The organism is Saccharothrix espanaensis DSM 44229 (assembly GCF_000328705.1).
Classification (GTDB): domain Bacteria; phylum Actinomycetota; class Actinomycetes; order Mycobacteriales; family Pseudonocardiaceae; genus Actinosynnema; species Actinosynnema espanaense.
In genome coordinates, this window is sequence record NC_019673.1 from 2,966,944 (window position 1) to 3,082,286 (window position 115,343).

The window sequence follows — 115,343 nt, forward strand, 5'->3', positions numbered from 1 at the left end:
CAACCTGTCGAGCTACTGCTACGAGGGCGACGGCGTCCTCTACTTCGCGCAGACCGACGGCTGGGCGGAGTCCGCGCTCGCGGGCGACCGGCTCACCGTCGACATCGTGGCCCACCCGGCCGCGCTCAAGCAGGTCGACGTCGACCCGGAGCGGTTCCCGGTGCGGTCGGCGACCGACCCGGAGGCCGTGGTCGTGCTGCGGGTGGAGACCCGGGTCGACCCGCAGGTGTTCGCACGGGCGGAGCCGGGTGCGGCGGTGTTCGCGCTGGGCCCGGACGAGACGCTGGAGGACGCCCTCGCCGACGAGGAGTCGTGGCCGATCGTGGTCGCGCCCCCGCCCGAGCGCTGACCCGCGTAGCGCCGGAGGGCTCACCGCCGGGCGGCCGGGGGTCGCCCCCCGGCCGCCCGTGCGGGTCAGCAGCCGCGACGGGCCGGGGCTTCGCGGGTCACCAGGTCGGTGCCGCCCGCAGTGCCGTCCAGCCACACCACGCGCCGGTTCCGGTCGGCCGCGAACGACGCCTGGTCGCCCCGGTTGCACGAGACGCGCTCCGGCGTGCCGCCCCGGACCGGGACCTGCACGAGCTTGGGCAGGCCGGCGTTGGTGCCGGCCGCGCCGACCCGCGTGCTGAACGTCAGCCACTGGTCGCTCGCGTCCAGCGCCGGGTACATCGGGGCGTGCTCGCCGTCCTCGGCGACGACCGCGCGCACCCGCCGGCCGTCGTGGTCGGCCGCCAGGACGCCCGAACGGCCGTCGATGCCGACGTCCTGGATCCACGCCACTCCGCTCGCGGTGAGCACGACGTCCTTGACGAACACCGAGCCGGTCGGCGACGGGACCACCGTGCGGGTGCCGGTGCGCAGGTTCTCCACGACGGCGTTGTAGTACCAGCCGGTGCCGTCCCGCCGGACCTGCGTGTAGGACAGCAGGTGCCCGCGCAGGAACGGCCGGTTGCCCTGCACGCCGGGCTCGGGCGTGAGGTTGCGGGCGGGGCCGTCGCCGACGCGCACCCACACGTCGGTCTCGAACGCGCCGGCGAAGTCGAAGTGCTGCCACGCCACGACGTCACCGGAGACCACCGGCACGGACAGCTCGGCGTCGGTGCCGCCGTCGACGACCGTCCGGAGGGGACCGCCGTCGAGCGTGCGGGCCAGGATCCGGCTGCCGGCCCGGGACCGGTTGCTCCACACCGCCGTGGTGCCGTCGGTGTTGGTCTGGGCGTTGCTCGTGCCGTCCTTCGCCGACAGCCGCACGGGCGGCGTGGCGCGGTCGGTGCGCCCGGCGAACACCTCGGCGGCCTGCTCGCCGCGCGGGTCGGACAGCAGCACCACGTACCGGCCGTTCGCGGCGGACGGGAACGGCGACACCGACGTCACGCCGGGGACCAGCGTGGTGCTGTCGGTGCCGAGCCTCTGCTCCCAGCCGGGCACGATGCCGTGGTCGTCGAACGCCCTGGCGATCGTCGCCTGCTGCCGCGCGGTGAGCTTGAGCGCCGCCGCCGCGCCGAGCACGGCCGTGCGGCCGTCCACGAACGTGTCCAGCGGAGTCAGGTACTCGGTGAGCGCGGTGTAGACGACCTTGTCGGCCAAGGCCGGGTCGAGGCGCTCGCGGATGTCCCACAGCGCGCCGCCGAAGATGGTGGAGTTCAGGTGCACGCCGCCGTTGTCGGTGTTGTTGGTGACGCCGAGGTAGTCGTGCACGGTGGTGCGGCCGTCGTTGAGGTCGCGGATCGCGCACTCCTCGGGCGCGGTGGTGCGGCACAGGTCCTCGCCGAGCAGGCCGGCGTTCGGGTCGGTCATCGGCGTGCCGGTCACGGTCACATCGATGGCGTTGCCGAGGTAGTCCGAGACGGCCTCGTTGATCGCGCCGGACTGTCCAAGGTAGACCAGGCCCGCGGTGTGCTCGGTGATGCCGTGGGTCATCTCGTGGCCGACGACGTCGAGGTCGGCGGAGAGCGGCAGCCGCTCGCCGGTCGCCCAGCCGTAGACCATCTTCCGCCCGTCCCAGAAGGCGTTGAGGAACGGCCGGCCGCGGTTGGTGACGCCCGCGACGGACACGCTGGAGCCGCCCTTGCCGTCGATGCCCTCGCGGCCCAGGCGCTGCCGGTAGAACTCGTAGACCTGGCCGGCCGACCAGTGCGCGTCCACGCCGCCGGTCTCGGCCGCCGCGCCGTCGAACCGCGTGGTGTCGGCGGCGAACAGCTTGGTCTCGGGCGGGAACTCGCCGAGGAAGTCGTAGTAGTCGCGCTTCTCGGCGTCGTAGGTGAGGATCTCGCCGCCGGTCGCCGGGAACATCGCGCGGCTGCGGTCGCGCAGCTCGAACCGGCCGTCCGCGCGCTCGTAGACGGCCAGCGGTTTGGTCTTGCCGTTGGCCGCGACGCCCTCGCCGGTCGCCGGGCCTTCGGCGAAGTGCAGGTTGTCGTACTCCAGCGCGACGGCACCGGTGTGCGCGTCGACGTAGACCTCGCGCCGCATGGGCTGCCCCTTGGGCACGTCCTCGCCGCGCACGGTCAGGTGCCAGGTGAGCACGCCGGGACCGTTGGGCAGCACGACCAGGCCGTGCCGCTCGGTCTTGGCCCGGGACCGGGTCTGCGGGTCCAGCGCCGCCAGCGCGCCGCCGACGGCCCGGTCCTCGGACACGGTCGGGGTGGTGTCGACGGTCAGGCCGCGCGCGGTCCGGTCGGTGGTGGCCCGCACGGTCCGCTCCGCCGCCGGACCGGCCAGGTGCACGAGCGTCTGCGCGCCGAAGACCGGCACGCCCCGGTGGCGCTGGCCGAACCGGACGGTGGACCGGTCGCCGGAGTCGGTGGTGGACAGCGGGGCGAGTTCGACGCCGCCGGTCGCGGCGCGGGCCAGGGTGAGGTCGTCGGCGTGGGCTGCCGGTCCGCCCGGTAAGACGGTGGCGGCGAGCGCGGCCAGGACCGCGGCCCCCGCGAGAGACTTCCGCATGGAGATCCTCCTCGCCCGTGCGTCGGCAGGGATGTCGCGGCACGGGTGCGGCCATGGTCGCGCTGTCGAGTGGTGCGGACCTATCCGGCGTTGATCGTCAACAGTTGGCAGTTCGAGCCCGATCAGCCGCCGGGTCTGGGCCGGGTGTCCCAGGGGTTCACCGGGTCGGCCCAGCGCGGCGCGCTCCCGACGAACGCCGCCACCCCCTCCGCCGCCGAGCCGCCCTACCCGCCGGCCACCGGGACGCCTGCGGTCAGCCGGCCGTCGTGGACCTCCACGAACCGGTCGGCGGTGGTCAGGTGGGTGCGGTCGTGGGTGACCAGGACGGTGGCCGTCGCCTGGCGGTGGGTCAGGCGGGTGATCAGGTCGAGCACGGCCGCGCCGCGTTCGTGGTCCAGAGCGCTGGTCGGCTCGTCCACCAGCAGCACCTTCGGGTCGTTCACGAGCGCGCGGGCGATGTTGACGCGTTGCCGTTGGCCTCCGGACAGCTGGTGCGGCCGGCGGCCGGCCAGGTCCGCCAGGCCGACGGCGGCCAGCAGCTCCAGCGCGCGGGGTCGGGCGGCGGTGGGGGAGCGGCCGTCCAAGTGGGCCATGACCTGGAGCTGTTCGACCGCGGTCAGCGACGGCAGCAGGTTCGGCTGCTGGAACACCGTGCCGATGGACCGCCGGCGCAGCGCGGCCAGCTCGCCCCGGCTCAGGCCGGTGGTGGTGACGCCGTCCACCGCGACCGTGCCGGAGTCCGGGGTGACCAGGGTGGCGGCGACGGCGAGCAGGCTGGACTTGCCGGAGCCGGACGGGCCCACCAGGGCTGTCAGCGTGCCCGCCGGGACGGCGAGGGTCACCTGGTCGAGCGCGGTCAGGCGACCGTCGCCGTCCGGGTAGGTGAGGGTGATGTCGTGCAGTTCGAGGCTCATCGGGCGGCTCCCAGGGCGGTCAGCGGGTCCACGGACGTGATGCGGCGGACGGCCAGCGCCGCGCCGGCGGCACCCAACAGCACCGTCACCGCCGCCGGCGGCAGGACCGTCGCGGGGGTGAGCAGGAACGGGATCGCCGAGCCGGCCAGGGCGGCACCCGCCGCGACCGCCAAGCCGGTGCCGAGCAGGGTTCCACCGGTCAGCACGACGACCGCCTGGCCCAGGGCGTCACGCAGGAGGCCGGCGGTGGACGCGCCCAACGCCTTCAGCACGGCGACGTCGCCGGCCCGCTGGATCGTCCACACGGTGAAGAACGCGCCGATCACCAGCGCCGAGATGGCGAACAGGAAGCCGCGCATCAGCTGGAGCGAACCGTTCTCCGAGGTGTAGGAGCCGATGCCCGCCAAGGCGTCGCCGGTCGGCACGGTCCGGGTGCCGGCGGCGGCGTCGATCGCGGCGGTGTCCGTGCCGTCGGTGGTCAGGGCGAGGACGGTGGCGGCCTGGGTGCCCGGTGGCGCGATGTGCCGCCACGTGTCCACAGTGGTCCAGACGACCGGGGTGTGGCTGTACCAGGTGTCGCCCTGCACGGCTGTGACGGTCAGCGTGCGCCCGGCCAGGGTGATCGTGTCGCCGAGGGCGGCGGCCAGATCGGCGGCGGCGGCGGTGGACAGCACCGTGGAGCGGTCGTCCCCCACCGGGGCGAACGACGACCCCGGACCGACGCCGAACACCGTGACCGGGGCGTTGCGGCCACCCGCCGAGGCTTTGCTGGTGGTGATGCCCAGCGGCTCGGCGGACCGGACACCCGGCGCGCCCGCCCACCGCCGCACCTGCTCGTCGGTCACGGTGGACTCGGCGAACGACACCTCCGTCCCGCCGAAGGCGATCCGGTCCGCGGGCAGGTCCGCGATCCCCGAGGTGTTCTGCCGCCCCAGCCCGGCGGTCAGCCCGGACAGCAACCCCACCAGCAGGGTGATGAGCACGATGACGCTCCCCATGAGCGCGAAGCGCCCCTTGGCGAACCTGAGGTCCCTCCAGCCGACGTACATCCCGTCCTTCTTCCCCGGAGCCTCCGACAGCCCCGGTGCGCTTCCCACCGTCTCCCGGGGCGGGGGCCGGGGCATCGCGCGGGAGAACGGACTTCCCGCGCCGTCCGGCGGCCGCGGACCTCGAACTTTCGGTTGATGCCGGCTTCGGGCAGGTCACCTACCCTGGACGGTGCTCATGGAGAACACCCTCACCACCCGCGCCGCTCTCGCCTGGTGCCTGCACCTGCTGGTGGTCGGCCTGATCGCGCTGGCCGCCCTCCGCACGGCCGCGAACGCACCCGCGATCGCCGACGGGACCGCGTCGCGGACGGCCGTTGTCGCGGCGCTGCTGGCCGTCGTGTACGCGGTGGGTGTGGTGGTGCCGGGCGTCAGCCGGTCGCGACGGTCCGCCAGGTGGTGGCTCGCCGCCGTGTGCGCGGTGTGGGTCGCGCTGCTCGTGCTCACGGCCGACGCGGTGTGGGTGGCGTTCCCGTTGTACTTCCTCCAACTGCACCTGCTGCCACGCCGCGCGGGCGTCGCCGCGGTCGCCGTCACGGCGCTCGCCGCCGTCACCGCGTTCGCCGTGCACCAGGGCTTCACCCCGGCCGCCGTGCTCGGCCCGGTGCTCGGCGCGGCCGTCGCGGTCGCCGTCGTGTGGGGTTACCAGGTCCTCTACCGCGAGAGCGAACGCCGCCGGCGGCTCATCGAGGAGCTGACCGCCACCCGCGCCGACCTGTCCGAAGCCCAGCACGCGGCCGGGGTGCTCGCCGAGCGGGAACGCCTGGCCCGCGAGATCCACGACACCCTCGCGCAGGGCCTGTCGAGCATCCAACTGCTGCTGCGCGCCGCCGAGCGCATCCTGCCCGACCGCCCCGAGGACGCCGCCCGCCACATCGCGCAGGCCCGCCGCACGGCCGTGGACAACCTCGCCGAAGCCCGCCGGTTCGTGGCCGCGCTCAGCCCGCCCGCCCTGGACGGCACGACCCTCGCCGGCGCGCTGGAACGCCTGTGCGCCACCACGCGATCGCCGACGGCCCGCTTCCACCTCGTCGGCCGGCCCGTGCCGCTGCCCACCGCGCACGACGTGGCACTGCTGCGGATCGCGCAGTCGGCGCTGGCCAACACCACCCGCCACGCCCGCGCCGGCACCGCCGAGGTCACCCTCGACTACCGGGACGACGAGATCGCGCTGGAGGTCGCCGACGACGGCGAGGGCTTCGACCCGGCGGCGCTGCCCGCGCCCGACCCGGCCGCCGGCGGGTTCGGCCTGGCCGCGATGGCCGCCCGGGTGCGCTCGCTCGGCGGCACCCTCACCGTCGAGTCGGCACCCGGCCGGGGCACCACCCTGGCCGCCCGGCTCCCGATCCCCGAGGCCGCCCGGTGACCCCGATCCGACTGCTGCTGGCCGACGACCACCCGGTGGTCCGGGCGGGCCTGCGGGCCGTGCTGGAGACCGAGCCGGACCTCGTGGTGGTGGCCGAGGCCGCGACCGCCGAGCAGGCCGTGGCGCTGGCCGCCGAGCTGGACGTCGACGTCGTGCTGATGGACCTCCAGTTCGGCGAGGGCATGAACGGCTCCCAGGCCACCGCCGCGATCAGCGCCCTGCCCGACGCGCCGCGCGTCCTGGTCGTCACCACCTACGACACCGACGCCGACACGCTGCCCGCGATCGAGGCGGGCGCCACCGGCTACCTGCTCAAGGACGCCCCGCCGGAGGAGCTGGCCGCCGCCGTCCGCACCGCCGCCGCGGGCCGCACGGCGCTGGCCCCGGCCGTGGCCGACCGGCTGATGAACCGGCTGCGCACCCCCGGGACCGCGCTCACCAGGCGGGAGACCGAGGTGCTGTCGCTGGTCGCCGAGGGCCTGTCCAACCACGCCATCGGCGCCCGCCTGGACCTCACCCTGGCCACCGTGAAGTCGCACCTGGTGCACATCTACGCGAAGCTGGCCGTCGACTCCCGCACCGCCGCGGTGGCCGCCGCCACCGCCCGCGGCCTGATCCGCCGCTGACGACCGTCCTCTCGCGACGGTCACCCGGTCGTGGCGGACGTTTCGCCCGGCATCGGCGAAAACACCGTGTCAGGATCCGGGCGTCGTCGCGTGGGTCGAGCAACACGGTGGAGGCACGATGTCGTTGTTCGCCCGGCTGGGTCGGGGACGCGGGGTGGTCGCCCGACTCGTGGCGGTGGCGATCGCGGCGACGCTGGTGACCGCGCCGGCGGCCGCCGCCGCTACCTGGGAGGTCGAGGGCGAGAACGACCCGTCCACCTTCGACTGCGACCACCTGTACTACAGCAACTACCTGTCCGGGATGCAGTTCGAGAACGACGCGTCCGGCGAGCCGACCATCGACAACACGGTGATCAGCAAGCGGGTCGGGTCCGGGTTGCCGGCCTACTGGTCGACCAGCATGGCGCTGGGCAAAGATCCGGACAGCGGGAACGTGGCGGCGTTCTACGCGAACTACACCACCTCGAACCTGACGCTGTACAAGCACGTCTCGGGCACCAACACGGTGACCGACGAGATCGCCGGCGGCCAGGGGCGCCAACTGCCCGGCGGGACGAACTGGGGCGGCATCGCCGCGGACCCCGCGGCCGGCGCGCTGTACGGGGCGCAGAACGGCGGCGTGCCCAAGCTGTTCCGGATGGACCTCGCGACCGGTGCGACGCAGGAGTGGACGCGCGGGGTCAACCTGACGTCCGTGCCGCCCGACGACCCGGTGTTCACCGGCGGGTCGATGGTGCCGGACATGTTCGTGGACAGCAACGGCGGCGCGTACTACGGCATCTCCTACGGCGGCTCGTCCTACGTGTACCGGCTGGACCCGGCGACGGGGACGACGACCCAGGCCGTGCACGTCACCGGGCCCGCGTCCGCCAACGGCTTCAACAACTACGGCATGGCGTACGCGCACAACGCCATCTACCTCGGCCTGTACTCCGGCGCGCTCTACAAGGTCGACCCGGTGACGGGGGTGTCGGAGCAGGTCGCGGGCGGCAACGCGCACCAGAACCAGGTCGGGCGGATCGAATCCGAGCCCGGTGGCACGTGGCCGATCACCGACCTCGCCGCGTGCCGAATCGCGCCGGACTTGACGAAGAAGATCGTGGTCGCCAAGACCGCGGACCAGACCGATGCCCGACCGGGTGACAAGGTCACGTACACGGTGACCGTCCGCAACACCGGCACCGGTCCGGCGTCCGGCGTGTCCGTGGTGGACGACCTGACCGGCGTCCTGGACGACGCGACGTACAACAACGACGCCGTCGCCGTCGGCCCGTCCACCCAGCCGGTCTACGACGGCACGGCGCAGAACCTCACGTGGACGGGCGACATCGACGCCGGAGCCACCGTCACCATCACGTACTCGGTGACCGTGGGCACCCCGCCCGGCGGCGACAAGACGCTCCGCAACACCGTCACCTCACCGGACGGCAACTGCTCGGCGGGCTGCTCCACCGAGGTGCCGATCGCGTTGCTGCGCCTGAAGAAGGCCAGCGCCCCGGCCGACCCGAAGCCCGGCTCGACCATCACCTACACGGTGACCGCGACGAACGACGGCACCGCGCCGTGGACCGGGGCGACGTTCACCGACGACCTGACCGGCGTGCTGGACGACGCCGCCTACAACAACGACGCCACCGCGAGTTCCGGCGCGGTCGGCTACGACGCGGCCGGCCGGAAGCTCACCTGGACGGGCGACGTACCAGCCGGCAGCACGGTGACGGTCACGTACTCGGTGACCGTGGGCAGCCCACCCGCCGGCGACAAACGCCTGACCAACGCCGTCGTCGGCCCGGACGGGACGAACTGCTCGCGGGGCTCCACCGACCCCGACTGCCGCACCGACGAGCCCATCACCGGCCTGGTGATCCGCAAGACCGCCGCGCCCGCGACCGTCAAGCCCGGTGACACCGTCACGTTCACCATCACCGCCGAGAACGTCGGTGGCGCGGCGGTGACGGGCGCGACGCTCACCGACGACCTGACCGGCGTGCTGGACGACGCCGACTACCAGGCCGACGCCGTGGCCCGCGTCGGCGGCACGAACGCGCCCACCCAGCCGACCTTCGACGCCGGCACCCGCAAGCTCACCTGGACCGGTGACGTCGGCGTCGGCCAGACCGTCACCATCACCTACACCGCCACGGTCAAAGCACCGCCCACCGGCGACTTCTCGCTGGTCAACACCGTGACCGGGCCGGACGGCTCGACCTGCCCGCCGGGATCGACCGACCCGGCGTGCGGCAGCGTGACCCCGGTCGGCGCGGTCACCGTCCGCAAGACCGCCGACAAGGCGACCGCCACACCCGGCGAACGCGTCACCTACACCGTGACGGTCGTGAACACCGGCCAGGCGGACTACCCCGGCGCGACCTTCGCCGACGACCTGACCGGCGTGCTGGACGACGCCACGTGGGACGACCAAATCACCGCCGACATCGGCACGGCCACGTTCGACGCGGGTGCGAAGCGCTTGACGTGGACCGGCGACGTCGCCAAGGGCGCGACCGCGACCATCACCTACTCGGTGACGGTGGGGAACCCGCCTGCTGGCGACAAGAGGTTGCGCAATGTGGTGACGGGGCCGAACTGTCCGGCGGGTTCGACTGATCCGGCGTGTGGGACGGAGACGTTGGTCAGGTCGGTGAAGTTGGTGAAGACGGGCAGCCCGGCCAATCCGAAGGTCGGTGACGTCGTCACGTACACGGTTGTGGTGACCAACACCGGCACTGCTGCCTACGGTGGGGCGTCGTTCGTCGATGACCTCAGTGACGTGTTGGATGACGCCACCTGGGACGGCAACACCACGGCGACGGTGGGTGCGGTTGTTTTCGACGCGGCGGGTCAGAAGCTGACGTGGACTGGTGATCTGGCGGTCGGTGCGACGGCGACCGTGACCTACACGGTGACGGTGACCAACGCTGGTGACCAGTTCCTGCGGAACGTCGTGAGCGGTGACGGTTCGAACTGTCCGCCGGGTTCGGACGATCCTGATTGCCAGGTCGTGCTTCCCAAGCCTCAGCTGGGAATCGTCAAGTCGGTGTCGGCTACCAGCGTGAAGCCTGGCGAGGTGGTCACGTACACGGTCACCGTCACGGAGACCAGCGGGAACGCCGGGTACCCGGGCGCGTCCTTCACCGATGATCTGGCCGGCGTCTTGGACGACGCTTCGTGGAACGGTGATGCCACGGCGAGTTCGGGTTCCGTGACGTTCGACGCGGGTGCGAAGACCTTGGCGTGGCAGGGGGATGTCGCTGCCGGTGCCACGGTGACGATCACCTACAAGGTGACCGTCGGGACGCCACCGGGAGGTGACAAGAAACTGCGCAACGCCGTGACGGGGCCTGAGGACTCGACGTGTCCGCCGGGCGGGGACTGCGGCACGGACACCCCCGTCGCCCTGCTGGAGATCAAGAAGACGACCGCGCCGACGACCCCGAAGGCCGGTGACACCGTCACGTTCACCGTCGTGGTGAGCAATACCGGCGAGGCCGACTACCTGGGCGCGTCCTTCTCCGACGACCTGTCCGGCGTGCTGGACGACGCGGTTTGGAACGGTGACGCCACAGCGACCTCCGGCACCGCGACGCTCGACGCCGGAGCGAAAACCCTGGCGTGGAACGGAGACGTGGCCAAGGGCGGCACGGTCACCGTCACCTACTCGGTCACGGTCGGCCGCCCGCCGGGCGGGGACCGCCAGTTGCGCAACGCGGTGACCGGGCCGGACGGGGCGACGTGCCCGCCGGGCTCGACGGACCCCGACTGTTCGACCGTGACACCGTTGGCGTTGCTGGAACTGGCCAAGACAGCGTCCCCGGCGACCGCGAAGCCGGGGGAGAAGGTCACCTACACGGTCACCGTCCGCAACCCCGGTACGGCGACCTACGTCGGCGCGACCTTCAGCGACGACCTGACCGGCGTCCTCGATGACGCGACCTACAACGGCGACGCCACCGCCGGGGCGGGCAGCGTCACGTACGCCGCGCCGAACCTGACGTGGCGGCACGACCTGCCCGCCGGCACGACGGTCACCGTCACCTACTCGGTCACGGTCGCCTCGCCGCCCGCCGGGGACGGCGAGCTGCGCAACGCCGTGACCGGACCGACCGACTCCACGTGCCAAGGCGACTGCGGCACCGTCACACCGGTTGCCGCGCTGCGCATCGTCAAGAGCGTCGCGCCGACCGATCCCCGGCCCGGCGACGAGGTGACCTACACGGTGCTGGTGACCAACACCGGCAAGGCCACGTACGCCGGGGCGACGTTCACCGACGACCTGTCCGGCGTGCTGGACGACGCCAGGTACAACCAGGACGCCCAAGCCACGGTGGGCGCTGTCGCCTATGCCGCACCGGTTCTGACGTGGAACGGCGATATCGGGGCGGGCGCCGAGGTGCGCGTCACGTACTCCGTGACCGTGAACCGGCCGCCCGGCGGTGACAAGCTCCTCAAGAACGCCGTCACCGGCACGTCCGATGGGAACTGCCCGCCCGGCAGCACGGATCCGGACTGCGGCACGGTCACGCCCGTGCCGGCGTTGAAGCTGGTCAAGACCGGGACGCCGAACGACCCGAAGACCGGCGACACGGTCACGTACACGGTCACCGTCACCAACGTCGGCGAGGCCGCGCACCCGGCCGCGACGTTCACCGACGACTTGACCGGCGTGGTCGACGACGCCACGTACAACGGCGACGCGTCGGCGTCGGCGGGCGCGGTCTCCTATGCCGCACCGAAACTGACCTGGACGGGGGCGCTGGCGAAGGGCACGACGGCCACCGTGACCTATTCGGTGACGGTCACGAACGTCGGCGACAAGCGGCTGAGCAACGTGGTCACGTCCGACGGCTCCAACTGCGAGCCCGGGTCCGACGACCCGGACTGCCGTTCGACCCTGCCCCTGCCGAAGCTCTCGATCCGCAAGTCGGCGACCCCCGACGCGGTGCCGGCGGGCGGGACGGTGACCTACCGGGTCGTCGTGGCCAACACCGGCGAAGCGCCGTACCGGGGTGCGACGTTCAGCGACGACCTGACCGGCGTGCTGGACGACGCTTCCTACAACAACGACGCGGCGGCCAGTGCGGGCGCGGTCACGTACGCCGCGCCGGTGGTGACGTGGACCGGTGACGTTCCGGCGGGCGCGGAGATCACCGTGACGTACACGGTGGTGGTCGGGACGCCGCCGGCCGGTGACAGCTTCCTGCGCAACGCGGTCACCAGCCCGGACAACACGAACTGCCCGCTGCCGATGCCGGCGCTGTTCACGCGGGCGGCCGGTCCGATCGATCCGGCGTGCGCGACCGAGACCCCGATCCAGGCGCTGACCATGCGCAAGGTCGCCGATCCGGCCCCAACCGTGGCCCCCGGCGGGACGGTTCGCTACACGGTGACGGTCCACAACACCGGCACCGCGCTGTACGAGCAGGCGGAGCTGACCGACGACCTGGCAGAGGTGTTGGACAACGCGGCCTACGACAACAACGTCAAGGCCGACACCGGGACCGTCACCGTCACCGGGACGGTGTTGCGCTGGCAGGGACGGCTGGCACCGGCCCAGTTGGCGACGATCACGTACTCGGTGACCGTGCACGTGGACGCGACCGGTTCGCTGCGCAACACGGTGGTGTCCACGACACCGGGCGCGAACTGCAAGCCGGAACGCCCGGACTGCACCACCAAGACCGACGTCACCGCGACCCGGCCGCCGCTGGCAGACACGGGCGCCCGGGTGCTGGAACTCCTCCTGGCGGCCTTGGCGCTGCTGGCGATGGGTGTACTGCTCGTGCTCCGGGGTCGCCGGACCTGAGCCGGTAACGAGGCGCGTGCCCGATCCGAGCGGTCGGGCACGTTACCGACTGCCGTCCGGTGAGAGGAACTCCAGCCGGTTGCCGAACGAGTCGGACACGTAGCACCGCCGGTACCCCGGGAAGTCGCCGTCCCAGCGGACGTCGACGCCCGCGGCCGCGACCCGCGCGGCCAACCCGTCGAGATCGGCGACGGCGATGCCGGGGTGGGCTTTGCGGGCGGGCCGGAAGTCGTCCTCGACGCCGAGGTGGATCTCCAGCCGGTCGGCCCGCACCCACACGCCGCCGCGCGCGGCGAGCACCGGGGGCTTGGGGACCTCGGTCATCCCCAGCACCCCGACGTAGAACGCCCGCGCCGGCTCCTCGCCGCCCGGCGGGATGGCGAGTTGCACGTGGTGCAGGCCGAGGCCGAACGCCCCGCTCTCCCGGTTCGTGACGGTGTTCGCGATCAGCCACCGCTGGGCGCCGGCCGAGGTCGCCTGGTGGACCGCGTTCGCGATCCGTTGGCCCCACAGCGATCGCGGGCCGCCGTACGGCTCGCCGCCGCCTTCGGGGCAGCACACGACGATCGCGTCACTCGGCGTCCCGGTGCCGCGCACCCCCGCGTCGGCCAACGCCTGCGCCTTCGCCTCGGTCGCCGTGACCACGGCGTTGACCAGCGCGCCGTCGGACAGGCCGACCGGTACCCAGCACACCGTGTTGATCGTCCCCGGTGTCCACGCGCCGGCGGAGGCGGAGGCCGCCGCGTAGGCCGGGTGGCTGAGCCCGACCGTGGCGACGCACTCGACCCCTCGGTCCGTGCCCGCCGCGGACTCCGCGACCACCGCCGCCGTCAACAGCCCCGCACCGGGACCGGTCAGCCCCCACGCGCCGGCGAGTTCGGCGACGTGTGCCACGGGGTCGCGGTGGTACTGGTCGTCCACCTCGACGTTGACCACCCACCGGCACGGCCCGAGCCCGCCGCCGACGACCGCCGTCGACAACGCCCGCACGCCGTCCGGGAACGACCACACCAGGGCAGGCCGCCCGTTGTCGGGCTGGACCAGGACACCGGGCGGCACGAGGGTGATCACCCTTCGCACGATACCGACGCCCGATCGACTGCGGCACAACGCCGGAACGGTCCGCACGGGTGCGCGGACCGTTCCCGGGGGGCGGGCTCAGCCGAGTTCGGCGTAGAACTCGCGGATGTCGTTGACCAGGACCTGCGGCGCCTCGTGCGCGGAGTAGTGGCCCGCCGCGTCGTTGGCGCTGCCGCCGGAGGGGACGCCGTAGGAGTTCCAGCGCACGATGTTGGCGTGGTCGCGGTCGGCGAAGCGGCGGATGGACTGGAAGTCGCCGGCGAACATGGCCAGCGCGGTCGGGGCCGTGGTCGGGGTGGTCGGGCGGTCGGTGTCGTGCGCGTCCTCGTAGTAGAACCGGATCGAGGAGCCGCCGGTGCGGGTCAGCCAGTAGATCGCCACGTTGGCCACCACGAAGTCGTCGTCCAGCGACTCGCCGAACAGCTGCGCGTTCCAGCCGAGCAGGCCCACCGGCGAGTCGGCCAGCGCGAAGGCCAGCGTCTGCGGCTGCTGGCTGTGCAGCGCGTTGAACGAGAACTTGTTGGCGTAGAACCACTCCAGGTGCTGGAGGGCGGCCAGGTCGGCTTCGCCGAGGCCCTCGAACTCGGCCGGGTCGCCGGAGGGGAAGGAGAAGATCTGGGTGACGTGCACGCCGATCACGCCCTCCGGGTCGAGCCGGCCGACCTCGGGGGAGACCATCGAGCCGCCGTCGTTGCCCACCGCGCCGTAGCGCCGGTAGCCCAGCCGGCTCATCAGCTCGACCCACGCGCGGGCCGTGCGCCGGGTGCCCCACCCGGTGCCGCGGGTCGGGCCGGAGAAGGCGAAGCCCGGCAGCGACGGGATGACCAGGTGGAACGCCGGGCTGCTCGCGGACGCGGGCTCGGTCAGCGGCTGGATGACGTCCAGGTACTCGACCACCGAGCCGGGCCAGCCGTGGGTGAGCACCAGCGGGGTGGCGTCCGGGCGGGACGAGCGGACGTGCAGGAAGTGGATGTCCTCGCCGTCGATCTCGGTGACGAACTGCGGGTAGGAGTTCAGCCGGGCCTCGAACGCCCGCCAGTCGAACCCGGAGCGCCAGTGCTGGGCGAGCCGGCGCACCCGGCCGTTGGGCACGCCGTACGCGTCGGCGACACCGGGCAGCTCGTCCGGCCACAGCGCCGCGTCGAGCCGGCGGTTCAGGTCGTCCAGGTCGGCCTGCGGGACGTCGACGCGGAACGGGCGGATCGCGGTGCTGCTCATGTCTGCTCCTCCGGAACGGAATGCTTTGTTCCGTTTCACCATAGCGGAGCGGAACGATCCGTTCCAGTGTTATCCTGGTCACCATGCCGTCACCGACCGAAGCCGGCCTCTCCGGCCGCCGCCAGCAGGCCGCCCTCAACGACGAGGCGATCCTCACCGCCGCGCGCGAGGTGTTCCTCCAGGACCCGAGGTCGCCGATCGCCGACGTCGCCAAGCACGCGGGCGTCGGGATCAGCGCGCTCTACCGCCGGTACCCGAGCAAGGAGGAGCTGCTGCGCAAGCTCTGCCACGACGGGCTGCGCCGCTACATCGCCGAGGCCGAGGCGGCGCTGGCCGAACCGGACGCCTGGGCCGCGTTCACCGCGTTCCTGGTCGGGGTGGTCGACGCCGACGTGCACTCGCTGACCGTGCACCTGGCCGGCACCTTCACCCCGACCCCGGAGATGGGGCAGGACGCCCAGCGCGCCGGTCAGCTCGCGGAGGCGCTGGTCGAGCGTGCGCACGCCGCCGGGAAGCTGCGCGCCGACGTCGTCGCCCAGGACCTCGGCCTGGTCCTGGAGGGGTGCGCCGCGATCCGCATGCCCGACGCCGGGCGCACCGCCGAGCTGCGCCGCCGGGTGCTGGCCATGATGGTGGACAGCCTCGCCAGGACCGGCGGCCCGGACCTGCCGGGCCCGCCACCGGCACCCGGCGAGTTCAGCTGGCGCTGGCGTCCCCGGCCGTGACCCCGTCCCCGACCCGTCCCCCGGCCGTGACCCGACGGCCGGACGTGACCCGACGGCCGGACGTGGCGCGGCGGCCGTACGGGACCGCGTCCACCAGGGTCACCCGCACGGTCGCCCCGTTCGGCACGACGTAGGAGCGCCGCTCGCCGGGCCGCGCGCCGGTCAGGGCGGTGCCCAGCGGCGAGCCCGGCGAGTAGACCTCGACGTCGCCGTGCTCCGGGTCCCGCACGCCGAGCAGGAACGTCTCCACCTCGCCGGTGTCGTCGTAGCGGACGGTCAGCACCATGCCCGGCTCGGCGACCCCGTCGTCCGGCGGGTCCTCGCCGACCACCGCGCGCGCCAGCAGGTCCCGGACCTCGCGGATCCGCGCCTCCCGCCGGCGCCCGGCGGTGACCGGGTCGTCGTCCGCGCGCGGCGTGGGCCGGGCGAGCAGGGCGGCCAGCTCGGCGCGCAGCCGGTCGTGGGCCTCGGGGGTCAGCCAGTCGGTCATGGTGTGCTCCGGGAAGTGCGCCGTCAGGGCGGCCGGTGGCGCGCCCTGACGGCGGTGGGGTCCGTGGTCGCCGGGTGTTGTGCCGACTCCGACCCCCACGGACATGGGGGAGTGGTCAGTCCGACAGCGGGCCGCGCCGCCGCAGCAGCGCGTCCATGTCGTGGGCGTAGCCCGTGGCGACGCGCATCAGCACGTCGCGCTGGGTCCGCAGGAACGCGTTCTCCGAGCGCAGCCAGGCCAGCTCGGCGCGCTCGTCCTCGGTGAGCCCACCTCGGGCGGTCTCCACCGGGCTCACCGCAGCGGGTCGAACTCGCGCAGGGCCTCCGGCTGCTTGCCGGTGGTGACCTGCTCGGCCAGCAGCCGCCCGGTGACCGGGCCGTGCGCGAGGCCCCACATGCCGTGCCCGCCCGCGACGTAGACGTTCGGTGCCCGCACCGCGCCGATCACCGGCCGCCCGTCCGGCGTGACGGGGCGCGGCCCCACCCACACGTCGGTCCGCTCATCCCACCGGACGCCGCGTAGCAGCGGGCGGGCCGACGCGACGACGGCGTCCACGCGGGCCGTCACGCCGGGCGCGTCCGGGTCGCGGAACTCCATGGTGCCCGCGACCCGCAGCCCGCCCTGGTACGGCGTGCACGCCACCCGCACGTCCGGCAGGTACACCGGACCGGGCACGGCGTGCTCCACGGGCACCGTGAACGAGTACCCGCGGCCCGCGCGCACCGGCACCCGCACACCCCAGCCCCGGGCCAGCCGCGACAGCCACGCGCCCGTCGCCACCACGGCGACATCGGCCGCCACGGCGTCCCCGAACCGCGGGTGCACGGTCACACCCTTGCTGTACGGGCGGATGCCGGCGACCTCGAACAGCCGCACCTCCGCGCCCCGGGCCACCACCGCGCGGGCCAGCGCCTGCACGAACCCGCCGGGATCGACGTACCGCTGGCCGTCCACCCGCACGCCCGTCGTGAGCGCCTGGGACGCCAGCGGGACCTGGGAGCGCAGCTCGTCGGCCGACAGCACGGTGTGGTCGACCGGCTGCCCCTGGTCGGCCATCCGCCGCAACTCCCGCAGCAGTCCCCGCGCTTGGCGGGACGTCTCGAACGCGGCGGTGATCGGCGCGTCGACCACGGGCGCTGTCACGCCGTTGGCGGTCAGCACGTCGAACGCCTCCGCGCACTCGTCGTTGAGCGGCAGGTTCGCCCGCACCGCCCGGTTCCACGACGACCAGCGGCAGTGCGCCGCGAACCGCGCCAGGAACCCCCAAAGCGCGGGGTCGGCGGTCAGCGGCACGTGCAGCGGCGCGGTCGGGCTCAGCAGCGACCGCAGGCCGTAGCGCAGGACGTTCGGCTCGTTGAGCGGGATCGCCAGGCCCGGCGCGAGCCACCCGGCGTTGCCCCACGACGCGCCGGCCGCGACGCCGGAGCGGTCCACGACGGTCACCTCGACGCCGCGCTCCTGGAGGAACCACGCGGTGGACAGGCCCACGATGCCCGCCCCGACCACCACGGCCGACCTCGGCCCGCCGTCGACGCGCTCGACCATGACCACCTCCCAGACCTCCGGCACCCGCTCTCGGCACCAGGATGGACCGGCCGGCCCGGCAGGCTGCTGTCCGTTCCCTACAGTCCGGGGTCGGTTCCTTGTCCGGTCCCGACAGCGCCCGGGGTGTCGTCCTCGGCGGCCAGGGCGATGACCAGCGCGAGCCGCTTGCGGGCGTCGTCGAGGTCCAGACCGGCCACGCCCGCCATCTTCCGCAGCCGGTTGCGCACGGTGTTCTGGTGCACGCCCAGCCGGTCGCCGGCCTCGGCGAGGTCGCCCTGCGCCGCCAGCCACGCCCGCAGCGTCGCGGTGTACCGGGTGCCGTGCTCGACGTCGTGCCGGCGCAGCTCGGCGACCGGGCCCCGGGTGGGCGTCCGGCCCGCCTTGGCCGCCGCGCGCAGGCGTTGCAGCAGGATGTCGTCCCACGACTCGTCGTAGGCGGGCGGCGGGTCGTCCGGCGTGCGCGATTCGTGCAGGGCGAGGCACTCGTCGGCTTCCCGGCGCGCGGCGGGCAGGTCCGCGGGCCGTGCCGTGCCGCCGATCCCGGCCGAGACGGTGACCTGCGCGGGCAGCGCCGCCCGCAGCGCGGCCACCCACTCGCGGGCCGGCGCCGCCCGCTCGCCCGGCAGCACGGTGTAGAGCGAGGTGCCGGCCAGCGCGCTGCGGCCCGGCCGCGACCAGCCGAACCCCGTGGTGGCCCGGTCGAACGCCAGCAGCAGCGCGGCGTGCCGCTCGTCGGCGACGTGCGCGCGGACCGCGATCACCCGCAGCGGCCCCGGCGGCAGCCCGAGCCGGCTGACCACCGTCGCGGCGTCCACCGTGCCCTCCAGGAGCTGGCTGACCAGGTCGGACTCCACCTGGCGCTCCAGGTCGGCGCTCGCCCGCGACCGGAGCAGGTGCAGCGCCACGGTCCGCGCGCCGTCCGCCAGGGCGGTGCGCCGCACGCCGGTCAGCGGTTCGGCGCAGGTCGCCCACACCGAGCCGAGCGCCTCCCGCCCGGCCCGCACCGCCACGACCATCCGGCCGGACAGCCCGTGCTCCGGGTCCGGCGGGACGAACAGCGGCTCGTCCGAGGAGGCCAGGTGCGCCACCACGCCGCGCGCGTCGAACAGCCGCCGCAGCGGTTCCGGGGTGCGGCGGCCGAGGATGGTCGCCGACCGGGCCGGGTCGGCGTGCTGCTGGAGGCTGGAGTAGGCCAGCACCCGCGACCGCCGGTCCTCGATGGTGACCGCGCCGCCGACCGCCGCCGCCAGGCTGTCGGCCAGCGCGAACAGGTCCGTCGGGCCGCGGCCGGACTCGGTCTCCCGGCCTTCCAGGACCAGGCCGTAGACCACGCCCGCGAGCTCGCTCCACGAGACGGCCGGGTCGACCGCCAGCACGGCCACGCCGTGCGCCTCGCCGACGTCGGCGGCCTCCCGGTCGGAGCCGGTCCGCACCAGCACGACCGCCGCGCGGGCCGCCGCGCCCCACGCCACGGCCTCGGCCACCGAGCCCGCGCCGACCGCCAGGAACACGTCGCCCTGCGTGGTCCGGTCGTCCGCCGGGTCGTGGACGGCCACGCTGCGCAACTCCGCCGAGCGCGGCACCGGACAGCAGGCCAACCGCACCCCGTAGCCACCCAGGACGTTCACCAAGCGGTCCAGCCTCACCATGAGCAGCCCCCATCCCGAACGGCCACCCACGGTAATCGCGGCCCACGGGTCCGCGCCCGCCGGACCTGCCCCGGTGGTGTGCGGCGCGTCCGGGTCGGCGACCGCGACGTGCGGGACGTAGTCGTCCGCCCCGGCCACCGGGAACGCCGCGATCAGGTCGGGCAGCCGGGTGACGCGGGTGCGGAAGCGGCGGACGTCGCGCTGGTCGTTCTGGTGCAGCTGCACGTGGACCACCGCCTGCAACGCCCGGCAAGGTTCCGCCGCCACCTCAACGACCGAGGCACGTCCATCGCCGCCGCCGAAGCCTTGGCACACTTCGCCGTGCAGTTGGACCGGGGCCTCGGTACACCCAGCTGTACCTCGGCACCCCACCTGGCGCGCCCACGGTCCCGCACCTCGCACCATCGTGCCGGGAGCCGTCGGATTCCTACCGTGGGAACACCTTTCGAGAGGAGTTCCTTCGGTGCGTAGGACGAAGACCGTCGCGGCGGTGTTGCTCGTGATCGGTGTGCTGGCGCAGGCACCCCCGGCGGTGGCGACCCCGGCGGCGGCTCAGGTGTCGGCTCCGGCGTCGGGGATCGCCTGGCACGGGTGCTCGACCGGGCCCGGTGACGAGGTGGGCGGGCAACTGGACGCGGCCGGCGCGCAGTGCGGTGAGGTGACCGTCCCGGTCGACCACGACGACCCGCACGGGCGCCGGACGACCTTGGCGATGTCCCGGATCAAGGCGTCCGACCCGGCCCGCCGGCGCGGGGTGCTGATGATCAACCCGGGTGGTCCGGGCGGCCCGGGGATGCCCCAGGTCCTGCTGGGGCAGTACATGCCGGACGTCGCGGCGCGCTATGACCTGGTCGGGCTGGACCCTCGGTTCGTGGGCCGCAGTTCGCCGATGCGCTGCGACTGGAAGACCTCCACGTTCCTCCGGTCGGCCGGGCCGGGCCTGCGGTCGTTCGGCGAGAGCGTGGCGCTGGCCAAGGACCTGGCGCGCGGGTGTTCGTCACTCGACCACGACCTGTTGCGGTCCGCGTCGACCCGCAACAACGCCCGGGACATGGACGCCGTCCGGATCGCGTTGGGGGAGCGGAAGATCTCCTACTACGGCGTGTCCTACGGGACCTACCTGGGCGCGGTGTACCTGCAGATGTTCGGGTCGCGGGCCGACCGGTTCGTGCTCGACTCGGCGGTGGACCCGGACGTGTTCGGGCCGGGTCTGCTCCGGCCCACGGCACGGGCGTCCGCCGCTGCACTGCGGGACTGGGCGGGCGGCGCGGTCGGCCACGGCCTGGGTGCGACGGCGGAGGAGGTACTGGCGACCGTGAACGGGGTCGCGCGGTCCGCCGAGCGCCGCCCGCTCTCGGTCGGGAAGTACACAGTGGACGGTCACGTGCTGCCGTACCTGTTGTTCGTGGGCGTGTACAAGGACGATCCGGAATACCGCGCCGCCTTCACCGACTCGGTGCGAGTGCTCGCCGACGCCGCCCGGGGCATCCCCGTCGCCCCGACGCCGATGCTGGAGGAAGTGCTCGGCGGCCTGGCGACCGGGGAAGGGGACGCGGAGGACCGCGCCGGTGCGCCGACCGTCTGCGCCGACCGCAAGGCGTCCCGCGACCCGGCGACGTACTACCGGGACATCCAGGCGCACCGGGCCGCCGAACCGTTGTTCGGTCCGTTGGCGCGCAACATCTCCCCGTGCGCGTTCTGGCCCGTCACGCCCGCCGAGCCGACGACCCGGATCGCCAACGGCTCGCCGGTGCTGATGCTCGGCGCGGACGGCGACCCCGCCACGCCGCGCCCCGGCCAGCTCGCGATGCACCGGGCCCTGGCCGGTTCGCGGATGGTGACGCTGGAGGGCCGGTTCCGGCACGGCGTGTTCCTGACCGCCGGCAACGCGTGCGCCGACACCGCCGTGCGGGACCACCTGGTGGGCGGTGTGCTGCCCGCGACGGACCGGACGTGCCGCTGAGCCGGCCGCGCAGGTAGGTGAGGTCAGCCGCGCAGGTAGGTGAGGACGGCCAGCACCCGGCGGTGGCCGTCCTCGGCGGGCAGGTCCAGCTTGGCGAAGATGTTGCCGATGTGCTTGGCCACGGCGTTGTCGCTGATGTCGAGCTCGCGGGCGATCGCCAGGTTGGCCCGGCCCTGCGCCATCAGCCCGAGCACGTCGCGCTCGCGCGGGGTGAGCCGGTCCAGCGGGCCGGTGGTCCGCTGCCGGGCCAGCAGCTGCCGCACCACGTCCGGGTCGATGACGGTCTCGCCGGCCGCGACCCGGACCAGGGCGTCGGCGAAGTCGGCGATCTCGCCGACCCGGTCCTTGAGCAGGTAGCCCACGCCCGCCCGGCCGGCCGGGCCGAGCAGTTCGGCGGCGTAGGCGGTCGCGGCGTACTGGGAGAGCACCAGCACGGCCGCGCCGGGGTCGCCCGCGCGCAGCGCCACCGCCGCGCGCAGCCCGTCGTCGGCGTGGCCGGGCGGCATCCGGACGTCGGTGACCACCAGGTCGGGCCGGTGCTCGCGGGCGGCGGCGAGCAGGGCGTCCGCGTCGCCCACGGCGGCCACGACGGTGTGCCCGAAGCGCTCCAACAACCCGACCAGGCCCTCCCGCATGAGGACGGCGTCCTCGGCGAGCACTACCCGCAGTGGCACGGCACCTCCAGCCGGAGCGTCGTCGGCCCGCCGGCGGGGCTGACGACGGTCAGCGTGCCACCCGCGACCGCCACCCGGTCGGCCAGCCCGCGCAGCCCGGTGCCGCGCTCCGGGTCGGCCCCGCCGCGCCCGTCGTCGGCGACCGTCACGACCAGCAGGCCGCCGGACACCCCGCCGCCGACGTCGACCCGGCTCGCGCCGGCGTGCCGCACGGCGTTGGTCAGCGCCTCGGACACCACGAAGTACGCGGTGGACTCGACGGCGTCGGGCAGCCGGCCGGTCGCGGCGAACCCGACCCGCACCGGCACCGGGCAGCGCTCGGCCAGCTCGTCCAGCGCCGCCGGCAGCCCCAGGTCGGTGAGCACCCTGGGGTGGATGCCCCGGATCTGCTCCCGGATGGCCGCCAGCGCCCGCCGCGCCTGCTCCCGGGCCGCGGCGACCAGCTCGCCGGCGCGCGGGTGGGCGTCGCCCAGCTCGATCTCGGCCAGGCCCAGGTTCATCGTGAGCAGGACCAGGTGCTGCTGCGCGCCGTCGTGCAGGTCCCGCTCGATCCGCCGCCGCTCCGCCTCGAACGCGCCCACCAGGCGCGTCCGCGACGCGGCGAGCTCGGCCACCCGGTGCGCCTGCTCGACCCCGGTGGGCGTGAGCAGCCACCGGGCGAACGCGGCCTGCCCCGCCGCGAGCGCGGACACCGCGTACAGCGCGACGGCGGTCGCCGGCACCCCGATGAGCAGGCCGACCACGCACGTCCCGCCGAACGTGTCGAGCACCAGCGGGCCCAACCGCAGGTCCACCGTGCCGCCGAGCAGGAACAGCACCGGCAGCAGGGCGAGCACCAGCGCGACCAGCAGGACGGCCAGCCCCGCCGCGGCGACCACCGGGAGCACGGTGAGCAGGCACAGCGCGTACCCCAGCTCCCGCCAGGTCGCGGGCTCGGTCAGCCGGCGGCGCAGCCAGGCGCGGACCCCCGGCCCGGCGACGAGGTGCGGATCGGCGGCGGGAGCCGGGTCGACCAGCCGCAGCCGCCGCCGTTCGACCGCGCCGACCGGGACGCCCAGCAGCGGCAGCGCCGGCAGGAGCGCCAGCACCGGGAACCACAGGACCACCCCGACCGCGACCGTGCCGGACAGGTGGGCCACGCACCGCCACGGCCAAGCCGAGCCCAGGAACCGCAGCGGGCTGCCCGCCATCGCCGACCACACCGAACCCGTCACCCCGCAGATGCTAGGAGCGCGGACACCCCGCCACACGGGCCCGGGGTACCACCCCGCCGGTACACCTGGCCGTACCCCACCTCGGACGATCACGGCCGGCCGCGCTGGACGAGGGCGCTGGACGAGGGCACCGCCCGGTCCGTCGTGGTCCACGCGATCAGCGCGCCCGAGGTCGAGTCGCAGGTCGCCGCCCAGTTCGACGCCATGGTCGAGAGCATCAGGACGACAGGGGCGGGCGCGTGAGCGGGACCCGGGCGGTGCCGGACCTCGTGGCCGCCCCGATCGGCGTCGACGGGTTCTTCCAACCCCGGCGGGCCGCGTTCTGGCTGATGCTGTTCTTCATGGCCAACGGCCTCGTCTCGGTGGTCGGCCTGCTCTTCACGGCCTCGCGGATCGTGCCGACGGCGGTGCTGTTCGGCGTCCTGGCGTGGACCCTCTACACGGTCCCGGCCGACTCGGCGATCTTCTCGCCGGCCGCCAAGCTCGGCGGCCCGGAGTTCGCCGCGCGGTGGGGGCCCGCCCTGGCCGGTCCGCCGGTCGAGGAGACCCTGAAGGTCCTCGGCGTGGTCCTGCTGGTGCTGGTCGCCCGCACCCAGTTCCCGACGATCCTGTCCGTGGGTGTGACCGGCGCGATGGTCGGCCTCGGGTTCAGGTGGTGGAGGACCTGAGCTGCTCGATCAACACCGCCATCGCGTTCCCGGTGGACGACGAGGTGCTGCCGGTCGCGGTGATGGTGGGCACGCGCGGCGTCCTCACCGGCATTTGAAGCCACGCCAGGTACACGTCGATCGCGGCGTTCGGCATCGGCTACTTCCTGACCCGCGAGCGCAAGCCGTTGACAGCGTGGTGGTCGAGGCGATGCCGGTCGCGGTGGTCGGCTACCTGATCTGGCGGCCGGGAGGAGGGCACCTACCTCAAGGTGCTCGCCGACCACTTCGTGTCCGACGACCTGATCACCCCCGAGGAGCGCGCCGACCTGGCGTCCCCGCGCCGCCGCCGGCACGCCCGCAAGGTGGTGCGCGAGGCGCATGGCCGCAAGGCCGCACGCGCGCTGCGCGACCTGCAACGCGAGCAGGTCCGGCTGGTCATGCACCACGGCCGCTACGGCGCGGGGGCGCACCTCGTGGACCACGAGTACGCCGCCCACCACGCCCGCGCGCAGGTGGAAGCACTGACTGTCAAGGTCTAGCCGCCCGCACGTGGGCTGCGCCCCGAACGCTCGCCCGGCCGGCCGACCGCGATCTACAGTCGGGTCGGCCGGGCCGAACGTGCGGCCGGGCACGCCGAGGAGGTGCCCGAGTGTCCGCGCGGTCAGGTCCGGAGAACCACCCCGTCACGAGGCTGCTGCGGTTCGCCCTGGTCCTGGTCGGGGTGGTGTGGCTGGTCGTCGTGCTGACCTCGATCGCCGAACAACCGGCACCGGGTGCCGCCGACGCCCAGGAACTCGCCCGGTCGCTGGAGACCGCCCTCAACGCGCGGGACGCGGCGGCCATGAAGGACCTGCTGGGCGGCCCGGTGGCCGGGGACGCCGGGACGGTCGCCGAGTTCCTGTCCGGCCAGGCCGAGCTGCCGCACGACGGGCCGTGGCGGGTCGCGGTGCGCGACCGGACCATCGAGGTGTCCGACGACCGGGGAACGCGGGCGCGGTACACCGCCGTCGAGCACGCGGGCCGCTGGCAGGTCAACCCGATCGGCCTGCTCGCGCCGGGCGACCCGGCCAAGTGACCGGGTCCGGGTGATCTGGCCCAATGATCTGGCCCAATGATCTGGCCCAATGATCTGGCTCAGTGATCTGACCCGTTGATCGGCTCCGGTGATCTGGTCTCGGTGGTCAGGTCAGGCGGAACGGGACTTCGGGTTCGGCGAAGTGCGCGGCCACGGCGTCGTCGTCCACTCCGGACAGGGTCGCGGGCGACCACCGGGGCGACCGGTCCTTGTCGATGATCTGCGCGCGGATGCCCTCGACCAGGTCGTGGTCGCGCAGGCACGCCACCGACACCCGGTACTCCTGCTCCAGCACGGCTTCCAGGTCCGGCAGGGCGCGGGCCCGGCGCAACGCGGCCAGCGTCACCTTCAGCGCCGTGGGCGACTTCGCCGCGATCTCCTTGGCCGTCGCGTCCTCGCCGTGCGCCACCAGCCGGTCGAGGATCTCCTCCACGGTGTCGGCGGCGAAGCACGCGTCGATCCACGTCCGGTTGGCGGCCAGCCGGGACGGCCCGACCTCGACGGCCGGCGCCGTGACGTCGGCCCCCTCGCGCAGCGCGTCCAACCGCCCGGACGGCACCAGGAAGTCCGCGAGTCCGCAGTGGACGGCGTCCGCACCGGACAGCACGCCGCCGGTCAGCGCCGCGTAGGTGCCCGACTCGCCGGGCGCGCGGGACAGCAGGTAGGTGCCGCCGACGTCGGGCGCGAGACCGATGCCGACCTCCGGCATCGCCAGCCGGGTCCGCTCGGTGACCACCCGCACCGACCCGTGCGCCGACACCCCGACCCCGCCGCCCATCACCAGGCCGTCCATCAGCGCGGTGTACGGCTTGGGGAACCGCGCGATCCGGGCGTTCAGCCGGTACTCGTCGGCCCAGAACCCGGGCGTGGCCGTCCCGCCGGCGACCGCGTCCCGGTGCACGGCGCGGATGTCGCCGCCCGCGCACAGCCCCCGGTCCCCGGCCCCGTCGAGCAGCACCGAGCGCACGCCGTCGTCCGCCGCCCACGCCACCAGCGCCGCGTCGACCGCCCGCACCATGTCGTGGGTCAGGGCGTTGATCGCCTCGGGCCGGTTCAACGTGATGCGGCCGACGCCGCGCTCGACCCGGATGTCCACTTCGCCCACGAACGCCACTCCCCGCTCAAGCCCCTGCGAACCACCCTAGGACAGCCCGGCGGGCCCGTTCGGGTGGGCCGGCTCACCTCACCAGGGCCGCAGCCACGGGTCGAAGTCCACGATGTCGCGGATCGGCGCGAACTTCTCGGCCAGTTCCGGGGTCACCATCAGCACGCCGACCTCGATCCGGTCCCCGCCGCCGGTCCGGTGGATGCCGTTCGACGGGTCGTTCATCAACGGCCGCAGCACCTCCTCGGCCCGCGCGTGCATCGCGCGCTGGTCGGCGATGCTCGGCCGGCCGGGCGCGGCGACTACGCACAGGTTCCCGGTGTAGCGGGCGCGCAGCTCGCGCCCCGCCGCGTCCACGTCGCCGTCCACCACCTCGACCACCATGACCTGCACCGCGTCGCCGAGCGCCGCCGTGGTCTCCGGGTAGCCGTCCGGGTAGGACGTCTGCGGCATCCGGAACCGGTCCGGCGCCTCCTCCTGGACGTACAGGCCGAGGTCTTTGCCGATGGGCGGGTCGCCGCGCAGCCAGCCGCCGGGCGGCGGCGCGCACGGAACCGGGTCGGGCACCTGCCACGTCGTGGTCGTGGCGGTCGGCGGGCTCTGCCGGGTGACCTCCAGCGTCCCGGACCGCCAGACGCCCTCCAGCGTGACGTCGGTCTCCAGCGACGTGAGCCCGCTCGGGTCGACGCCGGTCACCGGCACCCCCATCTCGCAGGTCTGCGGCCGGGGCAGGTCGACCAGGAACACCGCGGTGCAGAACCGGACCGCCCGGCCGGCCACGACCTCGACCTGCCCGGTCCCGCGCAACCGGTCGCCCTCGTGCACCACCAGGTCCGCGGCGGGCCGGTCCGGCGAGGTGACCACGCCGGTGCCGAACGTCGCCGGTTCCTCCGGCGCGGCCCCGCTCGACAGCACGATCCGCGCCATGACCACCCCCGCCACCACGACGACGACCGCCGCGGCCGCCGGCAGCCACCACCGGACCGGGGAGCGCCGGGGCAGCCGGGCCGGGTCCAGCGGCGGGACCGGCGGCTGCTCGGCCCGCCACCGGGCACCCGCCTCGTGCAGCAGTTCGTCCACCGGGTCGGTCATCCGGCCACCTCCAGGAGAGCGCGCAGCCTGGTGCGCGCGTCGGCCAACGTGGACTTCACCGTGCCCTCGGCGCAGCGCATCACGGCCGCCGTCTCGGCGACGGTGAGCCCGACGAAGTAGACGCAGTCCACGGCCGCGCGCTGGCGGCCGGTCAGCCGGTCCAGCGCCTGCCGCAGGTCCAGCCCGGCGTCGGACACCGGCTCCACCTGGCGTTCCCGGGCGAGCACGTCCGGCCGGCCGCGGGCGCGCGCCCGGCCGGCGCGGTCCGCGGTGATCGCCAGCAGCCAGGCGGTCGGCGTGCCCTTGCCCTCGTCGTACTGCCGCCGTTTGAGCCACGCCCGCAGCAGCGCCTCCTGCACGACGTCGTCGCGCTCGGCGTCGGGGGCCAGTCGCGCGGCCAGTCGGGCCATCGCCGGCAGGTGCGGTCGCACCCAGTCGGCGAACTCCCGCCGGTCGGCCGGTGCGCCGTCGCGCACGGTGTCCATACCCCCTCTACCCCCGGCCGGGCCGGTTTGGTTGGGCCGGGGCGGCCGACCGGTGCGAAGTTCAGCCGACCGGCCCAGCCGCCGGGCCGTTCGGGGTCACCCGCCGGCCAGGTTCGACACCGCCATCGCGGCCGTCACCACGACCAGCAGGCCCAGGTACACGTGGGCGTAGGCCCGGTCCGGGATGCGCGGGGGGCGCAGCTTGAGCGCGAGGATGACCGGGACGGCTCCGGCGAGCAGGGCCGCGGCGGCGGTGACGTCGACCAGGCCGACCAGGTGGTCCGCGCCGGTGCCGGGCGTCCCGCCGGCGATCAGGAACACGGCCGTCGAGGGGACGGCGATGGCCAGCGTCAGCGGGTTGGCCAGGGCGGTCGCGGTGCGCATCGGGTGGCCGCCGCGGCGCAGCAGCGGAACGGTCAGCACGCTGCCGCCGACGCCCAGGAACGCCGCCACGGCCCCGATCGGCACGCCCAGCGCCGAGCGGATCACCCCCGAGCCGGGCCCGGCCGGGCCGGTCGCCGGCCGGAGGAACCCCGGCCGGGCCGGCAGGTCGGCGATCGTGCCGACCAGGTAGCCGACGAACGCCCAGCGCAGCAGGTCGGCCGGGGCGTACCGGGCGGCGATCGCGCCTGCCGCCGCACCGACCGCGAGCAACCCGATCAGCGCGTGCCGGCCGCGCAGGGCGCGCAGCACGTCCCGCCGGGTCGAGGCGGTGGCGATGGCGGCGTTGACCACCATCACCACCGCGGAGGTGGCCACCGCGACCCGGGCCGCGTCGCCGCCCAGGTGGGCGTCCGCCCAGACGATCACCGGCACGGTGACGAACCCGCCGCCGAAGCCGAACACGACGGTGGTCAGGCCGGTGAGGAGGCCGATGCCGAGCAGCGCGGGGAACACCCGACCAACACCACCAGACACGAGGTGGTCTCGCATTCGATGATCGGCGCGAACCTTTCGCGACTCGGCCGCTACGGTGGGCGCGATGAGGAACGTGCCGCTCGCCGACCACGACCACGTCGACCGGGACGTGCTGCCGATCGGCACCGACTACCCGCCCCGGCACGTGCTGGACTGGCACGAGCACCGCCGGGCGCAGTTCCTCTACGGGGCGACCGGGGTGATGGCGGTGGAGACCCGGGACGGCACGTGGACCGTGCCCACCGACCGCGCCGTGCTGATCCCGGCCGGCACCCCGCACCGGGTGCGGATGGTCGGTGTCAGCACCCGCAGCCTCTACGTCGAGCCGGGCGCGGTGCCGTGGTGGCCCGCCACCTGCCGGGTCGTGGACGTCACGCCGCTGCTGCGCGAGCTCCTGCTGGCGGCGGTCGAGTTCGCCGCCGACTACGACCTGGCCGGCAGGGAAGGCGCGGTGGCGGCGCTGCTGCTGCACGAGATCGCCGCCCTCGCCCCGCTGCCGCTGCACGTGGCCCTCCCGTCGTCCCCGGACCTGGCGGACCTGTGCCGGGGCTACCTCGACGCACCCGACGCGCGGGCGACCAACACCGAGTGGGCGGCCCGGGTCGCGATGAGCGAACGCGCCTTCACCCGCCGGTTCCGCCACGAGCTGGGCCTGAGCCCGGCGACCTGGCGGCTGCGAGCCCGCCTGCTCGCGGCGGCACCGCTGCTGCGCACCCGCACGGTCACCGAGGTCGCGGCCCACCTGGGCTACTCGTCCCCGGCCGCGTTCACCGCGGCCTTCAGCGCCACCTTCGGCCTGCCGCCGTCCCGGCTGGTGCGCCGGGCGTGACGGCGGTGACAGTGGCGCGGTGGATCACCGGCCCGAGCCCGATGTCGCCCGGGTGAGTTATGTCCACAGTGGACATAACTGTGGCGGACACCCGAAGCCTGCCCTGTTCCTGGCACGATCGCCGCGCGGCTGGCGCTCGGCGCGTGGGGTTGCGGTGTTCGCGACCCGCCGCACGGTGTCCCTCACCGCGACGCCCGCCACCACGGCGGCCCTGTCGACCCTCACGTTCCCACCTGTCGCACGAAAGGGTGATGTGGTTCCCGGAACTACCTCGGCTGTCATCCGACTAACTGGTCGACGCCCGGCGGGACCGTCCGACCGGCGCAGCCCCGTCCCCGACCCGAGGTGGCCGACCCGATGTCCCGCAAGTCCCGCAACCCGGTGACCGCCCGGCGCGGCCCGTCCCTCAACGTGATCCTGACCGCCGCGGTGGTGGTGATCGCCGCCGCCGTGATCGGGGGAGTGCTGCTCGCCAACCGGGGCTCGGCCGGCCCGTCCGCCGACAGCACCCTGCGCCCGGCCGACGCCCACACACTGTCCACAGTGGACGGCGACAAGGTCACGGTGGTCGAGTTCTTCGACTTCCAGTGCCCGGCGTGCTCGTCGTACTACACCGACGTCACCAAGAAGCTGGAGCAGGACTACCGGGGACGCATCACGCTCGTCCCGCGCAACCTCCCGCTGGACGTGCACCCGCTCGCCCTGCCCGCCGCCCTCGCCGCCGAGGCCGCCGGCAAGCAGGGCAAGTACGCCGAGATGTACCACGCGCTCTACGAGAACTACGACTCGTGGGCGCTCGCCGGCCAGTCCGTCGCGACCGACCCGAAGGCCGCCGCCGCGACGTTCGAGCGGTTCGCCACCACCGCCGGCCTCGACCTGGAGCGGTTCCGCGCCGACCTGGCCTCGCCGGACCTGCGCGAGACCGTCGACCGGGACGTCGCCGACGCCCGCCAGCTCGGCGTGACCAGCACCCCGACGTTGTTCGTGAACGGCACGAAGTTCCAGCCCAAGGGCAAGACCCTGGCCGACGTCGACCGCGAGCTACGGGCCCGGATCGACGAGGAACTGGACCGGTGAGCCGCGCTCTCGCGTGGCTCTACGTCGTCGGCGGCGGGCTCGGCCTGGTCGCCGCGGCGGCGTTGACGCTGGAGAAGATCGCGAAGCTGCGCGACCCGGCCTACGTGCCGACGTGCTCGCTCAACCCCGTGGTGTCGTGCGGTTCGGTGATGGACAGCGCGCAGGCGTCGGTGTTCGGCTTCCCCAACCCGCTGATCGGGATCGCCGCGTTCGCCGTCGTGGTGACCACCGGCGTGGTCGTGCTCGCGGGCTTCGACCCGCCGCGCTGGTACCGGATCTCGCTCGACGTCGGAATGGCGCTCGGGGTCGTGTTCGTGCACTGGCTCATCGTGGCGAGCCTGTACGACATCCACGCGCTGTGCCCGTACTGCTTGGTGGTGTGGGTCGTGGTGATCCCGTTGTTCTGGTACACGACCTTGGACACGTGGCCCGCGCTCGCGCCCTTGCGTCGGGTGCACAGCGTTGTGCTGGTGCTGTGGTACCTGGTGATCGTCGCATTGGTGCTGGCGGCGTTCTGGGACTACTGGACGAGCTTGGTCTGACACGCTCGCCTCCAGCACGGGCGCGCGACTGGTCCACGGCCTCCATGCCCGAGATGTGCCACCCCGAGATGTGCCACCCCGAGATGTGCCACCCCGAGATGTGCCACCCCGAGATGTGCCACCCCGAGATGTGCCACCCGCCGCGACCGGTCAAACCTGCGCGTCCGTCCGGATGTCGTAGGGGTGACGACGGCCGATCGCGGGTAACCGGGTGCTGAACCGTCCGCCTGGTCGACCACGAACTCCGGACGTCGTCACCGGCAACGGGACAACGCGCACCGGCGACGGGCACGGCGCGCACCAGGCACGAGCGACGGCGACACCGAGGAGGACACGAGTGGTCGACCACAAGGACCCCGCACGCGGCAGCCTGCCCGGCGCGAAAGCCCCGGGCACGAGCACCTACCTGGGCGTCTACCTCAACGACCACCTGGCGGGCGCGTCGGCCAACGTCGAACTTGCCCGCCGCGTGGCCCGCACCCACCCCGGACTGCGCGGCCTGGCCCGCGAGGTCGCGGAGGACCGCACGGCGCTGCTTCGGATCATGAAGGAGCGCGGCGTGCCGGTGAGCCGGCACAAGGTCGCGGCCGGCCGGCTCGGCGAGCTGGTGGGCCGGCTCAAGCTCAACGGCTCGCTGGTCACCCGCTCGCCGTTGAGCGACCTGGTGGAGCTGGAGGCGATGCGGCTGGGCATCGAGGCCAAGGCCGCGCTGTGGCGGGCGTTGCGCACGCTGCCCGACACCGACACCTACGACCGCCTCCTGGAGCGGGCCGAGTCGCAGGCGCGCCGGGTCGAGGCGTTGCGGCTCGACGCGGCGGCCGGCGCCCTGTCCGCCCGGACCGACCGCGCCGGGGTCGAGGTGGGCCGGACGTTCGCCGTGCGCACCCCGCCCGAGCGGGTGCACGAGTACCTGCGCGACTTCGCCCACGCCGAGCAGTGGGACCCGGGAACGGTGTCCTGCGAGCCGATGGAGCCCGGCCCGGTCGAGGTCGGCACCCGCTGGCACAACGTGTCGCAGTTCCTCGGCCGCCGCGTCGAACTGGTCTACGAGCTGACCCGCGACGACCCGGAGCACCTCCAGTTCGTCGGCGCGAACCGGACCGCCACGTCGACCGACGACATCACCGTCACCCCCGGACCGGCCCCCGGCACCAGCTCGATCCACTACCGCGCGCACGTCGAGTTCCACGGCCTGGCCCGGTTCGGCGCGCCGCTGGCCCGGCTCGGGCTGGAGAAGCTCGCCACCGAGATGGAGAGCAGCCTGCCGCGCGCCCTCGGCGGCTCCGTGCAGGACTGACTACCGGCACCTCGCGATGCCACCTCAGGTGGACTATTGATCACGATAGCTTCAGTGAACACCGATCCCAACCCGTTCGGGGGCTCGGGGATGAGCGAACGTTGATGCCGACGCGTCGTGATGCGTCGGCATCAACGCGGGGTAGCGGCGTTATCGCGTTATCGCGTTATCGCGGGGTGGCTGGATGGAGGGATGGCGGGATGGCGGAGGCCGCGTGGCGGCGTGGCGATGAGACGGAGATCGAGTTCCGACTCGGCTGCCTCCTGTCCCGCCGCCACAACCTCCACCTGGTCTCCAGAGGTCGCCGGACGTGGGCGGCACCGGGATCCGTTCGGGTCGTGAGTGCCGCTCGGCTACGATCTCGGTCAATGCCCGGGGCGTAGCGCAGTGGCAGTCGCGCCGCATCCGCAATGCGGACCACACGGGTTCGAATCCCGTCCCCCGGGCAGGCTGCGGCTTGGCGTTCGGGCACCACCGCTTCCGGGGCGGGTCCGGTGGAAAGGGTGTCGTGAGCGGTATCGGCGAAGAGGAGCTGGCGCAGTTCCACGCGGTTGTCGCACGGCTGCGCGCGCTGCCCGTGGACGACCCGGTGCGGCTGCGCGCCGAACGGGTGGCGGAAGCGTTCTCCCGGGACGGCAAGCAACGTCGCCGCAAGGTGCGCGCGGTGCAGCGGTCCGCGGCCGACGCTGCGGTGGACGCGGCGACCGCGACCGGCGCCACCGACCGCCGCGAGGACGCGCCGTTGCGGGTCGAGCCCGGCGCGCCGGTCCGCCTGGTGCACGGACGCCGCCACTGCTACGTGTGCAAGGGTCCGTACCGGCACGTCGACGCCTTCTACCACCGGCTGTGCCCGGACTGCGCGGCGGAGAACACCGTCCGCCGCACGGCCCGCACCGATCTGACCGGCCGGCGGGCGCTGCTCACCGGAGGCCGGGTGAAGATCGGCTTCCAACTGGCCCTGATGATGTTGCGCGACGGCGCGGAACTCCTGGTCACCACCCGCTTCCCGCGTGACGCCGCGCGCCGCTTCCGAGAGGTGTCGGGCAGCGCCGAGTGGCTGGACCGGCTGACCGTCGTGGGCGTCGACCTGCGCGACCCGAGGCAGGTGCTGGGGCTATGCGAGTCGTTGCGCGCCGACGGCCGGCCGTTGGACGTCCTGGTCAACAACGCGGCCCAGACCGTGCGCCGACCGCCGGAGTCCTACGCGCCGCTGGTGGCCGCCGAGGTCGGCGCGCTGCCCGTGAACAGCCTGCTGGCACCAGGGTTTCGTACCGGGCCGGCGCTCGGCGGCGGCCGGGACGCGCTCGCCCTGGTGCTCGCCGAAGTCGACGAGGCCGGGCTCCTGCCCGATACCGCGCCGGCCAACTCGTGGTCCGCGCGGATCGGCGAACTGGACCCGGCGGAGGTGCTGGAGACGCAGTTGGTGAACGCACTCGCGCCGACCCTGCTGTGCGACCGGCTGCTGCCGCTGCTGCTGGACTCCCCGTTCCCGCGCCGGTACGTGGTCAACGTGACGGCTGTGGAGGGACGGTTCGAGGTGCGCAACAAGACCTCCGGCCACCCGCACACCAACATGGCCAAGGCGGCGCTCAACATGCTCACCCGCACCAGCGGCCCGGACCTGGCCCGTCAGGGCGTCTACATGTGCGCGGTGGACACGGGGTGGATCACCGACGAGAACCCGGCCCCGAAGAAGGCGCACCTGGCCGACCGGGGCTTCCGCACCCCGCTGGACATCGTGGACGGCGCGGCCCGGGTGTACGACCCGATCGTGCGCGGCGAGGCCGGAGCACCGGTCGCGGGCGTGTTCCTGAAGGATTACCGGGAAGCGGCGTGGTGACCTTGGGTGAGGGCGGGTCGCCGGTTCCTGGAGGCGGCGTGGTGCCAAGCGGGGAGCCGGCGGAGTTGGTGCCGCTGCTGACGTGGTTGCGTACCGGAGAGACGACCGATCGGAGGTTGGACTTCCCGGCCGGCACCGCGCTGCCCGACGGCCGCCTCGACCTGTGCAAGCAGGCGCTCGGGCCGGCCGGCGCGGCCCTGGTCGCCGACGCGCTGCGGCCCGGTATGGTCCGGCACCTGCTGCTGGGCACCGACGGGCTCGGCGACGCCGGCGCGGCCGAAGCGGTCGGGCGGGCCGTCGACCGTCAGGTGGAGACGCTCTACCTGGGGTGCAACGGGATCACGGCGGGCGGCGCGTGCCGCATCGCGGACGGCCTGCGGATGTCGCCACAGGCCGGCCGGGTGACCGGAGTCTGGCTCAAGCGCAACCCGCTCGGCGCGGGCGCGGGGGAGGCCGCCGCCGGGATCGTGGCGGCGGCCCGCTCCCTGCGCACGCTCGACCTCGTGCAGACCGGCCTGGACGCGCCCGGCCTGGCTGTGCTGGTGGACGCCCTGGTGGTCGCGTCAGCCGCCGGCCGCCGGGTGGAGCGGCTCTACGTCGGCGGCAACCCGCTCGGGCCGCGCGGGGCGGAGCACTTGGCCGTGTTGCTGCACGCCGATGTGCTCGAAGAGCTGTACGTGTCCGCTGCGAGTTTGGGTGATGAAGGCGCGGACGTGCTGTCCGAAGCGCTTTCCGGCGCGCTGTCCGACGAGCTGGTCCACAGTGGACGGTTGAGGCGCATCTCATTGGCGAGCAACGGTATTGGGCCTGAGGCCGTGGCCCGGCTCGTGGTCGCCGCGACGGCGGCGGGCGTGGAGGTGTGCGATGTGGGCCGGGTACGGGCGGCCCGCGTGCTCGGCGCACCCGACAACCGGCTGGACGAAGCCGCCACGGCTACGATTGCCGAAGCCCTGTCCGCCGGTCCACACCGCATGCGCCACCTGGTGCTCACCGACACCGGCCTGCGCAGCCGTGAAGCCCACCGCCTGCTCGACGGCGCGACCCGCGCGGTGTCCCCGACCAGGTTCGTGCTGGGCAAGGGAATCGCGACGACCATTAACCGCAGGCTGGGCCAGTTCAGCTCCGCGATACCGCTGTCACCGGCGGTGCCGGACGACGTCGCTGCGGTCCGCAGCGTCCACCGCCAGGCTTGATTGTGGGCGAGTTCGGCGAAGCTTGGTTGTGGGTGAGTTCGGCGAAGCTTGGTTGTGTATGAGTTCGGGAAAGCTTGAAAAGAGTCCTCGCCGGACGGGCGAGCCGCCAAGGATGACGGCGGTGGTGCGGTGGGCGTCGTGTCATCCCCGTATGGCCCGGTCGGAGACAACCACGGCGGTGTCATACGGTCATGGCGACAGCAGATTTGATCTCGCCCGTCGAGTAGTGGGGTTGTCGTATGGCCGGTGGCCCGTTGTTGTCGTTCGAGGAGCGGGAGCTGATCTCCCGGGAGTTGAGTCGGAACGCACGTTGTTCGACCCGTGTCCTCGGGATGCTTCTGGGGCGGCATCATTCGACGGTGGCGCGGGAGATCGCGGCCAACGGTGGTCGTCGTGGTTATCGGGCGGTGCGGGCGCAGTGCAGGGCGGCGGACCATCGTCGGCGGCCCAGGCTGCGTAAACTGGAGTCGTCGGTCCGGTTGCACGACGCGGTGAACGACGGGCTGCGGGAGAAGTGGTCGCCTCGCCAGATCGGCCGGCGGCTGCGCCTGGACCACCCGGACGATCCGGAGATGCGCGTGTCGCACGAGACGATCTACCAGAGCCTCTACCTCCAGGCCCGGGGCGAGCTGCGCACCCAGTTGAAGCTCGCCCTGCGTCAGGGCCGTCTGCACCGGGTCGACCGCAGCCGTCCCGCGACCGCCCGCCAGTACATCAAGGACATGGTCCACATCAGCGACCGGCCGAAAGAGGCCGACGACCGGGCCGTGCCGGGCTTCTGGGAAGGCGACCTGATCATCGGACGCGGCAACGCCTCCCAGATCGCCACCCTGGTCGAACGCACCACCCGCTTCGTCATGCTGGTCCGCATCCCGTACGACCGCAACGCCCAACGGGTGGCCACGCTCCTGGCCCGGAAGATGGAGACCCTTCCGGACTTCCTGCGCAAGAGTGTCACCTGGGACCAGGGCCGGGAAATGGCCCGACACGCCTACTTCACCATCCGCACCGGCATCCCGGTCTACTTCTGCGACCCGCACAGCCCCTGGCAACGCGGCAGCAACGAGAACACCAACGGGCTGCTCCGCCAGTATTTCCCCAAAGGCACCGACCTGTCCACCCACACCCAGGCCGACCTCGACAAGGTCGCCGCGCAATTGAACGGACGACCCCGCCACACCCTCGACTGGCGCAAGCCCGTCGAGGTCTACAACGACCTGGTCAACGCCCACACGTCGCGATGACCACTTGACCCCACCCACCCTTGGGCAGTGAGGGCAAGCGAAGGGCGTGCTTGCCCTCACTGCCCAAGCGCGGTTCGCTGGCGCGCGGGCCATACGGGGATGACACGACGCGGCAGGGGGATTGTGGGGGGTGCGGTTGGGTTGTGAGTGTCTTGTTTTGTGGATCACCGTTTGCGTAGGGCTGCGAACGTGTCGATCCAGAATCGTTGCCGGTCCTCGGCGACGCCCACCAAGTAGGTCGCGCGCAGCTTGGGCGGGAGCAGGGCGACCAGGCGGGCCACGGTCTCTTGGTGCCGTTGCAGTTGGGACAGTTCCGCGTTGGCCAGCACCTGGTGCACGACGTCGCTGTCCGCGCCGCCCTCCGTCGATTCCGCCCGCGCCCGCCGCAGCCGGGCCTCCCACGCGTCGACCTGGCCCGCGAGTTCGGCCAGGCCGGTGACCGGGCGGTTGGCCAGCCGGTCCACCAGCGCGGTGAGCGGGACCGGCGCGTACTCGCCGTCGCCCAGGTAGATCAGGGCGGGCTCCAGCGGCAGGCCGCGCAGGTGGAGCTTCACCAGGCGTTCGATGGTCCGCTTGGTGACCCACGCACGGCCCTCGTCGTCGATGTCGTGCTTCCACCACTCCAGCACCGTCTCGGCGACGGGGCCGTACCTCGCGATCAGCCACTCGTTGGCCGGCACGTCCTCGGGCTCCACCTCGATCGACGCGGTGAAGCGGGTGGCCTGCGCGATGTTGTTGCGCGACACCAGGAGTTTGCGGCCCAGGTGGTACGGCGGGTTCTGGATGGCGACCTGTGCGCGCAGGTTCTCGATCCGCCGGCCCGCCAGCGACCACTCCTGGGTGATCTCCATCAGCTTCGCGAACGTCGACCGGTCCTTGGGGCGGTTGTACTCGTCCCACACCACCGCTTTCGGCTCGTCGCCCGTGAACTGGCGGGCCACCAGGTTCTCCAGAGTGCCGTCCGAAGTCGGGATCGGCGCGCAGAGGTCCTCCACGTTGGTCACCGGCAACGAGAAGTACAGCGGCTCGCGACCCAGCTCGTCGCGGACCGTCTGCCGCACGAGCTCGGTCTTGCCGCAGCCGGGCGGCCCCTGCACGAGCACGCTCCACCGGTTGCGCAGCGCCGCCCGCAGCACCTTGCGCACCGGGTCGGGCACCGATCCCGGGTTCGGCACGCCCAGCGCGCCGGCGATCCGGTCCAGCACCTCCAGCGTGCGGTCGTCGGACCGCCCGCCACCGCGCTCCTCGACCAGGGCCAGCCGCGCGCCGTTGACCAGCGGCAGGCCCCAGCGCAGCGGGAAGCCCTCGCGCGCGTTGGCCAGCACGTGGTCGAGCGTGCGCGGTGACAACGCCTCGCGCAGCGCCGGGCTCAGCGAGTTCCACACCGCGAACACGCCCGACAGGTCCCAGTCCCGGTACTTCGCGGCCAGCTTGACCCGCCACGCCGTGTCGTTCGCGGTGATCCGGACGGTGACCATCCGGTCCAGGATCGCCAGGTCGCCGCGTCGGGCCGAGGTTTCGGCCAACGACTCGTTGTCGGTGAGGAACACACCGACGCAGCCCAACGCCCGCAGGTCGTGCTCGCCCAACGTCCAGTTGCACGCGATCTGCATCAACTGCGACTGGATGGTCTCGCCCGCCTGCAACGAGTCGTCGATCAGCAGCACGAACGGTTTGCCCGGCGTCAGCACGCTCATCACCAGCTGCCGCAGCACCAGCTCCCCGGTGCCGGCGTCGCGCACCGGGGCGTTGATCAGCAGGTCGTCCGGGGTGAGGTTGGCGGCCGGCACGAACACCAGCGCGGTGTCCGGGTGGGACTCGGCGATGTGCGAGAAGAACGTGGCGGTCTTGCCGATGCCGTGCGAGCCGAACACCTGGCCGGTCTGGCCGATCGCGATCATCGCGTCGATGAACTCGGTCAGGGGTGATCCCTCGCCGCGTGGTGGCGGTTTGGGGTAGGTCGCGCTTGCCCGCCATGGTTTGGGAGGTCGAGCGGTCGGATGGGTGGGCTGGGTGGGCTGGGTGGGAGAGGTGGGGGTGGTGGTGGGGGTGGGGGTCATGGGGTTGCCGTTCTGGTTACGGGGCGTACGCGGTGGCAGGCCATCGGGGGGTGGTGGGCGTCGGGCCAGTCGTTGCCGCCCTCGGTGATCAGCCAGATCCACTTGTCGGGCTCGGCCGGGGTCACGGGTGGGGCGTAGCCGTCGGTGAGCACGACGACCGCGTCCGCCTGTTCCTCGAACACCTCGCCGGCCACCTCCAGCCTGCCCTCCACGTAGTCCACGACGTTCTGGAAGCTGGTCCCGCCGCCGCCGAGCACCCGCTCACCCGGCCGGAACGGCATGACCACCCCGTCGAACGACAGCCAGTGCGCCCGCACGCCCTCGACCCGGCCGACCAGCCCGGTCATCCACTCGACCACGCTCGACGGGATCGACCCGGACGTGTCCAGCGCGATGACCAGCACCTTCTCCCGCTCCGGGCCCCGTCGCGAGAGCATCGGGTCGTGCCCGAGCGCGGCCAGCACCGCGCCCCGCTTGCGCGGGTACACCAGCCGCTCGCCCGGACGCAGCCGTGACGCCAGCACGTCGAGCAGCCACCGCTGCCACCAGTCCACTACGCCGGTGCTCGCGGTCGTGCCGCGCAACGCCCCCGCGCCCAGCAGGCCCCACCGCCGGGTGGCCTGCTCGGACGTGCCGTCGGTGCGGCCCATCAGGTCCAGCAGTTCGGACTCCGCGCCGCCGTGCCCGCGCCGGGCCGCCAGCAGCGAGTTGAGCAGCACCGAGGACACCACCGCGTCGACCGACTCCTGGTCGGCCGGCACGTCGCGGGCCAGGTGCACGCACAGCGCGACCGGCACCGGCGGCTGCTTCATCCGCTTCAGCTCGGTGTAGACGCCCAGGTCGGTTTCCACGAACTCGGCGTAGTCCAACGCCGGCAGCCCCTGCCCGGCCAGGTCCGCCCGGTACCGCTCGTGCACCGCCACCGGGTCGACGCCCACCGGCTCGCCGTGCAGCAGCGGCAGCGACTCGCGGCGCAGCCGGACCAGCGCCACGTGGTTGATCGCCACCTCCGCCGCCATGGTGAACACCGGGTCCGCGCGCAGTTCCGGCTCCACGAACAGGTGCCGGTGCACCAGGTGCCGGGCCTCGTGGAACAGCACGAACTTGACGCCCGTCAACCCCAGGGCGACGAAGAAGTCCGGGTTGTACACCAGCAGGACGCTGCCGTCGCCGGACGCCACGACGGCCGCCGTGTCGACCGCCGTGCTCGCGACCTGGTGCCGGCACTTCGCGTACAGCCAGGACGCCACCGCGGACTCGGTCATGCCGAAGTCCAGCAGCGCCGCGTCCTTGAGCCGGCCCGCCTCGGCGACCACCGCCGGATCGGCGGGCCGCCACGCCGCCAGCGCCCGCCGGTCGGCCAGGTCCACGACGTGCCGGTGCCGGGTGCCGCTCATCGCCCCTCCCCTGGGTTCGTGCGGTGCGGCGGCTACCCTGCGCCAGGACGGGTCGTAGCGCAGAGGCAGGCGCACCGGTTCTCCAAAAACCTGGAGCACGCTGGTTCGAATCCAGCCGCCCGTCACCTACGCGCCGGCCACCGCCGCGCTGGTGAGCACCAGCTCCCGCACGGTCCCGGTGAACGTCGGCAGCAGTTGCAGCAGCACCGACCACGCCTCGGGGTCGGCCCCCAGTTCCCCGCGCACCAGCGGTTCCAGCTCGTGCGCCACCTCGCGCAGCCGGTCCGGGAACGGGCGGGTGCCGTCGTCCACCACGGACAGCACGCCCAGCACGTCCCGGGCCGGCCGGTCCCGCCGCAGGTAGTCCGCCGGGCCGGCGACCAGGCCCGCCTTCCGCAGCCGGGTGTCGTGCTTGGGGTGGGTGCTGAACTGCGCGCGGACCGCGTCCGGGCAGTCCAGCCGCAGCGCCAGCGCCCAACGCGCGTACCCGGGCAGGGGCTCGGTCCGGTCGGCGGCGGCGATCTCGGGCCAGTCCGCCCGCCGCACGGCGTACGCGGCGCGCCGCCCGGCCTTCATGGTCCGCGCGCGGCGCAGCCCGTCGAGCGTCCCGAACGTGGTGTCCGGTGGCGGCGGTCCGGTGTGCGAGCAGTAGGGGGCGGTGCACGTCAGGCGAACGGGCAGCGGACCGGTGGCCCGGCCGAACGGCGTGCCGAGCACGATGTCGGTGCGCACCGGGTCGTTGACGGCGAGCCGGTGGTAGACGAACGAGTTGGTCGCGGGGTCGTCGCGCTCCAGCATCCAGGCCAGCACCGCGCGGGGCAGCGGGAGGTTGGTGGCCTGCCAGGAGGCCAGCAGCCCGTCCAGCGTGCCGGGTCCCTCGACGCCGATCCGGCCGCGTACCACCGCCGCGTCGTCCCGGTCCAGCAGCGAGAGCAGGAAGTCCACTCCCGACACCACGTCCGCCCTGTCCACCGGCCTAGTGTCGCACCCCGGCGCGAGGCATTTCCCGGGTCACCCACCGCCCATGGAGCGGCGGATCTCGGCGAGCTTGGCGCGGGCGGCCTCGTCGCGCTCGGCCCGCTGCGCGTCGAGCGACTCGGCGGTGGGTCCGCCGCCGCCCAGCCCGGCCAGTTCGACCTCGGCGGGCGCGGTGTGCACCCGCTTCTCGATCCGGTCGCGGACGTAGTCGAAGTTGGGTACGCCGTCGTCGGTGTAGTCCGGGGTGAAGGTGGGTGTGGTGGGTGTGGTGGGTGCCGTGGTGTCCGGCACGATTTCGGCGTCCACCACGGTCGGGTCGTCGCCCTGGGGCGTGGTCATGTCTGCTCCCTCTGCCGGAACGGTCCTCCCCAGGATAGGCGGCTGGGTGGGGGTGGCCGGGGATGGCGGTGGGGGACGGGGGTGGCTGTGATGGTGATCTTGTGGGTGCCGCCCCAAGCCCTGTTCAGCTCGCGCCTGACGGTGGAGGAGATGTCGCCAACGTCCTGCGCAAGCTGGGCGCCCCGTCACGCCATGACGTGCGCTTGGAACCGTCACCTGGCGGAGTGAAGTAGCCCCGCTGCGGGAGCGGATCAGCCGGTTGCCAGAACGATGGGGTGTCGGTGCCCAGGTCGACGTTCTGGAAAGGCGAGCCGATGTCCACTCGTACCCGTTGGCGTGTGCTGTCCGCACTGGCGCTGGCCTTCGCCGTGACGACCGGGGTGTCCGCCGCCCCGGCGTCGGCGGCGGTGTTCGACCACTGCACCATGGTGACCTGCGCCGATGCCCGTGCGGCGTTCGCCTACTGGGACGGTGAAGGTCTGCCGCCGCGCCGGGTCACCAACACCCTGCCGGGCAGGGAGTGCATCACCGGCGGCGGCACCTACGGCAACCGCGACGAACAGCTGCCGGAGGAGGACAAGGGCACCTACCGGGAGTTCGACGTCTACTCGCGCCCGTGCGGGAAGGGCCGTGACGCGCACCGGATCGTCGTCAACCACGAAACTGGCGACGCCTGGTACACCGACGACCACTACCGCAACTTCCACCTGCTGTGACCGTCGACAGTCCTCTCTGACTTGCGCATTTTTGCGAACGGCCCCGGCGCGAACGCGATCACACTGCCGAGATGCGCCGAGGGTTCTCGTACAACGACGCCGTGAAACTGCTCGGTGGTGACAGCGCGTTGACCACTGGGCTTGACCTTCGAGCCGGGTCGAAGGTTCACCGCAGGGGCATGACGACCTACCGGATCTCGCAGGTGGCGTAGCTCTCCGGCGTCCCGGCCACGACGTTGCGGTTCTACGAGGACGCCGGCCTGCTGCCCGCCGCGCGCAATCCGGCCGGCTACCGCCACTACGGCGACGACGCGGTGGAGCGGTTGGCGTTCATCTCCTCGGCGAAACTGCTCGGCCCGGTGCTGGAGGAGATCCGCGAACTGCTGGACGTTCGGGAGAATGGCGCGTGCGCGCCGGTGCGGGCCCGGCTGCGGTCGCTGGTCGCGGACCGGGTGGGGCGGGCAAACCGCCGCGTCGCCGACGTCCATGCGGCACTGTCCGGCGACGCGCCGCCCGGTGCTTGCGGGCCGGCCTGCGGCTGCACGACGACCCCACCCGTCGCGCCGCCGCGGTCATCAACCCCCTTGAACCCGTTTCCGACGCCTGGCGGCAGGTTCCGGTGGCGTGCACGCTCAGCGGTGCCGCGTTCAGCGAGCGCGTCGGGCAGTGGCGTGAGGTGGTCGACCGGGTCGAGAGCCGCGAAGACCTCGCGGACGGGGTCCGCGCCCGAGAGCGGCGCCGGACTGCTCGCCGACCTGTTCGGGACGACCGGTGGCCGTCCTGGGCCGCCGGGCCGGATGGCGGGCGGGCTGTGAGAATCGGGCCGGTGCCGCCGTCCGGTGGTGGTGGGAGGAGCGGGCGGGGGTGCGGTTGGTCGGGTGGTTGGAGCGGCACCAGGTCGTGGTGTACCTGGTGGCGATGGCGGTGGGTGGGGGAGTCGGCCGGCTGGTGCCGGTGGCGGGGCTGGAGCACGTGATCAACCCGGTGCTCGGCGTGTTGTTGTTCGTCACGTTCCTTCAAGTCCCGGTGGCCGAGTTGGCCGGGTCGTTGCGGGACGGTCGGTTCCTGTCCGCTGTGCTGGTGGTCAACTTCGTGGTGGTGCCGCTCGTGGTCGCCGCGATGTTCGCGTTCCTGCCCGCGGATCGGGCCGTGCGGCTCGGGGTGCTGCTCGTGCTGTTGTGCCCGTGCGTGGACTACGTGATCGTGTTCTGCGGGCTGGCCGGTGGCAGCAGCCGCCGTCTGCTGGCCGCCACCCCGCTGCTGCTCGTGGTGCAGATGGTGCTGTTGCCGGTGTGGCTGTTCCTGTTCATGGGGCCCGAATTGGCTGACGTGGTCGACGTCGGGCCGTTCGTCGAGGCGTTCCTGGTCCTGATCGTGGTCCCGCTGGCCTTGGCCTGGGCCGTGCAGGCGTGGGCCGCGCGCCGGCCGGCCGGGCGGAGGTTCTCCACCGCGGCGACCGCGACGATGGTGCCGTTGATGGCCGTCACCCTGCTCGTGGTGGTCGCCTCGCAGGTGCCCGTGCTCAGCGACGGCGGCGTTTTGCCTGCCGTCCCGTTCTTTGTGGTCTTCCTGGTGGTCATGGCGTTCGCCGGCACGGCCGTGGCCCGCCTGTTCCGGCTCGACGCCCCGGCGGGCCGCGCCGTCGTGTTCGCCGGGGCCACCCGCAACTCCCTGGTCGTCCTGCCGTTGGCGCTCGCCCTGCCCGACGACCTGGACCTCGCCGCGGCTGTCGTGGTCACCCAGACCCTGGTCGAGGTGCTGGGCATGGTCGTCTACCTCCGCCTGGTGCCCCGCCTGGTCAAGGCCAGCACCGGGCCGACCGCCAGCACGACGGCGAGCGCCCCGTAGCCGAACGCCAACGTCGAGACGGTGGCGACCCCGGCGACGAGCAGCGGGCCGCCGGCGTCGCCGAGTTCGCGCCCCAACTCGGCCGACCCCATGGTCTGCCCCATCCGCTCCTCCGGCGTCGAGGCCGCCAGGGCGGCGAAGCCGACCGGCGTGATCAAGCCCGTGCCGATGCCGATCAGCGCCGCGGCCATCACCACCCCGACCAGGCGGGGCAGCACGGCCGCCGCCAGTCCGAGGGCGGTGACGAGCAGTCCGGCGACCAGGCCGGCGCGGGTGCTCAGCCGGCCCGCGTCCAGCGCGCGGCCGGCCTTCGGCTGGACGAGCGCGGCCGTCGCGGCGAGGACGGACACGGCGGCACCGGTCGCCACGGTGCCGAGCCCGGCGGCGGCCCCGGACACCGGCAGGAAGCCCACCCCGACGGAGAGCGCGGCGGTCGCGCCGGCGAGCGCCGCGGTCGGACCGAGGAAGGACTTGTCGGAAAGCCGGCGAGCCAGGTCGGCCACGGTCTGCCGGGTGCGGGGCAGCGGCGGCACGGCGGGCACGGCGAGCGCCGCCCACAAGGCGACGGCCACCGCGCACACGGCCATCACCGTGAACAGCAGCCGCAACCCACCGGCCCACACCAGCACACCGCCCAACAGCGGGCCGAGCGTGTAACCGATGGACTTGTAGGAGCCGTAGCTCCCGAACGCGCGTCCGCGCTTGGCCGCCGGGTTCAGCCGGGCGACCAGGGCCGAGGCGGCGGGGGAGAACGCCGAGGCCGCGGCACCCTGGCCGAGCCGGGCGGCCCACAGCCAGCCGGGGCTGTCCGCGACCGCGTAGAGCGCCGACGCGGCGGCGAACGCGAGCAGGCCGCCGAGCAGCACCGGTTTCCCGCCGACCCGGTCGGCCAGCGTGCCGAAGACGGGCTTGAGCAGCACCTCCGCCCCGTCGTAGAGGGCGAGCAGCCCGCCCAGGACCAGCAGCGAGGTGACGGCGTCCGCCGAGAACCCGCCGAGGTTGGCCGCGATGCCGTGCGCGCCGAACGCGGTGGTGAACCCGGCCGCGTACAACGGCCACATCGCGCGTTTCGGGGCGGGGTTCACGACGGGTCGCCGGCGTGCAGGGCGGTGAAGACGCGCTCGGCGTAGTCCTCGCAGACCGCGACGCACCGCTTGAGCCGCGTCCCGGCGTCGGACGCCTCGGGCGCGCCGAACACGTCCCGCGCGGTGAGGTCCCGGTGCCAGCGCCGCAGCCGCTCCAGGCTCTGCTCCTCTTCCTCCAGCTCGGCCAGGGTGAACTTGCCGATCCGGATCTCCTTGGCGATCTCCTGCTCGAACTTGCCGCAGTCGGCGAGGAACTCCGCCCAGTCCGCCGAGCGCGCGGCGGTGAACATCGCCTGGAAGCGCGCCGCGTCCTGCTCGGACCGGCCGGACGCCTGGAGCGTCACGCCTTGGCCGCCGGCGTTGTCGGTGAACTCCAGGGCCCGCCGCACGCCGTCGGCGAACACCGGCACCTCCGGCACCGCCCAGACGCCCTGCCCCAACGACAGCGCGCCGATCTTGCGCAACTCCCGCCACACCGCCACCCGGTGCCGTGACGGTTCTGCGGGCAGCTTGATCACCAGCACCAACCACCGCGCCGCATCAATCTGTGTCACGGGCTCGAATGTAGCACCCGTTACATCTGGTGATGTGATGGTGATCAGTCGGAACCCCTCGGTTGACGGGTTGGCGGCGGGTCTTGTGCGGGCGGCGGGGTGCTTGGACGATCGACACCGTGGAGATGCGAAAAATACTCGCGTTGGTTGCCTTGTCGGCCCTGGTCGCGGTCGGGACGCCTACCGCTGCCGCCGCCGCGCCGGCCGCGCCAAACATCGCCTCGTACAACGTGTTCATGCTGTCCCGGGCGCTCTACCCGAACTGGGGCCAGGCGACCCGGGCCGACCTCATCCACCGGACGGGCGTGCTGGCCGGCCAGGACGTGGTCGTGCTCCAAGAGCTGTTCGACAACACCGCGGGCGACCGGCTGCTGTCGAACCTGTCCGCCGACTACCCGCACCGGACGCCGACCGTCGGCCGGACCCGGTCCGGCTGGGACGCCACGAAGGGCTCCTACAGCGACACGGCCGCCGAGGACGGCGGCGTCGCGATCGCCAGCCGGTGGCCGATCACCCGACGCGTGCAGCACGTCTACCGGGACGGCTGCGGTGCCGACGGCATGGCCAACAAGGGATTCGCCTACGTCCGCCTCGACGCGCCCACCGGCCCGGTGCACGTCATCGGCACCCACATGCAGGCCGAGGACTCCACCTGCACCGCCTCGCCCGGTTCCGTCCGCGCCACGCAGCGCGCCGAGATCACCGCGTTCGTCGCGGCCGAGCGGATCCCGGCCGGTGAGCCGCTCTACGTCGCCGGCGACCTGAACGTGATCAAGGGGAGCGCCGAATACCCGGCGATGCTGGCCGACCTCAAGGCCGCCGCGCCGATCTTCACCGGCCACCGCCACTCGTGGGACTGCGCCGACAACAGCATCTGCCGCGACCAGTACGGGCCCGAGTACGCCTCCGAGCACCTCGACTACGTGCTGACCCTCCAAGGGCCGAAGCTCACCAACGAAACCCGCCGAGTCAAGAGTCCGGTGTGGACGGTCACCTCGTGGTTCACCACCTACTCCTACACCGACTACTCCGACCACTACCCGATCTTCGCCTCCTGACCCGCCCGGGATATCCGAGTGCCGCCGAAGGCTTCCTGGGTTAGTTTGCCCATCGTGGCTGATGTGGTGAGGCACGACGACCTGGCGGACTTCTGGGCCGCGACCGAGGGTTTCTTCGGCGGGGACCCGGTGTTCCACACCGTCCCGATCGCCGCCGTGCACCGGCGGCTCGCCCACCCGGACCCGAGCGACCGGCCGCCGCTGCTGCTGACGGTGGCCGAGCAGGGCGAGGTCGTGGCGGCGGCGGTCCGCACGCCGCCGTGGCCGTTGACGCTCAGCGGTGTGCCGGCGCGGTGGGCGGACGTGGTCGCCGAGGAGTTGGCGGGGACGGAACTGGACGGCGTCAACGGTCCCCGGCCCGAGGCGGAGGCGTTCGTCCGGGCGTGGACGGCCCGCACCGGGTGCGACGCGCGCGAGGTGATGGCGCTGCGGCTGTTCCGCCTGGAAGGGCTGGCCGAACCGACCGGCGTCCCCGGCACGTCGCGCGCGGCGACGGAGGCCGACGCCGAACTCCTGGTCCGCTGGTACCTGGAGTTCGTGGACGAGTCCACGCCCTACGACCCGGACGAGGAACACGCCTGGACGTACGTGCGCGGCACGCTGTCCTTCGGCGCGGGCCACCACCTGTGGCTGCACGACGGCGAACCGGTGTCGTGGGCGTGCGCCGGACGGCCGGCCTCCGGCATGTCCCGGATCGGCCCCGTCTTCACCCCGGAACAGCACCGCCGCAACGGTTACGCCGAAGCCGTCACGTCAGCGTGCGCCCGGTGGGCGCTGGGGGCGGGCGCGGAGCACGTCGTGCTCTACACCGACCTGGCCAACCCGACGTCGAACTCGATCTACCAACGCCTCGGCTTCCGCCCGGTGTGCGACGCCGCCGAGTTCGCCTTCACCCCGCCGGACCCCGCCTGAGCGGACCCACCGACCACAACCCGCAGGCTCTGGGAGCGGGGGAGCAGGCGGTGCCGTCGCCTGGGTTCACCCGTTCCGGTTACCGGCCGGGTTCTTCTCGACGGGCGTCGTGCGGCCGGTGGCGCGACACTGGCGGGCGAGCGCCGGAGATCGGCCGAGAGGGGTGTGCGGGTGGACGGGCAGCCGGAGACGTCGGGTGGCGCTGGTCGGTTGTGGGCGGGTGGGTTCGCCACCGCGGTCGTCGCCGCCCTGCTCGCCGTCGTCGGCATCCTGATCGCCCGCGGCCTGCTGGGCGTGGCCGTGCTCGCGCCGGAGGGCGAAGGGGCGTGGGGCAACGCCAACACCGTGGCCTATGCCCTGGGTGCCGCGCTGGCGGCGCTGCTGGCGACCGGCCTGCTCGCCCTGCTGATCGTCAGCACGCCCCGGTCGCGCCAGTTCTTCACCTGGATCGGGTTGCTGCTGACCGCCATCGCCGTGATCCTGCCGTTGGGCATCGGCGGGTTCGTCGGCCCCGGCCTGGCGACGGCCCTGATCAACCTGGTGCTCGGGGTCTCGATCGTCCTCATGCTCAACGGCGTGGCCCGCAGCGCGTACCGCGCCTACCCGAACCGGGCGTACCCCGATCGCGTGTACCCGGACCGCACCCGGGAGTTCTGACCCCTCGCCGGAGCCTGTCCGGCCCGAGGGTGCTTCGGCGTGTGGTCGACTGATCGGATCGGACCGCCGTGGTCGGGTGCGACCGGGGTCCCTTCCCGCAGGATCGACGTCGAAGGGAGGCCGCATGATCTCGGCACTCAACCGGCTCGTCGACCTCGTGGAGGAGCACCTCGGGGACGTGAGCGACGTCGACGGGTTGGCGGCGGCGGTGGGCACGACGGAGTACCACCTGCGCCGGATGTTCTCGTCGTTGGCGGGCATGCCGCTGTCGGAGTACGTGCGCCGACGCCGCATGACCGTCGCCGCCGGTGACGTCGTGCGCGGCGAGGACGACCTGCTCACCATCGCCGTCCGGTACGGCTACGGCTCGACCGAGGCGTTCGGCCGCGCGTTCCGGGCGGTGCACGGCACCGGCCCCGGCGACGTCCGCCGCGACGGCGGCCCCCTTCGCGCACAACCGCAGCTCAGGTTCCGCCTGACCGTCGAAGGGAGCACCCCCATGGACACCCGCATCATCGACCGCCCCGCGTTCCGGCTCGTCGGGCACGCCGCCCGCGTCCCGCTCATCCACCACGGCGTCAACCCGCACATCCAACGGCACGTCACGGCGTTGCCGCCGGAGGAGCACGGCCGGCTCAAAGCGTTGTCCGACAACGAACCCGCGGGCCTGCTCCAGGTCTGCGACGACCTCGACCCGGACTCCGCCGAGGGCACCGAGCTGACCTACCTGCACGGGGTCGCGGTGTCCGGGACCACCCCGGTCCCCGACGACCTCGACGCCATCGAGGTGCCGACCGGCCGGTGGGCGGTCTTCCGCACGGCGGGCCCCTACCCGGAGACCCTTCAGCAGACCTGGGCGGCCACCGCGACGGAGTGGTTCCCGGCCAACCCGTGGCGTCTGCGGCCGGGTCCCTCGATCGTCGCCGTCCTCGACCGGGCAGCCGACTTCAGCACCGCCACCTGCGAACTCTGGCTGCCCGTCGAGCCGGCGTGAGCCCACCTGTGACGGGGCGGAGCACGCCCCGTCACAGGTCCTGCCCGCCGCGCCGGCTGAAACGGGTCGTGGCGCGGGGCGGGTGCAAGGGTCGAGCGCAAGGGGCGAGCGCAAGGGTCGAGCGCGGTACGGGCCACGCGGCGGAAGCCCAGTTCGTTCCGGGGCGGCTCAAGGACGACCGGACGATTCCCTCCGGGGAAATGCGGCCGGCACAGGCGTCTGGCCGGCATCGCGCTCTTACCGGGCCGAACAGCCGCTCTGAATACATTTCACTTTCTACTCCGTCCATTCGGCCGAACGTGATCACGCCGTCAGGAGGGTTTTCCCGCCGATATCGACTACCCGGCGAACTCCGGCGTTTCACCGACCCCGCCTTGGGTACTGGTCTGGACCACCGACCGGTTGCGATCCGACCGGTGCCGAACCCGAGGAAATGGAGCGACGGATGAGCGACGCGAAGCTGCCCCCGCTGTCGATCGACGAGCTGGCCGCCGAGTCCGGCACGGCGTTGCCGGACAAGGAGGTCTACTCGCTGCTCGACCTGAACGTCGACCTGGACCTCGCCCTGGACCTGGCGGCTCCGATCGGCCTCGCGGTGGCCGGCAACGCCAACGTCGCGGCCCCGATCGACGCCGCAGTGGGCGCGAACGTGCTGTCCGACGGGTCCTCCGCACAGGCCTTGGCCGACCAGGGCGTCGCGATCCAGCAGGGCATCACCGGCGAGGCGCTGGCCAACTCCGACCAGGACAGCGCCATCGACCAGGGCCAGACCCCGGCCCCGGCCCCGCAGCCGCCCGCCGGGGGCGGCGACGTCCGGGTGCCGCCCGCCGACGTGGCCGGCGCGCTGGACGGCGGCCTGCTCAACGTCGACGTGAACCTCGCCGCCGACCTCGACCTGGCCGCGCCGATCAACGGCGCGGTGGCCCTCAACGCCAACGTGGCCGCGCCGATCGACGCCGCCGTGGCCGCCAACCTCGGCTCGGTCGGCTCGGAGGCGACCGCCGTCGCGCAGCAGGACGCGATCATCCAGCAGACCATCGACGGCACCGCGGAGGCCAACGCCGCCCAGAGGTCCGACATCGACCAGTGAGCGACCTGATGAACGCCTCAGCACAGGACCGTCCTGGGCAGGATCCCGTCGGGCGGGATCCCGTCGGGCGGGATCCCGTCGGGCGGGATTCGGCGGGGCGGGGCGTGGACACCGCGTCCCGCCCCGCCGGGGGCGTGCCGCGACGCGCGCGGGACGTCGAGCTGATCGGCGAGCTGCGCGACTCCGGCTACCGCCGCCCGCCGGCGCTGGTCCGCCGCGCCGACGGCCAGGTCCTCCAGCTCACCCCGCTGCTGTACCGGGTGCTGGAAGCGGTCGACGGCCACACCGACCACGACGGGATCGCCGCCCGGGTCGGCCGGGCCGTGGGCCGCTCGGTGTCCGCCGACGACGTGCGGACGCTCCTGGGCACCAAGCTGGAACCGCTCGGCGTGCTCGAACTGCCCGACGGCTCCCAGCCGCGGCACCGCAAGGCCGAACCGCTGCTCGGCCTGCGCCTGCGCCGCGTGATCACCGAGCCGAGCGTGACCAGGCGAATCACCGCGCCGTTCGCCCGGCTGTTCCACCCGCTGGTGGTGGCCGCGGTGCTGGTGGCGTTCGCGGCGGTGTCGTTCTGGGTGCTGTTCGAGAAGGGCTTGGCGGGAGCCACCCACCAGGCGTTCCACCAGCCCGCCTTGCTGCTGCTGGTGTTCGCGGTGACGGTGGTGTCGGCGGGCTTCCACGAGTTCGGGCACGCCGCCGCTGCCCGGTACGGCGGTGCCACCCCGGGCGCGATGGGTTTCGGCCTCTACCTGCTGTGGCCCGCCTTCTACACCGACGTCACCGACAGCTACCGGCTCGGCCGGGCCGGGCGGCTGCGCACCGACCTGGGCGGGTTGTACTTCAACGCGCTGGTCGCGGTCGCCGTCTACGGCGTCTGGTGGCTGTCCGGCTGGGACGCGCTGCTGCTGGTCGTCGCGACCCAGATCGTGCAGATGGTCCGCCAGCTCGCGCCGATGGTGCGCTACGACGGCTACCACGTGCTCGCCGACCTGACCGGCGTCCCCGACCTGTTCCACCGCATCAAGCCCACGCTGCTGGGCCTGCTGCCGCACCGCTGGGGCAAGCCGGAGTCGACGGTCCTCAAGCCGTGGGCACGGGTCGTCGTGACGGCGTGGGTGCTCATCGTCGTGCCGTTGCTGCTGTTCAGCACGGCGTTGCTGGTGCTGGCCTTCCCACGGGTGGTGGGGACGGCGTGGCAGAGCGCCGGCGAGCAGTGGCGGTCGGCGAGCGCGGCGCTGGGTGACGGTGACGTGGCGCTCGTGCTGGTGCGGGTGCTCTCGGTCGCGGCCATCGCGTTGCCCGTGCTCGGCATCGGCCTGCTGCTGATCCGTCTGGCGCAGCGGCTGGCCACCCGTGCGTGGAAGTCCAGCGACGGCAAGCCCGGACGGCGTGCGCTCGTGGTGCTGTGCGGCCTGGCCGTGATCGCCGGCCTGTTGTGGGCGTGGTGGCCCGAGCCCGACCGCTACCGCCCGATCCAGCCCGGTGAACGCGGCACGGTGACCGACGTCGTGCCCGCGGTGGCGTCCGGCCCAGGACCGGCCGCCCCGTCGCCCGCCCCGCAGTCCGCGCCGGAGACCGTCACGGCCCAGACGGCGTGGCCGACCGGAACACCGCGGCCCACCAGGGACAAGCCGGTGCTGGCGATGGTGCTGGAGCCGGTCGGCGGACCGGCGGACGCGCCGACGTGGGTCTTCCCGTTCGACCGCCCGGAACCGCCGGGGCCGGGCGACAACCAGGCCCTGGCGGTGAACACCGAGGACGGTTCGGTCCGCTACAAGGTCTCCTTCGCGCTGGTGTGGGAGACGGACGGCAAGGTGGACAACAAGAACGAGGCGTACGCCCTGGCGTCGTGCCGAGGCTGCACGACGGTGGCCGTCGCGTTCCAGGTGATCCTCATCGTCGGTCAGGCGGACGTGGTGGTGCCGGAGAACATCGCCGTCGCCGTCAACCACTCGTGCGTCGAGTGCGTGACCTACGCGCTGGCTTCGCAACTGGTCGTGACCCTGCCCGAAGACCTGAGCCCGCAGGCGAAAGCGCGGCTGGAGGAGGTCTGGGCCGAACTGTCCCGACTGGCCGGGGACATCCCCCGGCTGAGCGCGCAGCAGATCCAACAGGCGTTGCAGGACGCGAAGTCCCGCATCCTCGACGTACTGCGCGAGGAGGGCGTGCCGCTCCCCGGCGCCACGACCACGCCACCCGGCACGACGTCGACCGAGCCCACCCGCCCGCCCACGTCGTCCGACACCCCGACGACCACGACCACCCCCACGACGACGGTGTCGAGCGTCCCCGAGACGGCGACCACCACGCCCCCGCCGTCATCGTCGGAAGTCCCGTCGACAACGGTCCCGTCGCCGTCGAGCGCCGCGCCCTCCAGTTGACACCGGGGCAGGCCGGGTCGGGACTGGTTTCCCGACGCCTGACCCGGCCGGCCCCGTGTTGATGTCCCGGCACGATTTCCCGGAGCAGCCGTGGAGGAGCGCCGTGACGATCCCGCCCTGGGCCGTCGTCCCGAAGTCCTGCGCGTTGCTGGTCATCGACATGCAAAACGACTTCGTGCGCGACGGTTTCCCCATGGCCGTGCCGATGGCACGCGACCGCCTGCCGGTGATGCGGAACACCGTCGACACGTGCCGCGCCGCGGGCGTCCCGGTCAGCTACACGCAGCACATCCTCTACGACACCTTCGACGTCTCACCGCGGGAAACCACGTACCTCCCGCGCCTCCAGCAGACCGGGATGCGCGACGGCACCCACGGCGCGGAGATCGTCGAAGAACTCGCGCCCCAGCCGCGCGAGATGGTCGTCCGCAAGCACCGCTGCGACGGGCGGCTGACGGCCGGTTCACGAGCGCTGGACCAGCGGATATCGCGCCTCGTCGAGGTGGAGCAGTCCGGCGGCGTCGACGTGGCCGTCGAACCCGGCCGGAAGCTCCCGCAGGTAAGCGACGGCGGCCGCCGTGAAGACGACGACACCGCCACCCTCGTGGGTGATGCCGTCCGGTTCATCGACCTCCCTGATCCAGTCAGCCCACTCGACGTGGGGCCCGAGGACCGTGGCGGAATAGGTCCTCGTATCGGATCGGGCCGATTCCGCGGCGCGCCGACAACGTTCCGGATCGTGGGTCATGCGTGCCTTCTTTCTGCCATGCGCCGCGTGAAGGCGTGGCGGACCGGGACAGAAGGCCCCGGGACAGCCCACCGGCGTCGAACCACTCCCGGGTCGCGGTGAACGCGAACTGGTGGCCGTCGAGCCGGGGGTGCGGCCACAACGGGACCAGGGCTGGGCCGCCGGACCGCCGGAGCCGCGCCTCATCCTGCGACAGCGGGGAGAGCGTGGTCATCGTGCCCTGCTCCTCGTCGCCCGGGATACCGGCCGGGAGCCTACCGCCGCACGTACCAGGCCGGTCCGCCGATCAGCCGTACCGCTTGTTCACTCCTGTTTGTTCACCTCGCGACAGCCGAACGTGAACAACCCCGGCGCGCTAGACATCGTCCGGATCACCGTTGTCGCCGGGACAGTGCCGGCCGACCATGTCGATCGAGGGGGATTCCATGCGCAGGAACAGACTGATGACCGCAGCGCTGGTCGCACCGCTGCTCATATCGTTGGGAGTCGGCGGATCCGGATCGGCGGCGACGCCGTCGAGCGGCTACACCGTGCTGATCGAAACCGGCGCGAGCCGGACCGCCGCGATCGCCGCTGTCCAGGCGGCGGGCGGTGTCCTGTTCCGGGAGAACCCGGCCGCGGGCACGTTGACCGTCACAGCGCCCAAGACCGGGTTCATCGAGCAGGTCACGGCCTCCGCCGCCGTGTTCGGCGCGGCCCGCGACTTCACCATCGAGGAGAACACGAAGCCCGATCCCGCCGAGCAGACCCCGGCGGCGACCGCCGCGCAACCCGTGACCGAAGTGCCCACGGTCAAGGAACCGCTGGAAGAAAAGCAGTGGGGCTTCAACATGGTGCGCGGCGACCTGGCCCGGGAAAAGCAACTCGGGGACCCGAGGGTGTACGTCGGCGTGCTCGACAGCGGCATCGACGGCAGCCACCCGGACCTGAGCGGGCGGCTCGACCGGTCGCTGTCGCGCAACTTCACCCGGGACGTGCCCAGCGTCGACGGGCCGTGCGAGGTCGCGAGCTGCGTCGACCCGGCGGACGTCGACGACGACGGCCACGGCACCCACGTGGCGGGCATCATCGCCGCCGGCCACAACAAGTTCGGCATGGCGGGCGTCGCGCCGAACATCACGCTGGTGAGCCTGCGCGCCACCCAGGACAGCGGCTACGCCTTCCTGCAACCCGTCATCGACGCGTTGACCTACGGTGCCGACGTCGGTATCGACGTGATCAACATGTCGTTCTTCATCGACCCCTGGCGGTACAACTGCGCCGCGAGCCCGAACGACACCCCGGAACACCAGATCGAGCAGCGCACGATCGTCGCCGCTTACCAGCGCGCGCTGGACTACGCCCACAGCAAGGGCGTCACGCTGGTCAGCTCGCTGGGCAACAACCACGACGACCTGGGCAAGCCGCGCACCGACACGACCAGCCCCGCGTTCCCGCCGAACGGCGAGTACCAGCGGCCGATCGACAACGCGACGTGCAGCAAGGTGCCCACGGAGCTGGACCACGTGCTCGGCGTGTCCGCGCTCGGGCCGTCACGGGCGAAGTCCAACCGCTCCGACTACGGGGTGGAGCAGATCGACCTGTCCGCACCGGGCGGGTTCCTGAAGGACTTCTGGGGCACCCCCTGGTACGAACACCGGGAGAACCGGATCCTGTCCACCTACTCGCGCAGCTCGTCCCTGGCGCAGGGCTTCATCGACGCCAACGGTGACATCACGCCGCTCGGCGACGCGAACAACATGCTGAAGCACTGCGTGGCCACTACGTGCGCCTACTACCGCTACCTGGACGGCACGTCGATGGCCGCGCCGCACGCCTCGGCCACCGCCGCACTCACCGTCAGCCAGTACGGCAAACCGGACCCGGCCCACCCCGGCACCCTCACCCTGTCGCCGACGTCGGTGGAACGGGTGCTCAAGGTCACGGCGGACAAGACCGCCTGCCCGGAACCCCGCACGGTGTCCTACGAGCACCTCGGACTCCCGGCGGAGTACAACGCGACCTGCGAAGGAGACCTTTACTTCAACGGCTTCTACGGGCACGGCGTGGTCAACGCCTTCGCCGCCGTAACCCGTGGCAGCGCTTCACTTTCCGAGAACAACTGACATCGCTGGTGTCCGTAGCGGCCACGGCCGCTACGGACACCGGCGTCACGTTGCTGTTCACCACCACCCACGACTTCCAACTGCCTCTCTGCTTCGCGAAGACGAACGGCACCTTCGACAGCTGCGCCGAAATCGACGGCTGGTCGGAGGGTGTGCACAGGCTGATCGTTCTCGTAGGGTGAGGGCAGGGGACCTGGGGGACTCCGTGGGGGGATTTCCGCGCTATGCCGCGCAAGAGCACAGCCATGCCCACACGGTCTTCACCAGTGCCGACGAGTTGCCTGTCGTTGAACACTTGGGGGGACAGCCCGTATGCGCAACACCGCACTATCCCGACGTTCGCTGATCGCGTTCGCCGCCGCCACCGTCGTCAGCAGCCTGCTCGCGCCCGCAGCGTCAGCCGCCGGCACGGAGTGCACCTGGCAGGTCGAGGTCCTGCCCGTGCAGGAAGGCATGGGCTCCGGCAACCTGCGGATCACCGGCGTGGACGGCCAGGGCAACGTCTCCGGCTTCTACGCCCCCAACCGGACCGACCACACGCTGGTGCGTTGGACCGCCGCCGGTCTGGAGGTCGTGCCGAGGCCCGAGGGTGCCGGCAAGTTCGTCACGATCGCGGGGAACGCCTCGGGCGTGGTCGTCGGCACCGTCGACCGACCCGGCACGAGCAGCGTCCTGATGACCCATGCGCCCGGTGTCGGCTACCGCGAGCTGCCCACCCCGGCCGGGTACGACAACGTCGCCGCGAAGGACATCAACGGCCGGGGTGACGTGCTCGGGCGGGCGTACACGCCGACCACGTTCAAGCGCGTCGCCGTGCTGTGGCGTGCGGACGGCAGCGCCCCGGAGGTCATCGCGCCCGCCGAGGTGCGGTCGCCGGACCCGGTGGCGATCGCCGACGACGGCACCGTGCTCCTCGACTCCTCGGAGACGCCCTATTTGTGGCGCAGCGGCGTGCTCACCGCACTGCCGGACTGGGGGTACACGGTCTACCCGCGCGGGCTGACCCGTGACGGCGTGATCACCAGCCGCCTCTACGACTCGCCCCGCACCTCCTGGAAGTGGCACGAGGCGACCGGCGTGAACGAGCAGTTCTCCGTCGCCGGCGTGATCGACGCGGTCAACGAGGACGGGCTCGCCGTCGGGTACCTGCCAGACGGCAACTACACCGGCGCAGTCTGGCAGGGCACGAAGTTCCTCACCGCGCTCCCGCTGCCGACCGGCGCGTTCAACGGGCAGGCGGGCGCTGTCGGCGAGGGTGGCGCGCTCGGCGGGTTCGCCGGCGGGAAAGCGGTCCGCTGGACCTGCCACTAGGCAGACCTGAGCGGGGTTGTCGCCTACCTGCGCCCGGTGGCCGTCGACGGCGACCACCAGGTGCAGGTAGGCGACGGACGACCTGCGGGCCCGTCAGGCCCGGAAGAGTTCCCAGCGTGGCATCAGCACGAACACGAACGCGCACACCCAGACGATCCGACCGGCGATGATCAGGCCCGGCGCGTCGCCCATCGCGGCCCCGAGCAGTCCGACGGCGGCGCTGATCGCGAGCAGCGAGAGCCCCCACCGCTGCCACAGCCACAGCCCGGTCAGGGCGATCGCCTCGCCCAGCAGCCCGAGCAGCACCAGCACCATCGGGATGCCCAGCGTCCGCCCGTGGCCGAGTTCCCGCACAGCCGCCGCGATGAGCGTCGCACCGAGCGCCGGCACGCCGACGCTGTAGACCACGAGCCACGCCGTCAGCACGAACCCGCGCCCGGAAGGCTTCTCCACCACTCTGCCGCCCATCGCCACCCTGTCCCTCCCACGTCCTCGACGCGCCTTCGACGCAGACGTGACGCGCAGGGGTCCCCGATAACGCCGTATTGCCCGGATCGGAGCAACGCCGGCAACCACGACCTGTGGTTTCCCGGCGTGGGTCGTGGTGGGTGAGCAGGCTTTCGAGTTCAGCGGGTGGCGTTCGCGGCTCGCCGAGCGGGCCCGCTGTCGGTTCAGCCCACGGCGGAGTGGGCGAGTGCGCTGTCCTCGACCACGTTGTTGTAGCGCAGCGGGGTGTAGGCGTTGGCGGTCTCGGCCGTCCATTTCCGCTCGACCGGCGGTTCGCCGTCGGGCCCGGTGTGCTCGCGCACCACCGGTTCGGTCCTGGCCGCGTCCGCCCAGCGGATGAAGAGTGCGGCGTGGTTGTGGTGGACCAGCGCGTCGCCGGGGAGCAGGTCGGCTCGGGGAACCTCGGTGGCGACCTCGTGGAGCGTCGAGGTGGTCCGGGAGTGGGTGAGGCCCCAAGCCATCGAGAGGTAGCCGGAGCAGTCGGTGCGGTAGTCGCCGAAGTCGTTGCGGTGGCAGGCTTGCTGGCTGTACGGCACCCGCTGGTCCAGCCACGACTGCGACCGGGTCTGCGTTTCGCTCCGTGAGGTCGCGCGGTCCGCCTGGGTCGTGGCGCAGGCGACCAGCTTCTCCGGCCCGTCGGCCGCCTGCGCGACCGGTGCGTGGAGGGTCGCCGTGCACGCGAGCACGGCGACCAGGATGCGGGTGTTCATCGAGCCCCCTTCGAAAGGTGCATGTGTCACGGGCCCACAGTCTCCGCGGCCCCAGTCGTGAGGGGGTTCCCGCGATCGGTGGCGACAGTGCCTAAACCACCCGCTTGAGCGTTCTTGCCGTGCCTGACCCCCGCAACCCGACCCGCCTCCCGTTCGTTCCCCTACGCGGCTGCGGTCGCATCCCCCTCACAATGTCCACATAGGACGACCGTCGACGGATTCAGTCGATCCGCAAAGGTTTTGATCAGTTCCGCGACAGAACGGCGCTCATTGTCCGCCCAGGTGAGGTATGCACTCAGTCCACTATGGATGGCTGAATGCCTCGGCTGGATGTCGGTCGCCGGTCCGCAGGCGGGCGTGGTCTCGATCCCGTGGAAACGTTTGCGGCGACATGGTCGATAGAGGACGCGGGAGGCGGGCGTTGAGTGCGCGCAGCGCTTTCCGCCGAGTTCGACCTGGTAATCACGGCTGCCACCCCGGGTGGGAGCGGGTGTGAGGAGGAATCGTGTCGTACTGCCCGTACCCGGAAGCCACTCGTGACTTGTCACTCGTACAGTTGACTTTCGTTGATCACTTGTGCGAGAACTGGCGGGCCGTGTTCCGGGCGTGGGCGTTCATCCGAATCCCGTCCGGATTGCGTTGATCGGGCGACGAGGGGTCCGCTCGCCCGCACGAGCCTGCATGATCGAGGGGGAACGGTCGCGCGGAGAGTCGAAGGGGCGTGCTCACGAAGGGGTGAAGCCGGGCCGATCGAGGAGTTGTCGCTGGTGAATCGGGTATCGAACAGACCTCCGGACGACGTCGAGCTGCTCCGCTGTTTCCAGGTACTGGACCTGCGCACCGTGCCGGCCCGGTTCTTGGCCGCCGGCGCCGCTCTCGATCCCGACCTGCTCGACCACGTCGCGGCCCGGCGAAGTGAGACGGCCTCGGGTCTGGTGCGCATCGCCGAGGGCGAATTCGGGTGGTACCCCGACCCGCCCCTGTTACCCCTGCCGTGGGACGACTCCGCCGAACTGGTGACCCGCCGGGTCGGCGAGGACCTCCTCGCCGCACTCGGCTCCGCCTGCGCCCTGCTGGGGCGACCGGTGGACGGCTTCGAGCCCCTTGCCGCGACCGCCGCCGCGACCACCGCCCCGCCCGCCGTGCCGCCGATCGGGTTCACCGACCGGCCCCAGGCCACGTCCTGGCTGCGCAGGCACCTGACCGTGTCGCTGGCCGCCGTGCGCGCCGCCGGTCGCGCCCGGCTGAGGTCGCTGGCCACCGCCCTGGCGGCCCACCTGTGGACCTGCGCGCCGACCGACGTGCCGCGGCAGTGGGCCGAGGGGCTGGCCGACGCGGGCACGCGCGCCGCCATCGACGACCGGCAACCCCGCCGGCTGGCGGGGCTGCTGCGGTTGAGCGCCCGCTGGTTCGCCGCCTCCGGCGACTTCGTGACCGCCAACGCCCACGGGGTGCGCGAGTGGACGGTGTGGAAGGAGCTCGGCGACACCGCGGGCATGATCGACACCCTGTGGCGGCGGGCCGAGATCTACCGCGCGGACCGGCGCGGCAACCGCGAGCTGGACTGCTACCAGCGCCTGCGGTCGCTGTACCAGGGCGTTGACGACCGGTTCGGGCTGGCGCGCACCCAGGTCGCGCGCGGGGTCGCCCTGATCGTCGTCGGACGCCCCCGCAACGCCGGCGAGCAGTTGCGCGACGCGGCGCGCGCCGTCGAGGACCTGGCCGACGTCCCGCCCTCCGACCTCGCCTCCCTGCTGGAGACCCTGGGCAGGGCCTTCTGGCGCCTGGGCGCCGTGGGCACGGCCAAGAGGCAGTTCAGCGGTGCCCTGCGGCTGCTGGTCGACCACGACGACCAGGCGGCCCAACGCATCCGTGCCCTGCTGGCCCACCCCGAGCACCTGCCGCTGCCCGGTCACGGGATCGGCTAGTCGTGCCACAACCCCGCCAGCGCCAAGACGACCTGGATCAAGGTGATCAGCGGTTTGAGCACCGCCGGTGCCGCACGGCGGGCCGGCGGGTGGGACGCCCGCGGGCGGCGGTGCCGGCCGCGGTGCGGGCGGCGGCGACGGGGGTTCGGGCACGCACGTGGGGACATGGTGGGCTTGCTCTTTCGGGAGTGGGGGATCAGTCCGCGGGAGGGGCGAAGGCGTCCCGGTCGGACTCCGGGGCCAGGGGGACCTGAAGCGCGTACAAGTCCAGCACCGGCTGGCACACGAACACCTTGTTGTACGACTTGCCGTCGACGATCTCCAGGATTCCGACCTGCACCAGGTGCCGGGTGACCTGGGTCGCGGTGCGGTTGGCCATGCCGTAGACCGTCTCCAGCGCGCGGTTGCTCGTGACCGGAGCGGTGATCAACCCGCTCACCACCCGCTGCACCGTGGGCGATCCCTTCGCCTGGGCCACCAAGCTCCGCCGCAGGGCGTTGAGCTTGTCGATCAGTGCCAGCTGCTCCGTGGCCTGGGCACGGACGGCTCCGGCGAAGAATAAGATCCAGTCCTCGATCGGCCCGCCGTCGACCACCGCGCGGATGTGCGCGTGGTACTCCTGCTCGTGCTCGTCCAACCAGGTCGACAGCGCCAGCACCTGGTCGCGCAGCAATCCCGCCCGGACCATCGCCGACGCGTCGTAGATGCTGGTCAGGTAGGGCCCGGCACCCTGGTGGGGGTCCAACAGCGCCAGGTGCAGGTGTCCCAGCGAGATCTTGCCGACCCGGGGCAGGGAGTGCGGGGCGTCGATCCACGTCGACCACTGCGCGAACGCGCTGTGCAGCAACGCGCCCGGCGGCACGGTCAGGATGCGCGGCTGGTCCCCCTTGCGGTCGGCCAGCCAGCTCTGGCCCGTCCGCAGGCCGGGCTCGGCCGGGTCGCCGCCGGCGAGCTTGCGGCCGACCTCGCAGAGCAACTCGGCGTCGAAGGGCCCACCGCCCGCCAAGCGTTGCGCGCCGTGCTCGACGGCCTGCAACAACCGGCCCATCGGAGCACGTTCCAACAACACCTCCTCCGGCTCGCCGACCCCTTCGGCCGCGCGGGTCAACAACAGGCTGGTCATCCAGGACTCGGAGAAGTCCGCGCTCGTGCCGGCCATCTCCGCCGCGCTCTGCACCTCGCGCAACCTGGTGCACAACTCGAACATCGCGTGGTCGGGAAGTCCGCGCGTCCTTTCGTTCAGTTCTCCCAGGGTGTGCTCAGCCATCGCCTGCACGCGGTGGGTTTCGGTTGGCAGAATAAAGTCGGACGCCAGAGGACGCGGCAGGTACGCCCGCATCCCCCGCATCCACTCGGGCGAATCGTCGGTCGCCGACCGCTCGACCCACTCGCCGTAAGGCACTGGCGTCTGACCCATAGACGCAGCGTGAAGCAACCGACCACAAGACTGCAAGTGGTCAATTTCGGCGGATCAAGATCAACTTGGTTGAACGGGTGCGCGTGCATCCGCCCGTGCACGACCGGGTGGTCCGGCCGAACTCGTGTTCGTGCACGTCAGCAACGATCAACGTCGGAATTGATCGCAATAATGCGGTTAGGGCGCCTCCGGGTGGTGCGCCGGGAGTCCCGGAAAGCCTTTGTCGCCTTGCGTGCGCAGAAGGTGTGCCGTAGGAGACAAATTCACCCGTTCGAGCGCCGTGTTGTGTGCCTACCGCCGCTCCACGTCGACATGGAGCCCGACTTGGACGCGTAGGCGGCTCGCTTTTCATCGTACGGCTGACCACGATGTGCCCGCTGCCGACACCCGTTCGGGACGGGCGACGCTCCTCGTCGTCCCGGCGTCAGGGCACGAGGTCGAACAGCAGGGCGGGGCAGCAGCGGTCCGGCGATGAGGAGGTACGGCCACGATCGGCACCCCGGGAATCAGGTGCGACGTGATCGACAGCGGCACCGAGTGCTGCTCGCGCCCGACAACCGCTCAAGCCTGTGTTCAGGGCACTGTGTGTGCCAGTTCGGCCCACACGGTCTTGCCCGGACCGTGGGTGGTCTCCGGCCAGCCGGTGCTGCCCCAGGCGAGGGCGAGCGCGGCCACGATGACCAGGCCCCGGCCACGGGTGTCCGATATCCGCGAGACACCCTTGGTCGGCGGATCCGACGACTTGTCGTCGACTTCGACCAGGACACCGGACGGCCGGTGGGTCATCCGCAGCGCCACGGGCCGGTGGGTGTGGTCGTAGGCGTTGCTGACCAACTCGGTGACCACCAGGCACAGATCGTCCAGCAGGTCCGGGTGCAGGTCCGGCAGCGCCTGCGCGACCCAGCCGCGCACCCGGTTGACCGGCGGCCGATCGGCCAATCCGAGTTCGAAGGTCCGTGCGGCCTCAGCCACGAGCGCCCGCCGTCCGATCCGACGTCGGGTGGACGCGGTCCCGATGCGCGAGGGCGTCCGGCGTGGCCACCGCACCACCATGACCGGCACCCGCCGATGGCGCTGACCTCGCTCCTCCGGCTCCCCACCGCCGGTGAGCCCGCAGGCCCGGACAGACCGACTCCACCACGCCGACACCCTCCCCCTGAGGTTCGCTCGCGTTCCCGTTCGAGGAGCGGCAACGCGGCGACTTTCGCTGTGCATCCCCTGGTACCCGGTTGAGGGCGCCGATGAACTTGGCCGCCGGCCCAGGAAGATGCGCGCTGCCGTGCGACCGACGAAGTGCCTGCTGGACGCCGGTCCGAGCGTGTCCGGTTTCGGCCGAGCTGGACGCAAGGGGGCGCAGCGACGTGGCACCCCGCCTGGGGAGGGTCAAGGGCAGGGCTGTGGCAGGGGCTCGTCCGGGCTGAACCGCTTCCACTGGTCTTCGGAGGGCGTTCCGACGAGGTCGCAGATGGTCTTGGCCGGGTCCGCGTACTGGGCGGGGTCCCACAGCCGGATCGTGCCGTCACTGCTCGCGCTGACCAGCAGAGCACCGTCGGCGGCGAACGACGTGTCGTCCACGGTGTTGCGGTGGCCTTGGAGCGGAGGACCGATCCGGCGTCGCGTGCCCACATCCCACAGTTGCAGCTCTGACGGCTGGTCCGGACTGATGAGCGATGCGAAGGTCGTCGTGGCGACGGTTGTGCCATCAGGGCTGAACGAGACCGAACGCAGGCTGTTGCCGAGACCGGTGAGGGGTTCGCCGGCGGGGGCCCCTGTTCCGGCATCCCAGAACTGGACGACCTGACCGTCCCCGCCGGTCGCGAGGAACTTCCCGTCCGGGCTGAACGCCATGTCGTACACGGAGAAGGACGGGATGTCGTCGCCGAGCCGCTGCCGAGTTCCGAGGTCCCACAGGTGAATCCCCGCCCGATCAGAGACGGCCATGGTCCGCCCGTCGGAGCTCACCGCCACGCCCGCGGCTCCACTGGTGTCCGAGGTGCTGGGGCCGTACGGCACAACCTGGTTCGTCCGCGTGTCGAGGACGTGCACCACGCCGTCTTCAGTGGCCACCGCCGCCGTGTAGCCCTTCGGGCTGACCGCCAGGGTGACGCCTTTCAGGCCGACCGGAGAACGGTTCTGCCCCTGCACGTCCGACAGCCGCACGGTGCCGTCGTCGGCTCTGGTGACCAGCAGCCGACCTTCCTCACCGAAGGCGACGTCGGCGATGTCAGGTCCACTGTGGACGAACGGGTCGCCGACCCAGTGGCGGTTCGCGGAGTCCCACAGCCGCAGCGTCTTTCCCGTGCTGATGGCTACCGTGTGGTCGTCGGGAGATGATGCGACCGCGAGGCGGTTGCCGCCCTGGTCGACCAGCGGTGGCCCGCTCTGCCGGTGGGCGGTCGGGTTCCACAGCCGGACGGTGTTGTCCCACCCGACGCTGGCCAGGCTCCTGTTGTCGGGGCTGAACGCGACGCGGGCGACCCCACCGACGTGCCCGACCAGGGGATGGCCGATCGGTCGGTGGTCGCGGGCGTCCCACAGCCGGACGGTGCCGTCGGCTCCCGTCGTCGCGAGAGTGCGGCCGTCGAAGCTGAACCGCGCACCGTAGACCGGACCGCTGTGCCCCAGCAGGGGATCTCCTACCAGGCTTCGGGTTTCGACGTCCCAGAGCTTCGCCGACGCGTCGTTCCCGGCGGTGATCACGGTGTTGCCATCGGGACTGAACGCCACGTCGGTCAGGAACTGCTGCGAGTGGGCCTGGATCGGGTCGCCGATCTCGTCGCGGGTGCCGGTGTCCCACGTCCTCAGCTCACCATCGTTGTTCCCGGTGGCGAGAATCCGGCTGTCCGGGCTGAACGCGAGGCCGAACACCGGCACGTGCGTCTCCAGCCCGAGTGGTCCACCGATGGGCGTGCGGGTCACGGCGTCCCACAGCCGGACCTGACCGTTGTCGGCGGCCGTGGCCAACAGCCGACCATCGGGGCTGAAGGCGACCTGGTTCAGGCCACTGTCGTGCTGGAGCGGCGGTCCGACCGGGTCGCGGGTGGCGACGTCCCACAGGCGCAGGGTCTTGTCGTCGCCGACGCCGGCCAACGTCGACCCGTCGGGGCTGAACGCCACGCCGACCACCGGCCCGGTGTGCCCGGTCAGCGGCGCGCCCAGAGGGGTCCTGGTCGCGACGTCCCACAGCCGAACGGTCTGGTCCTTGCTCGCGGTGGCCATCACCCGGTTGTCCGGGCTGAACACGACGCCGAGCACGTAGTCGGAGTGGCCGGTCAGCACCGCTCGTGCCCGCGTGCTCAGAGCCTGGAGCATCGCGAATCGGGTGGCCGCGTCCGGCGAGATGTGCCAGGCGGTCCTCGCGAGTCGTTGTGCCAGTAGCGGATCGGTGGTCAGCAGCAGTTCGCTCTGGGCGACGAGTTGCCGGGACAGCGCGAGGTCGTGCTGCCGGTCCGCCTCGGTGGCGTTGCGGCGCGCGATGACCGCGACAACGCTGGTCGAGGCCAGCAGGACGAGCACCACGGCGGCGAGGAGCCGGCGGACCCGTGCGGCACGGACCGCGGCGCGCGAGGCCGCCGTGAGGAATGCCCTGCTCTCGGGGGCGACGACGACGTCCGGGTAGCCGGCGGGTTCGTCGTCCCAGCGGCCGACGGCTTCGCTCAGCACCGACAACTCGCCGCCGCGCGGCAGGAGCGACTCGTCCCGGCCGGCGGCCCGCCACCTGGCGGCCGCGCCGATCAGGCGGTCGAGGATCAGGCGGTCGGTCTGATCGCCGGCCGTCCACTCGTGCAGCCGGGGCCACGCGCGAAGCAGGGTCTCGTGTGCGATCTCCACGTTGTCGGCGCTGAGGATGAGCAGCCGCTGTTCGGCGAAGGCGTCCAGCACCGCCGTGAGGTCCGGTGCCCGCTGCTGGGGGACCAGCGCGTACAGACCGGCCTTCTCCGTGCGGCGGGACAGGATCTGCCCATCCGCGGAGATCGTTGTCAGCCGGCGGAAGACGATGGCCGCGGTGCCCTGCTGCGGACCGGTCAGCGTGGCGAAGGCCGCTTCCGCGCCGGTCGAGACGGCGTGCTCGACACCGCCGCTGAGACCGTAGCCGCGCAGGGTCAGCCGGTTGTCCTCGCGTTGGTTCCAGGTCAGCAGCATCGCCTGGGACAACAGCGGCAGCGACCCGACGTCGAACACCGCGGGGCCGGTCAGCGACCGCAGATCGGCCAACACCGTCTCGGGCAGCAGGGAGTCCAGCACCAGACCCGCGGCCGTCGCCGGACCGGTGATCGCCCGCCGGAGGTCGGGCTCGCTCATCGGTCCCACCGTGAACTGGGCGTCGCTCAGGAACTCGGACAGCTGCGGCGCTGCGGTGCACCGGTCCCAGAAGTCGCCACGCACGCCGAGGACCACCAGCGCGGCCATGCTGCCGTCCTTGCCGGCGGGCGTGGCCACGAGGTTCCGGATGACGTCGAGGAACCGCTCGCGCTCGACCGCCGCCGCCAGGGTGAAGACCTCCTCGAACTGGTCGACCACGACGATCAGCCGTGCCGGCAACAGATCGACGGATAAGGCTTGTGCCGCCAGCACCGCCTGACGTGCCACGAGATGCGCTTGTCCGGGGTCCTTGGTCAGCGCGTCGCGGATCGCCGAGGGCGGGCCACCGGTCAGCGCGGCCAGCCGCGTGGCGAACTCCTCCAGCGGCTTGGGCGTCGGCGTCATCACCACTCTGGGCCACGACTCCGACCCGGTGGCGAGCGATCCCCGTGCCACCGACGGGATGAACCCGGCGCGCAAGAGCGAAGACTTGCCGGCACCGGACGCGCCGGTGACCACCACCAGGCCCGGTCCGGCCAGCCTGTGACTCGCTGTGCCCACCAGTGCGGCGGTCAGGCGTTCCCGGCCGTAGAAAATGCCCTCGTGCTCCTGGTCGAACGGCGACAGGCCGCGGAAGGGAGCGCCGTCGGGCCACGAGACCGGCTGCCCGCCGTCCGGAGCTTGCCGCCGTGTCCTGCGCTCGACGACGGCGAGCTCGTCACGGAGCAACCGCAACTGTAACGACTGGTTCTGTGCCCGCTCCCGATCGGCGCGGTGCTCCATGTCCTGGCGCAGCAGGCTTTCCTGGATCGCGAGGGCGGCGGTCCGCACGTCGGCCAGCACGTAGCCGAACTCCCCGAACTCGGTCCCCAGGCGGCCGAGCGCTTCCACCAGCTGTGCCTGGACTTCCGGGTCGCCGCTGTCGAGCGCCGCCTCCAGCGCCGCCCGTGGACCGTCGAGCTCCTTCAGGAGGGCGGCGATCTCGGACTTCAGCTCGGCGGCCTGCGCATCGCCCGCGAGGAGCAGTTCCTCGATCACCAGGGAGAGGTCGTCCTCGATCTGCTCCGGCTCGGCGTTCCCGCGCTCCTGCGCGCGCCGGATCGTCCGCAGCAGCACATCGGTCAGGACGTTGGCCCCCACGGAACCCAGCACGCCGATACCGGCACCCGCCAGGACCCCGACTCCCAGCAGCCCCGGAACCGCCAGGACAGGCCCGAACGCGCCGGCGCACAGCAACGCTACGACACCCGCCGGCGTCAACCGCCGCAACCCATCACCGGTGCGACGCGCGACCCGCACAACACGAGCGCCCAAACCCCTGCGCATCCGCCGGACGTCGTCACCGCGGTCGGTCGTCACACCAGAACCACCTTGCACTCGAACTGGAACCCGCAAGGAGATGTCTCGCGCGCCGACGCTGTCAGGTGCCTTGTGACTTGCTGCCCGGCAGCGCTCACAAACAGCTGATCGTCACCGGGACCATACCGTTACACCCCTGCGGATCCACGGTGTGTTCGTCTCGGCGGTAAGCACGTCGAGGGGAAAGCGATCGCGATTGCCGAAGTCGGCAAGGGCGAGCAGGCGTCGAGCACGGTGGTCACCTTGACCGGTCCGACCGTGTTGTTCACCAGCAGTCTCCTCCTCGCCGCAACGAGGGAGCGCCCTGGAGCTACGTGCGGTCAGGTCGGCACGCCGTCTGGTTTCGGTGCCCCGTCCCCGGTGAGGCGGTGGAGGGCCAGCGCCTTGGCGAGTTCGCCTCGTTCGTGCGCTTCCACCAGGTCGGTGGCGACGTCACGAAGCTTGCGGTTGGTGTGCTGCGACGCCGTGCGCAACAACGTGAAGCCGCCGTCGGTGTCACAGGAGAAGTGGCGCATGAGCAGGCCCTGGGCCAGGCCGATGGTGTGGCGCGTGTCGAGCGCGGTGGTGAGGTGGCGCACCATTTGTCTGCTGTGGTGGACCAGGTCGATGTTGTCGAGGGCGACGCCGGCGTGCAGCGCGATCAAGAGGATGACGTCGTAGGAGTGGTCGTTGAACCGGTGGGCCTCGCGGGACAACAGTGTCAGGGCGGCGGTCGGGGAGCGTTCGGTGGGCAGCGGCAGCACCAGGCAGCTGCGGTAGCCGTGCAGGGCCAGCCGGGAGGCGAACAGCGGCCACCGGCGGTCCTCGGCCGTGTCGCCCAGCCGGCGGGGTTCGCGGTAGCGGAGCACCTCGCGGATCGGGTCGTCGTGCACCACGCCGTCGCCCGCCGCGCCGTCTTTCGACAGGGGGGTGAGTGGCGCTTGGCCGGTGGTCACGGCGATCTCGAAGCCGTCGTCGCCGGTGATGGCGAGGAAGGCCAGGTCGCAGCCGGGAACGGTGCGGACGAGGTGGTCGGCGAACCGGCCCGCGACGGTCTGGTGTTCGTCGTCCTCGACCAGCCGGGTCATCTCGGCCAGCTCGGCGGCCAGTCCCGGAACGGCGGCATCCGTGTGCTGTGTCATCTGCTTTCACCCCTCGGCAGGCGGTTACTCCGCACGACGACCGTGGGCCGGCGGCGGGAGTTGCGGGTCGGGGTGCTGCTGTGTTGAACACCCGCCGGCCGTCCAACCTAGCGCATGCCGAAGTTCGGGGTCGTGGGTGTGCGGAGCCCTGGCTGGGGTAGTACCACTGGTGCCGCGTGTACTTGTCGGACGCGGCAGGGGGCCACGCGAGTGGTCCAGGCCGGGCTCGCTGCGGTGTCGTTGAACAGTCAGCGCCCGGGTCGGTCTGGTCGCGCGGGGCGGGCTCGGCCAACGCGGCCGAGCCCGCCCCACGCCTGCGCCGCCGGTCGTGCCGCCGCCATCAACCCCGACGGTGCCGGTCGCCGGCCTCGCCGATCCAGCAGCAGGACCCCGCAGCGAAATGGGCCAGGGAACCCCGCATGAGCAACCTCACAGAAGGTCTCTTCGATCCGTTCAGCACCTGATGAGGAGGATGCGGCCGGCTACGCGCACAGCGGGCTCACTTCGGAGGCGATTGGTCGGCCTGATCGGACGTGAGCGCGGCCTCGACCGTGGGGTGCACGTCCAGCAGCTGATCCAGGCTGGTGAGCAGCACCGACCGCATGGCGGGCGTGGTCGAGGGGGCCACCACCTTGACCTTGGCGTCGGGCAGGAACTGGTCGTGCACGGCGATCAGTACCGCCAGTCCTGCCGAGGCGAGCAGGCTGACCTCGCGCAGGTCGATGACGACGACCGCGGGTTGCTTCTGCCGGAGGTCGCCGAGCAGGCCGCGCAGTCGTGGGGACGTGCTGTCGTCGAGTTCGCCCTGGACGCGGACCACGGCCGCCGCGCCGTCCCACGCCACCTGGGTCGCGAACGGCGGCGGCAAAGGAGGCTGCTCGCGTATGTCCACGTCGTCACCCACTTCGCGCCAAGTGCCGGAACCTCCGTACTGCACGGGTTCTTCGAAGAATGGTCCTCGCAGCGGACCGTTTCCGCCATCCGGATCCCCACTGCTCGGCAACGTCCGTGCGAACTCGCACGGACGAGCGAGGACCGGCGATCATGACGACCGACGACGATGGGCCGGAGCCGTCGACATGGCCCCCAACCCCTCCAGACCGCACGGTGCGGGCCGACTCACCTGCCCGCACCGCAGTGTCCATCGTAGATTCGCCGGGGAATCTGCGGTCAGCGCAGTGATTCACCCCGTGACCCAGGGGAAGCGGTCTCGCCGGCCTGCGGCGCGCGGGGTACTTCACCGCGCCACGCGCCGGTCTCGTCACCGCGGTTCTCGATGAACTCCTTGAACCGGTCGAGGTCGCCCTTGATGCGCCCTTCGACGATGCCCAGCAGGGTGCCGGCCTTCTCGGTCAACGTCTCGGGGTCGTAGTCCATCTGCAAGTGCACGCGCGTCGTGATGTCGTCGATGCGGTGAAAGGTCACCACCCCGGCCTGGTCGGGTCCGTCGACCGAACGCCACGCGATCCGCTCGTCCGGCACCTGCTCGGTGATCTCGGCGTCGAACTCACGCACGACGCCACCGATCTTCGTTCGCCAGTGGGTGCGGGTGGCGTCGAGCTGGTCGATCTTCTCGACGCCCTCCATGAACCCCGGGAACGACTCGAACTGGGTCCACTGGTTGTACGCGGTCGTGACCGGGACCCGCACGTCGACAGACTTCTCGATCGTCGTCACGAAGGACTCCTCTCCTCGAACGGCAGCCGGGCACGGGGCCCCGACGACGCGCGACCTGCTCGACGGTTGTCACGGATCGCTGTGCGGCGTGCGGGGCGTGCCGGTGCATCAGATGTACCCACTCCAAGCCCGTGCGAACGTCGACAGCGCTATTCATTCACCGCAGACGACCGCAGCGCGCTGAGTGCACGCGTCGCCGACCGTCCCATCGGTTCGTGTGGTTGTAGCTCGATCGGGTTCCTCTGTTCAGACACCCGCGTGACGGTGACCTGCCCGGGTAGGTAGCGGACATGGACACCGACACCATGATCCGGCAGGGGCTGGCCCCCGTGGGTCCGGACGGGCGGCTGGGTGACGCGGAGCAGCACCCGGGCTTTCGCGATGCCCACTACGTCCGGCGGCGAGATGCGCTCGTCGCACTCGCGGACGGCCACCGAGTGGGTGAGCCCTCGCCGTCGGTCCGCTACACCGAGCAGGAGCATGAGACGTGGCGGTGTGTGCACGCCGCGCTGTCGGAAGTTCACCGGGACACGGTGTGCCGGGAGGTGCTCGAAGCCCGCAAGGTGGCACCGATCCCCGCCGACCACGTCCCGCAGCACGCCGAAGTCGGCGACCGCCTGCACGAGTTGACCGGGTTCCGCTTCACCCTGGCCGGCGGGCTGGTGCCGAACAAGAGGTTCCTGGGCTCGATGGCGCGCGGCTACTTCCACGCGGTCCAGTACGTCCGTCACCCCGCGGTACCGCTCTACACCCCGGAACCAGATGTGCTGCACGACGTGTTCGGGCACGGCACGCACCTGAGTTCCCCACGGTTCGCCGCGCTGTACCGGATGTTCGGACGCGCCGCCGCCCAGGTGGACACCGACGACGCCCTCGACCTGCTCAGCCGCATCTACTGGTTCAGCCTCGAGTACGGCGTCACCACCGAACGTGATGAGATCAAGGCATACGGCGCGGCGCTGTTGTCGTCGTGGGGCGAACTCCGACAGCTCAGCCGCGCCGAAATCCGCCCGTGGGACCTCACTGCCATCGCCAGCCAGTCCTATCGGGCGGCGGGCTACCAGCCGGCCCTGTACGCGGTCCGCTCGCTCGACCACCTAGAGGAAGCCCTGCACGGATTCTTGGACAATTTCAACGAAAACACCCGCACCCACCTGGGGCTGCCCGCACTGGCCGAACGCGGCGCGATGGCTTCACCTTGCAGCTAGCCATAGATGCCTCGGTACTGCCGACGCGGCCAGCCAACGTTGTCCGCCGCCGCCACTGTTGCCGACGACGGCGAAACGGACGGTCAGGAGGGTCGGCCGACGTTCTCCGCAAACTGCCCGGCGATGTTCCCCTGCGGGGCGTACCGGGCGACGACGTACACCGACGGCTGGGAGAAGATGGTGCCGGCAGGGCAGTTCACGACGGCCACTGTCACCGAGGTGGTGGCCTTCCAGACCATCTGCGTGAAGTGCCCGGTCTCGGGGGAGAAGCGCGGCTGGTCGTAGTCGTAGCCGGCTGCCTCCGCCATCCAGGCGTCGGTGGCGTCGCGGACGCTCGTGTCGGGGTTCTCGCTCGCATAGAGGTTCTCGCCGTACTGGCCCTGGTGGTCGGAGTGGGCGAACTTGCACTGCTTCGCGTACTCCGTGGTGGAGGCAGTCAGGGCATCGTTCCAAGTCAAGGCCGCAGCGCCGTGCCGCGCCCTCGCGGTGTTGTGTTCCGCGAGGGCCTGGTCGCGCAGGTCGTCGGCGACCGCGTGAAAGGGCGCGGAACCAAGGCACAGCGCCGTTGTCAGAGTCACAACTGTTCCCGCCATGGCGAAGCTGCTTTTACCGTTCACCGCACTCTCCTTGTCAACGAGTTGGTGCCCTCGGATACCCAGGACCGGCCGCCACCCCGGCATCCTCATCCCATCGAGTGACCGCTACAGAATCGCCCTGCTCCGCGCATCACCCTCCGAGCATTCCCCGGCGGGGCAGGATGAGCCGGCGTGTTGCCTTACCGCCGGTCCGGAAGCACAACCGGTTCTCCCGCAGTGCTTCGGCGCGATCCTGCAGCTCACCGAGCACGCGGGCAAGCCGCAGCGTCCAGAGGTTGACGAGCCAGAAACAAGCCTCCCGACGGCACCAGAGGGAGTAGAGCGAGGTTCCGTCCGAGCGGGCCGCCGAGGAGGGGGAGTGAGCAAAAGCTCTGATCCGGCGGAACATTTGGGTCCATCCGTGCGACGCGGTGATGCCGTTCGCGGACCCGAAGTTGCACGACGAGCATGCCGAGCTGTCGATGGCGTCGTAATTCGCAACGTTCTCCACGATCGTGAACGCCGCCATACGGGCGAAGGTGGTCCGGGCGTCTGCTGAAGGCCCACGCGGACGCATCGCCGTCGAGCCCGACCGGACAGCCGATGTGTCTCGGGTCATCACAGCGCGGTCCAGCGCCCGCTGGATCGCGCTGGGCTCACTGATCTTCCAGCTCTATTCGAAGGTTCCACCGGCGAGTTGGTGCACCGGATCGACATGCGTACCGGTCGGCTGGTGGAACGAGAGCGACCGAGGACGTTATGGCGGGTTGCGGGACGTGCTGTCGGGGCTGGCAGGGGCCGCCGCGCAGCACCCGGACGACGTGGTGTGGGAGGTGGTGTTTCCGGTGGTCGGTGAAAGGATGCTCCGCTACTGGAAATCGAGGGTTCGGCTGCTTTTACCTCCCTTGCAGTCCTGGCCAGCGCGGCTTTGACCTTTCGGGATTTTGTGCCGTGCCAGGCCACGTTGGTCGTAGTCGACCTTCTGCTGGCATTGAGGGCAGGTTTCCTTGGGCGCTCTGGGCGCTCTGGGCGGCTGTGACCGGCCGGTACTCCGGCGCTTGGCGATATTCTTCGCTGGGGGCGTGGGTCGCACCGTGGTGACGTGCGTGGTGGTCCTGCCGTTCGGTTCTTTGGTCGTGGTCGTGGTTGTGGTCGTGGTGGTCCCGTGGGGGCGGGTGACCACCTCCGTGGTGACCGTCTTCCGGCTCTTCTCCGCGGTCGCGGCACGGCCTAGCGAGGCGGGTGTGGTGGTTCGGCCGGCCGATGTGGTCGTGGTGGTCGTGGTGGTGACGGACGCACCGGGGCGTGCGCTGGTCGCCGGGCCGGGTGTGGGTGGGTGCGGCGTGGTGGTGGGCAGGTAGGGCCCGGGTGTGGGTGGGTGCGGTGCGGGCGCGGCCAGGGGCGGATGGCCTGTTCGGGGGCCGGGGATGGTGCCCGGGATCGCGGCCGCCCCGCGCCCGGCAAGCCGCTGTGCCCTGATGATCCTTTTTTCCAGGCCAAGGACAGCATCCGCCCACTCGGCCCGGGTGTCCTCGACCCACTTGCGGACGGCTTCCTCGGTGCCCTGTCCGGTCGCGGTGGCGCCGTCGATCCGCGTGTCGACGATATGATCGCGGACGGCCGTCCAGACCTCAGTCAGACCGTAGGTCGCGGCTTGGCCACTGAACTTGTCCAGCCACTGGAGCGAGGCGTTGCGGGCGTCCCACAGGCGCGCCGAAAAGCCGGCCAGCGAGTTTGGCTGGAGGTAGTGGGCCGTCCACGACACGGTGACGTTCTCGTGCAGATTGGCGTGAAGCCAGTCCTTACAGGCGCCGCACGGGGCCAGTTCGGTGTAGAGGGACAGGATGCGTGGACGGTCGAGTTCGTCGGGTGCCGCCGGGCCGGTGCCACCGGCGGCCCCGTACCCGGCGGTGGTGGCCGCGGCGACGGCGAGCCGCTCGGCGTGCCCGCTCCCCCCGGGTTCGCCGTAGCTGCTCCACCTGGCGAAATTTCTGGTGGTGTCCGCGGAGCCGGCATCGGCCACGTAGACGACCGCGAAGTTCGCCTTCGACCTCACCGACTTGCTGCGCGCCTCGGCCGCGACGGGGTCGCTCTGGACCACCGCCTCGCGGTAGCGCTGCACGGCCGCGGTCACCGCGCGGTTGCCGGCCGAGCGCTGCAGGGCGAGCACCGCCGGAAGCCGGGCGGGTGACGCCGCGGCGGCCTGGGTCGTGGCCCCCAGCACCGCGGGACGCTGTCGCTCTGCGTGCATGTAGCGAGCGTGACCTCGTCTGCGACCGTCGTGACCGTCGGCGCGGACGGACGACGGGGAAGCCATGTCCGCCCCTCTCAGCGCCCCCACGCGCCGGAGCGGCGGCACACACCTCCACCCGCAGCCGTCTCTACCTCGGCCGTGGTTCGGGGCGGTCGTACGCGACGCTGCCGGGCGCGACGGTCGCCGGCCGGCGGTCACACCGGAGGTTAGGACGGTGCCGCGGATGACGGACTCACAGACCTGTTGCGCCGCGTGGTCATGCTGCTGGGCGGTGCGGTTCGACGACGCCCCGCCCAGCAGCATGACCCACAGCCAGATGCGGCTGTTGGGTACGCTGGAGGAGATCGAATCGGCGAGGCAGCACCGCTTGGCGCAAGCGCTGTCGGTGTCCGACCCGGCGATCCCCCGGGCGCTGCGGCCACTCGAAGCGGACGGCCTGATACAGGTCGCCGTCGCCCCCGAACACGCGCGGCGACGCCTCGGCTGGCCGCCGATCACACTCCACCGATCCTTCCTGTTCACCTTCCGTGAAGCACGTCACACGCATGCGACTTGGATGGCCGAGGACGGCATCACGGTGGTTGCTCGACGGCCCGGCTCGGTCAGAAGATGAAGGGCATCGCCCGAACCTACGGCCATGTGACAGAGGTCATGCTGGAGCAGATCGACGACGCGCTTGAACGGCGGTGGGCAGCCGCGCTGCTCGCGCTCTCTCGGGACGAGCGGGCCCGAATCATCGGATGGTTCCCCCACCTGGCGGCCACGGTGGAGGAGGCGCGAGCACTACCGTCGGCGGAGCCATCGCCTTCTCATCGCCTTTGATCTTGCACCACACGCAAGAAGCCCGGCCTCAAGATCGAGGACCGGGCTTCTGAGCTGCGTACTTCGTTGGTGGACGATACAGGGATTGAACCTGTGACCCCTACCGTGTCAAGGTAGTGCTCTCCCGCTGAGCTAATCGTCCGAGGCGGAGACGGGAATCGAACCCGTGTACAGGGCTTTGCAGGCCCTTGCCTAAGCCACTCGGCCACTCCGCCATGATTCCTGAAGGCTAGCACCAGGACTTCTGGCCTGAGCCCAAGGGGCCCTCTGCCGAGCGGATGACGAGACTCGAACTCGCGACCCTCACCTTGGCAAGGTGATGCGCTACCAACTGCGCTACATCCGCATGCCCCGTGATTTTCCGGACTTCCGGCCCTTTGGGGCTTTCCGTTCCGTCTTCCCCGGTGCGAGAGGAACTTTATTACATCCCCCGCCGTTGGATCAAATCGGGGGTCCCCGCAGCCCCTCGCGGGGCCTGTCACCTGCGCTTTCAGGTCAGATCGTTGGAGATCAGGTGGGTCAGGGCCTCGTCCACGTCGACCCACAGGTGCTCGTTGCCGGGCACCACCACGTCGTACGTGCGGTCCAGGAAGTCGGCCAACTCTTGGGCCGACGCCTCGAACATGGCGTGGCCGGACGGTGAACTCAGTTCGATCACGACGACCTCGGGGTCGTCAGCGGCCGGGCGGATCCGGACGTCGCCGTCTCCCGCGTCGGCGATCAGGCCGTCGGCCAGCAGGTCGCGGGCGTACACCCATTCGACCCAGCCGGCACGTCCTGTGCGGAACGCGGCCACTACTGCGTAGGGATCTTTCGTGTCATAACGAAGCTCCACCTGCACCGGGACAGCCGGGGTCCTGGGTGCCAGCAGGTCGAAGACCGCTGTTGAGCGGAGCGTCACGTGGTCATTGCGCATCGTCGTTACCCTCTTCTCCCTTCCCGGTCAAGGAAACGACCGAGCTCTCCACTTGTGACGTATATGTGGCGAGGAACGCTCGACATCGAGGCATTTGTCACCCGTTCGGGGTCATGTAACTCCTCTGGGCTACCATCTCGCTGCGTTCCGTGTCCACCCAACCCGTGCCGCCCCACATCTTGCTGGGTTTAACCTGAACCCGGTACCGGCTGTTGCGCGAATGTTGGACGTGAGGACAACTCTGGTGGCTGACTCACCCGCTCCGGCGCCCCGACCCGAGCCTGACGGGCGTCCTTCCGACGCGTCGCTGGTCGAGCGGGTTTCCGCCGGTGACCGGGGTGCGTTCGGAGAACTGTACGACCGCTATGCCCGGCCGGCCTATTCGCTCGCGAGGCGAATATGCGTCGATCCGGACCTGGCGGAGGACGTCGTCCAAGAGGCGTTCCTCGCGCTGTGGCGCAATCCCGCCGGCTACGACCGGGCACGGGGTGGCTTCGGCACGTGGTTGATGACCGTGGTGCACCACCGCGCGGTGGACGCCGTGCGTCGGGAGAACACGCAGCGTCGACGAAACGTGCCGCTGACCGACGAGGCGTCCGAACGCAACGTGCCGCCCGCGGACGGTGCGGACCACGCGGCGCTGACCGGCGTCGTGGGCGCCGAGGTACGGGAGGCACTCAAACGGCTTCCCGAGGACCAGCGGCAGGTGATCGCCTTGGCCTACCTGGGCGGCTACACGCAGATAGAAGTCGCGGCCCTGACCGGAATACCCCTGGGGACGGTCAAGTCGCGCACGTTCGCCGCGATCCGCAGGCTGCGGACCTCGCTGCGATCGGTATGGGCCGGGGAGACCGGCGGCGAGACGACGGGAGCACATCGGTGACCGGGGAGCAGAGGGACGAGTGCCCTCAGGAGGAGCTCGCGGTCGGTTGGGCGATGCACTCGCTCGAACCGGACGAGGAGGCGCGGCTGCGCGCCCACCTGCCGGGCTGCGCGCGGTGCCGGCGAACGGTTCGGGCCACCGAAGAGGTGACCGCCGCGCTAGGTGGTTCGGTGCGCCAGTACGAACCGCCGGCCCGCCTGAAGTCGCGTCTGATGGCCGAGATCGAGCACACACCGCAGGAGCACGTCGCACCGGGCCGTCCGTCGGCCCCGTCGGCCCCGTCGGTTCGGTCGGCACCTTCGGTTCCGTCGACGCCTTCGGTTCCGTCGACGCCGCCCGCGCCGGTCCGGCTGGACGAGCGGCGCAAAACCGGCATCGGACGTCGGTTGCTCGCGGCGGCCGCGGTGGTCGTGGCGCTGGCTGCGGTCGGTGTCGCGGGAGTGCGGTACAGCCAGCTGGACGCCCAGATCGCGGCGCAGCAGCAGCAGAACCAGGAGCTGTCCAAGGCCCTGGAACTCGCGGCGAACCCGCGAACGAACCGGGCCGTGCTGCGCTCGCCGTCCGGTGATCCGATCGCGACCGTGCTGTCCGCCGATGCCGAGGCCGCCGTGATGGAGCTGAAGCTCGCGCCGAACGCGACCGACCAGACCTACGTGATGTGGGGCAAGAGCACGCCGGAGCCGGTCGCGCTGGCCACGTTCAGCGTGAAGTCGGGCGCGAACATGCAGTTCCTGAGCTGGACGAGCAACGCGCACCAGCACAAGGTGTTCGCGATTTCCCTGGAGCCCGGCCAAGTTGCACCTGCCAAGCCGTCCGATGTGCTGGCCTCGGGTCAGGTGGGCAACGCGTGAGCGATGATGTGCCGATGACCGCTGAGAAGCGCGACGAGCAGACCGAGCCGAGCGGCCACCGCCACCGGTTCCGCCGCAACCCTGCGCTGAACCTGACCTACCGCATCGGGGTGGGCGTCGTCGGCGGCCTGGTGCTGGTCGGCGGGATCCTGATGATCCCGTACCCCGGGCCGGGTTGGCTGGTGGTGTTCGCCGGGTTGGCGATCCTGGCGACGGAGTTCGAGTGGGCGGGCCGCGTGCTGCGGTTCGCGAAGCGGTACTACGACGCGTGGGTCGAGTGGCTCAAGCGCCAGAACCTCCTCGTGAAGGCGCTCGTCCTGGCCGCCACCGCCCTCGTGGTCGCCGTGACGTGCTGGCTGCTCGGGGCGTTCGCGCTGGTCGGAGGCTGGTTCGGGCTCGACTGGCCGTGGTTGCAGAGCCCGATTTTTGGATCCAAGGGTTGATGTTGTAAGGTATGAGCACACCGCGAGAGCGGGGGAACAAACGAATACGGGCGATTAGCTCAGCGGGAGAGCGCTTCGTTCACACCGAAGAGGTCACAGGTTCGATCCCTGTATCGCCCACAGTGTGTTTTACCAGGTCAACGGCTCGTAGGCGATCTTTGTCTGCGGGCCGTTGATCGTTGCGGGGAGCAATGTGGGAGCGGATGATCTTGACCACCTCCATATTTGCGAAGGTAGTCACGGGTTCGTGCTTCCCGTTTGCTCCCGTGTTTGCTCCCAGCGGTATTGGAGTCCGGCGAGCATGGCATCGATCATGGGTCGGGTGACGTGGGAGTAGACACCCATGACCCCGTGGAACTTGTGGCCGATGCGTTTGTGCTGGAGGACTTCGGGGACGCCGTCCTCGATGAGCCAGGTCTTGTGGGTGTGGCGCAGGTCGTGGAAGTGCATGTCGGGGTTGATCCGCGGTCGGCCGGTGGCGGTGTCGCCGCGGAGCGCGGGTAGCCAGACGCGGCGGCGGAAGTTGGAACGTCGGTGTAGTGCCCCGTCGCCTCCGGTGAAGACGAAGCGGGCGGTGGGGTGGCGGTCGTGGTGGTCGTCGAGCAGGTCGGCCAGGAACCGGGGTAGATGGACGGTGCGGACGCTGGCGGGCGTCTTGGGCGGTCCGAGGGTGAGTTTGCCGCCGACCTCGTGCAGGGCACCGTCTTTGCCGTCGATGCGGATCTCCCGGTTGGCCGTGTCGACCCGTGTCCATTGCAGGCCGGTCAGTTCACCCCAGCGCATGCCGGTGTAGGCGGCTGTGACGATCAGGGCGGCGTTGCCGGGGGACACGCGGTCGGCCAGGCCGGCGATCTGGGCGGCGGTGGCGTGGGGTCGTTCGGGTTGGTCACCGGTGGCGAGGCGGAGTTTGCGGCAGGGGTTGGCGCCGATCAGTTCCTCGTCGACGGCTTCGCCCATGATCCGCGACAGGAGGTTGACCACGTCGTCGACGCTGCGTTCGCTGAGCTCGCGTCGTAGCTGCTTGGCCCAGACCTTGATCGTCATCCGGGTGATGTCGCCCAGTTCGGGGTCGGCGAAGCGGGGCAGGATGTGGTTGCGCAGGTGCGAGTCGTAGGTGGCCCAGGTGACGGCGCTGACGTCGTGGGCCTGGACCCATTCGCGCACCCAGTCGCCGAACCGGGTCTGCGCCAGCCGGGGGTCGACGAACTTTCCGCGTCGCTGGTCGGACTCCACGTCCCGGATCCGGTTCTCCGCTTCTTCGCGTGTGTCGAAGCCGTTCTCGGTGAACAGGGATCCGTCCGGCAACCGGTAGCGCACCCGGAACCCGTCACCGCGTTTCTCCACCCAGCCCATCACGTACTCCTCTTCCTCGGTGTGTCCGTCCGCCGTCGTGGACGACGGCGGACGGACAGTGACGCTCCATATCCGTTGGAGAGCAACCGAAATGTGTTCAGGCCACCCTGCGCCGTAGATGCGGGTCGTGGTTTTCGTGCCCGGTCGCGCGGTCCCCTCGGGCGGGTCGGGATCCCCGTTGGACGATGGAACGCAGGTCCGCGTCGGAGAACCGCAGGTGCTTGCCCACGAACGTGCACGCGATCTCGCGCCGTCCCGCCATCCGACGCAGCCACGACTGCCGCACCGCCAACAGCCGGGCGGCCTCGGCGGGGGTGTGCAACAGCCTGGCCGGGGCCGCGACGACCTCGGTCTCGGGCGAGGTCTCCGACTGCGGTGCCACCGGTTCGGACACGTCGCCGGACACCGAAGATGAAGAGGTAATGGCGAACAGGCGATCACCGTAGGGGTAGTCCACGCGGACCTCCGGGAGTGCAACGGACGCGGACTCCGACGCCGCACCCTGGACACCCCTGAACTCCGCAAAAACGGGCCCGAAGGGACATGCGCAGAACAACTTTTGCTCTTGACCGATACCGACCGCGACCGCACTACCTGGGGGTCAAGGGGTCGCAGGTCCAAATCCTGTCGTCCCGACGGTCTGAAGAAGCCCGCTCGATCTGGATGAAAGCCCAGTTCAGCGGGCTTTTTCGCGCACTCATTTCGATCTTGAGTCGACTGTCCACAGTGGTCTGTACTGGTCGGTAACCGTGCGTTTGGGAGGATTTTGGGAGGATCGGTTTGCGCGGGGCGAAATGGGGTCGCGTTGGCTAAAGCGAATCGTATCCTCCATTCGGGTGTTCTTCCTGGCCGTGGTCGACGCGTGCGGCGCGTTGTCCGGAAGGTCCTGGCTGGTGTTCTCATGGATCGTGTACACGGCACCAGACGCTGCGCAGGTACCCGGCGGGTCGGAGCAGGTGTTCCTAGCGCAGCGGCCGTCTGGGAGGAGCGGGTCACGCTGACGAGCCAGTGAACCGCAGGGCCGCGGCGTCGTGGGCGGTCCTGATTAGTTACGTGATCGACCGAAGCTCGGTCTTGATCGCTTGCTCGCGGCTGAAGACGGTGAGGGCCGAGCTGGTCCGTTGGCTGTTCGTTGGGTGACCACAGTCGATCTTGCGGGCTCTGTATGTAGACCTGGTCTCAAAACTCGGCGTGTCGCTAGGTGAACCAACGGCCTGCCCCTGGCTCCGTACCGCCCGCCCGTGGGCCCGGCCCGACGGACCGGAAGTCCGTCAGAGAGACTGGGGGCCAGTGCCCGCCCTCTCGACCTGGAGCCTTTGATGCCGCAAGGGACCGTCCGTTGGTTCGACGCCGAACGTGGTTTCGGCTTCCTCGCGCCCGAGGACGGCTCGCCGGACGTGTTCGTGCACGCCTCCGAGATCGTCGAGGACGGCGGCGCGAAAGTGCTCCGCGAGGGTCAGGCCGTGGTGTTCGAGGTCGGCGAGAACGACCGCGGGCCCCAGGCGCTGCGCGTTCGTGTCACCGCCGATGCGGCCACCGGCAGCGCCGTGGGCCTGCTCGGCACCGTCAACTGGTACGAGCCGGGCAAGGGGTACGGCTTCGCGTCGCCGGACGGCGGCGGCGCCGACATCTTCGTGCACAGCTCCGCCATCGTGACCGGCGGCGTGGTCACCGAGGGGCAGCGGGTGGCATTCCTGATCGTCGAAGGCGAGCGCGGCCCGCAGGCCGGGCACGTGATCCCGCTGGGAGCAGGGGCCGGCTCACCCGCTGCGGCTGGTATCTCGGACGGTGCCGACGGCACGGTGGCCTGGTACGACGAGGACAAGGGCTTCGGTTTCATCAACCCCGACTCCGGCGCCGGGGACATCTTCGTTCACGCCCAGGCCCTGGCCGAGGGGCTGACGTGGCTCGCGGAGGGCGACCGCGTCGCCTACGAGGTGGCTAGTGGGGACAAGGGCCCGCAGGCCCGCGACGTGCACCTGGTCCGGAGCGCCGAGCCCCAGACGGCGCCGCGGCGGTCGGCACCTGCCGCGGCCGCAGGGCCGGCCGCGCGGGACGTGCCCGTACGAGGCGGCGAGGGCGTCGTCGCGCGCTACGACGGCGACCGCGGCTTCGGCTTCATCACCCCGGACGCAGGCGGCGACGATCTCTTCGCCCACGTGTCCGTGATCATGGGGTCGGAGCCGCTGCAGAAGGGTGACCGGGTCCGGTACGCGGTGCGTCAGAGCGACCGGGGCCCGCAGGCCGACCGCATCGAACGCCTCTGAAGAGGCGGCCCCACCGATGGCTGATCACTTCCCGACGAGAGTGCTCGTTCATCCCCGTCGATGGTGCCGTCAGCAACGCGGCTGCAGCCTCCTCCAGGAGATCGATCTCCCTCGTGGTGACGAGGCCCCGTGCCGACCCGAGGACCTGCTCCGCGCTCAGAAGCTCACCAGTCACCCCACCCAACGACACAGAGCCACCGATGTGTCCCCAACGAGTGAATGGATGCGTTAGACCTGGTCGCAGAGCTCGATCTTTATGAGCCGGCGGACGTTGATCACGGTGCGGGCCGGCGTGGGTAGCGCCGGCGTGGTGCGTTCGGTCCGGTCGTAGCGCAGCCCGAGGCGTTTGAACCGCAGCAGCCAGGAGATGGTGCGTTCGACGACCCAGCGGACCCGGCCGAGGCGGGACTTGCCCTCAATCCCGCGCCGGGCGATACGGACCTTGATACCGCGGCGGGTCATGTAGCGGCGGCAGCGGCGGTAGTCGTAGCCCTTGTCGGCGTGCAACTTGTCCGGTCGGCATCGTGGCCGGCCCGCCCGTGGTGGCCACGCACGGTCGGGTTCGTGTCCGGCAGCGGCTCGAACAGCATGCTGTCGTGGGTGTTTGCCGCCGACAACATGATGTGCAGCGGTAGCCCGTTCGCGTCGCACAGAACGTGGTACTTGGAGCCGGCTTTACCCCGGTCAGTGGGGCTGCGGCCGGTCAGCTCGCCCCTCTTTTCGACCGCACCGACACCGCGTCGATGCAGCCTCTGGTGCAGTCGAGTTCGTCGATGTTGGACAGCTCGTCGAGCACGAGCTGGTGCAGCCGGTCCCACACACCAGCGTCCTGCCACTCACGTAACCGCCGCCACGCGGTGTGCCCCGGAAACCGCATCCGAGCTGCTCGGGTAGGTCTCGCCAGCGGCAGCCGGTGTCGAGCACGAACAAGATCCCCTCTAGCGCGGCGCGGTCATCGATCCGGGGCCGCCCACCCGGACCGCGCGGCGCTGGTCGGGACGGGATCAGGGGTTCGATCAACTCCCAGAGCCGGTCTTCGACCCTGTGCTTGCCGAAAATGTCGTCCGTGCTGGTCAGGCGGCGTGGTGGTACTCGTTGAGGATTCCGCCCAGTCGCGGTCGTCGGCGGATGTCGAGGTGGGTGATGGTTGCTTGATCGGTGGCCGGTTGTGGCAGCGGCTGCAATGGTCGGGCGTTGGCGATGCCTTGGTGGGGTCGGTGGGTGTTGTAGAAGTGCTCGTAGTGGCGTAGTGCGTGGAGTAGGTGCTGTTGGTTCCGGATGAGGGTTCGGTCGAGGAGTTCGTGGCGGCAGCTGCGGATCCAGCGTTCCATGATCGCGTTCATCCGCGGGATGCGGACTCCGCTGAGGACGACCTGGATGTCCGCGTCGGCGAGGACGTCGTCGAACAGGGCTGGGAACTTCCCGTCCCGGTCGCGGATCAGGAACCGCACGTGTCGGCCCTCGTCTTCGAGGTCCATGACGAGGTTCCTGGCGGCCTGGGTGACCCAGGAGGCGGTCGGGTGGGTGGTGGCACCCAGGATGCGGATCCGGCGGCTGGCGTGCTCGATGACCGCGAGTACGTACAGGCGGGTGCCGTTCAGGGTGGTGGTCTCGAAGAAGTCGCAGGCCAGCAGGGCGCTGGCCTGCGAGTGGAGGAAGGCCGACCAGGTCGTCGTGGTGCGTTCGGGTGCCGGGTCGATTCCGGCGTCTTTGAGGATCTGCCAGACGGTGGATGCGGCGATCGTGATGCCGAGCACGAGGAGTTCGCCGTGGATGCGGCGGTAGCCCCAGGTGGGGTTCTCGTGTCAGGCGCAGCACCAAGAGTCGGATCGAGCGGATGGTTCGTGGTCGGCCGGGCCGTTTGGGGCGGGATTTGGCTGCGTGGCGGCGTGCGATGAGGTCGCGGTGCCACCGCAGCACCGTCTCTGGACGGACCAGCAGTCGGAGCCGACGAAGCGTGGCGACGGGAAGTCGGTGCAGCAATGCTGCGAGGAGCGCCCGGTCGCTGGGGGAGAACCGCGGACGGCCATTGCCCGGTTCGCGTTCCAGGATCGTGATGTGGTGCCGCAGCACCAGGATCTCCACGTCCTTGTCCCGATCGCTAAAAGGCAGCACGCGCAGCAATGCGAAGGCGTTGGTCACGCCGAGGTAGGCCAGTCGGAGCAGCACAGCCGGTCATCGTGCCGCGCTGGTCGACGTTACGGCGGATGGCAGCCGTCCCCGTGAGCGCTTGACGTCTCTTGGGCTTGTACGTCCTCTACCTGCATGGATGGAGTTGTCGGCAGGCACAGGGCCAGGTGCCGGCCGACCGTGCGCACCGACACGGCCACGCCTTCTGCGGTGAGTTCCAGGGCGATGCGGCGGGCCGGCCATTTGCGGTCCCGACGCAGCCGCTCGATCCGGACCACCACCTCGCCGGGGTGGCGGTGGGCTGCCGGTGCGGAGTGCTGGGGCGGTCGGCCAGGCCGGCCTCGCCGAAGCGGCGAGGGCGGTTGACCCACTTGGAGGCGCACTGCCGGGAGATGCCCAACTCGGCCGCGACATGGTTGATCGGGCGGGTGCGGCAGCGTTGGACCAGGCGGTGGCGGCCTTCGACGGACAGCGGGGCGTTACGGTGGGGCACGGACGGGTCTTTCCGCTCGGCGGATGTGTTGGTCGCACTTCTCATCCTGCCGCCGAAAGACCCGTCCCCCGTCTCAGGCCCTACCAGCCGTCATCAACGTCATGACCCGCAACAACTAGGGGTGCATGGTCGTGGACGATCGTCGCTGGATGTTCGGATTCCTCATCACTTGTCCACTTGCTGGTCCTCGGCCATGCGGTTGCGGAGCAGGATGGTGAGCACGGAGCGGGCGTCGCATCGTTGTTGTGGAGTGGGGGCGAACAGTGCGGTGAGGGTGGCGGTGGTAACGGTGACTGTGTAGAGCACCGTGCTGATACCTGCGGCGAGGGCTCCGTCGTGTATCAGTGCGAGGGCGGTGGACATCGAGGACTCCCTGACCGTTCGTGTGGGTGGTGTCCTTCGGTTTTCAGGTGTCCGAGGGGTGTCCGCCGAGGCCGTGTTGGTTACGGTTCGATCGTGTGCAGCTCAACGGCGGTGGTGGAGTGTCCGGTCCGGTCCGCATCGTGTCCGGACTCGGACGGTGGTGTGCGATGACGGAGAGCCCGCCCTCTGCTGCCGAGCAGTGGTTCACCGCGCTGGGAGAGCTACGGCAGGCGACTGTCGCCGTCTCCTACACCATGTTGGCGCGGCGAGCTGCTGCCCTTCAGCCACCGCTGAAAATCAGCGGCAAGCGGTTGAGCGACTGGTTCCTCGGCAAGGCGGTGCCTGCCGATCCTGCCATCGTGCGCTTCCTGGTCGAATGTCTCCAACCGCGTGCCAGCAGTGCCAATGGCTACCAGCAGCGTCCGCTCTCGTGGTGGCTGGACCTCCACCAGCACGCCGTGCGGCAGCGGCAGGCCATGCGCGATGATGCCGGGCACAGCGCCTTGCCGAGATCGCAGCGGATGCCCAGGGCATGGCGGGTGCCCACCCGGAATGCCTCGTTCACTGGCCGAGAAGAGGCCTTGAGTACCCTGCGGCTAACATTGCAGACGGGTATGACTCCGTCCATCGCTGTGTTGCACGGAATCGGCGGAGTAGGTAAGACCAGTCTTGCCGTCGAGTACGCCCACCGACACGCTGATCAGTTGGATGTCGTCTGGTGGGTCGACGCGGAGGAACCTGCGTCGGCTGTTGACCAGATCGCGGCGCTGGCCGTCGAACTGGGCGTCACGTCCGAGCACTACATGGCCAATCGTGGTGCCGCCGAGGCTCGCAACTGGCTGCAAGGCCATGTTCGTTGGCTCGTGGTCTTGGACGACGTACCGGGTCCCGACTTGGCCCACGAGCTCATTCCGGCCGGACCGGGCCGGGTACTCATCACCTCCAGGGACACTCGATGGAGCACAATTGGGTCGGTGATTGACGTGGACGTGTTCTCCCGTGGAGAGTCAATCTCTCTTTTGAAAAGCCACAACCCTGCTTTGAGCGATTCCGACGCGGACCGCATCGCTGCGGCCGTCAGCGACCCGCCCTTGGCCGTGGCGCAGGCGGCGGGGTTCATCAGTGAGACCGGGATACCAGCCAGCGACTACATCAGCGAGCTGGAGACGCACGCGAAAGATCTGTTGGCCGAGGGTCGTCCCCCGACCTATCCGCAGTCGGCGGCCTCGGTCGTGACGCTCTCCGTCGAGCGGCTGACCGGAACGGACCAAGAGGCTCTCAAGCTGCTGCACGCTCGATCCAATCGAATGGCGCGCGCGGGACGCTCCTGCGGAGCACGGTGCCCTTCTGTCGGGTCTCGATGGTTGCCACCCCTGCCGACCGCTGTCCGCTCGGTCGCTGTCATCGGAATTCGATGAAGTAATCGAACCTCGTCGGGTCCAGACCTTCCGCAGACATGTTCATCAATCGGCTGAGACTTTCCCCGACGACAGGAAATGAATCCCCCTTGAGGTTCGGATAGTCTCCAACGAGAGACTTGACGGTGGCTGAATCGATCTCTGCGGGTAGCTCCACCTGTGACACGAAGGCGTCGTCCGAAATATTATACGCCATGAGAACCCAACTCAACGTCCACACTCCCTCCCGGGTGCAAGTCCCTTGGGTTGACCCTTTTGTCAGTGCGCATCTCGCCAGTGTTGGTCGGTACCCTAACCTGTGTGTCGACGGTTGTCGCGAGATTTTTCCGTGCTCTCATCCTGCTCGTCCGCGCATCTCGTGACCTGCGGGCGGAACTCCGAGAGAGTTCTACCAGGTCAACGGCTCGTAGACGGTCATCGTCTGCGGGTCGTTGATCGCGTATGGGAGCAAAATGGGAGCACGCGATCTTGACCTCAAATGCTGCTCCGAAGAGTTCACACCATTCTGCTCCCATATTGCTCCCACCTGAGCTGCAGTGCTTCGAGCATGGTGTCGATCATGGGTCGGGTGACGTGGAAGTAGACGCCCATGACGCTGCGGAACTTGTGGCCGATGCGCTTGTGTTGGAGGACTTCGGGGACGTGGTCTTCGATGAGCCAGGTCTGGCGTGCGTGCCGTGACATCCGAACAGGAAGAGCACTCATCCCACCGGTCGCGAACATGTCCGGCTGGTTCGGGTCGATGATCGGTCCTCCGGAGGAGTGCTTGAGGATCAGGTACCTGCGCTGATTCAGCCATACGTTCCTGTCACCGCACTGGGTCTGGAAGCCGTTGACGTTGTCCGCTTCATGGGAAGGCGGTCGGGCGAACCTCGCCCAGTTCCCGGAAACCCGAGCGGCAGCGATTGTGTGACCGAGCAGACGGCTCGAGATCACGGTCCACGTGGATCGACCGTACCGCCGTGCTGGAAAGAACACCAGGAAAGACGTCCGTTGTGAGGCCAGGTCGTGGTGTCCGAAGGCGTTGAGGGAACAGGACTGCATCGCACCGGGCGAGGTGCTGGAATCGCGGGGAGGGTTTCCGGCGGCGGTGTCCGGACGAGCCTGATGACGACGGAGGAGCCCGCCGGGGTCACGTGCGCGCGGCACCAGGTTCGACGTCGAGAACGTCTGGTCGCTCGGTGACGCAGGCGTCGTCGTGGTGTCGGGCGGCGGTTACAACCGCGACGACGGGTCCGGCGTGCGGAAGGTCCTCGCGGACGAGGACTTCCTGCGCCGGCTGGCCGCCGCGCCGGTCCTGCCGGTCGGCATCTGCACCGGCGTCATGGTGCTGTCCGCCGCAGAGATCACCCGTGTCCGCAACACGACCACGCACCACGCCGCGAAGGCGAACCTCGCCGCCCGGAACGCGACGGTGATCAACGCACGCGTGGCCGACGACGGCGAGCCGATCAGCGGCGGCATCACCTCGGGGCTGGACGTCGTGCTGTGGCTGGTCGAACGGTTCCCCGGTGTGGCCGCCCACCAGGTGGAGACGGTGATGGAGTACGAATGCCGGGGAGCCCTGTGGCGCTGGTGGTTGCTGGCGTGCCGCTTGTGGTCAGTCGACGACCGCAGTGACCTCGGCCTCGACCAGGATGCCCGGCTCGAAGAGGATCTCGACGCCGATCAGCGCCGTAGGCGGGGTCGCCGTGATGCCCAGTTCCGTCGCTGCCTGCTCGGCGCCGGCGAGGAACGCGTCGTACATCTTCCGCTTCCAGCCGGCCGCGTACCAGGTGAAGCGGACGACGTCGTCGAACGTCGCCCCTGCCGCCGCCAGTGACTTCGCGACGTTGCGGTACACCTGCGCGACCTGTCCTGCCAAGTCGCCGGGCGCGACCAGCTCGCCGTTGCCGTCCCAGGCGACCTGGCCGGCGACGTGGATCTGCTTGCTGCCGGTTGCCACGGCCACGTGGTGGTAGAGCGGCACCTGGACGTGTCCGTCGGGGTTGATCAGGGAAACCGTCATGACTGCGCACTCCTCAGACCGTAAGTTGGGATGACTTCACCCTTGAAGTCATCCCATGATGCAGTGACTTCAAGGGTGAAGTCAAATCGGTCCCGGTAGGGTGTCCCGGTGTCCTCAGAACGGGAAGCCGACCGAGACGCTTCGACGGAGCCGCGCTGGCTCGACGCCGCCGAGAAGGAAGCGTGGACCGGCCTCATCTCGATGGCGCTGCTGATGCCGGGCCGCTTGGAAGCGCCCCTGCACCAGGAGTCCGGCCTGACGCTGTTCGAGTACATGACGCTGAGCCAGATCTCCGAAGCACCGGGGCGCGTGATCCGCATGAGCGAGCTGGCCTACCTGACCAACGGCTCGCTGTCCCGGCTGTCGAACGTCGTCAAACGGCTCGAACAGCGGGGCTTGGTGACGCGCTCACCCGACCCGGCGGACGGCCGCTACACACTCGCCACCCTCACCAGCAGCGGTTACGAACTCCTCGTCGCCGCCGCGCCGGTGCACCTGCGCGCGGTGCGGGAGCTCGTGCTCGACCCGCTCAGTAAGGCCGACCGGCGGGCGCTGGCCCGCATCGCCGCCAAGCTCCGCACCCGTCCGTCGGACTACCACCAGGACGCGCGTTGAGACTGGCTGAACCGCTCACGGTGCTCGTGGAACTCCGCATCCCGTCGTAGCTCGGGGGAGGAATCCCGGCAACAACAGATCGAGAACCTGCTCTCCGCCATGCCGGACTCCACCGCCAGCCTCTCGCCCCGGCGCTGCCCGCACTCATCGCCGAGGCGAAAGACGACGCCGGCACTCTGACCGCGCTCGCCATCGTGGCCTGGATCCCGGACCAGACCGCCTTGGCCGCCAAGACCTTTGACGAGGCGTGTGCTCATGCGCTCGATGTGACGGCGCTCGCACTGCTTGGCGAGCCGGCCGACGTCCGACACCGCGCCGAGCAGGCACTGATCCTGGCCGACCCTCTGGAAAGCCGCTCCGTCGCGGTCTTCGTACGCCGTGCCATTGGCCTAGCAGCCGCGGCCCAGGGCGACTACGCCACCGCCTATGTTCAATTCCGCTCCGCTTTCACCGACGACGGCGAGCCCGTCCATTGCGACGTCTCGCACACCGTCCTGGCCGAACTCGCTGCTGCAGCCGTCCGCCGAGGAAGGCAAAGGACGCCGCCGAACTGCTGGAGCGATCGACTCGGCGCCTGGGTACGGCCATGTCGGCACGGATTACCGCACTGCTCGACCGAGGCCGCGCCCTGCTCGCAGACGAAGCCCGGCCGCTGCTGACCGCGGCACTCGTCATCTTCCAACGACTCGGCACGCAGTCATGGATCGAGCGGACGAAGGCAGAACTGCGAGCCGCCGGCATCGAGGCCGCCGACAGCGTGGTGCCCAGTGCCTTCACCGAACTCAGCCCTCAGCAGCAGCAGATCGTTCAGCTCGCCGCCCACGGCCTGACGAACCGTGAGATCGGCGAAAAGCTCTTCCTCTCACCGCGCACGGTCGGCTCCCACCTCTACCGTGTGTTCCCCAAACTGGGCATCACTGCCCAGTCGCAGCTCCGCGACGTGGTCGAAGGGTCTGCCCGGCCCGGTGTGGGCCCCTTCGGGTGCGCGGAGATGGGTGGAATCGACCAGGGCGGCGGACAGGTTCAGTAACCCTGCGGTGCGCAGTTCGGCGAGCAACCGCTCAGGCAGTTGCTGCCAGACGCCAGCCTCATGCCACTCGGTCGACCGCCGCCAGCAGGTCGCGCCCGAGGCGCCGAAACAAGGCTGTGGGCAGCCGGTTCCAGCCGATCCCGGTGCGCACCGCATACAGGACGCCCTCCAGCGCGACTCGGTCGTCAACACGCCTGCGACTCGGATAGCGGAAATGCCCGGGGGCATCGGGATCAACGGTTCCAGCCGAGCCCACAGGTCGTCGGCCAGGACCTCAGCACGCACGCCATGATCTTGAAACGCCCTGCGCCGCTGGCAAAGCCGACACGCCGGCTCTCCTGCGGAACGAGGGCTGGTGGCGTGTCCTCGTCGGAAAGGTGGTCAGTCTCGTCGCGCAGAGCGATGACGGTGGTGCCCGGCCGACGCTGTACGCGGCCGTCCGGGCGGCAGCTATGCGGCCCCCGGGCGGTCCTGCAGGTGTGGGGGCGCACCGAAACTGGTCGGCCGCTCGGCGAAGGCGCAGGGCGCTGAGGTGGCCCGCCGCCTATGGGAGCTTTCCGATGAGTTGACGGGCGTTGCTGCCTTGCCTCGGCGTTCTCTCCAGGCACGCGCGGACACCTGAACCGGCGCCGACGGCTGTTACGAAGGACCCGGACAACAGCGGAGGCGCGTACGGCCCCTCGCCGGTCATGCCGTGCATCATCGGGATCAGTGTGGCCGCTGCGATCGCGGTCTTCCCTCACGACGGGAAAAGTGCGGGGCGGTTACGCACCAGGCGTCATACCGGGGAGCCGGCAGGGGGTGGACGGGGCCTGTCTCGCTGGTGTGGCAACACGATGGCGGGACCTTGGCGGTGAGGTCGCGCCGCCCGCGGTCCCACCCGGGGCGGCTTAGGCGTTCGCCGCTTCGAGGATGGTGGCGGAGGTCGTGAACACCTGAAGGACCTCGGCCGCGACGGCGTTGGCGTCCGTCGTGGCTTCGTTCTCAACGCCTAGCAGTGCCGCTACGGCGGCCGCGAGGACGTCCTCGGGCGGCATGGTGGTGCTGGGGCTGATGTGCTTGCGCACCCGCATCTCCAGGTGCCCGAGGGTAAGGCTTTGCAACGCGTAAGCCTGGTCGTCCAGTTCCCAGTCCGTGCGAACCAGGCCGTGCCGACGCCAGATCGGCAGAAGAGCTTTGATCAGGGCCGGCGCCCCGTGCTGCTTGACCAGATCCTGACTGCGGGGATGGTCGATGACGAGACCGAGCACGTCGGCGTCGTTTGCTTGAAGAGCCCGGACCAGGGGCCTTTCGAGCGCGGATCGGACGAGGTACGAACAGAGCCGGTGCGGCAGGGTGAGCTCGATGTTCCGCGTCGCCGCCTCGCGGAAGCCGTTGATGAGTGTGAGGACGTCGCGGGTGAGCAGTTCGAGGAAGACGTCTTCCTTCGTGCTCCAGTACAGATAGACCGTGCCCTTACCGACGTGCGCGCGTTCCGCGATATCGGCGATGGTGACTCCGCGAAAGCCGCGCTTCAGAAGTAGCTCCTCGGCGGAAGCGAGAATACGCGTGACCTTCTCCGCACTTCGTCCCGCGCGTGTCACCATGTGTCGTCAACTCCGATTCCGCCCCATGTAAGCGTCGCCTGTGCTCCACGCAAGCGACGCCCTGACGTGCTCGTCATACCACATTCGCAGCGCGGCGCCTCGTCCTGCGATCTGAGTGGATGTCCCTGCCCTGTGCGCGCACACCCCGACGGGTCAGCCCGCGAACTCTCAGTGTGACCTACGTCATGAACTGACTGTATGACGCATCCGGTCAGTTGGTCATACGCTGGTGGCATGACTTCATCGGCCGACACCCCCAAGGCCCTGGTCGTCGGCCTCGGGATCAGTGGCATCTCCGCAGCCATCGCGCTGCGGAAGGCGGGCTGGACTCCAGTCGTGATCGAGAAGGCGCCGGGCCGGAGGCGGGGCGGCTACTTCATCGGCCTGTTCGGTGTGGGGCGCAACGCGGCGCATCGGTTGGGAATCTCGCACGGGCTCGAAGACCGCACCCCGGCGAACCGGATCACCTACCAGCTGGACCGGAAGGGCGGCAAGCGGCCGACCACGGGGTTCTCGGACCAGCCGGGAGGCCCGGCGCTCATGGTGCGAGGCGATGTGGAGCAGGCGGCGTTCGCCGCGCTGGATCCGGACATCGAGGTCCGCTACTCGACCGTGCCCGTCGTGATCCACCAGCATGCCCGCGGTGTCGCGGTCACCACGCGCAACGCGGTGGACGGGACGGAGCGCACCGAGCGCTTCGAGCTCGTCATCGGGGCGGACGGCCTGCGCTCCACCGTGCGCAAGCTGGTGTTCGGGCCGGATGAGGACTACCTGCGCCGGCTGAACTACATGATCGCGGCCTACCAGCTCCCGGGCGACCTTCCTGGTCTCGCGCCGGGTGAAGGGGCAACCTTGGCCGAGCCTGGCCGCTCCTTCTGGCTGTTCCCCTTCACCGACCAGCCGCCGGCCGTGCTGTTCTCCTACCGGACCACCAACGTCGACGCGGAGTTCGCGATCCCGGCGGCCCGACGCATCCGCGAGGTCTACGGGCCAGAGCCCCTGGGGTCGACCTTGGAACAGGCCGTGCGATTCCTGGAGGACACCGACCAGTACCTGTTCGACTCGGTCGAACAGGTACACCTCGACTCCTGGCATCGCGGCCGCGTCGTGCTCGTCGGCGACTCCGCATGGTGCGTCACCCTCTACGCGGGCATGGGCGTGTCCAACGGGATCGCCGGCGCGGAGCTCCTCGGGACGATGCTCACCCGCTACCCGGAAGATCCGGGGAGGGCGCTGCTCGAATGGGAGAAGACGACGCGTCCCTACGTGGAGTACTTCCAGACCTTCGCATCGCGCGGTCGATTGATCTTCACTCCGGCCAACCGGCCGGAGGCCGTACTCCGATCGGCGATGCTGCGCCTGGCGCGCTCACCGTTGGCCGGCACGGTGCAGCGGCTGGTCGGCGTGAACGGCAAAGCATTCACGATGCGCAACGCCGACCTTGAAGAGGCCGCCCGTCTGATCAAGCGCTGATCGCGGACATGTGACGGTTGATCCGCGGCGTGGGTTGTTCACCGAAATGGCCCGGCTCGCCGAGAGCGGCAAGCAGCGGCCCGTTGTGGACACGGTTCATTCCCTTTCGGGCATCGCCGTTGCTCATCGAGCCCTGGAGCCCGTGGTGCGGGAAACACATCATCGAGATCGATCGATCTGTTGAGGAGATTGACACATGACGGTGACCGGGCAGCATCGGTACGCTTTCCCGCTCTCGCGCTCCTGTCCGTTCGCTCCGCCGCCGGAGTACCGCGAGATCCGCGAGGAACACGGAGTGGTCAAGGTCGACCTGCCGTTCGGCGGGTGGGCCTGGGTCGTGTCTCGCCACGAGGACGTGCGGCGAGTGCTGGGCGACCGCCGGTTCAGCTCGAACCGCCTGCACCCCGACTTCCCCGTCATCGCACCGGGCGGACTGTCCGACGAAAAATCCATGATCATGATGGATCCGCCGGAGCACGGACACGCTCGGCGCGCCGTGTCCGGCGACTTCACGGTTCGCCGCGTGGACAAGCTTCGACCGCGGATCCAGCACATCGTCGACGAGCACGTGGCCGGTCTGCTGGCCGGACCGAAACCGGTCGACCTCGTCCTCGCGCTGGCGTTGCCGGTGCCGTCCCTGGTCATCTGCGACATCCTCGGCGTTCCCCATGCCGACCAGGACTTCTTCCAGCGCAACACGGCGAAGTTCCTGCTGCGGGGGACACCGTCACAGGAACGGGTAGCCGCATTCGGCGCGATCAGCTCGTACCTGGACGAGCTGATCGGCACGAAGGAGACCAACCCGGACGAACAGCTGCTCAGCCGTCAGGTCCAGCGGCGCAGGACCGACGGCGGCTACCGACGCGAGTCATTGGTCGCGGAAGCGTTGCTGCTCCTGGTCGCCGGGCACGAGACAACCGCGAACATGATCGCGCTCGGCACTTCGGCCCTGTTGGAGAATCCCGACCAGCTCGCCATGATCGTCGCTGATCCGGCCAAGACGCCTGCTGCTGTCGAGGAGTTGCTGCGGTACTTGACCATCGTCGACATAGCTGTGACGCGACTGTGCGTCGAGGACTCCGAGATCGGCGGTGTGACGATCCGTGCGGGCGAAGGCGTGCTGGTTCTGGGCCACGCCGCCAACAGAGACCCCGCGGTGTTCGACAACCCGGACGACCTGGACCTCGAACGCGGCGCCCGTCACCACGTCGCATTCGGCTACGGCCCTCACCAGTGCCTGGGCCAGAACCTCGCCAGAGCGGAACTTGAGATCGTCTTCGACACCCTGTTCCGCCGAATTCCCACGCTGGAACTGGCCAAGCCGATCACGCACGAGACACTCAAGAACGACTCGGCCGTTTTCGGCCTCCACGAACTCATGGTCACCTGGTAGAAGACGACACCCACGAGCCGTCCCGAACGCCTGACCCGATGGCGGTTCACCTGGTCGGCCCGCCGGTCCGCATCTTGTCGCGCGCAGGCTTCGTGACCAGCTCGATCCACATCGCGACCACCCCGGACAGTCGTCCGAGAGGAGCTATTCATGACCCCCGTGGACCATGATCAGACGGCGGAGAGCGAGATGCGTGCAGCGCTTTTCGACCGCTACGGCCCGCCATCGGTGCTGTATGAGGCCAAGGTGCCCATTCCGCGCCACACATCGAAAGAGATCAGGGTGCGCGTGCATGCCACGACCGTCAACGGTGGCGAGCTCGCCGCTCGCGCCGGAGAACTGAGGCTGTTGATGGGGCGCCGGTTCCCCAGGTACATCGGCATGGATTTCGTCGGCGAGGTCGTGGACGTCGGCAGCTCGGTCACCGATGCCCGGAACGGCGAATTCGTGTGTGGCGTGCTGCCACGCTCCACCGAGCTGATCGGACGAAGGGGAAGTGCGGCGGAATACGTCACCGTCAAGCCGAACCGGGTCACCCGGAAGCCGCGGAACCTGACGTCTGTCGAGGCTGCTTCCATACTGGGCGGAGGCACCACGTCGATCACCGCGTTGCGCGATGTCGCTCATCTCCAGCCGGGCGAACGCCTGCTGATCCGCGGGGCCAGCGGGGGTGTCGGAAGCATGGCCGTTCAGATCGGCAAGGCGTTCGGTGCGCACGTGACCGGCCTGGCCGGAAAGTCCAATCTGGACTTCGTGCGCGATCTGGGCGCTGACGAGGTCTTCGACTACCGCACGACGCAGCCTGGGCAGCTTGGGCGCTTCGACGTCGTGCTGGACACCGTAGGCACAGATCACGCCACCTACCGCCGGTTGTTGACCCGAACCGGCCGCATGGTCGCCATCGCGTTCGACACATCACACCTCGTCCGCAGCGTCGGTTACCTGCTGGCGTCCACTGTGCACGGTTCCAAACGAGTCCGTTTCTTCAGTGGCAACCCACAACGCGAGTTGTTCGCCGAACTCGTGCAGCTGGCCGAAGACGGCGAGGTACGCCCGGTCGTGGATACCGTCCACCAGCTCTCGGACATCGCAGCGGCACACGCGGCGCTCGAAGCGGGCGGCGTCCGGGGAAAGCACATCATCGAAGTCACGCCACACCCAGAGTGACGATGAGGACGGGTCGGCGCCGATCGGCAAGACCAACGAGGCGGGGCCGGTCCCCGGCAGTTCGCTGACCGAGAAGTTCAGCACCGGCGAACAAGACCGCGGTCGCAGGGAAGAGCGTGGCACCGCCCTTGCCGGTCAGTACGCGATGCTTGGGCCCGCGACGCTGGCTCCGGAAACCAGCCGAGGCGTCGATCGACGGCGCAGTACTGGTGGTGGTCGCCGACGAGGAGGACGTGGCGGTCGACGTTCCGCCACCGCACGCGCCGACGAGCAGGGCGGGAGCAGTTCTGTTCACGCACCGCAGCGCAAGTGGCCGGCGTCGGCCGTCCGGCCTCGGCGCGGTGGCACCAGCCTCGGCCACGACCGCCGTCAGGCGTCGAGCGGCCGAACGCCCGCACCATCGCGGGTGCGGGCGTTCGGCTGCCTCCTCGGGTGGGCCGGCTCATCACCCGACCGGGTAGCGCTCGACCTCCAGGCGCGGCTGCGGGTCGTTGTTGTGCCGGGTGACCACGAACAGCGTCCGCTGGTCCGCCGACCACGCCAAGCCGCGCGGCTGCACCGTCTCGCCGCTGTCCAGCGAGACGGTGTTCACCGGCGTCGCGCCGCCGACGCGGTAGACCAGCACGTCATTGGCGTCGCCGGTCAGCGCTCCCGCGGCCACGTACGCGCTGTCCGGCGACAACGACACCGCGGCCGGTCGGGGTCGGGTCGCGTACGCACCCCGGCGCGCCAGGTCCGCCGTCGCGAACGCCTCCACCCGGTCACGGGACCCGGCCGCGCTGAACAGCGTCGCCCCGTCACCGGTCACGTCGAGGTCCGTCAGCCCGGCGCCGACCCCGTCGCCGGACGTCCCGGCGGTCAGCGCTCCATCCGAGACGGTGTAGACCTGCACCGTCGACAGGCTCAACGACAGCTGCCCGGCCACCAGCGGCCCCGCCGCGGCACCGGAGGAGGCCAACAGCGGAGCCCGCTGGAACCGCGGCGCGCCCTGCTGCTCGCCCTGCACCGGCTCGGCCGCCGCCGGGTCCAGCTTGCCGATCTTGCCCGACCAGTTGCCGTCCGCGCAGCCGTACCCGAACCACACCACACCACCCGTGCGGGCCAGGTGCGTCGGGCACGTCCCCGCTCCGGTGGCGTACCGCGCGGTCTCGGCCAGGGTCGACGTGTCGATCACCGAGATGCCGTCGCCCGCGGACAGCGCCACGAACAGCCGCGTGCCGTCCGCGCTCAGCTCCAGCCCGTCCGCGCCCGGCTGGTTCTCGACCACCGTGCGCACCCGGCCGGAGAAGTCGGTCACCGCCACGCCGTTGGACGACGCGCCACCGGAGATGAACACCCGCTGGCGCGCGCTGTCGACCGCCACGTCGCCGAAACCCGACAGCGGCAACGCCGCGGCCGCTGACGCCGCCGGCGCCATCACCATCGAGGCCACCGCCAGCACGGCGACCCCGAGACCCGCAGAAGCAGTCCGCCTCATCTTGCTCCCCCTCGTCACTGACACGTTCCGCCCCGTCACCACGGGGACACGATCACCACGTGACCCTCTTGAGCAGGTACAGATCCGGTGCGCCCGCGAGCTTCCCCACCAGCTCGTCGCCCCGCTCGGTCTCCTCGATCTCGACGATGACCGCGTGGCCCGCGAACTCCGGGTAGGTCACCTCGCCGTCACCGTCCTCGACGGAGTTGTCGACCACCTTGATCTCCTCGTCCAGCTCCGTGGTGACGGTCAGGTACCCGCCACCGAAGTACGAGCTCTCGTGCGGTTCGAGGGCGACACCGAGCAGGCGGTCCACCTGCCCGCCCACCTCGTCGATGCTCGCGTTGCCGGATCCGCAGATGATTGTTTCCACGACCTACCTCGGGATCGTCATGCTCGCTCCGCGACCGGTGGCGTCCTCCACCGAGCGGTACACCATGAAGTTCACCTTCCGGCCCGCCATTCTGCTCAGTTCGCCGCGCAGGCCGGAAAGCCCGAGGGCGCGCAGGGCGCGTCGGTCGAGCGGACCGGTGCGGATGCCGCCGGACCTGGTCGCCAGGCCGGCCCCCTTCGCGGCGCCGAAGATGTCGTCGCCGGCCAGCGCCACGTCGAAGTCGCTGCGCCTGCCGACGTCGAACGGCGCGCCGGTGGTGTACTTGCGCCCGGTCACGGCGCTGCCCTGCATGACGCCCTGGGCGCCGGGGTAGCCGGCCCGTGCCAGACCGTCGTGCAGCGACCGGCCGAAGCTCTCGAAGTCGCCCCGGTTCGAGAAACCGTGCGGCGTTTCGCCGCAGTTGTGCACCAGCACGTCCTCGTCGGCGACACCGACGTAGTAGGTGTGGACGCCGTGCACGGTGAGGTTGTGGACCTTGCGGTGCTGGGTCCACTGCCGGGTGGCGAGGACCTCCCGACGCTCGCCGTCGGCGGTCAGGACCTGGTCTCCGACCCGCAGTTGCCCGGCATCGGCCCAACGGCCCTGGTCGTCGACCCAGAACGGGTGTTCGGCGGTCGCGACCACGGTCCCGGAGGTGTGACCCGCCTCGATCGTGATCTCGACCAGTTCCTTGGCACCCTCGCCGACGATCAGCGCGGTGACCGGGCGGACGGCGGTCGCCCCGGTGTCCGGGTCGCCGGCGAGGACCTCATCGCCCTCGCGCACGTCCTCGATCGGGCGGTGCGTTCCGTCGGCCATGAGCACCGGGGTGCCGGGGGCGAAGCTGTTGCGGCACGCGCCCGATCCGCCCTTGGTGGCGCTGGTGCCACCGCCGTTGGCCGCCTTGCCGCCCCCTGAGCCGCCGCCGGAGGCGTTCTTGCCGGTCGACGCCGTGCCGCCGGCTTTGCCGCCTCCGCCACCGGAGGGTTTGCCGCCGCTCGGTCCGCCCGCCTTCGGTGCCGGTTTCGGCGCGGGCGCCGCCTTCGCGCCGTTGGCCCCGGCATCGGCCGCCTGGCCGGCCGTCTTCGCCGCGCTCTGCCCGGCGTCGGCGGCCTTCGCCCCGCCCTGCGCCGCCTCGGCGCCCTTGACCGCGTACTTGCCCGCCTTGACCGCGGTGGCACCCCACCCGGCGAAGGGCACCGCCGCCGCGGCCGACAGCGCGGCGTTGGCGTAGTCCCCCTCTGCGGCGTACCAGGCCGAGTTCGCGAGGTCCGCGGCCTCGCCGACCACGGGGATCACGCCGGCGACGTCGAGCGCCGCGTGCCCGACCTCCTTGGCGTTGTCCTTCACCCAGTCCGCGGCGTCGTCGAGCCACCCGTGGCCGTCGATCTCCACCTGGGACAGCGGGTTGCCGGCGCCGAAGGCGTACCGGTTGTTCGTCCACGGGTCGGTGGTCATCCCGAGGTCCGCGAGCGCCCCGTTGTACAGGTCGAGCGTCAGAAACCTGTTCAGGCCGGGGGAGTAGTCCCGGAACCCCATGTCGTAGGTGTCGGTGCTCTTGTCGTGCCGGGTGGTGTTGAACCGGTACGAGTTCTCCTCCGGCTTGTCCGGGTTCGCCTGGTCGGGCTTGTCCTCGCCGGAGAACTCCTTCTCGTCGTCCTTGCCGTAGGCGGTGTAGCCGTAGGTGGACTTCGCGTCGCCCTGGGAGTCGGTGACCTGCTCGACGTCGGAGTGCGGGTTGAACCCGTAGACCGAGTCCTCCTCCTTGCCGTCGTCGGAGTACTTGACCTGCGCGAGCAGCTCGCCGTCGTTGGAGTACTGGTACGCCTTGCGCAGCTTGCCGTTCTCGTCCTCGGTCAGGACCTGGTCGGACAGTCCGAGGTAGTGGAACGCAGTGGTCTTGTCACCCTCGACCCTGGTCTGCTGCCGGTCCAGCGGGTCGTAGGTGTACTTGGTGGTCTTCGGCCCGGTGCCCTGGTCCTTGACGTGCTCCACCTTGCGGTCGAACCCGTCGTAGGTGTACTTCTCCACCTGCTTGCCGGACTGCGTCACCTGGTGCAGGCGGCCGAACGCGTCGTAGTCGTAGTTCGCCTGCTGCCCGTCCGTGGTGGACGACAGCAGCCGGTTGCGGTCGTAGTCGAACGCGGTGTGCGCGCCGTCGACCCGCTGGTCCCAGACGTTGCCGTTGTCGTCGTGCTTGTACTCCTCGGTGCGCTCGCCCTCGCCACCCTTCTTCGTCACCTTCCGCACCCGGTCGCGCGGGTCGTGGGTGTACGTCGCGTCGGCGTTGATGGTCGCGCCGTGGTCGTCCGCGTTCTGCTTGCGCCCATCGTCGCGGATCTTGTTGGAGTTGGAGTCGTACGCGAGGTTGTGCTCGACGACGACCTGCCCGCCGTCCTTCTTCTTCTCCAGCTGCCGGCGCAGCAGCCCGTCGAGGTAGTAGGTGTAGTCGACGGTGTTGCCGTTGCTCTTGACGTGCCTCTCGACGTGCCCGCGCGAGGTGTAGGTGAAGGAATTGATCTTGCCCTGGTCCGCGTCGTCCTTCTTGTTGGTGACCTTCGTGACCAGGTCGCGCGCGTTGTACTCGTAGAGCGCCGACTTGCCGTCGAACTTGGCGAACGTCAGGTTGTCGTTCTCGTCGTAGCGGTAGTCGGTGGTGTGCTTGACCGCGCCGGCCTTGAGCTCCTCGACCTTCTCCGCCAGGTTCACCGCGTTGTAGGCGACGCGGTAGGCGTCGACCGGCGTGTTCGGCGTGGAGTCGGTCATCTCCACCAGGTTGTCGTTCGGGTCGTACCGGTGCTCGAAGACCTTCTTCTCGTCGTCGGCGTCCGCACTGTTGTCGCGCACCAGCTGCACGGCGTCGGCGGCCACGGTGCCGTCGGCCTTGCCGGACAGCGTGATGGTGCGGGACTGCCCCCCTGACATGGCGTACTTGCCGATGCTGGTCCACTCACCGGCCCGCTGCGTCTGGTCGACGCGCGCGGTGCTCGTGCCGCCGTTGTGCTCGACGGTGTACGCGGCGTCCGTCGCCGTGGCACCGGGATGGCGCACCAGCACGTCGTAGGTGCCGTCGGCCGGAACGGCGGCCTTCCAGGTGAACGCGGCGTCGTCGGCGTCGGTGGCGCGGTACGCGGCGTCCTGGAACCCCCTGCCCGACTCCTCGGTGCGCCAGTTCCCCTTCACCTGGGTGCGCGCCGCGTCGGAGTTGTCGACGACGACCACGTTGCGGCCCACCGGGACGCCTTCGTCGGAGCGCTTCTTGAGTTTCCCGTCGGGGAAGTACTCCCACGTCTCCACGCGCTGCGCCCCACCGCCGGCGCTGGTCACCGTGCGGTTGGACTGCTGCCCGGTGGCGGTGTAGTCGTAGGCGGTCTTGATGTCCCACGGGTCGGTGGACGTGCGCAGCCAACCGTTGTCGTAGTACGTCTGCCTGGTGACGTTGCGGGCCGACTCGCCGTGCGACGGCGGCGCGCTGACCTCGACCAGGTCGCCGACCCCGTTGTAGGTCTTGATCGTGCCGACCGGCGTCTTGTGCTCCGCGTCGTCCGGGTCGTAGGGCAGGATCTCCTCGCGCACCCGGTTGAGCTCGTCGTAGACCGTCTCGCTGACGAAGTCGTCGCCCTTGTCCGGCGTGTCCACCCCGCGCGGGTTGACGGTGCGGGTCAGGTTGCCGACCTGGTCGTACTCGTACCTGGTGGTGAAGTACCGGATTTCGCCGTTGTCGGAGCTGTGCGGGGAGCGGACCTCGCGCTGCAGGCCGCGCTCGTCCAGTTCGATGAGCGTCTCGTTGCCCTGCTCGTCGATGCCGGCGACGACGTTGCCGTCGCGGTCGTACCGCGTCTTCGCCGAGTGGCCGTCCGCGTCGACGGTCTCCACCACCTGGTGGTTGGCGTCGAAGACGTACCGGGTGGTGAAGTCGTTGGGGTCCGGTGTCTTGTACTTGCGCGCGTCGACCTCTTTGACGAGGTTGCCGACGTCGTCGTACTCCGCGCTGATCACGTTGCCGTTGACGTCGGTGGCCCGGATGACCCGGTCGAGCTCGTCGTAGGTGAAGGAGTAGGTGAAGTCGTCCGGTTCCCCCGGGGTCAGCATCCCCTTGGGTTCGGTCTGCTCCAGCAGGTTGCCGACGGCGTCGTAGGCGAACGTGGTCAGCTTCTCCGGACCGCCCGGGTCGTCCTTGGGCGCGTAGACGCCGACCTGCCGGTCCATCGCGTCGTAGGCGACGCGGGTGACGGCGCCGTTGGCCGCGGTGCTGGTCACCACGTTGTCGTTGCGGTCGTAGCGCGGTCCCGGCGTGACGATGTAGGCGCCGGCTGCCTGGTCCTTCGGCTCGCGCGTGTCCAGCGGGCGCTTGAAGACGTCGTAGGTGTACGTGCCGGTCTTGCCGTGCGCGTCGGTGACGGAGGTGACGTTGCCGACGTCGTCGTAGCGGTAGGCCGTGGTGCAGTTGAGCGGGTCGGTGATCAGCCGCGGGTAGCCGTTGGCGTCGTAGTCGCCGTACTTCGTGGTGTTGCCGTTGGCGTCGGTCTGCTCGATCAGGTGGCCGAAGCCGTCGTAGGAGTAGCGCGACGTGTAGTCGTTCTGGTCCGGGGTCGCGTTGCCCTTCGGGTCGGTGACGGCGAGCAGGTTGCCCTTGTCGTCGTACGCGAACGTCCACTTGCGACCTTCGGGGGTGACCTTCTCGGTCAGGTCGGCGACGTGCCCGCCGAGCTCGGTGCGGTAGGCCAGGCGGGTGGCCGGGCCGTTCGTCCGGTTGGCCTCGGCGTCGCGGATCTCCAGCGGGAAGCCGGTCTTCTGGTCGTAGGACCAGGTCTGCGTGGCGCCGTTGTGCTCGACCAGGCGGACGACGTTGTTGTCGGCGTCCCAGTGCACCTGGGTGGTCTCGTTCTTGGCGTTGGTGATGCGCTCCGACCGCCCGTAGCCGTCGAGCAGGGTGCGGGTGGTGTGGCCGTTGCCGTCCACCAGGGCGGAGTCGACCTTCGAGCCCTTGTCGGCGTCCGGGTCGACGTAGTCGAAGCCGGTCGTGGCCTGGCCCCGGTCGGTGATGGTCCGGACGTTCCACCTGCGCAGCGCTTCACCGGCGCCGGTGAAGTAGTCCACCCTGGTGGTGCCGCCGTTCGGGTCCACCACGGACAGCAGCTTGGCGTTGGCCTCGTCGTAGAAGAACGTGAAGGGCTTGGCGTCCGGGTTGCCCAGCCCGTCCACGACCTCACCCAGGTGCCCCTTGTCGGTGTAGGTCAACGCCACCACCCGACCGGACACGTCGGTGACGGACTTGAGCTTGTTGATGATGAACAGGTTGTCCAGGTTCGTCCCGGTCAGCTTCCTGCCGCCGAGGATGTACGAGAACGCGTCGCCGCGCTGGTAGTAGTCCAGCGTCAGCGTGCGGCGGCCGGTGGCGTCGGTGACGTGCTTCAGCACACCGGTGTTGCGGTTGCCCAGCAGCGCCCGCTCGTAGGTGAACGACATGGTGTTGCCGCTCTTGTCCACCGTCGCCGTGTGGTAGCCCTGCGCGTCGAAGAAGAACTCCGTGCGCTCCGGCGTGGTGAACACCCAGCGCCGCTGGTCATCGCCGCCCGGGAGGTACCGCAGGTACAGGTGCACGCCGGCCGGCGCGTCGTAGGTCCAGTTCCGGCTGTCGGCGCTGTCGTGCTTGTTCAGCTCGAACAGGTGCCCGGTGCCGTCGCCGTCGACCAGGCTCACCGTGGTCGGCCAACCGAGCAGCCCCGGCAGGAGGCCGCCGAACTCCAGCGGTGTGCCGAGCCGGTTCAGCGTCGACGCCGTGACCGACCACCCGGGGCCGGCGTAGGAGTTCGAGGTGTCCGAGGAGTTGTAGGACAGCCGGCTGAAGCTCGCCAGGCCGCGGCTGGGGTTGGTCAGCACGTCGTAGTTCCACACGGCGTTGCCGGAGAACTGGTTGACCGACAGGTTTCCGCCCGCGCCGGTGGCCAGGCCGGCGTAGGAGTAGAAGTGCTCCAGCCCGAGCTGGTCGGAAGTGGGCCGCTCCACGCGCACGTCCAGGTCGAGCGTGGGCACGCCCGCCGTCTCGGACAGCCACCTGCGGGTGCTGGTGTCGTAGACGTCCCACCGCAGCGTGAACTGCTCGCGGTCGTTGCCGATGTCGGCCGGCGCCGGGGCCTTCACGCGTGCGTCGAGGGTGACCTCCGCGCCCGGCGCCAGGTTCGCCGGCAACGCCGTGTCCAGCCGGTTGCCCGCCGTGGCGTCGCCGCCGTCGGGCAGGGTCCAGTGGTAGGACAGCACGTGCCTGCCCGCCACCAGCGGTGACTGCGTGGTGTTGCGGACGGTCACCCGCACCGGGTGCTCGTCGCCCGGGATCATCCGCCGCGGCGTGTCCGGCGCCGCGTAGGCGGCGGACGCCTGATCAGCCTGGATCGGCCTGCTCTCAGGAGCCTGCGCGGACGATTCGGCCGCCTCCGCCGCCACAGCCACCTGGGTGCACCTCGGTGACGGTGGCGCGGCCACCCTGGGCGCGGTCTCCGCGGCTCTCGCGGCCGGTGCCGGCACCGGTGACAATCCTGCCGCCACCAGTGCGAGCAGCGAAGCGGCAGACCAGAACAGACGTGCTTTCCCCTTGTTCACGCGTTTCCCCCCGCGCCGTGCGCAGGCACGCTCCACCCACCAGCGGTCCCCGAAGAACGCCGCCGACGTGAGCAACCTGCGTTCCACCCCTACGAACACCAAGGCCCTCATGATCCCCACCAAGGCGGCCTCGCGAGCATTCAAGCACAGCGGACGTGGTCGGTAATGGGCTTTCCAGGTGACGAAACGACCGTCGTAGACCTACTCCGCGTAGAGCCGGCACCCACGTGCGCATTCCACGTGGGGAGGGCAGAAGTGCATACCTACCAACAGTTCATCGCTGGAAGGAACGATCCAGTCGGTCCGAACCGGCGGGCTCGGCGAGCACGTCCGCCACGGAGAGGCCCGTCTTTTGGCTGACGGCGTACCGCTCGGCCGACGAGAGTCGCCGGGACAGCGTCTCCTGGGTCTGCTGGAACCGAGCCCGCTCCTGCGCGGGCACCGGCACTCCCAGCGCCGGGGGAGCGTGTTGCGAGTCGGTTCCGGTAGTTCGGTCGGCCGCACACCGAGCTGTCCGAACAGATCGTCGACGGCGCGGGCGAACTTGCCCGCGTCCGGCGATGCCGGTTCACCTAGGGCGCCGGGATCGTCGTCCTGCTGGCCAACGGCGGTGTCCGGGGCGACACACCGGAGGCGACCAATGCCGCCTCCCGCCGCCGTCCCGCTCGGCGCGGCGCTCCGCTGAGAAACCGTGGACCCACCCCTCCCGGGCCGGGCGGAGCACCGGCGCACGGCGTCGCGCAACCATCGCTGGGCTCCGTCGGCGGTGGGGCGCGGGTGCCAGTCCACGCCGATCGTCAGGGGTGGTGGGCACCAGGCCGACCGCGTCGGCGACGGCGGCCGGTGTCGGTGCTAAAGCTTCGATCTGGCATTCGTCCAGGAGCGCGGACCCTGTTGCACGGTCTTGACTCGCACCCTCGGGGGGATCGGCCGTTGGCGGCTGGCCCCGCCCCCGTGAACGGCCTGTGCCGCTCCGATACGCGGGGCGGGGCGCTTCTCCATCGGGTTGGCGCGGTCCGATCGCCCGGCCGGGGGTGTGGGCGTGGGTCACCAACCGCCCTGCGGCGGTGCGGGCGCGGACAGGTGGCGGCTGTTGACGGCTTAGCCGGACGACCGGTTGCGCAGGGTGTTCCTCGTCCAGTCGGTGAAGGTCGTCGTTGGTACACCCAGGTGTGCGGCGAACCTCGGACGCGCCGGCGCGGGATGGGCGCTCATGTGCTGCTGCGCTTGGAAGAGCGCGGTGAGGAGGCCGTCCGCGCGAGCGGGTGCCGGGCTGGGGGCGAGTTCGATGGGGGTCCCGAGTTCCCGGGACAGGACCTGTGCGGCGTCGCGGAAGCTCAGGACGTCTCCGGCCAGTTCCAGTTCGACGCCGTGGAAGCGTTCCGGCTCTGCGAACGCCGCGGCGGCGGCTGTTCCGATGTCGTCCACCGCGACCAAAGGGTGTTCGACGTCGGGGTCGACGGCGGCGACGAGTCGGTTCGAGGTCATGTCGGCGAAGTAGGGCGATGGCCGGGCGAAGTTCTCCATGAACGTGGCCGGCCTGAGGATCGTCCACTGTGGAAAGCCGGCGGTGCGCACGAAGTTCTCGATGGCGGCTTTGCTGCGGTAGTAGTGCCGGGTGAAGGAACCCCAGCGCCGCTCGTCGAAGTGCTCGCCGTCGATCGTGCCGACGCCCGAGACCGAGGTGTGCACCACGTGCCCTATCTGCGCCTGTCGGGCGGCCTTGATCAGGTTGTGGCCGTGGCGGACTTCGGAGTCGCCCTGCAGGTCGCTGATGTCGGGCGTCTGCACCGAGAACACCGCGTGAGCGTTGTCAAGGGCCGCCTCCAACGACGGGGCGTCGTCCAGGTCGCCTCGCACGAGAACGGCTCCGAGTTCACGCAGGGCGGCGGCGCGCTCGGTGTCGGTGTCTCGCACCAGAGCGTGAACCCGGAGGTGGGAGGCCAGTAGCGCGCGAACGACGGCGCCCCCCTGTTTGCCGGTCGCTCCGGTGACCAGCACGAACGACGGTGATGTGGGCACGGCTGCCCCTCCGATCAGTAAGTGGGGTACCACACCGTTTTCTGTCCGCTACGATATGGGGTGGCACCCCGTTTGTCTAGCGAGAGGTCGTCCCGATGGCGAGCAGTGGGTCCAGGTCGCAGCGGGCGGACTGGCAGCGCAACCACGAGCGACTCCTGGCGGCGGCCCGGCCCCTCGTCGCCCGGGACGGGGCCCGGGTCTCCTTCGAGGAGGTCGCCCGCGAGGCCGGAGTGGGTTCGGCCACGCTGCACCGGCACTTCTCGTCTCGGCGCGTGTTGCTCGACGAGGTCTTCCGCGAGGCCGTCGAGCGCTTGCGCCGCAGAGGTGACGAATTGGCCGGCGGTGACCCCGGCACGGGGCTGCTCGCGTGGCTGGAGGAGCTGACCGTGACCGCTGTGGAGACCCGTGGCCTGACCGCGTCGTTGGAGGGTGACGCGGACGGGGGGCCGTCCTCGGCCGACGGCTGCCACGGCGTGGTGCGGGAGGCGACCGTGAACCTGGTGGACGCAGCGCTCGCGGCGGGTGCCGTACGTCCGGGAACCTCACCGGACGACCTGCTCGCCCTCGTGACGGCCATTTCCCTGGCCAACGAAGGTGATCCGGCAGCGGCACGCCGGCTGCTGCGCCTCGCCTGCGACGGCGTCCGGCCCTGAGCGGCGGCCACCGGGCGCGGCCATTGGGCGCGGCCATTGGGTGTTGCCCGAACGTCGTCTACGCGGTCAGGTCACCAGGCCGTGGCGGAAGGCTGGGACGAGGCTTGGACGCGGTCGCGTAGGCCGGGTTCGGTGGGGATACGGCGAAGCTGGGGTGCGGGGTCCGCCTTGATGCGAACGGTCATGGCGGGTCAGGAAGTGTTGTCGACGGGGAGGGTGACTCGGACCGTGGTGCCCTGGCCGGGTGTTGAGGTGACGCCGACCGTGCCGCCGTGTGCGGTCACGATCGCCTCCACTATGGCCAGGCCCAGACCTGATGAGCCTCCGTTGTCGCGGCGGCGGCCGGGGTCGGCGCGGTAGAAGCGCTCGAAGACGTGCGGCAGGTGTTCGGGTTCGATCCCGTCACCGTCGTCGTGTACCGCGATCGTCACTTCTGCGTCCTGGCGGGTGACGGTGACCGTGACCGGCGTGCCGGGTCTGGTGTGCTGGACCGCGTTTCCGACGAGGTTGCGCAGGACTTGCTGGATGCGCGGGCCGTCCGCGTCGATGACCGCTTCCGCCGCCCCGTGCAGGGTGATGACCCGGTCGGCGCTGACGACCTGGGCGTCGTCGACGACCTCGCCGGCCAGCGCGACGACGTCCACCGGCTCGCGGTCGAGCGGACGGGCCGCGTCGAGGTGGGCCAGCAACGCCAGTTCATCGACGAGCAGTCGCATCCGGCCCACCTCGGCCTGCATTCGCTCCATGGCGTGGTCGAGTTGGGCGGGGTCATGCAGGGCGCCTTGGACGTACAGGTCGATCCAGCCCTGCATGGTCGCCAGCGGCGTGCGCAGTTCGTGGCCGGCGTCGGCGACGAAGCTGCGCAGCCGGTCCTGTGCCCGCCGCTGGGCGTCGAACGCACGCTTGACCGCGGTGGCGATGGCGGCTTCCGGCCCGGCGAGCAGCAGGACGAGGGCGAGCCGCCATCGGGAGGGCCGGTTCATTCTTGCACCGCCCGCAGGTTGTAGCCGAACCCCCGGACGGTGTGGATCAGCGAAGGCCCGCCGAAGTCGATCTTGCGCCGCAGGTTGGAGACGAACCGCTCGACCACGCCCGTGTCGCCGCCGAAGTCGTACTGCCAGACGTGGTCAAGGATCTGGGCCTTGGAGACGACCCGCCCGGAGTTGGCCAACAGATAGCGCAGCAGCCGGAACTCGGTGGGTGAGAGCTCGACCGGGCGCCCGTTCCGGGTCACCTCGTGCCGGGCCTCGTCCATCACCAGGTCGCCGCAGCGCCACCTGTCCTCTGGTGACACCCGGCGGGAACGCCGCAGCAGCGCCTCCAGCCGCGCGGCGACCTCCACCACGTGGAACGGCTTGGTGAGGTAGTCGTCGCCACCGAGGCGCAGCCCACGCACGCGGTCATCCAGCTCGTCGCGGGCGGTCAGGAACATCACCGGCACGGTGACGCCCCGCGTGTGCAGCAAGTGCAGCAGGTCGAAACCGCTCGTGCCGGGCAGCATCACGTCGAGCACGATCGCGTCGGGCGTGCGGGCTTCTATCGCGGCCAGCGCGGCCGGCACGTCACCGACCGCCTCGACCTCGAACCCCGCGAAACGCAATGCGGCCAGCAACAGCTCCCGCAGGCCCGGGTCGTCATCCACCACCAGAATGAAGTCCACCTCCCCATCACACCACCCTGGCGGAGATCGGACGATGCCCGCCGCGGTCCGGCGAGCCGTGCGTCCGTCGCCGGCGTGTCGCACCGTCCGCGTCGGGGCGGCTTGGCACACCCGAACCTGATGGTTCCCTGCCGGTTGCCTGACGGTCGCCCCGTTTCGATGGTGTGTCCGACCGGCTGCTCCTAGCGTTTTCCTTGGCACACCAACACACAGAGGGGGAAACGATGTCTGGTACCACCCGTCGTGGATTCATCGCCGGCACCGCGGCCGTGGGCGGTGCCGCGCTGGTCGGAAGTCCGACCGGCGCGGCCGTGGCGATGGAGGAAGGCGTGCGCGACTCGGCCGTGATCGCGCCGCACGACGCCCGCTATGAAGACCTCGTGCTGCGCCGGACGAGCGAGCGGTTCTTCCCCCGGCCCGCGTGCTTCCGGCTGCCCACCACGACCGAGCAGGTCGTGCGCGCGGTGGACGAGGCCGTGCGGCAGGGGAAGCGGGTTACCGTCCGCAGCGGTGGGCACTGCTACGAGAACTTCGTGGGCGACGGCGCGGAGGTGATCATCGACATGTCGGCGATGCGGCAGGTCACGTTCGACCGGCGCCGCGCCGCGTTCATGATCGAGCCCGGCGCCAGCCTGTGGTCGGTGTTCGAACGGCTCTACCTCGGTTGGGGTGTCACGATCCCCGGTGGGCAGTGCGGGGGCGTGGCCGCGGGCGGCCACATCCAAGGTGGCGGTTACGGTTCGCTGTCCCGACAGTTCGGCTCGGTGGTGGACCACCTCTACGCCGTGGAAGTCGTCGTGGTGGACCGCTCGGGACGGGCACGGGCGGTGGTCGCCACCCGGGAACCGGGCGACGACAACCGCGACCTGTGGTGGGCGCACACGGGAGGCGGGGGCGGGAACTTCGGCGTGGTCACCCGGTATTGGTTGCGTTCGCCCGGTGCCAACGGCAACGATCCCTCCCGCCTGTTGCCGAAGCCTCCCGCTACGACCCTGGGCGCGACCCTCTGGTGGAGTTGGCGGGATGTCACCGAAGAGTCGTTCCACCGTCTGCTGCGCAACTACGGCGAGTGGCACGAGCGGAACAGTGCGCCCGACTCGCGTTACGCCAGCCTCTTCAGCCCGTTGCTGATCACCCGGCGCAACACCGGCGCCGACCCCGGCGGATTCGCCATGGTGCCCGCGTTGGACGGGAGCCTGCCCGACGCCGACCGGCTGCTGCGCGACTACCTCGCGGAGGTCACCGAGGGCGTCCCCGGCACGATCACGGTAACGCCGCCCCATCGGCTGCCGTGGCTGGCGGCGGTGAAGGCCGGGTCGCTGAGCCAGTCCGACGAATCCGGGATGTTCAAGGCGAAAGCAGCCTACCTGCGCAGGCGATTCACCGACGAGCAGATCAGGACCGCCTACACCCACCTGACGAGCACCGACCACGACAACGAACGCGCACTGCTGCTGCTGGTCTCCTACGGCGGCAAGGTCAACACCGTGGCGCCCGACGCGACCGCCTTGTCCCAGCGGGACAGCATCATGAAAGTGATCTACACCGTCACCTGGACCGATCCGAATCGCGAGCAGGCGAACCTCGACTGGATCCGACGCTGGTACAGCGCCATGTACCGGGACACCGGAGGCGTGCCGGTCCCGAACAGCGTGAACGACGGCTCCTACATCAACTACCCGGACGTCGACACCACCGATCCGAAGTGGAACAAATCCGGAATCCCTTGGCACACCCTGTACTACAAGGACAACTACCGCAGGTTGCAGCAGGTCAAGCAGCGCTGGGACCCGCGCGACGTGTTCCACCACGCCATGTCGATCACGCTGCCGCACTAGACCAGGCGCTGCCCTGCAGGTGATCGGTGCAGAACGAGTTGGGGTGTTGTCGGCACGCCTGGAACCGCTGATCCCGGTGTGCCCACGACACTTCCGTCCCCCCGGCCGCAAGCGTGCCGCCGACCGGGCCACCCTGGAGGGCATCCTGTACGCGGTGCGCACCGGCATCGGCGCTGAAGCCGGCTGTCCGCAGCGCTGTTCGGCGCCTCGGGTGCGACGTGTCGGCGGCGGCCGGCCGAGGGGCACTCGGGGGTGCTCAATGCGGCGCTGTCGCCACCATGACGCCGCAAGCGCTGTTGTCGTTGCCTGAGAAGAAAGAAGCGAGTTCCCTGCCTTGCTCGGCGACGGCGGTGTGCTCGGCCCTGGTGAACGGGCGCAGCGGCGTGACCGTCACGGTTCCTTTCGTCGCCGTCCACGTGCCGGCGACGCGACCGTCGACCAGGACGAAGCGTGCGCCGGTGACCGAGAGGCCGCGGTGGGCGTCGTCGATGATCCGGCCGCGGTCGTGGTAGCCGAGCACCGCATTGTCGAAGGCGGGGAGGAACCGGACGGGGGCGGGCGTGTCCGGGTCCGGCCGCGGCGCGTCGGGGAGGTCGAGCAGTTGCCTGCCCCGTTCGTCGCGGAAGGTCACCAGCTTCTCGCGGATCGCCGCGACCGCGCCGGGCAGTCCGGCGAGCCCGCACCAGGCGCGCACATCGGCCGCAGTGGCAGGCCCGAAAGCGGCCAGGTAGCGCATGACCAGTGTTTCGCCGACCGGGTCGGTGCCGTCCGGGGCCGGCGGGTCGATCTCCCGGCCCAGCCAGGAGGCGAGCGACGCCGTACGTGCGCCCGCCTTCGTCCGCCAGAGCCCGCGCGGTGGCAACTGGACAGTCGGGACGAGGGCGACGACCGCCATCTCGCCCAGCGCCCGCGGTCCGGCGGCAGGCCACCGCGCGGCAAGTATCCGACCGACTTCGGGCATCGTGCGGGGTTCGTCCTCGGCGAACACCACCCGGGCCGCCGCCGCGAGTTCTTCGAGGTCCACCCCGTCGAACTCGTGGCGGTAGACGCCGAGTACCCGTTGGCGCAGCATGAGTTCGTGGCGGGCGCGCCACTCCACGGCGTCCCGGGCAGTGACCAGGTGAACGGTGCGGCGCATGAGGTGGGTCCGCACTACAGGACGCCCGGTCAACAGATGGTCCAGTGTCGCCGGGTCGAACGCGTGCAGCCGTGACCAGAGACCCACGAACGGTTCTTGAGGTTCCTGCGCTTGCATACCGCACAGGTGCGCCACGGCGTCGAGCACCGGCAGTTCGACACGCTCGAGCAGTAGCTGCCGGGCGAGCGTCGTCCGGTTGAGCGCCCGGGTGCTCAGCACCGTCATCGTCAGCCCGCTGCCCGTTCAGCGGCGTGGCGACGGCGCAACGCCGGGTCTTCGAGAGCCGGTGGTGTGTAGGAGATGTCGAGCGGGCCGAGGTCGGTGCCCGGCGGCACGATCCGGTCGATCCGGTCGAGCACCTCGTCGTCCAGGGTGGTGGTGGCGCCGGCCAGCAGGTCCTCGAGCTGCTGCATGGTCCGCGGGCCGATGATCGCGGCGGTGACGCCGGGGTGGGTCACGGCGAAGGCCATCGCCAGGTGGGTCAGCGAGAGGCCGGCGTCCTGGGCCAGGGGAAGCAGTTCCTCCACCGCGTCGCGCTTGCGCTCGTCGGTCATGTGCCGGGGCACCCAGTGCATCTTCTGCGGGTCCTGCACCGGGTCGCCCTTGCGGTAGCGGCCGGTGAGCAGGCCCATCGCCAGCGGGCTCCAGACCAGCACACCCATGCCGAAGCGCGAGCAGGTGGGCAGGATCTCGCGCTCGATGCCGCGGTTGAGGATGGAGTACGTCGGCTGCTCGGTGCGGAAGCGCTGCAACCCGCGGCGGTCTGCGACCCACTGCGCCTCGACGATCTCCGAGACCGGCAGGTTGGACGAACCGATGGCGCGGACCTTGCCGCTGCGGACCAGGTCGGTCAGTGCGGACAGGCTTTCTTCAAGATCGGTCCCCGGGTCGGGGTGGTGGATTTGGTAGAGGTCGATGTGGTCGGTTTGCAGGCGCCGCAGCGAGTGCTCGACCTCGCTGATGATCCAGCGCCGCGAGCTGCCGCGGCGGTTGGGGTCGTCTCCCATCGGGCCGTTGACCTTCGTGGCCAGCACCACGTCATCGCGACGCCCCCGAAGCGCGGCGCCCACGATCTCCTCGGAGACCCCGTGGGGGCCGTAGACGTCGGCGGTGTCGACGAAGTTGATTCCAGCGTCCAACGCCCGGTGGATGATCCGGGCGCAGTCATCACGGTCGGGGTTGCCGATGCCGAAGTTCATGGTGCCGAGGCAGTAGGGGCTGACCTGGATCCCCGTACGGCCGAGTGGGCGCGTCCTCATTGCGGTGGTGTCCTAACAGTGTGGGCGGTGGCTGTGGCCAGGGAAGACCACTCGCGGCGAGGGCGAACGCCGCTCCATACGCCCACTGTCTCAGCGGAAGCGGCCTGTTTACGTCCGCTACTCGACGCCCGCAAGTGATCCCGTCGGTGCCGGATTCTCGGCGCCGGACAGCGTCGGCACGTCGTCCTCGAACCAGGAGTAGCGGAAACCGGGGGTGGGCGGCCAGCGGTACACCTCCACCCCGGCCGCGACGAGCAGTGAAACGTGCTGCGTCAGCAGTCTGACTTCCCCAGTGGGAAGTGCAGCTCGAGCCCCGCGTAGATAGCCCTGCCCGACACAACCCCCCCCGCATCGCACACCGCGAGCCCGGTCGAACTGGACCTCGACCATGATCGCAGTCGGCCTGCAACGGCCTCCGCAAGGCGCAAGCTGGTGGGCTGTCCGCCCGAAGGCGTGGTGCGACGGCCTGCCCGGACAGGCAGCCGTCACCGGACCACTCGCCACCCTGGGTTACGTCTATTTACCGATGACCGCTGTCGAGGGCTGGGCCGGTGTCAGAACCACTCGTTGCCCCGTTCGGCGGCCTGGGTGTCGGTCTCGGCCGTCGCACGGTGGGTCAGCACGGCCACCGCCTCCTCCAGGCCGCGCTGGACGTCCGGTCCGCCCGCGCGCTCGGTGTGCAGGGTGATGGCGACCTCGCTCCGCCCTGCGCCGTGGTCGGACACGGTCAGCTCGCCGTGGTAGTCGTCCTCACCAGGCGTGCCCCAGGACAGGGTGTGCCGGTCGCGGTCCACGCGCAGCCACCCCTCGGCCGTGATGTGCTTGCCGCCCACGTCCGCCTCGACGTGCACCCGGTCTCCGCCCACCGGCTCGACCTCGGTCAACTTCGGCATGTACTGGGGCAGGGTGCGGGGGTCGGCGAGGAAGTCGAACAGCCGGTCCGCGGGCAGGTCCACCTCGGCTTGGTGCGTGTAGCTGGCCACGAGTCCGCTCCCTTGACGTTCGGTGCTGTGGAACCGTCGGGTACCCGGACAGTTGGGCTCCACACGCCACCATCGGGTCAGCCGAGGGTGCCCAACACTCAAACTTCCGCAACTTACTCAACGGCCTCCTGAGTCTCGCTGTCGCTCAAACCTCTTCGGCTTTCTTGCACACGAATGATGAGCTTCTGGACAGGTTCGCTCGGCTCCACTCCGCCGTTCCGATCAACGAAGCGGAGGGGTCGATTCCCATCGACTTCACCTCACCCGCGGTTCAGCGGCGGGTGAGTCGAGGGTATAAACAGCTGACCACCGAGCCGGATGAAGGTCAGATAAAGCAGTCGTGACGCCTCACCTCACGATCATGCCCTGGACGCTCAGGGTGCGGGATCGTCGCAGCTCAGCGTTCCGGTGCAGAGTTTTGGTACCTCATCGGAAGCCTTTGCGGAGTCCTTTCTGCCGGGGCGCGGGAGCCGTCGAGTGATAGCGACTCGGCTGTTCATCCCACGGCGATGCCGCGGGCCTTGAGGATGTCCTCGGCGCCGGGGGCGGCCATCATGGCCTCGTCGCCGCCGTGGATCACGCGGAGGTTGGGCAGCAGGGCGAGGTCGTCCAGTGAGGTGACGTCGAAGAGGTCGTCCTCTCCGTCCCAGAACGGCGAGCACTGGTGGTAGATCTCCAGGCCGCCGTCGGTGGTCAGTTCATCCACGGCGGCCAATTGGTCGGGGGTGATCTCCAAGTCGGTGAAGTACTGGCGGGCTTCCTCGAGGACGGTGTACAGCAGGTCCTGTTCGTACAGGTACTTCCACAGGTCGCCGGTGGCGCCCTTGGCGTGGAGAACGTCGGCGATCCGGAAACGGGGCTGGATCACCTTGTCCTGGTACATGAGCTTGTCGATGACCAGCAGCTTGAAGTTGAAGTCGCGGAACATGCCCCACTATCTACCAGACCGCCCCGACAATGCGGGCAGTCAACACCGCCTCCTGATCGGCGAATCGTGCACACTGACGCCCGCCCCGGCGGACAAGTCGGGCTGACTGCCGACCAGGCGGCGCCCCTCTGCGGACTCCGTCTGGCCAGTACGTGCGGGCGGGGTCCCCGTTCTGGACACCGACCGACGTCACCACGGCCGTGGTGACGTCGGTCGGCACAGCAGCACTGGTCAGCACGCTGCCGCTGGCACCGGTCCGGGTGTCGTTCCGCTGTCATATGAGCCATTCGAGGTCGGACCGGGTAGCGCTTCTGAGCTTGTCTTTCAGACGGTTCGACTTGGTTGGTGCACGTTCGTGGTGGGCGGGTCTGGTGTATGCCTGGCCGATGGCCAGGGCGCGTCCGACGTCGGAGCGTTGTGCCGCAACGCGGTTCCTCGTTCCGGAAGGTCTTCCCGGTCCGGGTGGGACAGGTTTCGGTGTCGCCACTGGGCGGGCGACGGTCGGGTGGAGGTGCGGAACCCGCGCCGGACGTGGGCCGGGAGTCAATCGGGCAGGTTTGGTTTGCTGGAATCGGTATGGTTCCCGTTTCCTGCCTGATTCGGTGCTGCTCCGGGATGATGTGTGCGGAGTGCGCGGGGAGCACGTGGGAGCGGGTTGTAGCAGTATGGGAGGCGTTGGATTTGTCGGTCGGTGCTGAATCGCGTCCAGCGGCTCCTGATGGTCGGGCTCTCGTGCGGTGCGGCTTCTTCACGCACAGCCGTCGAGCGCGTCGTGCTGCCGTGCGGTCTCTATCGTCAACTTTCTTGGCCGGTTCGGACCACCCGGTCATCGCCAACCTGCCCTGGCTGCTGCCACTGGTCATCGTGGCGGGCCTGGGGACGGCCTGGTGGCTGCGTCGCAACTGGCCGTCGGTCTACGAGGCGCTGGGCGCCGACCTGGAACGCGACCCGACCCCGTCGGACCGCGTGCCGGCGGAACCACCGACTGACTCCGGGCTCCGGCCGGTCGGCACGCGGTCCAGCGGGCTGCGGACCGACCGGCCGCAGGGGCGGGACCTGGTTGCCGGCCTGTGTTTCCGTTTTGATGACTCGGATTCCGGCTGCACTTACGGTCTGGTATCCGGCAAATGGTCGCCGATTCCCTGTGGCGTGGGGAATTCTCGCCATCGGCGGGCGTTCGGTCCACGGCGGACGGCGGATCGCCCCGCTGTCGAAGAGGTCAGGGAACGCGGTCGGCCCTTGCCCGAAACGGCCGTTTCGGACGGGTTGTCGGACTGTCAGGATCGCCGTCATGAGACCACTCA

At 70.8% G+C, this 115,343-nt stretch carries 98 protein-coding genes, 6 tRNA genes and 4 pseudogenes (2 of these 108 only partly in view); 50 read left to right on the forward strand and 58 right to left on the reverse strand.

The window, feature by feature from the left end:
- A protein-coding gene (locus tag BN6_RS13585) for a hypothetical protein (protein WP_015100224.1) crosses the window boundary here: on the forward strand, positions 1-349 show its 3' portion. 107 nt of this gene lie to the left of the window's left edge; 349 of the gene's 456 nt are visible here — the last part of the coding sequence; its start codon lies off the left edge, out of view; the stop codon is at positions 347-349.
- Positions 350-414: 65 nt separating this feature from the next.
- Here BN6_RS13585 and BN6_RS13590 read toward each other — a convergent pair whose 3' ends face one another.
- The 3 genes from BN6_RS13590 to BN6_RS13600 form a co-directional block, all read right to left on the reverse strand.
- On the reverse strand, positions 415-2,946 hold the full coding sequence (locus BN6_RS13590; protein ID WP_015100225.1) for a M4 family metallopeptidase: 2,532 nt from the start codon (positions 2,944-2,946) through the stop codon (positions 415-417).
- 224 nt (positions 2,947-3,170) lie between these two features.
- A complete protein-coding gene (locus BN6_RS13595; RefSeq protein ID WP_015100226.1) occupies positions 3,171-3,860 on the reverse strand; it encodes an ABC transporter ATP-binding protein in 690 nt (229 codons plus the stop codon).
- Positions 3,857-4,909: an ABC transporter permease gene (locus tag BN6_RS13600; RefSeq protein ID WP_015100227.1), complete on the reverse strand. Its 1,053-nt coding sequence runs from the start codon at positions 4,907-4,909 to the stop codon at positions 3,857-3,859. Before BN6_RS13600 ends, BN6_RS13595 begins: the two co-directional genes overlap by 4 nt.
- Positions 4,910-5,084: 175 nt before the next feature.
- Between BN6_RS13600 and BN6_RS13605 the strand changes: the two genes are divergently transcribed.
- From BN6_RS13605 to BN6_RS13615, 3 genes are all read left to right on the forward strand, one after another.
- A complete protein-coding gene (locus tag BN6_RS13605) occupies positions 5,085-6,272 on the forward strand; it encodes a sensor histidine kinase (RefSeq protein WP_015100228.1) in 1,188 nt (395 codons plus the stop codon).
- A complete protein-coding gene (locus BN6_RS13610) occupies positions 6,269-6,898 on the forward strand; it encodes a response regulator (RefSeq protein ID WP_015100229.1) in 630 nt (209 codons plus the stop codon). Before BN6_RS13605 ends, BN6_RS13610 begins: the two co-directional genes overlap by 4 nt.
- A gap of 118 nt (positions 6,899-7,016) precedes the next feature.
- The gene (locus BN6_RS13615) at positions 7,017-12,701 is read left to right on the forward strand and encodes a DUF11 domain-containing protein (RefSeq protein ID WP_015100230.1); all 5,685 of its coding nucleotides are present in this window, start codon (positions 7,017-7,019) and stop codon (positions 12,699-12,701) included.
- 42 nt (positions 12,702-12,743) lie between these two features.
- Here the strand turns inward: BN6_RS13615 and BN6_RS47780 are convergent, their stop codons facing one another.
- Together BN6_RS47780 and BN6_RS13630 are read right to left on the reverse strand one after the other, a co-directional pair.
- Positions 12,744-13,772 carry an adenosylcobinamide amidohydrolase gene (locus tag BN6_RS47780; RefSeq protein WP_197540265.1) on the reverse strand — a complete coding sequence of 343 codons (1,029 nt, stop codon included), beginning with the start codon at positions 13,770-13,772 and terminating at the stop codon, positions 12,744-12,746.
- 87 nt (positions 13,773-13,859) lie between these two features.
- Positions 13,860-14,999 (reverse strand): epoxide hydrolase family protein, encoded by a 1,140-nt coding sequence (locus tag BN6_RS13630; protein WP_015100232.1) that lies wholly within the window; start codon positions 14,997-14,999, stop codon positions 13,860-13,862.
- Between the two features lie 83 nt (positions 15,000-15,082).
- On the opposite strand from BN6_RS13630, the gene BN6_RS13635 reads away from it, so the two are divergent.
- A complete protein-coding gene (locus tag BN6_RS13635; protein WP_015100233.1) occupies positions 15,083-15,724 on the forward strand; it encodes a TetR/AcrR family transcriptional regulator in 642 nt (213 codons plus the stop codon).
- On the opposite strand, the gene BN6_RS13640 is transcribed toward BN6_RS13635, so the two are convergent.
- The 4 genes from BN6_RS13640 to BN6_RS13655 form a co-directional block, all read right to left on the reverse strand.
- Positions 15,696-16,214, reverse strand: coding sequence for a GreA/GreB family elongation factor (locus tag BN6_RS13640; RefSeq protein WP_063641801.1), 519 nt, complete (start codon positions 16,212-16,214; stop codon positions 15,696-15,698). The two genes, BN6_RS13635 and BN6_RS13640, sit on opposite strands and share 29 nt — an antisense overlap.
- 115 nt (positions 16,215-16,329) lie before the next feature.
- Complete coding sequence (locus tag BN6_RS47395; RefSeq protein WP_015100235.1) at positions 16,330-16,500, reverse strand: hypothetical protein; 171 nt, start codon at positions 16,498-16,500, stop codon at positions 16,330-16,332.
- A 5-nt stretch (positions 16,501-16,505) separates the two neighbouring features.
- A complete protein-coding gene (locus BN6_RS13650) occupies positions 16,506-17,759 on the reverse strand; it encodes an NAD(P)/FAD-dependent oxidoreductase (protein WP_041316690.1) in 1,254 nt (417 codons plus the stop codon).
- A 77-nt stretch (positions 17,760-17,836) separates the two neighbouring features.
- The gene (locus BN6_RS13655; protein WP_041316693.1) at positions 17,837-19,408 is read right to left on the reverse strand and encodes a PucR family transcriptional regulator; all 1,572 of its coding nucleotides are present in this window, start codon (positions 19,406-19,408) and stop codon (positions 17,837-17,839) included.
- Positions 19,409-19,871: 463 nt separating this feature from the next.
- Here BN6_RS13655 and BN6_RS13660 point away from each other — a divergent pair, with 463 nt between their 5' ends.
- Positions 19,872-21,371: an alpha/beta hydrolase gene (locus BN6_RS13660; RefSeq protein ID WP_015100238.1), complete on the forward strand. Its 1,500-nt coding sequence runs from the start codon at positions 19,872-19,874 to the stop codon at positions 21,369-21,371.
- Positions 21,372-21,394: 23 nt separating this feature from the next.
- On the opposite strand, the gene BN6_RS13665 is transcribed toward BN6_RS13660, so the two are convergent.
- Both BN6_RS13665 and BN6_RS13670 read right to left on the reverse strand, forming a co-directional pair.
- Positions 21,395-22,039 carry a response regulator gene (locus tag BN6_RS13665; protein WP_197540331.1) on the reverse strand — a complete coding sequence of 215 codons (645 nt, stop codon included), beginning with the start codon at positions 22,037-22,039 and terminating at the stop codon, positions 21,395-21,397.
- Positions 22,030-23,259 carry a sensor histidine kinase gene (locus tag BN6_RS13670; RefSeq protein WP_041312735.1) on the reverse strand — a complete coding sequence of 410 codons (1,230 nt, stop codon included), beginning with the start codon at positions 23,257-23,259 and terminating at the stop codon, positions 22,030-22,032. The genes BN6_RS13665 and BN6_RS13670 overlap by 10 nt, the downstream gene beginning before the upstream one ends.
- Positions 23,260-23,498: 239 nt before the next feature.
- Here BN6_RS13670 and BN6_RS13675 point away from each other — a divergent pair, with 239 nt between their 5' ends.
- From BN6_RS13675 to BN6_RS13685, 3 genes are all read left to right on the forward strand, one after another.
- Positions 23,499-23,927, forward strand: coding sequence for a PrsW family glutamic-type intramembrane protease (locus BN6_RS13675; RefSeq protein ID WP_015100241.1), 429 nt, complete (start codon positions 23,499-23,501; stop codon positions 23,925-23,927).
- 251 nt (positions 23,928-24,178) lie between these two features.
- Positions 24,179-24,448 (forward strand): hypothetical protein, encoded by a 270-nt coding sequence (locus BN6_RS13680; RefSeq protein ID WP_015100242.1) that lies wholly within the window; start codon positions 24,179-24,181, stop codon positions 24,446-24,448.
- 110 nt (positions 24,449-24,558) lie between these two features.
- Positions 24,559-24,984 carry a hypothetical protein gene (locus BN6_RS13685; RefSeq protein WP_015100243.1) on the forward strand — a complete coding sequence of 142 codons (426 nt, stop codon included), beginning with the start codon at positions 24,559-24,561 and terminating at the stop codon, positions 24,982-24,984.
- Positions 24,985-25,090: 106 nt separating this feature from the next.
- On the opposite strand, the gene BN6_RS13690 is transcribed toward BN6_RS13685, so the two are convergent.
- The 4 genes from BN6_RS13690 to BN6_RS13705 form a co-directional block, all read right to left on the reverse strand.
- Complete coding sequence (locus BN6_RS13690) at positions 25,091-26,089, reverse strand: enoyl-CoA hydratase/isomerase family protein (RefSeq protein ID WP_041316696.1); 999 nt, start codon at positions 26,087-26,089, stop codon at positions 25,091-25,093.
- Positions 26,090-26,167: 78 nt separating this feature from the next.
- A complete protein-coding gene (locus BN6_RS13695; protein WP_015100245.1) occupies positions 26,168-27,181 on the reverse strand; it encodes a hypothetical protein in 1,014 nt (337 codons plus the stop codon).
- A complete protein-coding gene (locus tag BN6_RS13700; protein ID WP_015100246.1) occupies positions 27,178-27,666 on the reverse strand; it encodes an RNA polymerase sigma factor in 489 nt (162 codons plus the stop codon). Before BN6_RS13700 ends, BN6_RS13695 begins: the two co-directional genes overlap by 4 nt.
- Positions 27,667-27,762: 96 nt before the next feature.
- The gene (locus BN6_RS13705) at positions 27,763-28,563 is read right to left on the reverse strand and encodes a sulfite exporter TauE/SafE family protein (RefSeq protein WP_041312738.1); all 801 of its coding nucleotides are present in this window, start codon (positions 28,561-28,563) and stop codon (positions 27,763-27,765) included.
- Between the two features lie 85 nt (positions 28,564-28,648).
- On the opposite strand from BN6_RS13705, the gene BN6_RS13710 reads away from it, so the two are divergent.
- The 8 genes from BN6_RS13710 (at position 28,649) to BN6_RS13750 (ending at position 36,606) form a co-directional block, all read left to right on the forward strand.
- Positions 28,649-29,413 carry an AraC family transcriptional regulator gene (locus tag BN6_RS13710; RefSeq protein WP_015100248.1) on the forward strand — a complete coding sequence of 255 codons (765 nt, stop codon included), beginning with the start codon at positions 28,649-28,651 and terminating at the stop codon, positions 29,411-29,413.
- A gap of 357 nt (positions 29,414-29,770) precedes the next feature.
- Entirely contained in the window at positions 29,771-30,490 is a 720-nt protein-coding gene (locus BN6_RS13715; protein WP_015100249.1) for a DsbA family protein, read from the forward strand.
- On the forward strand, positions 30,487-31,032 hold the full coding sequence (locus tag BN6_RS13720; RefSeq protein WP_015100250.1) for a vitamin K epoxide reductase family protein: 546 nt from the start codon (positions 30,487-30,489) through the stop codon (positions 31,030-31,032). Before BN6_RS13715 ends, BN6_RS13720 begins: the two co-directional genes overlap by 4 nt.
- A gap of 337 nt (positions 31,033-31,369) precedes the next feature.
- Complete coding sequence (locus tag BN6_RS48660; protein ID WP_231905279.1) at positions 31,370-32,329, forward strand: SRPBCC family protein; 960 nt, start codon at positions 31,370-31,372, stop codon at positions 32,327-32,329.
- A gap of 372 nt (positions 32,330-32,701) precedes the next feature.
- A tRNA-Ala gene (locus BN6_RS13735) sits at positions 32,702-32,775 on the forward strand.
- Positions 32,776-32,837: 62 nt separating this feature from the next.
- Positions 32,838-34,169 carry an SDR family NAD(P)-dependent oxidoreductase gene (locus tag BN6_RS13740; protein ID WP_015100252.1) on the forward strand — a complete coding sequence of 444 codons (1,332 nt, stop codon included), beginning with the start codon at positions 32,838-32,840 and terminating at the stop codon, positions 34,167-34,169.
- A 38-nt stretch (positions 34,170-34,207) separates the two neighbouring features.
- Positions 34,208-35,362, forward strand: a complete 1,155-nt coding sequence (locus tag BN6_RS13745) for a leucine-rich repeat domain-containing protein (protein WP_015100253.1) — start codon at positions 34,208-34,210, stop codon at positions 35,360-35,362.
- A 239-nt stretch (positions 35,363-35,601) separates the two neighbouring features.
- Positions 35,602-36,606, forward strand: coding sequence for an IS30 family transposase (locus tag BN6_RS13750; RefSeq protein ID WP_015100254.1), 1,005 nt, complete (start codon positions 35,602-35,604; stop codon positions 36,604-36,606).
- A gap of 164 nt (positions 36,607-36,770) precedes the next feature.
- Here the strand turns inward: BN6_RS13750 and BN6_RS13755 are convergent, their stop codons facing one another.
- Together BN6_RS13755 and BN6_RS49560 are read right to left on the reverse strand one after the other, a co-directional pair.
- Positions 36,771-38,507: an ATP-binding protein gene (locus tag BN6_RS13755; RefSeq protein ID WP_231905395.1), complete on the reverse strand. Its 1,737-nt coding sequence runs from the start codon at positions 38,505-38,507 to the stop codon at positions 36,771-36,773.
- Between the two features lie 155 nt (positions 38,508-38,662).
- On the reverse strand, positions 38,663-40,063 hold the full coding sequence (locus tag BN6_RS49560) for a vWA domain-containing protein (protein ID WP_015100256.1): 1,401 nt from the start codon (positions 40,061-40,063) through the stop codon (positions 38,663-38,665).
- A gap of 46 nt (positions 40,064-40,109) precedes the next feature.
- On the opposite strand from BN6_RS49560, the gene BN6_RS13765 reads away from it, so the two are divergent.
- Positions 40,110-40,188 (forward strand) — tRNA-Trp (locus tag BN6_RS13765).
- 1 nt (position 40,189) lies between these two features.
- Here BN6_RS13765 and BN6_RS13770 read toward each other — a convergent pair.
- Entirely contained in the window at positions 40,190-41,035 is an 846-nt protein-coding gene (locus BN6_RS13770; RefSeq protein ID WP_041312740.1) for a hypothetical protein, read from the reverse strand.
- A gap of 39 nt (positions 41,036-41,074) precedes the next feature.
- Positions 41,075-41,380 carry a hypothetical protein gene (locus BN6_RS13775; protein ID WP_015100258.1) on the reverse strand — a complete coding sequence of 102 codons (306 nt, stop codon included), beginning with the start codon at positions 41,378-41,380 and terminating at the stop codon, positions 41,075-41,077.
- Between the two features lie 314 nt (positions 41,381-41,694).
- Here BN6_RS13775 and BN6_RS13780 point away from each other — a divergent pair, with 314 nt between their 5' ends.
- The 3 genes and pseudogenes from BN6_RS13780 (at position 41,695) to BN6_RS13790 (ending at position 43,944) form a co-directional block, all read left to right on the forward strand.
- Positions 41,695-42,096: a ribonuclease domain-containing protein gene (locus BN6_RS13780; protein WP_041316704.1), complete on the forward strand. Its 402-nt coding sequence runs from the start codon at positions 41,695-41,697 to the stop codon at positions 42,094-42,096.
- A 224-nt stretch (positions 42,097-42,320) separates the two neighbouring features.
- Positions 42,321-42,911, forward strand: a pseudogene (locus tag BN6_RS13785) (MerR family transcriptional regulator); the annotation flags it as partial.
- Positions 42,912-43,014: 103 nt separating this feature from the next.
- Entirely contained in the window at positions 43,015-43,944 is a 930-nt protein-coding gene (locus BN6_RS13790) for a bile acid:sodium symporter (protein WP_197540333.1), read from the forward strand.
- On the opposite strand, the gene BN6_RS13795 is transcribed toward BN6_RS13790, so the two are convergent.
- Positions 43,869-45,029, reverse strand: a complete 1,161-nt coding sequence (locus BN6_RS13795; RefSeq protein ID WP_015100262.1) for an MFS transporter — start codon at positions 45,027-45,029, stop codon at positions 43,869-43,871. The genes BN6_RS13790 and BN6_RS13795 overlap by 76 nt on opposite strands.
- Complete coding sequence (locus tag BN6_RS13800) at positions 45,026-45,583, reverse strand: Chromate resistance protein ChrB (protein WP_015100263.1); 558 nt, start codon at positions 45,581-45,583, stop codon at positions 45,026-45,028. The genes BN6_RS13795 and BN6_RS13800 overlap by 4 nt, the downstream gene beginning before the upstream one ends.
- A 143-nt stretch (positions 45,584-45,726) precedes the next feature.
- Between BN6_RS13800 and sph the strand changes: the two genes are divergently transcribed.
- The 9 genes from sph to BN6_RS13845 all read left to right on the forward strand — a co-directional run bounded on the left by sph (position 45,727) and on the right by BN6_RS13845 (position 56,839).
- Positions 45,727-46,641 carry a sphingomyelin phosphodiesterase gene (gene sph / locus BN6_RS13805; protein WP_197540266.1) on the forward strand — a complete coding sequence of 305 codons (915 nt, stop codon included), beginning with the start codon at positions 45,727-45,729 and terminating at the stop codon, positions 46,639-46,641.
- A 54-nt stretch (positions 46,642-46,695) separates the two neighbouring features.
- Positions 46,696-47,553, forward strand: a complete 858-nt coding sequence (locus BN6_RS13810) for a GNAT family N-acetyltransferase (RefSeq protein WP_148302858.1) — start codon at positions 46,696-46,698, stop codon at positions 47,551-47,553.
- Positions 47,554-47,724: 171 nt separating this feature from the next.
- On the forward strand, positions 47,725-48,210 hold the full coding sequence (locus BN6_RS13815) for a DUF6069 family protein (RefSeq protein WP_015100266.1): 486 nt from the start codon (positions 47,725-47,727) through the stop codon (positions 48,208-48,210).
- 124 nt (positions 48,211-48,334) lie between these two features.
- Complete coding sequence (locus tag BN6_RS13820) at positions 48,335-49,204, forward strand: AraC family transcriptional regulator (protein ID WP_015100267.1); 870 nt, start codon at positions 48,335-48,337, stop codon at positions 49,202-49,204.
- 445 nt (positions 49,205-49,649) lie between these two features.
- A complete protein-coding gene (locus BN6_RS13825; protein ID WP_015100268.1) occupies positions 49,650-50,294 on the forward strand; it encodes a hypothetical protein in 645 nt (214 codons plus the stop codon).
- Positions 50,295-50,398: 104 nt separating this feature from the next.
- Positions 50,399-52,675 (forward strand): zinc metalloprotease, encoded by a 2,277-nt coding sequence (locus BN6_RS13830; RefSeq protein ID WP_148302859.1) that lies wholly within the window; start codon positions 50,399-50,401, stop codon positions 52,673-52,675.
- Between the two features lie 145 nt (positions 52,676-52,820).
- The gene (locus tag BN6_RS41860) at positions 52,821-53,525 is read left to right on the forward strand and encodes an isochorismatase family protein (protein ID WP_158509382.1); all 705 of its coding nucleotides are present in this window, start codon (positions 52,821-52,823) and stop codon (positions 53,523-53,525) included.
- 323 nt (positions 53,526-53,848) lie between these two features.
- Positions 53,849-55,528 carry a S8 family peptidase gene (locus BN6_RS13840; RefSeq protein ID WP_015100271.1) on the forward strand — a complete coding sequence of 560 codons (1,680 nt, stop codon included), beginning with the start codon at positions 53,849-53,851 and terminating at the stop codon, positions 55,526-55,528.
- Positions 55,529-55,840: 312 nt separating this feature from the next.
- The gene (locus BN6_RS13845; protein WP_015100272.1) at positions 55,841-56,839 is read left to right on the forward strand and encodes a hypothetical protein; all 999 of its coding nucleotides are present in this window, start codon (positions 55,841-55,843) and stop codon (positions 56,837-56,839) included.
- Between the two features lie 93 nt (positions 56,840-56,932).
- Here BN6_RS13845 and BN6_RS13850 read toward each other — a convergent pair whose 3' ends face one another.
- Together BN6_RS13850 and BN6_RS13855 are read right to left on the reverse strand one after the other, a co-directional pair.
- The gene (locus BN6_RS13850) at positions 56,933-57,307 is read right to left on the reverse strand and encodes a hypothetical protein (protein ID WP_015100273.1); all 375 of its coding nucleotides are present in this window, start codon (positions 57,305-57,307) and stop codon (positions 56,933-56,935) included.
- Positions 57,308-57,510: 203 nt separating this feature from the next.
- Complete coding sequence (locus BN6_RS13855) at positions 57,511-58,056, reverse strand: hypothetical protein (protein ID WP_015100274.1); 546 nt, start codon at positions 58,054-58,056, stop codon at positions 57,511-57,513.
- Between the two features lie 767 nt (positions 58,057-58,823).
- Here BN6_RS13855 and BN6_RS13860 point away from each other — a divergent pair.
- Complete coding sequence (locus BN6_RS13860) at positions 58,824-59,984, forward strand: hypothetical protein (protein ID WP_015100275.1); 1,161 nt, start codon at positions 58,824-58,826, stop codon at positions 59,982-59,984.
- A gap of 196 nt (positions 59,985-60,180) precedes the next feature.
- On the opposite strand, the gene BN6_RS13865 is transcribed toward BN6_RS13860, so the two are convergent.
- The 6 genes from BN6_RS13865 to BN6_RS13895 all read right to left on the reverse strand — a co-directional run bounded on the left by BN6_RS13865 (position 60,181) and on the right by BN6_RS13895 (position 69,860).
- Complete coding sequence (locus tag BN6_RS13865; RefSeq protein WP_148302861.1) at positions 60,181-61,251, reverse strand: Fic family protein; 1,071 nt, start codon at positions 61,249-61,251, stop codon at positions 60,181-60,183.
- Between the two features lie 723 nt (positions 61,252-61,974).
- Complete coding sequence (locus BN6_RS13870) at positions 61,975-62,373, reverse strand: ATP-binding protein (RefSeq protein WP_063641905.1); 399 nt, start codon at positions 62,371-62,373, stop codon at positions 61,975-61,977.
- Between the two features lie 411 nt (positions 62,374-62,784).
- Complete coding sequence (locus tag BN6_RS41865; protein ID WP_015100278.1) at positions 62,785-67,062, reverse strand: nSTAND1 domain-containing NTPase; 4,278 nt, start codon at positions 67,060-67,062, stop codon at positions 62,785-62,787.
- 320 nt (positions 67,063-67,382) lie between these two features.
- On the reverse strand, positions 67,383-68,183 hold the full coding sequence (locus tag BN6_RS13885) for a GAF and ANTAR domain-containing protein (RefSeq protein WP_015100279.1): 801 nt from the start codon (positions 68,181-68,183) through the stop codon (positions 67,383-67,385).
- A 499-nt stretch (positions 68,184-68,682) separates the two neighbouring features.
- Positions 68,683-69,075: an STAS domain-containing protein gene (locus tag BN6_RS13890; RefSeq protein ID WP_015100280.1), complete on the reverse strand. Its 393-nt coding sequence runs from the start codon at positions 69,073-69,075 to the stop codon at positions 68,683-68,685.
- Between the two features lie 278 nt (positions 69,076-69,353).
- Positions 69,354-69,860, reverse strand: coding sequence for an SRPBCC family protein (locus BN6_RS13895; protein ID WP_015100281.1), 507 nt, complete (start codon positions 69,858-69,860; stop codon positions 69,354-69,356).
- A gap of 290 nt (positions 69,861-70,150) precedes the next feature.
- Here BN6_RS13895 and BN6_RS13900 point away from each other — a divergent pair, with 290 nt between their 5' ends.
- Positions 70,151-71,068 carry a hypothetical protein gene (locus tag BN6_RS13900; RefSeq protein ID WP_015100282.1) on the forward strand — a complete coding sequence of 306 codons (918 nt, stop codon included), beginning with the start codon at positions 70,151-70,153 and terminating at the stop codon, positions 71,066-71,068.
- A gap of 83 nt (positions 71,069-71,151) precedes the next feature.
- On the opposite strand, the gene BN6_RS13905 is transcribed toward BN6_RS13900, so the two are convergent.
- From BN6_RS13905 to BN6_RS45595, 3 genes are all read right to left on the reverse strand, one after another.
- Positions 71,152-71,685, reverse strand: coding sequence for a CAP family protein (locus BN6_RS13905; RefSeq protein ID WP_158509383.1), 534 nt, complete (start codon positions 71,683-71,685; stop codon positions 71,152-71,154).
- A 109-nt stretch (positions 71,686-71,794) separates the two neighbouring features.
- Complete coding sequence (locus BN6_RS13910) at positions 71,795-72,172, reverse strand: hypothetical protein (protein WP_041312750.1); 378 nt, start codon at positions 72,170-72,172, stop codon at positions 71,795-71,797.
- A gap of 339 nt (positions 72,173-72,511) precedes the next feature.
- A complete protein-coding gene (locus BN6_RS45595) occupies positions 72,512-73,867 on the reverse strand; it encodes a hypothetical protein (RefSeq protein WP_148302863.1) in 1,356 nt (451 codons plus the stop codon).
- A 301-nt stretch (positions 73,868-74,168) separates the two neighbouring features.
- Here BN6_RS45595 and BN6_RS49965 point away from each other — a divergent pair, with 301 nt between their 5' ends.
- The gene (locus BN6_RS49965; protein WP_331712636.1) at positions 74,169-74,510 is read left to right on the forward strand and encodes a MarR family transcriptional regulator; all 342 of its coding nucleotides are present in this window, start codon (positions 74,169-74,171) and stop codon (positions 74,508-74,510) included.
- On the forward strand, positions 74,507-74,719 hold the full coding sequence (locus BN6_RS47785) for a hypothetical protein (protein WP_041312752.1): 213 nt from the start codon (positions 74,507-74,509) through the stop codon (positions 74,717-74,719). The genes BN6_RS49965 and BN6_RS47785 overlap by 4 nt, the downstream gene beginning before the upstream one ends.
- Before the next feature lie 67 nt (positions 74,720-74,786).
- Here the strand turns inward: BN6_RS47785 and BN6_RS13930 are convergent.
- The 4 genes from BN6_RS13930 to BN6_RS13945 form a co-directional block, all read right to left on the reverse strand.
- Positions 74,787-74,861: transfer RNA gene (locus tag BN6_RS13930), tRNA-Val, on the reverse strand.
- A gap of 1 nt (position 74,862) precedes the next feature.
- Positions 74,863-74,934, reverse strand: a tRNA-Cys gene (locus BN6_RS13935).
- A gap of 58 nt (positions 74,935-74,992) precedes the next feature.
- A tRNA-Gly gene (locus BN6_RS13940) sits at positions 74,993-75,065 on the reverse strand.
- 144 nt (positions 75,066-75,209) lie between these two features.
- Complete coding sequence (locus BN6_RS13945; RefSeq protein WP_015100287.1) at positions 75,210-75,635, reverse strand: SsgA family sporulation/cell division regulator; 426 nt, start codon at positions 75,633-75,635, stop codon at positions 75,210-75,212.
- Between the two features lie 244 nt (positions 75,636-75,879).
- On the opposite strand from BN6_RS13945, the gene BN6_RS13950 reads away from it, so the two are divergent.
- The 4 genes from BN6_RS13950 to BN6_RS13965 all read left to right on the forward strand — a co-directional run bounded on the left by BN6_RS13950 (position 75,880) and on the right by BN6_RS13965 (position 77,932).
- Positions 75,880-76,518, forward strand: coding sequence for an RNA polymerase sigma factor (locus tag BN6_RS13950; protein ID WP_015100288.1), 639 nt, complete (start codon positions 75,880-75,882; stop codon positions 76,516-76,518).
- Positions 76,515-77,369, forward strand: coding sequence for an anti-sigma factor (locus tag BN6_RS13955; RefSeq protein WP_041312755.1), 855 nt, complete (start codon positions 76,515-76,517; stop codon positions 77,367-77,369). The genes BN6_RS13950 and BN6_RS13955 overlap by 4 nt, the downstream gene beginning before the upstream one ends.
- Positions 77,370-77,383: 14 nt before the next feature.
- A complete protein-coding gene (locus BN6_RS13960; RefSeq protein ID WP_051075554.1) occupies positions 77,384-77,812 on the forward strand; it encodes a TIGR02611 family protein in 429 nt (142 codons plus the stop codon).
- A gap of 48 nt (positions 77,813-77,860) precedes the next feature.
- Positions 77,861-77,932: transfer RNA gene (locus BN6_RS13965), tRNA-Val, on the forward strand.
- A 117-nt stretch (positions 77,933-78,049) separates the two neighbouring features.
- Here BN6_RS13965 and BN6_RS13970 read toward each other — a convergent pair.
- On the reverse strand, positions 78,050-79,045 hold the full coding sequence (locus tag BN6_RS13970; protein ID WP_231905281.1) for a tyrosine-type recombinase/integrase: 996 nt from the start codon (positions 79,043-79,045) through the stop codon (positions 78,050-78,052).
- 217 nt (positions 79,046-79,262) lie between these two features.
- Complete coding sequence (locus BN6_RS47790; protein ID WP_197540268.1) at positions 79,263-79,622, reverse strand: helix-turn-helix domain-containing protein; 360 nt, start codon at positions 79,620-79,622, stop codon at positions 79,263-79,265.
- A gap of 862 nt (positions 79,623-80,484) precedes the next feature.
- Between BN6_RS47790 and BN6_RS50190 the strand changes: the two genes are divergently transcribed.
- Positions 80,485-81,432 carry a cold-shock protein gene (locus BN6_RS50190; RefSeq protein WP_015100294.1) on the forward strand — a complete coding sequence of 316 codons (948 nt, stop codon included), beginning with the start codon at positions 80,485-80,487 and terminating at the stop codon, positions 81,430-81,432.
- A 228-nt stretch (positions 81,433-81,660) separates the two neighbouring features.
- Here BN6_RS50190 and BN6_RS49985 read toward each other — a convergent pair whose 3' ends face one another.
- The 6 genes and pseudogenes from BN6_RS49985 to BN6_RS14000 form a co-directional block, all read right to left on the reverse strand.
- Positions 81,661-82,083 (reverse strand): transposase, encoded by a 423-nt coding sequence (locus BN6_RS49985; RefSeq protein ID WP_015100295.1) that lies wholly within the window; start codon positions 82,081-82,083, stop codon positions 81,661-81,663.
- A gap of 52 nt (positions 82,084-82,135) precedes the next feature.
- Positions 82,136-82,309: a transposase gene (locus BN6_RS49990; RefSeq protein WP_015100296.1), complete on the reverse strand. Its 174-nt coding sequence runs from the start codon at positions 82,307-82,309 to the stop codon at positions 82,136-82,138.
- Positions 82,310-82,368: 59 nt separating this feature from the next.
- Positions 82,369-82,452, reverse strand: a pseudogene (locus BN6_RS49995) (IS5/IS1182 family transposase); the annotation flags it as partial.
- 53 nt (positions 82,453-82,505) lie between these two features.
- Positions 82,506-83,189, reverse strand: coding sequence for an integrase core domain-containing protein (locus BN6_RS47795; RefSeq protein WP_015100297.1), 684 nt, complete (start codon positions 83,187-83,189; stop codon positions 82,506-82,508).
- 537 nt (positions 83,190-83,726) lie between these two features.
- Positions 83,727-84,055: pseudogene (locus tag BN6_RS43645) on the reverse strand (helix-turn-helix domain-containing protein); the annotation flags it as partial.
- Between the two features lie 165 nt (positions 84,056-84,220).
- The gene (locus BN6_RS14000) at positions 84,221-84,418 is read right to left on the reverse strand and encodes a hypothetical protein (RefSeq protein WP_015100299.1); all 198 of its coding nucleotides are present in this window, start codon (positions 84,416-84,418) and stop codon (positions 84,221-84,223) included.
- A 167-nt stretch (positions 84,419-84,585) separates the two neighbouring features.
- Between BN6_RS14000 and BN6_RS41870 the strand changes: the two genes are divergently transcribed.
- Positions 84,586-85,836, forward strand: a complete 1,251-nt coding sequence (locus BN6_RS41870; RefSeq protein WP_015100300.1) for an NB-ARC domain-containing protein — start codon at positions 84,586-84,588, stop codon at positions 85,834-85,836.
- A gap of 495 nt (positions 85,837-86,331) precedes the next feature.
- Here BN6_RS41870 and BN6_RS44875 read toward each other — a convergent pair whose 3' ends face one another.
- On the reverse strand, positions 86,332-86,772 hold the full coding sequence (locus tag BN6_RS44875) for a hypothetical protein (protein WP_051075555.1): 441 nt from the start codon (positions 86,770-86,772) through the stop codon (positions 86,332-86,334).
- A 265-nt stretch (positions 86,773-87,037) separates the two neighbouring features.
- Between BN6_RS44875 and BN6_RS50195 the strand changes: the two are divergent.
- Positions 87,038-87,229: pseudogene (locus tag BN6_RS50195) on the forward strand (DJ-1/PfpI family protein); the annotation flags it as partial.
- Between the two features lie 207 nt (positions 87,230-87,436).
- Here the strand turns inward: BN6_RS50195 and BN6_RS14020 are convergent.
- Positions 87,437-87,844, reverse strand: coding sequence for a RidA family protein (locus tag BN6_RS14020; protein ID WP_015100304.1), 408 nt, complete (start codon positions 87,842-87,844; stop codon positions 87,437-87,439).
- A gap of 108 nt (positions 87,845-87,952) precedes the next feature.
- On the opposite strand from BN6_RS14020, the gene BN6_RS14025 reads away from it, so the two are divergent.
- The 3 genes from BN6_RS14025 to BN6_RS47805 all read left to right on the forward strand — a co-directional run bounded on the left by BN6_RS14025 (position 87,953) and on the right by BN6_RS47805 (position 89,489).
- Entirely contained in the window at positions 87,953-88,459 is a 507-nt protein-coding gene (locus BN6_RS14025; RefSeq protein WP_015100305.1) for a MarR family winged helix-turn-helix transcriptional regulator, read from the forward strand.
- 194 nt (positions 88,460-88,653) lie between these two features.
- Positions 88,654-89,118: a hypothetical protein gene (locus tag BN6_RS47800; protein ID WP_197540269.1), complete on the forward strand. Its 465-nt coding sequence runs from the start codon at positions 88,654-88,656 to the stop codon at positions 89,116-89,118.
- Positions 89,046-89,489 (forward strand): helix-turn-helix transcriptional regulator, encoded by a 444-nt coding sequence (locus tag BN6_RS47805; protein WP_015100306.1) that lies wholly within the window; start codon positions 89,046-89,048, stop codon positions 89,487-89,489. Before BN6_RS47800 ends, BN6_RS47805 begins: the two co-directional genes overlap by 73 nt.
- Before the next feature lie 890 nt (positions 89,490-90,379).
- Here BN6_RS47805 and BN6_RS14035 read toward each other — a convergent pair.
- Positions 90,380-91,075 carry a TetR/AcrR family transcriptional regulator gene (locus BN6_RS14035; RefSeq protein ID WP_015100308.1) on the reverse strand — a complete coding sequence of 232 codons (696 nt, stop codon included), beginning with the start codon at positions 91,073-91,075 and terminating at the stop codon, positions 90,380-90,382.
- Between the two features lie 198 nt (positions 91,076-91,273).
- On the opposite strand from BN6_RS14035, the gene BN6_RS14040 reads away from it, so the two are divergent.
- The 3 genes from BN6_RS14040 (at position 91,274) to BN6_RS14050 (ending at position 95,108) form a co-directional block, all read left to right on the forward strand.
- Positions 91,274-92,548 (forward strand): FAD-dependent monooxygenase, encoded by a 1,275-nt coding sequence (locus tag BN6_RS14040; protein WP_015100309.1) that lies wholly within the window; start codon positions 91,274-91,276, stop codon positions 92,546-92,548.
- A 196-nt stretch (positions 92,549-92,744) separates the two neighbouring features.
- Positions 92,745-93,941 carry a cytochrome P450 gene (locus BN6_RS14045; RefSeq protein WP_015100310.1) on the forward strand — a complete coding sequence of 399 codons (1,197 nt, stop codon included), beginning with the start codon at positions 92,745-92,747 and terminating at the stop codon, positions 93,939-93,941.
- Between the two features lie 150 nt (positions 93,942-94,091).
- Complete coding sequence (locus tag BN6_RS14050) at positions 94,092-95,108, forward strand: NAD(P)-dependent alcohol dehydrogenase (RefSeq protein WP_015100311.1); 1,017 nt, start codon at positions 94,092-94,094, stop codon at positions 95,106-95,108.
- 445 nt (positions 95,109-95,553) lie between these two features.
- On the opposite strand, the gene BN6_RS14055 is transcribed toward BN6_RS14050, so the two are convergent.
- The 5 genes from BN6_RS14055 to BN6_RS14070 all read right to left on the reverse strand — a co-directional run bounded on the left by BN6_RS14055 (position 95,554) and on the right by BN6_RS14070 (position 105,559).
- Entirely contained in the window at positions 95,554-96,585 is a 1,032-nt protein-coding gene (locus BN6_RS14055) for a YncE family protein (protein ID WP_015100313.1), read from the reverse strand.
- A gap of 52 nt (positions 96,586-96,637) precedes the next feature.
- Positions 96,638-96,958, reverse strand: coding sequence for a hypothetical protein (locus BN6_RS14060; RefSeq protein ID WP_015100314.1), 321 nt, complete (start codon positions 96,956-96,958; stop codon positions 96,638-96,640).
- Between the two features lie 3 nt (positions 96,959-96,961).
- A complete protein-coding gene (locus tag BN6_RS14065; protein ID WP_148302865.1) occupies positions 96,962-103,408 on the reverse strand; it encodes a golvesin C-terminal-like domain-containing protein in 6,447 nt (2,148 codons plus the stop codon).
- A gap of 424 nt (positions 103,409-103,832) precedes the next feature.
- Positions 103,833-104,000 carry a hypothetical protein gene (locus tag BN6_RS46655; protein WP_158509384.1) on the reverse strand — a complete coding sequence of 56 codons (168 nt, stop codon included), beginning with the start codon at positions 103,998-104,000 and terminating at the stop codon, positions 103,833-103,835.
- Positions 104,001-104,659: 659 nt separating this feature from the next.
- Complete coding sequence (locus BN6_RS14070) at positions 104,660-105,559, reverse strand: NmrA/HSCARG family protein (protein WP_197540270.1); 900 nt, start codon at positions 105,557-105,559, stop codon at positions 104,660-104,662.
- A 116-nt stretch (positions 105,560-105,675) separates the two neighbouring features.
- Between BN6_RS14070 and BN6_RS14075 the strand changes: the two genes are divergently transcribed.
- Positions 105,676-106,233 (forward strand): TetR/AcrR family transcriptional regulator, encoded by a 558-nt coding sequence (locus BN6_RS14075; protein ID WP_015100318.1) that lies wholly within the window; start codon positions 105,676-105,678, stop codon positions 106,231-106,233.
- A 191-nt stretch (positions 106,234-106,424) separates the two neighbouring features.
- Here the strand turns inward: BN6_RS14075 and BN6_RS14080 are convergent, their stop codons facing one another.
- Positions 106,425-107,216 (reverse strand): sensor histidine kinase, encoded by a 792-nt coding sequence (locus BN6_RS14080; protein ID WP_015100319.1) that lies wholly within the window; start codon positions 107,214-107,216, stop codon positions 106,425-106,427.
- Entirely contained in the window at positions 107,213-107,893 is a 681-nt protein-coding gene (locus BN6_RS14085) for a response regulator transcription factor (protein ID WP_041312764.1), read from the reverse strand. The genes BN6_RS14080 and BN6_RS14085 overlap by 4 nt, the downstream gene beginning before the upstream one ends.
- A gap of 224 nt (positions 107,894-108,117) precedes the next feature.
- On the opposite strand from BN6_RS14085, the gene BN6_RS14090 reads away from it, so the two are divergent.
- A complete protein-coding gene (locus BN6_RS14090) occupies positions 108,118-109,731 on the forward strand; it encodes an FAD-binding oxidoreductase (RefSeq protein ID WP_015100321.1) in 1,614 nt (537 codons plus the stop codon).
- Between the two features lie 256 nt (positions 109,732-109,987).
- Here the strand turns inward: BN6_RS14090 and BN6_RS14095 are convergent, their stop codons facing one another.
- The 4 genes from BN6_RS14095 to BN6_RS14110 form a co-directional block, all read right to left on the reverse strand.
- Positions 109,988-111,094 (reverse strand): winged helix DNA-binding domain-containing protein, encoded by a 1,107-nt coding sequence (locus BN6_RS14095; RefSeq protein WP_015100322.1) that lies wholly within the window; start codon positions 111,092-111,094, stop codon positions 109,988-109,990.
- A 2-nt stretch (positions 111,095-111,096) separates the two neighbouring features.
- Positions 111,097-112,128 carry an aldo/keto reductase gene (locus tag BN6_RS14100; RefSeq protein ID WP_015100323.1) on the reverse strand — a complete coding sequence of 344 codons (1,032 nt, stop codon included), beginning with the start codon at positions 112,126-112,128 and terminating at the stop codon, positions 111,097-111,099.
- Between the two features lie 554 nt (positions 112,129-112,682).
- A complete protein-coding gene (locus tag BN6_RS14105; RefSeq protein ID WP_015100326.1) occupies positions 112,683-113,111 on the reverse strand; it encodes an SRPBCC family protein in 429 nt (142 codons plus the stop codon).
- A 496-nt stretch (positions 113,112-113,607) separates the two neighbouring features.
- Positions 113,608-114,039: a DUF6892 domain-containing protein gene (locus BN6_RS14110; RefSeq protein ID WP_015100328.1), complete on the reverse strand. Its 432-nt coding sequence runs from the start codon at positions 114,037-114,039 to the stop codon at positions 113,608-113,610.
- 1,291 nt (positions 114,040-115,330) lie between these two features.
- Here BN6_RS14110 and BN6_RS14115 point away from each other — a divergent pair.
- Positions 115,331-115,343, forward strand: the start of a protein-coding gene (locus tag BN6_RS14115) for a hypothetical protein (protein WP_015100330.1). 272 nt of this gene lie beyond the right edge of the window; only the first 13 of its 285 coding nucleotides appear in the window; its start codon is at positions 115,331-115,333; the stop codon falls past the right edge of the window.

Bases quoted from the DNA above. Each gene is read 5' to 3' on its own strand.
- BN6_RS13590 (WP_015100225.1), bottom strand. From the start codon at position 2,946: ATGCGGAAGTCTCTCGCGGGGGCCGCGGTCCTGGCCGCGCTCGCCGCC.
- BN6_RS13595 (WP_015100226.1), bottom strand. From the start codon at position 3,860: ATGAGCCTCGAACTGCACGACATCACCCTCACCTACCCGGACGGCGAC.
- BN6_RS13600 (WP_015100227.1), bottom strand. From the start codon at position 4,909: ATGTACGTCGGCTGGAGGGACCTCAGGTTCGCCAAGGGGCGCTTCGCG.
- BN6_RS13605 (WP_015100228.1), top strand. From the start codon at position 5,085: ATGGAGAACACCCTCACCACCCGCGCCGCTCTCGCCTGGTGCCTGCAC.
- BN6_RS13615 (WP_015100230.1), top strand. From the start codon at position 7,017: ATGTCGTTGTTCGCCCGGCTGGGTCGGGGACGCGGGGTGGTCGCCCGA.
- BN6_RS13630 (WP_015100232.1), bottom strand. From the start codon at position 14,999: ATGAGCAGCACCGCGATCCGCCCGTTCCGCGTCGACGTCCCGCAGGCC.
- BN6_RS13635 (WP_015100233.1), top strand. From the start codon at position 15,083: ATGCCGTCACCGACCGAAGCCGGCCTCTCCGGCCGCCGCCAGCAGGCC.
- BN6_RS13640 (WP_063641801.1), bottom strand. From the start codon at position 16,214: ATGACCGACTGGCTGACCCCCGAGGCCCACGACCGGCTGCGCGCCGAG.
- BN6_RS13650 (WP_041316690.1), bottom strand. From the start codon at position 17,759: ATGGTCGAGCGCGTCGACGGCGGGCCGAGGTCGGCCGTGGTGGTCGGG.
- BN6_RS13655 (WP_041316693.1), bottom strand. From the start codon at position 19,408: ATGGTGAGGCTGGACCGCTTGGTGAACGTCCTGGGTGGCTACGGGGTG.
- BN6_RS13695 (WP_015100245.1), bottom strand. From the start codon at position 27,181: ATGACCGACCCGGTGGACGAACTGCTGCACGAGGCGGGTGCCCGGTGG.
- BN6_RS13700 (WP_015100246.1), bottom strand. From the start codon at position 27,666: ATGGACACCGTGCGCGACGGCGCACCGGCCGACCGGCGGGAGTTCGCC.
- BN6_RS13710 (WP_015100248.1), top strand. From the start codon at position 28,649: ATGAGGAACGTGCCGCTCGCCGACCACGACCACGTCGACCGGGACGTG.
- BN6_RS13715 (WP_015100249.1), top strand. From the start codon at position 29,771: ATGTCCCGCAAGTCCCGCAACCCGGTGACCGCCCGGCGCGGCCCGTCC.
- BN6_RS13750 (WP_015100254.1), top strand. From the start codon at position 35,602: ATGGCCGGTGGCCCGTTGTTGTCGTTCGAGGAGCGGGAGCTGATCTCC.
- BN6_RS13755 (WP_231905395.1), bottom strand. From the start codon at position 38,507: ATGATCGCGATCGGCCAGACCGGCCAGGTGTTCGGCTCGCACGGCATC.
- BN6_RS49560 (WP_015100256.1), bottom strand. From the start codon at position 40,063: ATGAGCGGCACCCGGCACCGGCACGTCGTGGACCTGGCCGACCGGCGG.
- BN6_RS13775 (WP_015100258.1), bottom strand. From the start codon at position 41,380: ATGACCACGCCCCAGGGCGACGACCCGACCGTGGTGGACGCCGAAATC.
- BN6_RS13780 (WP_041316704.1), top strand. From the start codon at position 41,695: ATGTCCACTCGTACCCGTTGGCGTGTGCTGTCCGCACTGGCGCTGGCC.
- BN6_RS13790 (WP_197540333.1), top strand. From the start codon at position 43,015: ATGGCGGTGGGTGGGGGAGTCGGCCGGCTGGTGCCGGTGGCGGGGCTG.
- BN6_RS13820 (WP_015100267.1), top strand. From the start codon at position 48,335: ATGATCTCGGCACTCAACCGGCTCGTCGACCTCGTGGAGGAGCACCTC.
- BN6_RS13825 (WP_015100268.1), top strand. From the start codon at position 49,650: ATGAGCGACGCGAAGCTGCCCCCGCTGTCGATCGACGAGCTGGCCGCC.
- BN6_RS13840 (WP_015100271.1), top strand. From the start codon at position 53,849: ATGCGCAGGAACAGACTGATGACCGCAGCGCTGGTCGCACCGCTGCTC.
- BN6_RS13845 (WP_015100272.1), top strand. From the start codon at position 55,841: ATGCGCAACACCGCACTATCCCGACGTTCGCTGATCGCGTTCGCCGCC.
- BN6_RS13850 (WP_015100273.1), bottom strand. From the start codon at position 57,307: ATGGGCGGCAGAGTGGTGGAGAAGCCTTCCGGGCGCGGGTTCGTGCTG.
- BN6_RS13855 (WP_015100274.1), bottom strand. From the start codon at position 58,056: ATGAACACCCGCATCCTGGTCGCCGTGCTCGCGTGCACGGCGACCCTC.
- BN6_RS13865 (WP_148302861.1), bottom strand. From the start codon at position 61,251: ATGGCTGAGCACACCCTGGGAGAACTGAACGAAAGGACGCGCGGACTT.
- BN6_RS13885 (WP_015100279.1), bottom strand. From the start codon at position 68,183: ATGACACAGCACACGGATGCCGCCGTTCCGGGACTGGCCGCCGAGCTG.
- BN6_RS13900 (WP_015100282.1), top strand. From the start codon at position 70,151: ATGGACACCGACACCATGATCCGGCAGGGGCTGGCCCCCGTGGGTCCG.
- BN6_RS13910 (WP_041312750.1), bottom strand. From the start codon at position 72,172: ATGGCGGCGTTCACGATCGTGGAGAACGTTGCGAATTACGACGCCATC.
- BN6_RS47785 (WP_041312752.1), top strand. From the start codon at position 74,507: ATGAAGGGCATCGCCCGAACCTACGGCCATGTGACAGAGGTCATGCTG.
- BN6_RS13945 (WP_015100287.1), bottom strand. From the start codon at position 75,635: ATGCGCAATGACCACGTGACGCTCCGCTCAACAGCGGTCTTCGACCTG.
- BN6_RS13960 (WP_051075554.1), top strand. From the start codon at position 77,384: ATGACCGCTGAGAAGCGCGACGAGCAGACCGAGCCGAGCGGCCACCGC.
- BN6_RS50190 (WP_015100294.1), top strand. From the start codon at position 80,485: ATGCCGCAAGGGACCGTCCGTTGGTTCGACGCCGAACGTGGTTTCGGC.
- BN6_RS49990 (WP_015100296.1), bottom strand. From the start codon at position 82,309: ATGCGGTTTCCGGGGCACACCGCGTGGCGGCGGTTACGTGAGTGGCAG.
- BN6_RS14000 (WP_015100299.1), bottom strand. From the start codon at position 84,418: ATGTCCACCGCCCTCGCACTGATACACGACGGAGCCCTCGCCGCAGGT.
- BN6_RS41870 (WP_015100300.1), top strand. From the start codon at position 84,586: ATGACGGAGAGCCCGCCCTCTGCTGCCGAGCAGTGGTTCACCGCGCTG.
- BN6_RS14020 (WP_015100304.1), bottom strand. From the start codon at position 87,844: ATGACGGTTTCCCTGATCAACCCCGACGGACACGTCCAGGTGCCGCTC.
- BN6_RS47805 (WP_015100306.1), top strand. From the start codon at position 89,046: ATGTCGGCACGGATTACCGCACTGCTCGACCGAGGCCGCGCCCTGCTC.
- BN6_RS14035 (WP_015100308.1), bottom strand. From the start codon at position 91,075: ATGGTGACACGCGCGGGACGAAGTGCGGAGAAGGTCACGCGTATTCTC.
- BN6_RS14040 (WP_015100309.1), top strand. From the start codon at position 91,274: ATGACGCATCCGGTCAGTTGGTCATACGCTGGTGGCATGACTTCATCG.
- BN6_RS14045 (WP_015100310.1), top strand. From the start codon at position 92,745: ATGACGGTGACCGGGCAGCATCGGTACGCTTTCCCGCTCTCGCGCTCC.
- BN6_RS14050 (WP_015100311.1), top strand. From the start codon at position 94,092: ATGACCCCCGTGGACCATGATCAGACGGCGGAGAGCGAGATGCGTGCA.
- BN6_RS14055 (WP_015100313.1), bottom strand. From the start codon at position 96,585: ATGAGGCGGACTGCTTCTGCGGGTCTCGGGGTCGCCGTGCTGGCGGTG.
- BN6_RS14075 (WP_015100318.1), top strand. From the start codon at position 105,676: ATGGCGAGCAGTGGGTCCAGGTCGCAGCGGGCGGACTGGCAGCGCAAC.
- BN6_RS14080 (WP_015100319.1), bottom strand. From the start codon at position 107,216: ATGAACCGGCCCTCCCGATGGCGGCTCGCCCTCGTCCTGCTGCTCGCC.
- BN6_RS14090 (WP_015100321.1), top strand. From the start codon at position 108,118: ATGTCTGGTACCACCCGTCGTGGATTCATCGCCGGCACCGCGGCCGTG.
- BN6_RS14095 (WP_015100322.1), bottom strand. From the start codon at position 111,094: ATGACGGTGCTGAGCACCCGGGCGCTCAACCGGACGACGCTCGCCCGG.
- BN6_RS14100 (WP_015100323.1), bottom strand. From the start codon at position 112,128: ATGAGGACGCGCCCACTCGGCCGTACGGGGATCCAGGTCAGCCCCTAC.
- BN6_RS14110 (WP_015100328.1), bottom strand. From the start codon at position 114,039: ATGTTCCGCGACTTCAACTTCAAGCTGCTGGTCATCGACAAGCTCATG.